Consider the following 115,343-nt stretch of genomic DNA (forward strand, 5'->3'; position numbering starts at 1 on the left):
GCCGACCATGTGATTCGATACGCGCTGACGCTGGTGCGACAGACTCGGGTGGGCAGCGCTGGTGTGCCCAGCTTTGTCACCGATCAAATTGGCTGGGGCGCTGGTCCGCGAGCCGTCCAATTCTTAGTATTGGGTGGCAAGGCGCGAGCGCTGCTGCATGGACGCAGCCATGTAACAGTCCAAGACATTCAAGCCCTATGCCCCCCCGTGCTTCGCCACCGCCTAGTCGTAACATTTGCCGCCGAAAGCGATGGCGTAACCACCGATGACGTCATTGAGCGACTGATCGCCGAAACTCCCACTACTGAAGACGAACTGACGCGCGATGCCCGCTTCCAAAAGATTTTTGCCTCCTGAGGCGGTCAAGCGCGCGCAACGCTTGGAGCTGAAAGCCCGGCAAATCGTCGAAGGATTCATGTCCGGTAGCCATCGCAGTCCGTACTTCGGACAGTCTGTGGAATTCGTACAACACCGCCAGTATCTGCCTGGTGACGATGTTCGGCATATCGACTGGAAAGTCTGGGCGCGCCAAGACCGCCTGGTCATCAAGCAGTATCAAGAGGACACCAACCTGCGCTGCCTGTTGCTAGTAGATAGCTCGGATAGCATGAGCTACGGTGAAGGTGACCGCACCAAGTTCGAGTACGCCTGCATCTTGGCGGCTTGCCTCTCGGTGCTCGTGCTCCGCCAGCAGGACGCCGTAGGCAGCGTAGTGTTCGACGATCGAGTGCGCGCCCGAGTACCGTTGCGGACCAGCCAGAGCCACTTACTGGATGTGTTGGCATCTTTGGACACAACGCGTCCGGCCAACAAGACCGACCTGGAGTCAGTCATTAAAGACGTCTTGCAGACCTCGGCGCGGCGCGGCCTGATTGTGCTGCTGAGCGATCTACTGGGAATGCAAGATAGCGGACTACGAGCGCTCGGCATGTTGCGACGAGCGGGACATGATGTCTTGGTTCTGCATATCATGCACAGCGACGAGCTAGATTTTCCTTTTACGGATCCCACCAGATTCGAAGGGCTAGAGTCCACTGCACATTTGACCTGCAATCCGCGAGCACTCCGCGAAGGCTATTTAGAAGCAGTGCAGCGCTTCCTGGAGCGTGTGCGACACGTGTGCGCCGCCGCTAAGTGCGACTACTTATTGGCTCGCACCAGCGACGCTCCCGATGCCGTGTTATCCCAGATTGTCAGCAATCGAATGCGCAGCGCGCGCAGTTAATTATCAATGATTCACGGAATTGTAGCCTGGGACAGCAACTCTGGTTGAAACGAATAGAAAAATCCTTAGAACACGGAATGCGACGAGGATCATTCAGATTCAATTTTTCTAGTCCGTCGATGGTCCACCATTTACACCAACCAAGCTTGATGCGAATAGCTGCTGGCTTGAGAGCCAAGAAATGATCCGATGAATGAAGCGGCAAATCTCGCGACCGGCTCTGCACAAGACTCGCGCAAATCGACGGCGGGCTGGGTGGATTGGCCAGGAGGACTTAGGCGCTACGCATATCGCTGGCAGCCCCAAAGTGAAGTTCTGGCAACGATAGGCATCGTGCATGGCTTGGGGGAGCACGCTGGGCGCTACGCGGAATTGGCGGACCATCTGACCAGCGTTGGTTTTGCTGTCACTGCCTGGGATCTGCCAGGACACGGACATGATCCTGGCCGGCGTGGAGTTGTCACGAACTACGATTCTCTGTTGGACGAGACCGGTACATTTTTTCGCTGGTCCAGAGGTTTCGCTGCGGACAGGCCCTGTTTTTTGTTAGGGCACAGCATGGGTGGCAACCTAGTTGTCAACTACATTCTGCGTCAGGAGCAACGACCTACAGCCGCGATCGCTTCCAGTCCTATGTTTCGTTCGCCACAGGAACCCCGCGGACTGACGAAGGTATTGGCGAGAATGGCCGCGAGAGTCTTCCCGAATGCATGTCTGTCAACCGGATTTAAGGTTTCAGATTTGAATGACGACCCTGTCGCGCAGGATCAGGTAAGCCGCGATCCGCTCTATCATCGTCGCATCAGCTTGCGATTGGGAGCGGCGCTGATCGACTCAGGCCGCTGGGCTATGGAACATGCCAGTCGCTTAGCAATCCCATTGCTAATCACTCACGCCAATGACGATCGATTGACTTTGGCCGAGGGTTCCGCACAATTTGCAGCCGCAGCGGGCACGAACTGCCAATTTCATCGACTTCAAAATCACCGCCACGAAACCTTCCGCGATCTGGGAAAACGACCAGTGATTCAGATGTTTGTCCAGTTCTTGCAGGCTCAACTCAAGCGATCAGAAGACTCACGCGCCGACCAATCTGTATGATAATCGAAGGCCTGTTAACAACTACCAGTGCCGACGGCTCGCCACACGTCGCACCGATGGGACCGGTGGTCAACCAGTCGCTTGACCAATGGCTACTGCGCCCATTTCAAACGTCCACCACATTTGCGAACCTGCGTCGTCATAGCAGCTGCATTTTTCACGTGATGGACGACGTACTGCCGATCGTTCAAGCGGCCTTGTCGCTGCCCGTCGATGTTAGCTTTGAACCTGCAGCGTCCGGCGGATGGGTTATCCAATCAGCCTGTCATTGGTACTGTTTGGAAACCGGACAGTGGGACCTTTCTCAGCCACGTAGCCAAGTGCCTGCGCGAGTCATCACCTCTAAGGTTCAACGTCCATTTTGGGGGTGGAATCGCGCAAAACATGCTGTGTTAGAGGCTACGATTTTGGCCACGCGAATTCACTTGACCGGTCATGATGCCGTTCGCCAAGAACTCGATCGACTGGATAGCGCGGTGCTCAAGACCGGCGGTCCGCGGGAAACCGCTGCCTGGCAACTGCTTCGTGAATTCGTCAGCCCTTAGATTCCCTCGGCAGACGCTAGCCTACCCGATAACGGCACTTGGCGATTGACTTGTAGCTCTCTAGCCAGGCTGCAATGAACGGGGCGTTTGACGGAGCGAGCGATGGCGATTACCTTGTCCCAACCAGCTACCAGAACTATTGTGGGAACGATGATAGCAATGCTGGCAATTGTGATTCCTCTGACGTTGACCTACAGATATCAAATTTAAGATACTTGGCCCATGACGACCGTCTCCAAATTACAGCACAACGACTTGCAGCAGCAGTGCCTGCAGATGGCTCGCCACGCTCGCCAGGCATCTCGACAGTTGGCCTGTCTGCCGACTGCGGTCAAAGACCGATGGTTACTGGCCTGCGCTGATGCGTTGGAGGATCAAACCCAATCCATATTGCAGGCAAATGCTGTAGATATCGCAGCGGCACCGGAGTTTGGTTTGACCGAAGCGTCAATCGATCGCTTGCGGCTGTCCCCAGCGAGCATTGCCGAAATTGCCGGTTCGTTGCGAGACATTGCCAGACTGCGCGATCCTGTCGGTGAAACCATCGAAGGCTGGGTTCGTCCCAATGGTCTGGAGATCCGGAAGGTTCGCGTGCCGCTGGGCACCGTGCTGTTCATCTACGAATCGCGACCCAACGTGACGGTCGATGCGGCAGCCATTTGCGTCAAGAGCGGCAATGCAGTGATACTACGTGGTGGCAAGGAGGCTGCACACTCGTCGCAGGCACTGGTTGAAATCATAAACAACCAAGCTAAGCGCTGCGGACTTCCCGAATCAGCAGTACAGCTCGTTAGCACGCCTGACCGAGCCGCAGTAGGCCACTTCCTTCAGCTCGACCAATGGATCGATGTCGCCATCCCGCGCGGTGGAAAGGGATTGATTGAACGTGTGGTCAGCGAAGCTCGCATGCCAGTCATCAAACATTACGACGGCAATTGCCACGTATATATCGACGCCACTGCCGACCCGAATATGGCGGTGCGGGTAGTCATCAATTCCAAATGTCAGCGGCTGGGAGTGTGCAATACGTGCGAAAGCTTGCTTATTCACCAGAATGTGGCGGACACTATATTGCCTCAAATCGCTGACGAATTGACGGCGCGTGGCATTGAAATGCGCGGCGATGCTCGCGTGTGCAGCAAGATACCTGCCGCTGTGCCAGGCACACAACAGGACTGGGGTACCGAATATCTCGGACCGATCATCAGCCTGTGCATTGTTGACAATTTGGACGCAGCAATTGAACACATCAACCTCTATGGATCGCATCACACTGATGCCATCGTGACTAGTGATTTGTCAGCAGCGCGGCGCTTTCAGCAGGCGGTGGACTCGAGTGCGGTGATGGTCAATGCTAGTACGCGCTTCAATGATGGAGGTTGTTTTGGATTGGGAGCCGAAATTGGCATAAGCACCAACAAATTTCATGCGCGCGGTCCATGCGGACTACGTGAATTAACGACATACAAATACTTGGTGGATGGGCAGGGACAGGTGCGTGAATAACTGGCGATCGCGCGGAAAACAGCTGCGCAGCGCACTGAGTCAGGAGAGCACGGATGAGCGATGATACACTAGGAAATCAAGAACTAGAGGAACTGCTGCGATCACTGGATGCCGGTGACGGCGCGTCGGCTGCTGCATCCACTGCTCAACGGCCCGCTGCGCCCCCCGCTGACGACGAGGCGATCAGCGCGATGATCAAACCCACCGCTCCCCGTCAACGTGTGGTGGCCTACGATTTCAAACGCCCCGAACGCGTGGGCAAGGAACAGATGCGAGCCATGCAGTCTCTGCACGAAGGCTTTGCTCGTAGCTTCGGGGCCTCACTGTCGGCGCTGCTGCGCACGATTGCTGAAGCGAAACTGATCAGCGTCGACCAATTGACCTATAGTGAATTTGTCTACAGCTTGGAAATTCCAACTTGCTTCAACCTGCTACGGCCCACGCCCCTGGAAGGCAATTGGATTCTGGACATTAGTCCTTCGATTTTGTACCCTATCATCGATCGCATGTTGGGCGGCAGTTCGAGTGCTGACAGTGCTCTGAAGAGACCGTTGAGTGAAATTGAGTTGCGGCTGACACAACGAGTCACACAGGCTTTCTTGCGAGATTTGGCCAGTGCCTGGGAAAACGCCGTTGATCTGAACATTGAATTGGAGCGCGTTGAAAGTAACCCCCAACTGGTGCAAATCGTTCCACCCAACGAAGTCGTCATTCTGGTGAGCCTGGAATTGCTATTGGGCAAGTCTCGAGGCACCGTCAACCTATGCATTCCGTTCAATACCATCGAACGCATTGGTAATAAACTGACGAGCAATAGCTGGAAAGGCTATGCGTCATCCCGAAGCAATCAAAACACCGCAGCTCAAATTGAGGCATTGATCGATCATTCTGAAATTGAAGTTGTCGTCGAAGTGGTCAACACCGATATACGCGCCGTGGACCTGCTGAACTTGCAAGTCGGTGACATCATCACCACCGACAAAGACTGCCGCTCACCACTCGAGGTAACGGTAGCTGGAGTTGGAAAATTCCATGCCCGGGCTGGCGCGTTTAAGGGTCGCAAGGCGGTGGAAATCCTGGCGACTATTCCACAGCCCGCACCGGTGGCTAGCCCTGTGGCCGAGGCTCCTGCAGCATCCTAATCCCACTCAATCAACGACAGTGATGCTCTATGGGCAATTCAAGCCAACCGCCACTGGAGCCTGCCGACGCCGCCGGTCTAGAGATTCACGGCCTCAGCATTGGCTTCGGCCAGGCATCACCTGTGATCGATGGCCTGGAATTGAGTGTTTGCGCTGGCGAAATCGTGGCTTTAGTGGGTGCATCGGGCTGCGGCAAGAGTACGCTGCTTCGGGCTGTCGCTGGACTGCAGCCCTATCAGGCGGGGACTATCCAGGCAACTGGATCGACACCTATTCGTAGGCTAGGTGATTTGGCATTTGTCTTTCAAGACGCAACGCTGTTGCCGTGGCGGACTACATACGAAAACGTAGCCCTGCCTTTTGAATTGCAGCGAGCGCGATACCACCGCCGCTTATCTGCTGAAAAAATGCAACAGCGCGTTGCTGAGGCACTCGAATCTGTAGAGCTAGGTTCCGAAAGTTGGCATCGTTTTCCGAGACAACTGTCCGGTGGCATGAAGATGCGCGCCAGTATTGCTCGGGCCCTCGTGACGGACCCAAGTCTGTTGCTGCTGGACGAACCGTTCGCTGCTCTTGATGACCTGCTGCGCAGCAAACTGAATCAACTGCTGCTGGAGTTGTGGCAGCGCCGCCGAAGAACCATCTTGTTTGTAACACATAACATCGCCGAGGCAGCCTATTTGAGTCATCGGATTGTTGTGCTTGGTGGACAGCGAGTATCACGCATCATTTCCAATTCGCTAGGCTGGCCCCGAAGCCATCAGCAACGCAGCAGCGTGGAATTTGCTCACATGTACGGATCGATCAGCTCGGCACTTTCAGAGGCTAGCTCCTAAATGGATTCAATGCACAGTTCAGGTGACCGATACCGGCGCTGGCTGGGAACCCTGGCGGTCTTCGTGACATTTGTACTGCTGTGGCAAGGACTCGTTACATGGCTGCAAACTCCGCAGATGATTCTGCCACCACCCACAAGCGTGTTAGCTGCCGCCGTACGTGAACAGCAGACATTGCTAATAGGTTTTGGTATCACGGCAGCGGCGGCACTGGCTGCTTTGGCAACCAGTATCTTGCTCGGTGTGGGACTCGCCATACTGCTCAGCCTGTCCGGCTGGTTGAGAATGACCATGTATCCTTACGTGATCTTTTTGCAAACGGTACCCATCGTGGCAATTGCTCCGCTGCTGATTACTTGGTTCGGCTACGGTCTACAAACGATCGTGCTGGTAGCCACCATCATTAGCCTCTTTCCGATCGTTTCCAATGTGACTGCTGGCCTGATTTCCGTTGATCGCAATTTGCATGAACTCTTTCAATTGTGCGGTGCCAGCCGCTGCCAAACACTGTGGAAGCTACAAATTCCATTTGCGGTGCGGAGCTTGATTCTGGGAGCCAGGATCAGCGCTGGCTTGGCAGTGATCGGTGCCATAGTGGGTGAGTTCTTTGTCGGTGAGTCGTCTACGGCAAGCCCAGGTTTAGGTACCTTGATCGCCAGTTGGCAGCGCACGTTGCGCACCGACGCCATGATCGCAGCCATCATTACCAGCACACTCTTGGGATTGTTCGTACTAGGCTGCGTCAATACTACCAGTCGCCTGGCATTGCGGCGCTGGACCGAAGGACAATTCGAACACCACTAGCTGAAATAACTGCGGTGCACCTCGCAAATCAGCAACTATTTCCGCATCTTAAGCCACCAGCGCATCGTCTCGGTAACTTTGTCGGCGGCTTGATGATGCGACCAGTGGCCAACACCCGGCAGCGTGACCAGAGTCCAATCCTGCTCCAGGTGATCCCACGTATTGTTGAGTGCTGGCGCCAAAAGCGCTGTGTCAGCTAAACCGTGAAACTGCAACACGGGTGCTTGAATCTTTGGAAACTCGGGCATCTGGTACGGCTCGCGTGGATAGTTGCGGCGATAGTAGTTCATCATCGACTCTAGGGATGACTTCTCAAAGGCCTCGACATACTTGGCTCGCAATTGAGCGTCTTTACCTGCAACCATACCAGCCAACATTTGAGCGTTGAGCGCCTTGTGCGAGTCTTCTCGCTGGAACATGCGTGCGTAGGACGAATTGCGATGCTGCGAAGAATTCTCTTGCATCAGTTCGCGGACCAAACCGGACATGTGGGGCAAGTTGACGATGATCAGCTTGTCTGTTTTGTCGGGACGCATGGCTGCGAAGGCCCAGGCAATTGCGCCGCCCCAATCGTGTCCGACGATGGTTGCCTTGTCTTGCTGTTCGGACTCGATGACTGCAGCAACGTCGGCGACCAGTAGCGCCATGTCATACTGCTCGACACCCTCTGGCTTGTCGCTCAAGTTGTAGCCGCGCGTATCCATTGCCGCTACGGTGAAGTCGCTAGACAGTCCGCGCATCTGGTGTTGCCAACTGTACCAGAAGTCCGGGAATCCATGAACAAACACCACTAACGGTCCCGAACCAGCGACTGCGTAATGAATCTTGACGCCATGGCTGTCTGCGTATTTGTGATTGACTTGGGACATCCAATCTTCAGCTTGCAAGGACATGCCACTCACCTGAAAAAACAAGACGAACAACCAACAAACGCGACGCAGTTTGTGAAACATAACGGATTCCTAAAGCGAGCCGTAGCCAAGGGATTGCACAAGCCATTATCTGTGCCCTCATCATACACCGCTTTCGTATCCAACGACTTACCGTACGCGGGCTGTTCAGGCCTTTCCGGGACCTCCAACAGCTCTCCCAAACACACGTGCGACAAATTTCCACACCAACTTCAACGTCGCGTTATTCCCCATTAGCAATCGCGCTCAATGGTCGATCTACGAAGTAGGCATCTCCTGTAGATTGCTCATAAAGGATTGTTTTCTTCCATTGCGCGAATCTCCTGCAGTAATCAGTTAGCGTCAACTCCCAATTAAAGCCAACAAAATGTCGAAAAATCTCCAGAAGTGTAAACTAAGGTGTACGAAAGCCAGCAAGATTAGGTTAGCATGTATCTCATGGTTGACGCACTGGCGTGCGATTTCATTAATGGACGATGAAATCACATAGAGGAATTTCTAGCACGCTTTGGAGACAGTCGTATTGTGGTTCGAATTGTTTACTCAATTTTCGATGGGAGAAAAGTGTGAAGCATTTAAGATTTGCCGCAGCAGGCTGTGTACTGCTGGCCTGGAGTATGGCACCGCTGGCGTTTGGGCAGGACGAGACGGCTCAGGCCCCCGTGGCGGGGGAAGTCGTTGACGTATCTTCGGATGAAACACCGCCGCTACCACCTGTGAGTGACCCAGGATATGTGGCGGCCCTTGAGGAGCGACTCAGCAGCTTGGAAGCCGCAGGCAGTGAAGCCGCGTTGGCGGGTCACAACGCCTGGATGCTCACCGCCAGTGCGCTCGTACTATTCATGACAGTGCCCGGCTTAGCCATGTTTTATGGTGGCTTGGTACGTCGCAAGAACGTACTCAGCGTGCTGATGCAATGCATCTTCCTGATGGGAATGATGACCGTGCTGTGGGGCATCATCGGTTATTCGCTGGCTTTTGGCGAGGGTGGACCGTACATCGGCAACTTGGATCACTTGTTCTTGGCTGGTGTGTCGATGTCTGGGGGTGAGGCACCAATGAGTGGGGCGATTCCCACACTCACGTTTATGGTGTTTCAGGGAATGTTCTTCATCATCACCCCGGCGCTGATCTGCGGGGCGTTTGCTGAGCGCATGAAATTCAGCGCCATGGTGGCGTTCAGCGCCATATGGGGCTTGTTGATTTATTGCCCCCTGTGCCACTGGGTGTGGGGCCTTGGGATTCTGGCATTCGGCGAATCTCACGCGATCCTGGGTGGAGCCCTTGACTTTGCTGGCGGTACAGTGGTGCATATCAGCTCCGGAGTATCTGCCTTGGTGTGCGCGGTGCTCATCAAACCGCGAATGGGCCTCGGGTCAGAGGACATGCGTCCGCACAACTTGACCTACACCATACTGGGTGCCGGAATGCTGTGGGTGGGTTGGTTCGGTTTCAATGCTGGCAGTGAGTTGGCTTCAGACGGCGTGGCTTCGAGCGCGTTTGTAGTAACGCATTTTTCTGCAGCCGCAGGTGCCGTTGCTTGGGCAGCCGTCGAATGGATAACTCGTGGCAAAGCCAGCGTGCTGGGCGCGGCTTCGGGAGCCGTTGCCGGATTGGTCTGCATTACACCGGCAGCAGGTTTCGTTCAACCTATGCCCGCCCTGGTTATGGGCGCTGTAGCTGGCGTGGTTTGTTACCTGGCTTGCACCAAGGTCAAAGCCGCCTTCAAGTACGATGATTCGCTGGATGCCTTCGGTGTTCACGGCGTGGGTGGTGCAGCCGGTGCCTTGCTAACCGGCGTATTCGCCACCAAGCACGTAGTCGACAAAGCCGATGGTGTGTGGTATGACCCTAGCGCAGGTATGTCACTGCTGTTGGGGCAAGCCGCCGCTGTTGGTGTGACAGTCGTCTTTACTGGAATCGGAACATTCATCATTTTGAAAGTGCTCGACGCCGTCATTGGTTTGCGAGTGTCGATGGATGACGAAGTGCGCGGGTTGGACGTTAGTCAACACGGCGAAGAAGGCTACATTCGATAATCACCAGTTGGTCGCTCGCAAACCGACGACCGCTGATCCCCCGCGATGAGCCTTCCGCAATGCGGAGCGACCATCGTCGGATAGTCATCCACACAATCACTGGAAACATTTAAAAACTTGACGAGAGGAACGTTAGATGAAAAAAGTGGAAGCAATTGTGCGACACTTCAAGCTTGAAGATATCAAGAACGCTCTAACCGAAGCTGGCGTGCACGGGATGACCGTCACCGAGGTTCGGGGTTACGGGCGACAGAAGGGGCACACCGAAGTTTACCGCGGTACCGAATACAACGTGGATTTTGTGCCCAAAGTCAAAGTTGAAGTGGTCTGCAACGACTCCAGCTTGCAATCGGTAATTTCCACCATTTTGCAGGCCGGAAAGACGGGCCAGATCGGTGACGGCAAAATTTTCATTACCAATCTGCACGACGTGGTACGCATTCGCACTGGCGAATCTGGCGAAGAAGCCATCTAAAACGCCCGCGATCGCCAATCTGCTGTTCGGCAAAGCTTCACTTTGTGGCGGCCGAGCCGAACAGCAGCATTGGCATCGTTGACAGCCACGCGCTGGCACTGCAGTCCTGAGGTGAACTAGAATTTCCTCCCGGGAAGTCGTGACACTGGCAGGTTCGCCTAGGACCTCGCATTGAACCCACAGGTGCGCAGTTGTGCTGCGGACCCACGGGCTATGGAATCTATCGCTGGTGGCGTATTGTTTTACGGCTGTCGCAGAAAATGAATGAGATCAGCGAGATCTTGAAGAGCAAGATTTTCTTCGAGTCCTTCGGGCATGAAGGATTTGTTGGCGGTCGTTAATTGCTCGATTTCGCGGCGAGTGATACTGCGTATCGCCCCGTTGGCTTGCTTGATGGTCACGCTGCTGGCGGTTTCGCTGATCAGAATACCACTTAGGATTTCGCCAGATTCCAACAGACAGGTGTAGGCCTGATATCCGGGCTGGATGTCCAGGTTGGGATCGAGAATGCTGGCCAACAGCTTTTCTGGTGCGTGGCTGACGACGGTGGCCAGGTTGGGGCCGACGTCATGGCCATCATCATTGCCGTGCCGATGACAGCTGGCACAGCTCTTGAGATAGACTTGTCGACCGTTGACCATGTCACCCGCCAATTGCAGTGCGGGTTGGTATTTGGCGATGACTGCGGTACGACTGGAAGGTGTGGTCTGCGCGAGAGTCTGTGGTGCGCGCTGTGCTATGGCATTGACAGGGTGCTGGAGCAATTGCGAGCGCTGCGTCAGGGATAGACTGCTGGCGCTGATCTGCTGCGATTCCAGCCGCTGCAGTAGATCGGCCGTCCAGGCTGTACGCAATAGCCAGACATCGATGGCTTGACTGCGGAGGTTGGGCGTTAGCTGGTTCCAGGCTCCACCCAGTATCTCTGGAACATCGTCGGCAGCGGATTGCGACAGCGCATTAAGCGCTTGACTCTGCGTCAGTGAATCGACGTGCGGACTTAAAAAGTCGGCCAGCGCGGTAATCGCTGAAGATCGATGAGTTGGGCTGTGCAGCAGCAGCTTGGCGGCCGCCAGTCGCGAGGCGATGTCAGCGTCCTGATCGGACACGCGGGCTAAGGCACGGCTCCATAAGGATTCCAATCGCGCGGCGATGGTGGTGAGCTCCATGTTGGAATCATCTTGAAGCAATTTGTTAAATTCTGCGCCGATGCTACGCAGTGTTTGCAGCAGTTCGTAGTTTGCAGTGACTTGAGCAGACTCAGGCAGGTTGAACAGACTTTCGAACACGGTAGTCATAGTGCCAAAATTCGCACGTCCAATAGACTGCCGAAGCAGCGGTTCACGAAAGGCGGCTTGCACTTCCTCATCTTGGGACACAAAGATGCCTTTGGCAAACAGCCTCTCATGTGCCAGTGCGGAACTCATGATGGCTGAGACCATGTACGGCTCTGCGGGAAAGCGTCGAGCCAGCTCAACCAGCGCTTCAGCGGCTACTGGATCGGTCCACTGGCCTGCGGACAAGGCTAACTGCAAGCAGACTTTGGCATCTACATCTGCGAACAACTTGCAGGCAGCGGCGATAACTGCCGCACTGGAAGAATTCTCGGCCAATCGGACCGCGTGCTCACGGACTCGCGGATGGGGATCGTTCAGCGCAGTGAGCAAGATGGGATCGCGCAATGCCGACATGCCGTCCAGCAGGTTGATGATGTGAATGCGAGCGGTCGGTGAATCGTGGTCCCCAAGTGCGCGCTCGAGCAGCTCGGCCGCCTGCGGTGCTTGCTGCCACCAGAGCATTTGGTGTGCCTTGTCGCGTAGCCACATATTGCTAGATGCCAGATAACGAATCAACTGTTGAGTATTTGCGCCGGTCAGCTTCGGCACTGGATGATGCGGCTCGATGCTGGGGAAGATTCGGTAGATGCGTCCCCGATCGTCGCCCAGTCGGTAGTGAGGCAACAGTTCTGCGCGACCTTCAGCAGGCAGCCAATCGGGGTGCTCGATCATGTAGCGATACATGTCCGCGACCCACAAGCCCCCATCGGGACCGGTGCGGACCATTACCGGCCGACACCAACGATCTCGACTGGCGAAAAAGTCAATGGCCCCTTCGTTGTCGGGCCGAATCCCTGTATAGCTGACACCGTCGTCAATCATCCAGTTGTGCTGCACCAGATTGTGAAACGGCTCGCACGTGAAGCAGTGCCCCGGCTGAGGCCGCTGGTCGTTGGGAGTTGCCGATCGTATCAGCGGAAACAACAGATTGTCACCGTAGATCGTGCTCCCGCAGGCCGAGGTGTATCGCCCCGACTGCTCGAAGCTGTGATAACGCTTCTCTAGTGGACTGGCCGGATAGACTGGGGGACTACCGGTGGGTACGACATGATGAATTGGACTGACCGTTGGCACATGTGGATTGCGAGCTACATAGCGATCTGGCAAAACATAGTGCCATAACGGACTGGCGTTCTGAGTACCGAACCAATGCCCCCACTCATCACGATTGCGACCAAACTGCGATGGCCCCGATTCGACTTGCAGCTCACCGGTATCCGGATTGAAGCGAAAGTCACGACTGCCCAGCTCATAGGTCCGCCCGTTGCGAATGGACCGGACTTGCACACCCAAGCCATGTGCTGCATGGTGGCCACCGTTGGCGCAGTAGACCCAGTTGTCTATTCCCCAGCGTAAGCCGTTCATCCGCAACTGTTGATTGCCTTCATTAAATCCTGCAAACAACACCTCACGCACGTCGGCACGGCCATCTCCGTCGGTGTCTTGCAGAAACAGCAATTGCGGCGCTGCAGTCACCAGCGCACCATCACGCCACGTCAGAATGCCAGTGGGAAAGCTAAGCTTGTCGGCAAACAGTTGACTCGTTTCGTAGCGACCATCCCCATCGGTATCTTCCAGCACCCGCACGCGACCGCCGGGCTCTCCTTGTCCATCCAGGCCCAGCGGATAGTCAGCCATTTCGACAATCCACAAGCGGCCGGCCGCATCCCAATCGAAAGCCACCGGATCAAGAACTTGAGGTTCACAGGCCATCAGGTCCACTCGGTATCCGAGCGGCACATGCATGCCGGCAAGCGACTCCTGCGGAGAAATTGGCTGGCTGGTCGTAGTCCGGGCAGGAGCCACCTGGGTTGCGCGCGCAGAACTCGCAATTCCGGAATTCTCAAAAAGCGCGGGAACCAGTTGGTCTTCAATCAAGCGTCCGAAGATCGCCGCATAAGCCAAGCCACCTTGCAGTGGTGCAAACTGATCATTGCGCGCACCCAGATAGAATTGATTCGCGTCGGAGGCCGTGGACTCTAACTCCCCTTCGATCTCGACCTGGCCATCCAACCAGACTTTGGCGCGACTACCATCTCGCTGCAGTACCAGATGATGCCAGAATCCCGGCGTGACTATGTTTTTGCCGACCAACACTTGATTGCGCAGGTTGCCATTAAACACAATCAACTTTCCGGTCAGATCGTTGCGATAGCTGCCGCCTATACCCAAGTGGTCTCCGGCGGCCTGAGCATCAGCATCCGGGCCACGAGAAAACAGATAGGCGGTTACGGCGCGAGCGCTAATTGGCAAATCATTACGAAACCAGAGTGATACGCTATAGGCTGATGGCGACGGCGACATCGTGCCGCTCAACCGTCCCGATTCAAACTGTGCAAAGGTGGCGGGGTGAAACGATACCTTGCCCGACGAATTCAAGTTATCGGGCAGTGCATCGAGCGGAGCAAACCAATTGGGCTCGATGGACTGGATCCAATGTGCGTAGTCTGTCGAGAAGGCGGGTGGCTTAAGTCGCGCGTTACGTTCGCGCTCTTCGGCTTGCTGTTCGGTTGCATCCTGCTGGTGTTCAAGCTGTATTTTGGAGACACTCCAAAACTGCTGCAGTTGCTCTGTGGTCAATGCTGAGTTAAACACGGCAACTTCATCGACTTTTCCTTGCAGGCCTTGGCCAATGATCATTGTCTCAGATAGTGAATTGCCTAATGAGGCTGCGCTCACTACCGGCTGTGGCAGTCCATTGGCGAAAACGCTTAGTTGATTGTGGTGACGAACCAGCGTCACAAAATTCCATTGATCCGCGCGACCATGCCATGTCGAAGTCTGATCCAGCAACTTTAGCGTCACTTGGTGCTGAGCGTTTTGCATTGCGGTTAGCAATTCGCCCGTCGGTCCCTGAATCAAAGCGCCTTGGCGCTGGCTAGCACCACTGCGCTCGCCCAGCCAGAACCACAGGCTGATGGAGTAATCACTGCTCAAGCCGGCTGTGCTGCACTGCATACTTCCGCCCGCCAAATGGACCGCCCGATTGATCTGATTAGGGCCAGAGAATTCGGAGAATGTCAAGGCTTCGCGCTGGCCGATGCCGGTGCCGCTGCCCACGCCAGGCAGGAACCAGGCAAAACCGGGTGAGAGCCGGGCTGGCAGTCCGGTGGGCGCTGCGTTGCGAGGTGTGTTGCCATCTTCATCGTTCAGCCGCCAGTACTGGACCGGTTTTGAATCCAGAATCTTCTGAGCGTAGGGGCCATGTTGATCTTGCATTACGTGGCGCGGCTGACCTGTAGCCTCTTCGAGTGCCTGCGTCAGGGTCTCGACAATTTTCGATTCCGCCTCGACTTCCAAGCCCGCCGTCCGAGCGGGCCAAGTGGTATAGCCGCCAAGTACATGTTGTTCGGGAGTGGGGATGTAGCCTTCAGCACCATTGGCCAATTCGATGTTGAAATGTGAAATTGCCGGGGACCGTCCACGCAGCTTCAGGCCGGTGAGTGCGTAGACTTCGTTGGGCAGTGTAGCGATCGTCAGGTCGCCAATGCGAATCGCTTGCAACTTGAGCTGTGTCTTCTGCATATCGTGCAAGAAGATTGCCTCGTGCGCGTATACCTCCGGTAGCGTCTTGGGTAGGCGCTCTCCCATTTCCGCCGCGACAGTTCTGGCCCAGTCTAAGCGCCGTTGGTCGGGCACTCGATAGTTCAGTGCCAGTTTTCTCTCGACCATCTTCAGCTCGACAAAATCGCGGTATTCGACTTTGGCCAGCGCCTTTTCTGCGTAACGCGCCACCTGCTCCGCATAACCTGTCAGCGTTGGACTATTTGCCGGCGATCCGTAGTCCATCCACATCAGATCGCCGCTGGTGCCTTGCGATATCGCCGCCACAAACGGCCCGTTGCCTTCCCCAGGCTGCCGCATGATCGTCGCCAGATGTTTGCAAAACAGCCCGAAATAATCGGACGAGACGGCCGGCGCGCCAAAGTAGTGCTGCGAGTAATTGGCGAACACTGCCAGCGGTTGGTCATCCAGAGTCTTGACTGCAATTACCGACAGCGCTGGATCAACCGGCCCGGACGGACCAATTACTTCCGGGCTTTGATGTCCGGGATGCATGTGCGCCAGCCCCGTCGCTTCGCCGAACGGATCGACGATCTTGGACTCGGGCTTGCGAATCCAGCGCCGATTGTGCGTGTGCTGCCAATCATCGACGCTGGCCCAACCGATACGGGCCGGCACAAGATTCTGCTGCGCTGCCACAATGCATTCGGCGATTTTTCCTGGCAGCCTTGCCGCATACTTTTTGTCCTGACGCGTCCCCAGGCAACTCATCGCCGCCGGGGCCGAATGGGTATGTGTGGCCGCAACCATCATTCGCTGGCTGTCAATGCCGCACTGCTGACTGGCCAGCGACTTGGCCTCGTCGATCAGCGACTGCGTCATCATGCAGGTATCAACCACAGATAACACGATGCGCGTCTGGCCATCATCCAGCACCAAAGTGCGCACAAACAACGGGGCGTGAACTGAGGTCGCAGTACCTTCCAGGAAGCTACCGGCGATGATCGACGGATTATCCGGCCCGATATCCCGTGGAGTAATATCCACCACGGCAGCACCAGCCTTGAAGACGTTAGGCTTATCGGCTTGCGCCGTTGCATCACGAGACAGCATCAGCCCGACATGCAGTGCAACAATGATCGAGACTCGAAGCAACATGCAAAAAACTTTCTACATTCAAGCCTTCAACTGACAGCAGCTCCTGTGACGCTCTGAGCTACGCGGAGTACTTCAACCAAATGAGCATTCACCTGCTCAGGAAGCTATCGAACATACCCAATGGTCGAGACGAAATGGCACACGGAGCCCAACAGTACAAAGAAGTGCCAAATCCCGTGAGCGTGGGTGAGCATTCGAGCCTTGTCTAGCAAGTAGAAAGCCGCGCCCAGCGTATAGGAAATTCCCCCTGCAATCAGCCAGTACAGGCCCACATCGGATATAGTCACCCGTAGATTGGACAATTCAATTGCACCGACCCAGCCCATGCCTAGATAGATCAACATTTGGCCAAATTTTATCAATCGACCGGACAAGAATAGTTCGCTGATGATACCCACTGCCGCTAATGCCCAAACGACAAGAAAAATCCGCCATCCGTTGCCGTCGCGCAGACTGATCAATGTGTAGGGTGTGTAGGTACCGGCGATCAGCACATAGATGGCGATGTGATCGAACAGCTGAAAGAGGTCTTTGAGACGCGGCATTCGAAAGCTGTGGTAAAGCGTTGACATGGCGTACATCAATACCAACGCGATGCCAAACACACTGAAACTGAATACCAGCACGGGATCGCCGATTTGAATACTGATCGCCAACAGTGCGCCCAGACCCATTAAAGCCAACGCGGCCCCTACCAAATGGCTGATGCTGTTGAGTCTCTCGCCGTAGTACATGGATATTCAAACCGTGGACCGAGTATCAAGAGTGTCACGATCTACCGGATCAAAATGAATTCCCAGCGGCCATGCTCAGGAACATCACCGCGCATTTCCTTGTCGCTATTCTAGCCCGAACAGTCGGGCGATTGAATCTCATCCAAGTGCCATACTTTCGGTCGCAGGCTGCACAGCCACAATCCTGCTTCTGGACAGACAGCCCGTCTAAATGACTCGCGACCATCGACGGATTATCCGTTCCGCTGGACAGGGGGTACAACGAATAGCACTATTTCTTGTACTTAGGGGATTCCATGATCTTGGCCATGTCCAACAGGATTTTGGGAATGTACAGCGCCCCTGAGTAATGATCGACAGGCATTTCGATGTGGTGCTCGGCCGATAGCGAAGCGGCTTTGGCCAAGGCGTGCGAACAGGCGGGAGGCACGACATCGTCGAATTTGCCGCTGTACAGCCAAGTTACTTCAGGCCGCACGCGATGGGCCACGCGCAGCGGTTCGATGTGTCGAGTCCCTTCTTTGATCATTTCAGGCGTAGCACCGGCTTCCTCCAGTCGCTGACGCACATTGGCGGCGTCTTTGGCACCGTTGAAAATCACTTGATTCAGGTCACCACCGGCTAGCAGCACAAAGACGCGATCAAATCCAGCATCAAAACCACCGACGGTTGCCGTCACAAAGCCGCCCAGGCTGGTTCCCTGAATGCCAATCATCGAACTGTCTACATAGGGCAACGCAGCAACAGCATCTCGAGCGCGGCGCGCGTCCGCAATTGCCTGCTTCATGGCGGGAATCAGCCGCAGCGCATCGGCCTCTTTGGCGTGGGCTTCGCCGATCTGTGCACTCTTGCGAACGCCGTAGCCGGGCATTTGCATCATGAAGGTGTGCAATCCGTGGGCACGCAGTCCCTGGGCAATCATGCGACCGACCGTCATGCCGCTGCCCGATTCGTGAACGACAACCATGGCTGGGGCCCTTACCGGCCGGCCAAGTTCATCGTGGGCTACATACCATTCGACGGCCACCAGGTCATTCGTGGAATCACCCAGCGGCAACGGCGAATCAAATCGCACCATGCGCTCCATGCGATCACCAACACGCGGCTGGGCCAGTTGCACTTTGAATTTCCCCAGTTGCCAACTCAGTCCGTCCAGGCACTCTCGAGCATCTTCATTGTCCTCTTGGCCACAATTAAGCGTATCCTGCGCGGTAAACTCTCTACCCACCGCCAGCTCGGCGATGCCCTCTAAATTAGCTCCGGTTGGTTTGACCGGTTTTTCAGCGGAAGCTTGATCGCTCGCGACCGCCGACTGCCTTGAGTCGCTAGCCGCCGAGCGAGGCTCTTGACCGACAGCGGACCGGTTCATCCAACAACTGACCGCCAGAATGATGCCCATTACGGCCACCGATTGCCATGCTTTAAGCCAGTTGCAAGCTGCGGTTGATTGAAATGTCATTAAACGCATTTGGTTGCTTCTTTACTATATTTAAGGAGCAGTGATCTAATCGGATCGCCTTGGCACGTTACTAATTGGAATGAAACAACATTCCTATGTGGTATACTTTACTCGCAGACGAAATTGGGGGATAGGGATTGGACTGCCAGAATTGGCGGAGGCCCGTCGACTTGCGCGACCCTCGAGCGACTGCACATTTCTAAATACCTATGGTTGGAGTTCAAACACAAATGAATCGTGATTGCAGGCCAACGAGAACCGCATTCACTCTAGTCGAATTATTGGTGGTGTTGGCCATTATCGGAATGTTGGTGGGACTGATTTTGCCGGCCGTCCAGGCGGCTCGTGAGGCGGGTCGTTCGACGCAATGTAAAAACAATTTGCGGCAAATAGCCTTGGCAACTAGCCTGTTTCACGATGCGCACAACGCTTTTCCACCAGCGCGATATCAGCCTCGACCAGGCGATAGTAGTGCCTATGCCTGTGGGGGCGCAGAGGCGACTTGGCTGGTGCGAATATTGCCTTTCTTGGAACACGCTGCCGCTGAGTCGCAATGGGATTACACGATGCCGTATGCGAGTCATTCGGATGCAATTCGCAGTCACGCACCGTCTGTCTATGCCTGCCCCACGCGCCGTGCCACAGGCTCGGTGGGAGCAGGACTCTTGACCGGTGAAACAACACAGTGGATCACGCTCCCCTGCGGCTGTAGAGTACCCGTTCGGACGAGCAGCTCCACCCTAGCATCTGGAGCCGTTGGCGATTACGCCGGCAATCATGGCGATTTGTCACCTGGAGCTGTCGGTTTGCCTAGCGACTTCTATTACGGGGGAAACGGTTCCGGGGTCATCATTAGCAGTCGAGCGCATTGCCGTGCGACAATGCCGATGGATTGGGCGGATCGAATTCGAGCGACCGATATTTTGGATGGCCTGAGCAACACCGCGTTGACAGGGGAGATGCATGTACCCCTCGGAAAGCTTGGCGAATCGGGGTTGGATGCGTTCATTTTCAATGGAGATCACGTATTCAATTCCACGCGTGTAGGCGGACCGACTGTACCTATCGTTACCAACATGCGCGACGAGCGCAATGGTTTGGCGGCGTGGGGCAGTTGGCACCCAGGAATATGTCACTTTGCAATGTCCGACGGCAGCCTGCGAGCTATAGCCTCCACGATAGATACCGAATTGCTGGGCAATTTATGCTCCAGAAACGATGGGCAGATTACCGCAGGCCATGAGTAGCAGCAGTTTCTTGTGGCGAGGCCGCAGTACTTTCCGCCGTTTGGACGACGGAGGCTACCAGAAAAGGCGTATGTACTTCGCCCTCAGCTGTTGGGTACTGAGCTGTTTATCAGGCTGTAACAGCCACCCAGACACCTATCCGGTGCAGGGGAAAGTTCTGTTCCCGAGCGGTGCCGCAGTGCGCACCGGTACGGTAGAGGCAAAGTCGCGGCAACATGGACTAAACGCACGGGGCGAGATTCAACCTGATGGCTCGTTTACACTCTCCACCTTCCGTCCTGGAGATGGTGCCGTGGCTGGAATTCACGATTGCGTTGTCGTTCAATTCGTAGTGGCAGAGCAACTGGGGACCGTAGGGAGTGCTTTTGGTGTAGTCGATCCCAAACACAATTCCTACAAGACTTCGGGGCTGATGATTGACATCCAGCCGGACACAATCAATCAAGTGGTACTACAAGTCAGCGCCTTAGGCGGTAAGGAATTAAAGGAAAAAGACCATCGCCATTAATATGACACCGCTATTTGCGTTGCAATTCGTCGGCCAGCGCAAAGGCGATTTCCATGGCTTGATCGTAATTGAGTCGTGGGTCGCAGGTCGTGTTGTAGGCGGTATCGAGGTCCTTTTCGCTCAGGCCTGAAGTGCCCCCTACGCATTCGGTCACATTTTCGCCGGTCAGCTCTAAGTGCGTCCCGCCCAACCACGATCCCAAGCTGCGATGCACGGCAAAGGCGCTGCGCAATTCGGCCAGGACATCGTCAAAGCGACGCGTCTTTTGACCAGTGGATGCCGACACGGTATTGCCGTGCATCGGATCGCAGACCCATAACACCCGCAGACCCGCGCGATTCACGGCATCGACCAATTGTGGTAGCGCAGCTTCAATTCGGTCCTTTCCCAACCTATGAATCAATGTCACGCGTCCCGGCATGTTATCGGGATTGACGTATCGCACTAAATCGACAACCTGTTCACTGGTGATCGACGGCCCAATCTTGATCCCCAGCGGATTCTGCAAGCCGCGTAGCAGCTCGATGTGAGCTTCATTGATATCGCGCGTCCGCTCGCCGATCCACGGCATGTGAGTACTCATGTTGTACCAGTTGCCGTCGCGTACACTGGGGCGAATCAAAGCGCGTTCGTATTCGAGATGCAATGCCTCATGCGATGTAAAAAAATCAACTCGCCGCAGTTCAGGAACTGGGCGATTGGTAATCGACTCGATGAACTCCAGAGCTTGTCCCAGCGATTGGCAGAGCTGGCGATAGCGCTGATGCTCAGACCTCTCCGACACAAAAGTCAGCTTCCAATATTCGGGGTGATGCAAATCTGCAAAACCACCTTCGCTAAGCGCGCGAATAAAATTCAGCGTCAGAGCAGATCGCTCGTAGCCCCGTAACAATTGCTGAGGATCATTGCGTCGGCTCTCCGGCGAAAACTCATTGCGATTGATCAAGTCACCACGATACGATGGGAGAGTTAATGCCTGACGCGTCTCGGTATCACTACTGCGCGGCTTGGCGTATTGTCCGGCAATCCGGCCGATGCGGACCACGGATTGTCGCGAGCCGAAGATCAATACCAGGCTCATCTGCAGCAACACCTTGAGCTTGCTAGCGATGGCCTCGGCTTCGCAGTCGGCGAATGACTCAGCGCAGTCACCACCTTGCAGGACCCAAGCTTCCCCCTGCTGTGCCAGTGCGATTTGTTCGCGCAGCTTGACAATCTCCCAGCTTGTCACCAATGGCGGCAGACGAGCCAATTGAGCTAGCACATCGCGCAGTTCGGTGCGATCTTCATAGTGTGGCTGCTGGCGGGCGGCTTTTGACTTCCACGAGTCAGGGGTCCAAGCAACTGTCGACATAATTCTCCTATGGAACAAGCGTTTAACTGACCCTACAGGCCAAACCGGACAAGATTCCGTGGTTGGCTGATTGTGGCTGTCGCACAATTCTAGTCGCAAATCGTCAGCTGCGCAAGACATTACAACCGACGTCCGCGCCGATTGAACCTGCAAAATCTGACAAGTCGAGGCAGATTGGTAGCTGTCCACGCTCTGGCGCCGGATGAGCCAAATCCCCACCGACCGATGACGGTGGCTACCTGTAAGACCTTGACGGCCACGCAACTTAGAAAGTGCCAAAAGCTATTTGTGTTGGTGGTCTGGCCAGTGCATTGTAAAACTACTGCCCAGCCCTGGCTGTGACTGCACGGTGATGTCTCCTGCATGTTCGCGCAGTATTTTGAGACTCACCGGTAGCCCAAGTCCAGTGCCGCGAGCACCTTTGGAGCTGTAAAACGGTTGGAAAATACGAGCTAGCTGATCTGCGGGAATGCCAATACCATTATCGCTGACAATGATTTTGACTAGCCGCATGGCTCGATCCGCTTCAACTGCAATCGTCACGCTGGGTGCATCAGCCCGAGGCGGCTCGACTGCGGCGGCAGCATCCACTGCGTTGCCTACAAGATTTAGCAGCGCTCGATGGATGGCTTCGCTATCCATGTGGGCAAATAGCGGCTGTTCGGGCAGATGCACCGCCAAGGCGACTCCTAAATCACTTGCGCGGCTGCGCATGATTTCCATGACATCCGTTACAACTTGACTCACATCGCCTAGTGCCAATTCAGGCTGACGGTCCTTGCTAAAGGACAGCATGTCCAGCACCAAGTTGTTGATGCGCTGCTGGTTCTTCTTCACAATATCCCAGCCTTGAATAACGGGCGGAAAACGGTGGTGCTTCAAGCCTTCTTCGACCAGATAACTACCACCGCTGATTCCCTGCAGAATGTTCTTCACATGGTGCGATACATTCGCAATGGCTTGTCCCATGGCCGCCAGGCGTTCCGTTTGCAACATGGCCCGATAAAACTGAGTGTCTTCGATGGCCAGCGCCGCCTGACTGGCAATGGCCATCAATAGCTTGAGATGATGACTGTCCAGTCGATTGGCAGGGCTACGAAGAGGCAGTTCTCCCGACGGAGTTTCGGTATCGACGTAAATGACCCCCTGTACTCCATAACGCCCGAGCATGGGCACACAAATAGCTTCACGTATTCCGAATCCTGCAACACTAGCCGCGGCGTTCCAGCGCGCATCGGCTTGAGCATTGCTGGTGATAACACCTTCGCGATGAAGCAGCACATGCTCGACGATCGTCCGGCTAATGCGCAGCGACTTTGTACGCTTGGCTAGCGATGATTCGCGGTCTTGCGTACATGCCGGAGTGAGTTCTCCGGTTTCTTCGTCCTGTAGCATGATGCAACCGCGATCGCATTGGATCCATTGAAAGATCAAAGCCAATACAGTCCGCAACAGTTCGTCGACATCCAGCGTTCGGTGAATTGCCTCACTGACGCGGAACAACAATTCACCGTAGCTCAATTCCGCCAAGCTAGCCTGACCCGGCGATGAATGGTCGGATGCTATACTAGGTAACAGAGCTGCTTGCGGAGCGGCCACCGAACGGTCGCGGATTTGATCGGCTAAGCCTGCGTCAGCCGCTACGATTTCAACCGATTCGATGGCCGGTTCATGCCCGGCTTTCGTGTCGCGGGTAAAGATCATCAGCGTGCGTCCCAACTGCACGCGATCCCCGCTGTGCAATCGAGTCGAAGTAATGGCCACACTATTTACAAATGTGCCATTACTGCTGCCACAATCTGCAATCTGAAACTCCCCGTCGGCCTCCTCGGTGACTTGCGCGTGTTGCCGAGAAACTTCGCTGTCGTGCAATCGAATCTGATTGCCAGCGTCACGGCCAATCGTGTTCGCTCTACCGGAAAGCGCAAATTGTTGCCCGTGATCAGGACCGCGGATTACAAAGAAAGACGCCATTACACGGTTGCTGAATCAAAAATGTCGTTTTGCGGGGAGGTTCGCGGGGAGCTGCCTTCGCTGGCGCGCTGGACTCGCACTCTACGGTAACAATGGAAATCAGGACAATTGCACGAAATACTCTGCCGTAGCTTGAGTAACCTACATCAGAACAGCTCCGCAATGGGCATTCCCTGGTCAACGATGTTGCGCGGGCGACCACGATGATCCAGGTATTGAGTCTCCAGGGGAACGCCAAAGTAACGATAGATTGTTGAAGCCAGATCGCCGGGCGTTACCGGGCGATGTTTGATGCTACCGCCGTCAGCCTCCGTGGCTCCAATCACCTGACCATGCCGCAAGCCACCGCCGGCCATCATCATCGACATAACTTGTGGCCAATGATCGCGCCCGTCTGTGCTCTGTTGCGTTCCGATCTGCGGCGTCCGCCCGAACTCGCCCATCGCAATGATCAATACGTCTTCCAGTCGCCCACGACGCTCCAAATCGTTGACCAATGTCGTAAACAAGTGGTCAAACAACGGCAGCAGTGGCTTCAGACCTTTTGATATGCCGCCATAGGGCGGAATGTTGTCGCCGTGAGTATCCCACGTTCCACTGGCGGTATGGTAACTGAGGTCCAATGTTACAAAAGACACACCGGCTTCCACCAAACGCCGAGCCAGCAGAGCTTGTTGGCACCACAAATGCTGGCCATACTGCTGGCGCACGTCGGCTGGTTCGAGCGACAGGTCAAAGGCCTGTCGAGCCCGCTGGCCCACCAACATGTCGATTGCTTGTTGGTGATAGGCATCCATCGCTTGCATCGTCCCGATATTGTCCAATTCACGGCGAAGCGAATCTAAGTCACCCAACAATTGTCGTCGATCGGACATACGTTGAAAATCCAGTCCACCGACGGGCTGAAATAGCTCTCCTCCACTGACACGCCCCGAATCTTTTCCAACCTGATCATAAATCGGTAATCGAGCCGCCTGATTACCTTGGAACGGTCCGTACTGCTGCCCGAGCGCGCCCGCAAATGCGATATGCGAATTCGAGCGATAAAACCCCACATAAGGCGGCATACCAGGCTGGTTCGCACCATGGTGTTTGGCCACGATCGAGGCGATGGCCGGATAGGTGGATGCCTCGGCGTTGACCCGTGGTTCAGCATCCAAATTTGCCGTTTGAAAGACCATGTTCGGCTCATGGTTGCTGAATCGCGCATCCACCGAACGAATCAGCGTCAGCCGATCCATCATCGCGGCTTGCAACGGCAGGTGCTCGCAAATCTGTACACCTGGCAACTTCGTTGAAATGACGCCAAACGGCCCTCGATTCTCCACCGGTCGCAGTGGCTTGGGGTCCCAAGTATCAATATGGCTGGGGCCACCGGTCATCCACAGCAAAATCAGGCTCTTGTTGGAAGCCCTGCTAGCTGACGCCGCCGAGGCGCGCTGCGCCAGCAAGTGAGGTAGCGAAAGACCTGCGACGCCTGCCAAGCTGGCTTTGAGCATATTCCGACGCGACCGGCACACCAGCCCCTCGGGCATCAGCGGCGTCCAGGAGCTGAACGCATGGTGGTGAGGTACATGTTGAGGCTGCATCGGCGGCGTTTCTATTTTGTATAGCGACTCATCGGCCAGCACATTGATACCATTTTTCGGAAGAAGCTGCAAATCGCCCTGGCTATTCTACAGCATGTTTCAGTGGCATGTTTGCTTATCCGCCGGTTGGAAACGGCCGAACTGACCAACCGCCCTTCAAACAGTCTATCCATCTGGCTCAATCTCGTAACGAACGCAAGATGCTGTCCAGTTGCTGGCGGGTTTCTGCAAGTTTCGCATGCACGGACGCCAATTCCTTCTGCAGTCGGTCTATCTCCGCCTGCATTTCCAGTTCGCGCGGCGAGAATGCATCGCTAGGCGGCCCCGGCGTTTGGGGTTCTGCAGTCGAAATGGTGGCGGCGATTGGCGCAGGCAATAGGTCGCTAGTTGCTGGGGCAACCTCTGTGGGAGATGTAGCCTTAGCAGCCTTGCTTGACTTTGTCGGACTGCCTAAAGGTCTAGCAGACAGGCGGCGCGGTAGCGGTGTCGGTTGTGGCTGCGGCGGACTGCCTAAAATCAACTCGCGACTCATTCGAGTTACACCACGATAGACGACAATCGTTGTCCGATCGCCAGGTCGCGAACCATCCAACCAATTCTGAAAGTCGTTGGCTGTTTCGATGGCTAAGCCACCTACTTCGACAACTGCGTCCCCAGCCTGTAGACCGGCGCGCCCTGCGGGCGAGTCTGGGCTGACCTGCGTGACGGCCGCCCCGCGATAAGCGGCAACTCCAAATTGTGCGCGAAACGATTCAGTCAAGTCGTGCAAAACCAAACCGACCCAGGCGGTCGTGCTGGTCGGCTGCTCAGCGTCGCGAGCCAGTTGCCGTCCCACTTCAGCATTGACCAGAACGGCAGTCAATTCCAGGCTGCGTCCGGCGCGGTTCACTAGAAACGTGGCAGCCTGACCGGGTTGAGTCATACTCAGTCGCCCAGCCATGGCCGCGATATTCTCAATGGCAAACCCGTTGATTCCTAGTATTCGATCGTCCACTTCAAATCCCGCCTTCCATGCTGGTGAATCACGCGTTACACCAGACACGCGCACTCCCACACCACCACCAGACACTGCTTCGGCCTGCAATCCTAGATATACCCGTGGCGTCTGAGCAGTCGATGATTTTTCCCGAACCTCGGCGCGAGCACTTTCGCCGCTTACTGGATTCGACTCCGAAGTTTGTTCACCAGCAACAGCTTGCTGGTCGGCAGTGCTCTGTGGTTGCCCGTCCCCAACTTCGTTGGACGCAGAATCTGCTTTCAGTAGCTGCGATAGTGCATCAAGGTTCTGTGCACTAGTTGCGGAGCTCATACTCCACGCCACCAACACTGCAAGCCATGACAACATCCACCGCCCGTTGCGCAAGCCGCCTACGCTCCATGCGACGTTGTTCTTGGTCACCAGTAACTTCACTTCTAAATCTCCGTTATTCGCAGAACCCGTAAGCGACGCGCGCAGACAAGCGCTGTTACAATCGTATATTCTATACGGTGCATCACCGTCTGTCGCAACTAATATGATGCGAGGATGACTTCCGTTTGAAATACGCAACTTCCGAGACGAGCCTTCGCCGTGACAGTTGGTAACACGAACGAACTCGAACTACAAACGGTAGCTCAGAAGGGGCTCGATGATTTCTTCGTCTGGGTGCATCCCCACGCCGATGCCGACGACTTGCAGACGATACGCACTGAATATCTGCTGCGGCAGCGCATTGCTCCTCTGCCACCGCCCGTTGAAGTTTGCCAGGCAGGTCAGCGGTTGGCAGGGGGCTATTTTAGTGGCCTGCCAGGAGGGCTGGCGATTCTGGGAGCGGTACGGGCGCTGAGTAATCACGAGCCGTTAGGTAGCTGGTGTCTCACAGCCTTGGTCCGGCAATTATACGAATTGCAACCGACGATGCTCGTCCAGGCCGCCATCGACTGTGATGACGCAGCCAGCCATCACATGTTGAGCGCTGCCAAGTTTTGGTCGCCAACCTGCGTCGATCAATTGTGCTATTCGTGGAGTTCACTTACGGAACCAGCGCCTTCGTCGATTGAGTTCTCTCAGCATCGCTGGTCACCGGCAAGTCGATTGAGCAGTCGGCGGTTTGCACAATTGCTTGGCCAAACATTCCACAACACGCTGGACTGTCCCGAACTGAACGGGCTGCGGAGTGATCGAAATGTGTTGGCATCGTTCTTGGTAGATCGTAGATTTCGAGCATCACGCCTTTGGGAGGTGCTGTGGGATGGCCAGCAACCCATCGGGTGCCTACTGCTGTGTCCCCACCGCGACGGATTGGTTGAATTGTTGTATACGGGCCTCGTTCCTGCCGCGCGTGGAAAAGGACTGGGAAAATTGCTGGTTCAGCGTGCTCTAGAAGTTTCGCGAGCATGTGGTGCGACCAGTCTTGCCTTGGCAGTCGATGTGCGCAATAGCCCAGCCATCGCCATGTATCAGCGCAGCGGTTTCATGGCTTTTCGGCGACTGCGGGTCTATCTGGCACCTGGCGCTTAATGAGAGTTGCTCAGCAAGATAGCGCAGCACCGCGACGCACCTGAGATCTACTTTTCGTCGCCTAGGACGTGCGGCCAGTTCGCAGCTGCGGCTCTCGCGGTGGGCTCGTTGGGTTTCCACCGCCGGGCGATGGTGGCTTGCTTCAAGCGCCGTTCACGTAACGTGTCAAAAAAACTAGGCCGAGGGCTGCTGTCTTAAACAACAGCCCTCGGCCTCGGTGAAGTGCCCCCCAGCACTCATTCACACCGTCATGCTGAATTATGAACTCTAAGGGTCGGCAGGTTAGCGCGATGGTTGGCGACGCTGATTGATTCTGGGCTGAGCGAAAGTAGATTGCTGGTCAGCGTCCGGCTGTGCCAATCGATCATCCTTGGCTACTTGAACTGCCGCTGTGGCGGATGCTTGCTTGACCGTTGCGGATCGAGTAGCGTTTGGCTTGACGATACTGGCCGAGCGGGGCGTGTTGTTGAGGCTGTGCCTTGCGGTTGGCGGCATGGGAACTGCGAGCTCCAGCTCTTCACTATTTTGCTTGCCGTTTGGCTTGCTCGGAACTTCTTCGGGCTGACCCTCCGGCGTGCGCTGCATGCCGGAGGCGGCTCCCGGGTAGCTACGCGACTCGCTGACGTTGCCTTCCGTGATGCTGCCCGTGTCAACCGGTCCCTGGCTGACCACTGCTGGGCGTGTATATCCGTAGTCGAAGTACACTCCACCGGCCCGCTCCAGCGATCGCTGCTCGGCATCCCAGTAAGCCTTGTCGACCCACGCGCCTTCGCCTAGCGTAACGTTGTTCAGATCAAACAGCGATCCCTTGAGGTAGTGGATATTGACGATCGACTTGTTGTATTCGACGATCGACTGAAAGTACTGCAGTTGTGCGCGGGCTTTGATTTCTTCAGCTCGCAGCAGCGCATCTAACAGTTGGCTCATGTCCCCGGAATCGGACGACAACTGTTCGTGATAGATATCGATTTCCTTCTGGTTCTCGCGCAACTGATCGAAAAAATTCACCATCGAGGTGTGTGTTGACGCTACATTGACCCAGGCCGATTCAAGCTGGTGCATCATCATCAACTCTTTGGTACGCAACTCTTCGTGCGACTTCTTGAGCTGCATTTGACTCGCCAGAATGTTCAGCTTCTCTCGACGGCTGCCGATGGGGGCGGGTGTGAACTCCAACCTGGCACCGACTTCCTGATAATCTCCGGTGGTCATCTCTTCAAAGGCGTTGGACCCGGGATTGGGGAAACGGATTCCGCTGCGATCGGCAGCAATTAATTCATCACCTACGCCCAACCATCGATACGTACCCACCAAATCCAATTGAGGCAGAATCTGGTTCTTGGCTGAGATCACTTCCAGTTCGCGCTGCTTGATCGACCATTTTTGAGTGCGCAACTCGGTGTTGCGTACCAGCCCCTCGGCCTTGACCGCTTCCCAATCAAAGGCCACCCGTGCCAAGGTCGGTTCTTCGCTGGGTCGAATGAATGGACCGTCCGTGGGAGCCAGTCCCATCTTCTCACGCAACACGCGCTCACGACCCACCAGACCCAATGGATCATTACCAGGTACGGGAGAGCCATTGATGGAGATGTTTAACTGAGCTTGGAATTGCGAGTAACGACCGGCTGCCTGCGCAACCGCGGCGGGTCCGGTATCGCTGGATGTAGCCCGCTTTTCAGCGACTCGCCAAAGATCTAGTGCACTGTCACGAGCGGTTCGAGCGGCTTCCACAGCACGATAGCCCATGTACAGATCCCAATATGCGTGCTCAACATCGCGCATCAAATTGCGGACGTTAGCCTCAAATTGATGTAGCGCGATATCTTCGTTGATTCGTGCCAGCACAACAGGTATGCGATTGACTAACGTACCACGTCCACGCATCAACGGTTGATTGAGCTGGACTTCCAAGGCTGCCGTATAATCACTGGGTACCGAACGGCCAAAATTGGTTGAGCCGGGTAAATTTCCAGATGCCGGAATATTGTTTCGTGAGTAAACCGTGGTCATCCGCGCCGTAGCAACCGTACCGGTGGCCATTCGCTTGGAAAGTGCAGCTTGGAAATTAGAGTCGGTGGCTGTGAAGAATTGGGGATTGAAAACGTTACCCTGCCCTACGTTGCGCGGTCGGTCGGTGGTGTTGTAGCCCAGTACCGTCGAAAACTGTGTATCGAACTCGCTGAGCGCATGCTCCACACCACCTACTTGGTTAGCACGCACCGAACCTCGCGAGGCAATACGCGTGCCTTGGCTATCCACGACCAAGGGCTGTGTATTGCCGACGTTGGCGACCAAGGCTGCATCATACACACTAGGTAGCTGTCCGGGCTGAGCACTCAACAGGGCTGCGGCGATACTGCCGCTTTGCAGATTCGAGCCCGATACCGCGCGAATCATCTTGGTATTTTGCAAGGCGATTGAGATACAATCTTCCAACGACCAATCGTGGAATTCGGTGGGCATGTTGTCATGCGTATGAGGCAACAGAGAGTGCGTTGCTTCCGGTAGACTTTCTACGTGCGCATCCGCATACTCGATACTCATCGCTTGGTCCAAATAATTGGCCAGCGAAGGATTATTCCGTGCATAGAACGGTTGTATTGGGTGACAGCCAGTGAAGAAGATCAATATGATCTGAACTATGGCGACCCAGCGAGTTGTTTGGCGGCTCATCGCGGCGAGGTTCCTACCAAGTCTGTCGCCATGGCACTAACGATCCGCAGGCACCCACGAGGCAACCTCCAGATTCGCTTGCCGCTCGAGCGACGGAATCTTGCTTTTCGAACCCCCCTGTCAACTGCCAACAAGCAAATTTCTTTCGCCTGTATCTCAGTGACACCTCAGTTATCGTCAGCCGCCCCCGAAAACTTTGACTGACCGGCACAGATTGCCAAATTTTGATTTGACTGCAATATTTGACTGTGACTGTCCCCCGACGCGATGGGGGCACAAGCCGGGCTGGCGCAAGCTGTTCTGAAGGACCTAACCCAAGCAGATAGTGACAGAGTTCGCCCAAATACAATATGGTTAGACCGCGCGTCTGCCCCCAACGGCTGATACAGCGTTTCGCTCCAACGGGTACAATATTCTGTCCTCAACCAAGACAATGCTCACTCAACTGTACCAAAGACTATGACCACCTGGATTGAGTGGACGATTGCAGGCTTACCGATTGCCATTTATCTCATGTTAATCGGTGGATTGCGGCTGCGCCGCCGCCCCCTCATTACAAGCGGCGGACGCGAATCGTTAACTTTAGGAATTGCCTGCTCTGGCTTGATAGCTATTGGTCCCATGCAGTTGTTCTTTCCGGAATTTGCGGCGGTGCGCTGGCCCGGCTGGGTGTGGATATTGATGTTCGGATTCTATTTTATGCTGCTGCTATTGATCTTGGTTTGGAACAAACCTCGATTGATAGCATACGGCGTGACGCGTCAGCAGTTTCACCAGTTGCTGCTGCAAGCCGCCCAGCAGATTGATGAGCAAGCAGCGTGGCATGGAGCTGCACTCCTACTGCCGCAATCCGGGTTGCAACTGGCCGCCGAGTCAGCCATCACACCGGGCATCTATGTGGCCAGTCCAATCGGTGGTTTCAACAATGTCATGGATTGGATTAGACTTGAACGCGCTTTGGTGCGCTGCGGACAACAGGCGACAGCCACTCCAACTCGCACCGGTTGGCTACTGCTAGCAATCGGCATGTCCCTCCTGGCCACCACGCTGATTCCTGTTCTCTACAACCCCAACGTCGCCTACGCACAACTTCGAGAATTCTTGTTGCGTTAAACGAGCATGCCAGTCTTCAGAGTACTGGCTACGTCAGCGAGAAGAGGACGGTTGAATTTCCACGATTCGAGAACCGCGGCCAGCGGCGTCAAATGTTCTAAGCTGTACTGCGAAAGCGGCATTTGAACGCCAAACGCTGTCAAACGATATTGGCTCGCGATAGAGCGACGACTGGGCGGTTGGTTGCGTGCCGTCCGTGGTGTAGCGGATTTCCAGCCCCGGCAGCGCGCTATTGGCAAACAATTTGCCGTGCTCGATATAGGCTCCGGGGGGTGGCAGGCGGTAGTTGTAACCACCATTGGTATAGGCCAACCGCGGCAGCTCGCGCTGCGCGATGGCGTTGGCCATGCGGTTCCAGCCTTCGGCCATGGCGGCCTGCCGTTGACCAATGTCGGCCATATTTTCCCAATGTCTCTCGGCCGCCCAGGCGCTCTCGGCAAACCCAATCAACTTGGGCAGCATGTAGTACTCGATCATCTCCCGGCCTTTGATCGTCTCGCTCCACAATTGCGCTTGAACCCCCAAAATATTCTGGCGTGCCTCTGGCAGTAGCGGCTGCGACTGGGCGATTACCTGCGGCTGGTCGATAGGCTGCCCCAGCGCGGTCTTGAAAGTCGTAGTCAAGTAATTAAAAGGCGCAAAGGTCCACGCATCACGTTCGCCGACAAACCCAGCCCAATACAATCCAGGCTCCTGTGGATCGTTATCATAGGCCAAGTCAAAATAAAAATTGGAGACGTTGCACAAAACCACTCGATAGCCCGCATTGGCCAGGCGATATCCCAAGTCGTAGTCAAACAGGTTGTTCCAAATATAGGCTACTACATTGCGGCCGACGAACTGCGGATTTGGCTCGGCCTTGCCCGCAGCATCTTTTCGCTGAAACACCTCTTCCCAACCCAATGCACGCACATTGCGGCGTTCCAAGTCGCTCACCAATCGCTGAAAGAAATAGGTGTGCAGATTGCTGGCACCGTCGACCTCTGGATGTTCAGCCAATAAACGCTGTGCCAACGGGGATCCGGTCCAGGCACCCTCGGCCACTTCGTCGCCGCCAGTGTGGATTTCGTCCAACGTCAGGCCAGCCTCAGCATACATCAACTCAAGTTCATCAAGCACCTTGCTGTAGAAGCGGTAGGTCGAATCGCGAGCCACAGAAACTACGTTGTCGGTATAGGACTGCGCCGACAAGTATTCTGACGTATCCTGTGGATCAACCAGTCGATACTCTTCGGCCGCTGCCACTTGGCCAGCGTTCATCAGTCGCTGATACCGTGCTTCCATGGCTTTGATCGCAGCTCGCGCATGTGCTGGAAAATTGACTTCGGGGATAATCTTGACGTGTCGTTGCGCGGCGTAACGCAGCAAGTCGATGAATTGCTGGCGCGTATAGAAGCCGCTGCCGTGAGTCCCAGCGGCATAGGCATCAGGCCCCGAACCATAGGCTGGATGCAGAACCGGTTGTTCAACCGCCGATGTGTGCTTCCGCTCCGCTCCAATGCTGGTCAGTTCTGGCAAACCCGGTATCTCCAGTCGCCAGCCTTCGTCCTCGGTTGTATACAACAGTAAACGATTGAGCTTGTAGAATGCAATGACGTCAATGATTCTCTGAATAGTCTCCAGGGACTGAAAATTGCGACTGACATCTACATGCAACCCGCGATATCCAAATCTAGGCTCATCCTGAATCTGTACCTGCGGCAGCTTGACGGATCCACTCGGTCGCTGGCAGTCGCTTAGCGGAGCCAGCGCGATCAGACTTTGTATCGCATAGAACACTCCGGCTGCATCGCTGCCCACCAAGCGAATAGCGCGCTCGTCGATCTGCACTTGATATGCTTCGCGATCATTGAAGTCCAACCCGTCTGAACTGAGCGACAAGTCAATCGTGGGCCCTGCCACTACGTCGTTGGCAGCGGCCGCCTGTGCACGACACTTCACCGCAAAGCGATCTTCCAGTAGCTTGACCAAATACTGCGCAGTAGACTCCAGTGCGGTATCGTAACGGATGTTCCATTCAGACGTCAGCTTTACGTCGCCCTGGCCGCGCTGAATCGAGTTGGGCGTTGGAACAATCAGCGGCAGTTCACCTGCCGCCAGTTGATATAAACTCCGATTATCTTGGTAGCGCTGCTGAGGGCTGGCGACCGGCGTCAGGTCATTGGGCCCGCGCAAGCGTTGTTCGCGACGCGTAAACGGTAGAATGCGATAGTCGTCAACGCGCTCGATTCTGGGCGCGACATTGGCATCACTGTCCTGGTGAATTGCGAAATACAATCCCAGCGGTGCATCGGCCTCTTTGATCACGGGCTCGATGCCCATATACCGCACCTCGATCGACTGACCGGGCTCTAGGCGGAATCCAGGTTCGGGTTCCAGCCGATACCAATCACCGTTCAGATGCTTAATTTTGGCTACCTGCGGCTGCCGATGCGGCACGAGTCGTCGCGGGGCCATGTTGAAGTACAAGTACCAACCCGTATCGCCCAGTTCCTGTTGACCGCGATTGTCCAGCACCAACCGCGCTTCGAAGGCCTCGGGGACTTCGGTAAAATTTGTGATCAATTCCCAGCTCACTGCGATCTGCAGGTCGGCTCGGCCCGTCGCGGCAACGCACCACAGCCCTACGGCCAGCAACCAGCTTCCAACACCCCATCGCCAGGCAATCTTCATACGGCACCGCGTTAGCTTACAATGATCCACTTTTGTTCTTCAGTCAGATTGTAATCGCCGATCCGGCGACTGGCACTACACGGGCAGGGCCTTTTGACAATGGCCTGCAAACCTGTCAAGATGGTGTTTTCGCCTCACGCCTGCTGGATAGCGCAGCTACGGTCGCCGAGACCGCGAACATGCTACATTCCACTCTCTGGCGAGAGTAGCTTCGATCGCCTAGACCGTGGACGGGCTGCGACCTCACTCTTTATCGAGAGTAACTACCAAACCATTTAAGACATTGGGGTAACTGCCATGACTCACTGGTGCACATGTTGGCGCGCGGTCGCGATTGCCATCGGCTTAACCGTTGCCTGCTCCCAAACGTCGTCGACTGCGGCGGCTGACCTGTCCAAGATCGGGAAGCAAATTGCCGATCTGATTCCAGATCAAACAGGTATTGTGGCTGTCGTCGAAGTCAATGATCTGGCTCCGCAAACGGTGCTGGAGCTGGCTCGTGAGCACAAGTTGACTGTCTACTTTCAATCCAGTCAGCCGCAGATTGCTGGTAGCGTTCGGCATGCGGCCGAGCAGGCCGCGCTGTTGGGAAAGAGTGTGTTCGTGGATCAGGGCACAGCCATGAACATTCCACTGTCGCATAACCTGGCCGATGCGGTCTATGTTGGCAGCGCCGGGGAGGGCCAGGCGGTGCAGCAAGAAGTGCTGCGCATACTGCGACCTCATGGAAAAGCAATAATCGGCGACCGCCAGCTGGTCAAACCACCACCACCGGGCATGGACGACTGGAGCCACCCCTTCCACGGTCCAGACAACAATACGCAGTCCAACGACCAGTTGGTGCGCGGCGAGTTTCAAACACAATTTATCGGCTATCCGCAGTTCAGCCCCATGCCCGAACAGAGCGTGGTGGCCGGCGGTCGGATTTACAAGGCGATGGGCAACATCGCTCATAAAGCCAACCAGAATGAAATGCTGAACACGCTGCTGTGCATCAACGCCTACAATGGTTCAATTCTTTGGCGAAACGAACTGCCGCCCGGATTCATGATCCATCGCAACACAATGATCGCCGCAGCCGATGCTCTGTACATGGGCGACCACGAATCATGCAAGGTCTTCGATGCGATTACCGGTCAGGTGCGTCAGCAGTTTTCGGTGCCTGCCGAGCTGACCGACGGACCGGTCTGGAAGTGGATGGCGATGCAGGATGATACCCTGTACGCCTTGGTGGGGAATCACGAAGTCGAGATTCGTACCATTCGCTCAGATCGCCCGGGTATCGGACATTGGCCGTGGGGCATGTGGGATGGCCACGACTACAACGACCCGCGCACAGCGTTTGGCCATGGGCGAACGCTGGTGGCCCTGGATCGCCGAAGCGGCAAATTGCTGTGGCATTACCGCGCCGACGACTTCCTGGATGCGCGCGGCATGTGTATGACCGGTAAGCGGATTTATGCTTACAGCCCCGAACGATTTTTGATTTGCATCGACGCCGTGACCGGTCAGCCGCTGTGGACCAATCGCGATCAGGAACTGCTGGAGGCCATTGGCCCCAACGAAAAAGCTCAGCATTACGTAACGGGCTACGCCACCACCACCTATCTCAAGTGCAATCAAGGTCAACTGTTCTTCGCCGGTCCCCAGCGTCAGCGCATGGTCGTTGCCTCGACCGAGGATGGACGGCTGTTGTGGACTAACGATGTTGGCAATTTGCAGTTGGTCCTGCGGCCCGAAGCGATTTATGCCGCCGGTCCACAGAATACTCGCGGCATGTTGTTGGACTACAAGTCAGGGGCTGAAATCGCCAGTCTGCCGGCCCGGCGCGCCTGCACGCGAGCCACCGGATGTGCCGACAGCATCTTCTTCCGAGCCCATGGCGGTACAGTGCGCATCATGGCGGCGACAGAGACCACTAGCGTATCGCCCAGACATATCGCTCCGATGCGACCTCCGTGCCAGGATGGCGTGCTGGTTTCCAACGGACATCTGTACTGGGGGCCGTGGATGTGTGGTTGCGAATTGTCGCTGTACGGCAATATCGGATTGCGGCCCACCGACCAACCCCGTGAAACGCAGCGTAATCTGGAGCAGGCCGCACAGTCGCTAGCTCATCACGCAACCGCGCCATCGCAATTATTGGCCGTCCAGCCCGGCGACTGGACGACATATCAAGGCAGCATTGATCGATCAAACCGCACGATGGTTGAGGCTCCAAAGCAAGTCGGCAAACAATGGTCGCAGCAAGTCATCGGATATGACCTTCCTACAGCACCGGTAGCCGCCGGTGGCCTGGTATTCGTCGCCGATCGTAGCGGCGCCGTGCGCGCCTGGGATCGCACTGGCCAGTCTCAATGGACCACGTACACCGGAGGGGCCATCTATTATCCTCCGTGTATTGCCCATGGCAGGTTGTACATTGGCTCGGCCGATGGCAAGGTCTACTGTTTAGATGCGGCCAGTGGCCAGCCACTGTGGTCTTATCGTGTCGCGCCCGAAGATCGTCGCATCAGCGTGTTTGGCAAATTGGTCTCTCGCTGGCCAGTGGCTGGGGGCGTTGTTGTTCAAGGTGACCGAGTCTACGCGGCAGCGGGAATTACCCACTACGATGGCACCTTCGTCGTGGCACTGGATGCGCTCAGCGGTCGGCCGCTGGCGGCAAATGACACGTCGGGACGTTTGTCCGAGCATGTCGAAAGCGGCGTCAGCTTACAAGGTGAATTGTCGATCGTGGACGGGCAGCTTCAATTCGCTGGTGGAGGTATCTACGAGTTGGCGCGTTACGACTTGCAGACCCTCCAATGCCTGAATGAGCCTCGGCATGAGCTTTCTTCGCAGTTCCGGACGGCATTTTACGCTTGGTATCCGTTCTATAACCGATTTGTGTCATTGGAACACGCGTTGCCTGACGGTCGCGTATTATCGTTTGGAGCCAACTATGATGGCAGCGAATTCGACCCGCTAGCGCTGGAACCTGAGCGCCAGTTAGGCGTATATGGCAAGTCGAAAAAGGACTTGGCCGGCGAATACCTGCGTCGTCGTGGCAAGGATGCGCCGCCAGCGCACATCTGGCAAGACACGCAGCGCACAAGGCTAACTGCCGTTGCCATCTGCAGCAACGCCTTGATCGCCTGCGGTCACACCGAAGCCCAGCAGAATCAGTCACAACTGATGGCCATCGACTTTGCGACTGGCCAGCGCCTATGGAGCCACCCTTTGCCCGCTGACGCAGTAAAATCGGGTCTGGCTATCGACGCAGGGAGCAACATCTTCGTAACGCTGGAAAACGGACAACTGCTATGTTTCGCTGGCCCGTCGAACTGACAATCAATATTGAGAAAACCTTACCGGAGCACCACCATCCATGAGACGGATTATTTTTTGCGCTGCAGAGATCGTATGCGGATTGTCGATCACGCACCTGACAGTGGCCGCCCAGCCGACTCAGTACGCGCGTTTTCAGCACGGCAACTTGGTCGCCTATGGCTTGGTAGTCGGCGATCAAGTCCAACAGATTGACGGCGACTTATTCGGCGACTTTCGCTTGACAGACCAGCGGTTTGCCCTGGACCAGGTGCATCTGCTGCCGCCCACTCAGCCCAGCCAAATCCTGGCTCTGGCAGGAAATTACCGTAGCCACTTAAACGCAGAGGAAATTCCCCCCAAGTTTCAGGTCGTGCAGCCGTTCTACAAGAGCCCTTCCTGCGTCGTGGGGCAAGGACAAAACATCGTGCTGCCAGCGGATTCCAGCGATGTGCATTTTGAAGCCGAGCTGGTGATAGTAATCGGAAAAAGGTGCAGTCGCGTGTCGGAGGCGGAAGCCATGGATTATGTGTTCGGCGTCACGGCGGGTAATGACGTCAGCGAACGGTTCTGGCAGAACGACCCACAGCACAAAGATATCCAGTGGTGGCGCGCCAAGGGTGCCGATACGTTTGGACCAGTTGGTCCGGTAATCGCTACCGGTATCGACTATGGCAACTTGCGTTTGCAAATGAAGGTAAATGGGCAAATCAAACAAGATGACCGTACGTCCTCGTTGATCCACAGCATTCCCAAGACGGTCAGCTACATCAGTCAGTACGTTACGTTGCAGCCGGGCGATTTGATCTTTACGGGAACTCCTGGCGAAACTTCGCCGATCCAGCCGGGCGATGTGTGCGAAGTTGAACTGGAGGGAGTTGGTACGTTGCGTAATCCAGTGATCGCACAACCTGCCAACGGAATGATGCAAATGCACGAGCAGCCAGGCGAATACCTTGATATTCTCGCAGGCGATCGACCGGTCGTCAGGTTTATGCTCAAGCCACGCGATGGCTCGTCGCCCGAAGCACACTACGAAACGTTTAAGCCGTTTCATCATGTGTTTGATCCGCTGACCGGGACACAGCTATTGACTGGCGGTGCGCATCCCAACACCAAACAGTTCCTGTATCCGCATCATCGGGGGCTGTTTTTTGGATTCAATCGCATAGCGTACGGTGGACAGCAGGCCGACATTTGGCACGGCAAAGACGGTGTACACAGTACCTGTCTACGATTGGAAGACATGTCCACTTCGGAGAACTCGGCTACGCACACAGCCGTGATCGGTTGGTTCGGCACGGACGGACAGCAGTTCGCCGAAGAACGACGAACCGTCGTCGTCTACAATTCAGTAGGTGGTACGCAGATCGACTGGTCGACCGAGCTGACGACAAAACTCGAAAAAGTACGGCTGGACGGTGATCCGCAGCACGCTGGATTTCACTTTCGAGCCCATCAAGATGTCGCTATGCACAACTCCCAGCAGACCTACTACCTACGTCCCGATGGTCGCGGCAAATTGGGCGAAACTCGAAATTGGGATGCCAAGCGACCCGATCCAATTACCGAAAATCTACCGTGGAATGCGATGAGCTTTGTGGTGAGCGACCAGCGTTACACGGTGCTGCGCATCAATCACCCGGACAATCCAGGACCGACTCGTGGCAGCGAGCGCGATTACGGACGTTTTGGCGATTACTTTGAATACGACCTTACGCCGGACAAACCGTTGCGGCTGAAATATCGACTATGGATCCAGGCCGGCGAAATGCAACCATCTCAGTGCGCTCAACGCGCCACTTGGCGTTGACCGGCAGCAACGCTCGCCAGGAGTAGATCGCCTAACGCACCGGTGCACGGTTGGTGCAATCGCGAATTGAGCCTGTCGTGTAACGCGATTGTACCATCACCCCCTGGCATGTTTCGCGTTCAAACCCAAATGAATGCCGACACAGTTCGCCGAAACCGGTCACTGTGTCGCGATCTCCTGCTAGTCGTATTCTCAAGCATATCCGCCCCACCCCCCGCACATACCCCCGCTTCGCCGTGGGCCGCGTTCTTGCGTTGCCTGTTCAATTCTGGTAACCGTTCACGCAGGTTTATAGGGTGGACAAGCGGGCCAATGAAAATTGGTATTCAATCTAAAGACTGTCGATTTGAGCCAACCACCTTTCCATAGTAAACTCTTGGCCCCGCGCCGGCCCACCACGGGCGTGATCCGTTACCAATTCTGGATGGACAAGCCCTTGCCGGAACGCTGCTCACCATCGACAATAGACTTGCAGCCAGCGCAAGCCAGGCTGGGGAGTTTGACCAGAGCAGTCAGTGATTGTGATGGTTAACAATCTATTGGGGGCGATTGGATTCGACCGGGTAGCTAGAAGTGAGGGTGGCGTGTCGTGGTTGGTCAGTGAGCCACGTTAAAAGCTGACTAAAAATTTAGTTGCAGATGCAAATCTAGCAATGGCAGCCTAGTTTAGGCTACCCTGGTTGAGGAGGTCCGCCGGAGACGTCCGACTGCCAGTCGCAATTCCGGATCGTCCTCTACCGCGCCTGGCACGTAGAAGACTAAAAAAGCTCCAGGCTGGCCTGTTACAGAGCTTCGTCGATAGGCGCCGTTGCAGGTAAGAAACAAACCGTCGACTACACACGTAGAAGTTCTCATGGAAATATCACGGGACGGGGGTTCGATTCCCCCCGCCTCCACTCAACCAGCCATCGAAAGGTGGCTCCAGGCAAACCGACCCGCTGGCTCACCCCAGCGGGTCTTTGCATTTCTACCCAATAAAATTAGGGCTTTTGCGAGTCGTCGAATGTTGACACGCACCAAACCACGGGACGTGCTCAACACCCATCGCCACCCCAAAAGGCTCTGGTTCGGGTCAAAGGCTCAAAACCACGGGACGCCCCCTAGCACGTCCCGTGCTCAAAAACCCTGCAAAATACAGGGTTTTTCGTCGCTCTGAACCGCCTCTAGGTTTTGGTGAAAATGCCAGGTGGCGAGGGGATGAAAAAGGAGGCCAAGGAGTCCCGCAGTGATAGCGGGACCGGCGCAAGCCAGCGTTTGGGATCACAGCGATCTTCTTTCGAATCGCTGCGTCGAGTCCGTAAGAAAGATCAAGAGTTCGTGTTTTTCGAACAATCGGGCTTACTTGTTCGTATTTTACGAACTAACATAACTAGAGAGGTCGATATAGGGGAGGAATGGATGCGGGTCATCTCGAAGACAAGGCTACGACAGTTCTGGGAATCTTCGGGTAATGAGGATTCTGCAGGACCGCTGCGAGCATGGCATACTCATGTCAGCCATCGCTGCGTCGCTTGGCGGTCGTGGTCTGATGTCAAACTGACCTTTGGATCGGCGAGTCTTGTTGGTAACTGTGTCGTCTTCAATATCGGTGGCAACAAGTACCGTCTCGTGACGAGGATTCTCTACCGCAGCCAGAAGGTGCTTATCCTCAAAATCATGACGCACGTCGAATACGACCAAGACACATGGAAAGAAGACTGCGGTTGCTACCAGCCGCCTGCTAAGAAATCAAAGACAACTGATACAACACCGACGGCAAAGCCTAAGAAGCGAGGGGGCTAGTCATGGCCACTAAGATGCAGTATCGCCTGAAGGGAAAAAGCAAAGACTCCTATCTGGAACTTGTGTCGGAATTCCCATTAGCGTCCATCAAAAGCGACCAGCATCTGTCCGAAGCGCAGAAAGTGATAGACTTCCTGCTCGCTCGGGGCACCCTGAACGGGGGCGAAGAAACATACCTCGATGCGCTCAGCGATCTTGTCGGCGTTTACGAAGACGATCAGCACGCTATCCAGCCGGCTTCCGACGCCGAAATGCTGCAGCATCTGTTAGATGCCAAGGGAATCACCCAGGCACAGTTGAGCCGAGATACGAACCTCCCGAAATCTACGATTTCCGAAATACTCAAGGGGAAGAAGCGGTTCAGTCGGCAAGTGCTCCGCAAGTTGGCTGACTACTTCCAAGTGGATGTGTCGGTGTTAGCGGCGAACCTCTGAAAAAGTCTCATAGAATTCCCACAGCGTGGTTCGATTCCAAACCCGCTGGGATCAACGATCGTCGTTGCTCTTCCCAAGAAACTGGAATACCCTTGCGGAGTTGCTGAAGGCTGATTGTCATTTTGGCATCAAAACGGACGCGGGGGCGACCGCGCGGGCGAAGTGATGATTCCAAGTTCAATCGTTTGGCCATTGATTCTACCCAACTCGTATCTCCAAAAGGACTTCCACGCTGTGCAGAAGTTCGAATTGCCTGGAGTTCAATGTCCGTCAATGCTTGATTCACACGCTCAACCCAATTGGGTGAACGAGATAGAGGCCAAGCTGTCAAGAGTTTCTGGTCAGGTTCGGGCCCCTGAAGCCAGCGAAACAGCGAGCCCCACCGCCAAGCCTCAGCCCGTTTGGTCAACCCAGCACGCAGAGCGTTCCTTTCAACATAGCGGCAAACCGTCAAAAAGTGTTCATTGTCCTGAATCGGAAAGCGCTTGAATCGCCCTTGATAGACGTGCCCTTGACCGGAAGTATGGTAATGGGCGTGATAGCGCATGGTGTGAGTCGCCGTGACCCACCGCAAGAAATCACTCATCGCACCATCCCGATTGCGTCTGAGAACCAAACGCCAATGACTGAGCATCAACTGAAACGAGAACAGAGAAACATCATAGCGTTCCAACCCCTCGGAAAGAATTTTCTCGAAGGCTTCGTAATCCGCGTCTTTTCGAAAGATGATCTGACGGGCATTACCGCGATTCAAAGCATGGTAAAGCCCACCAGCTTCAGCAGCTCGTGGTCGTCTTGGCATTCCAGCCGGTTACCACCGACGCTTGCACCCATCACTGAGTCCTGACCCCTTTTTAATCAATGAGCTGCCAGAGTATCGAGGCAAGACTGCTGTGCTGGTGGTAACGGATCATGGTTGCGGTGATGGACGCGAGGGCTGGAAGAACCACAGTGTCGACCTTCCAGGATCGGAGCATATATGGATCGCAGCTTTTGGTCCTGGCATCGTTGCAACGGGCATCGACAGCGGCAGGAGATTCACCAGTCGCAGGTTGCAGCAACCATTGCCAGTCTCCTGCGACTGGATTTTAAGGCTCACGACCCTCGAATTGCACAAGCCTTACCCATCATTGCCCAAGGCCATGATAATCGTTTGACATAACTCGCTCCAATCCCAAATGATCCGTTCAGGGTAGTTCGAATGAGCCAAAGAATTGATCGACATCAGTTAACCATTCTTTGGAACTCAGCGATTGCAGGTCCCTTGAAACGAGGCTTGATTTGAGTCGAGTCGCAGGACTGGCTTGTGTGCCGGTGAATGTTTCAAACCAAGTGGGCTGGATTTCAAGCTTGCGGTGCGACATCTCTCTGGACCTCCGTACAAGTTGACCTGGGAGTTCTTCCCCATACGTGGAGAATCTGCTGGCGGTGCTTTTATCGGAATCTCCTCTGAGATCGTGCTTCGAAAGTAGGTTCGGTGAAATCACAGCCGGAACGTTGCCTGAACTGCGCTTAGGCAGTGTGCTCAAGTAACCTTTGTCTTTGTCATTACCAGTACTCGTTGACATCATCTGGCCCGCCCCACCGCCTTGTCCCTGACTGGCGGCTGGAATGGAAATATTGGTTAGTTGCGTACTGACAGTCGAGCGCATGGCGCTGATATCAGCAAAGGCTACTGTGCCGTTCTTGTCTAGATCAACAATACTCGTGGCATTCACGATTTGACTGACCTCATGGCGAATGGCTCTAATATCAGCAAACGAGACGGTGTAGATTCCGCCCAACTGCCCTGTTGTTTCGCCAAGGAGATGCCCGATGTAGTAGACTTCAGGAGCTGCCAGCCCCGTGTCATCGTTGGCTTTAATGGTGATTCGCAGCCAGCGATTGACGATCGCAACGTCCGGCCACTCGATAACCACTCGATTCGGCGAACCAGGCACGACAGTAACGGATGATGGAGCAGGTGCCGAAGCCCAATCAACAGGCAGATTGTCACCTTCAATAAATGCACCTTGAGGGCTCATTTGAAACTTAAAGTCGTTGACGCTCAGGCTTCCGGGAAGGTTTTCGATATCGAACACCAAACCGTTGATTCCGCGATTGGAGTTGATTAGGTTGTCGTAACTGAGTGTCTGCGGAGCAATACCTTCTTTGGCAAGTTGCTTGCTAGTATCCAAAGCATTCGACAGGGAACCCGTATCAAACGAAGTGCCATGGTAGTACACAAAGGCACCGCTGACCTCGGCAAAATTCTCGGAATCCCCGAAGTCATCTTCCAGCTCGATCTCACCGTCATATAGATCGTCAAAGTGATATCCATCGCCTGGAATCGGGGTCCCAAGTACAACCGGGATCGAGCCAAGCACAACGTCCGTACCCTCACGTACAAATTGCAGGTCAAAACGATGAGGCACCCCATCGCCGATATACTCAATATAAAATGCTGCAGTTTGACCGGCGGTCAGGCCGTTAAGTGTGCCAGTATGATTGATAATATTTACCCGCGGGTCCGAAGCACGAACAGTGATGTTGACGGCAACGTTAGTAACCGCGTTCTGAATAGCATTCACCACTCCAGCCGATACGCTGCCGGCAAATCCAGATGCGATCTGGAAATAGAATGGATCCCCTGGTGCGATAGGATCAACGGTCCCATTGGCAATGGTGGTTGTCGACTGATTAATGGCTCCGGTCAGTTTCGCGAGGGCCTCCAGCGCCTGTCGGGGATCCAAGTTTGCTTGAGGATTGGTTCCGAGTCCGATCACTAAGGCGCCGAGTGCATTCAAGCCTGTGATCGTCTCCTGAAACCCGGCACCTGAGCCGAAGGGAGTCGTTGCACGTGAGGTTTCTGTCAGATCACTGATGGGTAGCGTAAGCCCGCCCAGTCCCGTGATCGAGGTTTCTCCCTTGGGTTGGTAGGCAAAACCCGTGTCAGTGGCTAACAGGATGACAGGCAACGCACCGGCACGAAATCCTCCGCCACCAATGGTTCCAGCCGCAGGCAAGGCACCGCTGGCCGTATCTACCGTAAAAGATGCAAAGGGCGGAACGTCTCCGCTGTTGCCGGGACTCAATTGAGTTGAACTCAGTCCTGCAGCTCCGCTATCCAGTACAGAACCATTATTATTGCCGTCGAACCCCAGCCCGGTTACGAGTTGATATAGGGCTTCAATATCAGTTTCCGGCTCGTCTCCACCGTATCCCGGAGCCGTACGATCGAGGGCTGATTGAATGGCGGCCTCGTAGCCCGGTGTACTAGAGCGGACAATCGGCTGATTCAAGATGAACGGACGACCCGTCGAATACTCGGCAGCGAAATTCGCATATTCCTCAAAACGACCCACGCCGAAACCAAGATCAATTCCCGGCAGTAGACTTTGTAACTGAGCCATAATTAACGGGAAGGCGCTGCGGACGATAGGACTGTTGTAGGTAAAGCTGCCTGTATCATCAAACAGCAGGAAGACGTCGACCAGGTTGGTTAGACCGCCGGAGCCAGGTAAGGTAATCGTCACATTTTGAGAGAAGTGTTCGCCGTTCTCAAGCGACCGCGTGATACTTAGCGGTGTCACATTACCAACGGCTAGATTACTGACACCATCTGGCCATAAGTCACCGCCGATGGTCGTTGGAGAGGTCCCAGTGTGACCGTTTTCGAGCACTGTTCGAACAACATACGCCCCCGGTGACAAATCTAGGAATGCATACGAACCATCAATTGCCGTCAGGGTTATTGGCTCGCCCGGGTCCCAACTATTGTTGCGATTCAAGTCGATGAATACCGTCGTACCGGCGATCCCGGTCTCGCCCGCATCCCTCACGCCGTTCGCATTAGCGTCATTGAATTTTATGCCGTGAATCTCATTAGGGCGGTAAACGTCAGCGAAGTCGACGCCCGTAAGACTCTGTCCCCCCAATACGGATACTGCATGGACTAACTCACTGGATGGTGTGGCACTCAATCGCGGTGGCAATACCTGGCGAACATTGTAGTTGCCTGCAGCGAGGTGAGTGAAGCTATACGTACCGGCCTCATTGACTGAAGGAGTAAAAAACTGGTCTGCAGACGATACTGTCGATGGTTCGTCAAGATCGAGCGCTTCGTTACCGTTGGTGTCCAGATAGACGACAATACCTGCCAGCCCCTTTTCAATGGTGTCCCGAATGCCGTTCTTGTTCGAATCAGCAAACACGGTCCCGGAGATTGCTGAATCGCGAACTTGCTGTTCGCCGAAGTTGATGTTGGAGACGTTTTCGCCATTCTTTAGTGTTAGCGATCGCGTACCGCTGATTGGCGACGTTGCATGCCAGCCACTTCTTGGCTGAATGACAATCGTTATTGAGCCAGGCGTTACGCCGCTGATGGTAAAGGTTCCATTTGCTGCAGTAACTGCCGTTGGTTCCGTAGGATTAGCTACGCGGTCACCGTTGACGTCAACATACACGGTCCAATCTGCGGATCCCGGTTCAGTGATCGGCGATACATCGCGAAGGCCATTGCCATTCATATCATCCCAAACCAATCCACTTACCGTCCCAAGAACCAATGTGGACAGATTAAAATTGGCGAAATCAGGAGCGATCGACGTGGCACCTGAATAGACTTGAACCGTGTGATTGTCACCATAGCCGGGTGCTGTTTCCCATCCCGAGGGAACGACCTCGATGAGATTGTATTCACCGATTTGCAAATCGGAAAACAGATAGGTGCCATCTGCGGTCGTTAGCGCCGTCGGCTCACCAGCGTCGAGCGCTCCGCTGTGATTCATATCCAGAAAGATTGTCCAGCCTTGCAGTCCAGGTTCAACATAGGCCCCGAGGACAATATTGCGCACTCCATCGCGATTCACGTCATTCCAAACGGTACCCCTGATAGCCCCATTGAGTACTGTGAAATTTGCAAAATCAACATCACTTGTCGTTTCGTTGGCATTTACATTCACGATTTGCTGAACTGAGTATCCAGGAGCCAATGACCACTCTGACGATGGCAAAATTTCGCGAACTCGATGGCTGCCACTGATAACGCTCGGGAAAATATAATTCCCCAAGGTGTCGGTGGCCGTAGACATTTCCGTTACATCGAGAAACCCATTATTGTTGTCGTCAATGAATACTGTCCAACCTTCCAGCCCTGGTTCAATTGGTAAACCCGTTTCAAGATCGAATGCTCGGTCACCGTCTCTATTCTGGTCATTCCAGACAGTCCCAGTAATAGCACCATTGATCGCAGAAAAGTTCACGAAATCCAGTGTAACGGTTTGCAGGGCTTGCACCTCTGCGGTCTGCTTGATATCGAAGTCGGTATCCCAACCGACAGGCAGTATTTCAGTCACTTCGTAGTCGGCTGGGGGGACATCGGTAAACCGATAGAAACCCTCCGAGTCTGTCACGGTAAACGGTTCGGTCGCATCGAGCGACCCGTTTGTATTGATGTCGAGAAAAATCGTCCAGCCTACGAGCCCTGGGTCCGTGATGTCACGAATTCCATCTTGATTCAAGTCGTTCCAAATGGTTCCCTCAATGGTGCCGCCGGCAAAGTTGAAGAAGTCGATCTTGTCGACACTTTGACCAGCCGTGAACATTACATCGCGGGAGGTCGGGGCGGTAGGGATCCAACCTGGCTGTACTACTTCCGCCACTCGATAGATGCCGGAAGGACGTCCAACCATATTGATCTTGTAGTCACCACCGGCATTGGCAACCGCAAATGGCTCGGATGACCCGTCAGGCAGATTGTTCAGCACGCCGTTTTGATCGATATCGACGAACGCCGTCCAACCACCCAGCGTGTTGTCCGGCGCACTTTTTATGCCATTGGCATCCACATCGTCGTAAATAGTACCGGTGATATCCGCAGCAAGCAATTGGCGAATCTCCAATGCCTCTATGCGAAGCCCTCGCTTGAGATTACGACGCTTGCCATTGGAGACTTTAGCCTTCGAATGGTTGAACAACTTCACTTTGTACCTCTACCTTCGTCGATTGACGGGTTTAGACATTTGCCATTTCGATGGGGTGTGTAAAAATTTGATACTTGGTTCATGCGAGGTCACAGGATAAAGCAGATCCTATGGTGGCAAATTTGGTTTCTTGGAAGACTACGAATGATCATATTGCCCTTGAACGTGCTAAACTATCGGCGAGAACGGTAATCTTTCGGCCCGCAGTCAGCGCTGCGCCTACAGACGACAAGTAGAGATTCTCATGCTTTCATTCTCACCAGCAGGAATCATGCGCTGGCCGCCATGGACAATCGGATTGGTGGTTGTCGGAATCGTCTTGACAACAGAGTACATTGTCATGCTGATCATTCCGCGTGTTCTACCGGAGGGCACTCCTGATTGGTTGGACGCGCTGGTGGATTCAGTGCTACTTTCGTTGATCGTTTCACCTGTTATGTGGTGGGCAATTGTTGGCCCGCTCAAAAACCTAAACCAAGTACGCGAGCGGTTTATCGCTGCCGTCCTGACTTCGCAGGAAGAAGATCGGCGACTCATCGCCCGAGAATTGCACGATAGTACAGGACAATCGCTAACGCTGCTGGTGACCAGCTTGCGTTCATGGCCGCCACCGATTTCTGATGAACAGCGGCAGCGTCTCAGCGATCTGTCGCAGATCGCGCAGCAGACTTTAAAGGAAATAAAAGACCTGACGCAGCTTATTCGTCCGAGTCTCCTGGATGATTTGGGACTAGCGGCAGCTATGGAGCGAGTCACGACGACCGTTCAACGACATCATCCAATAGTGGTCCACTTTGATGCAAAACAAATGGAGGGGCGTCGCTTGGATGGGAATGTGGAAACAGCCTTGTTTCGCATTTTCCAAGAGGCCGTGAACAACGCAGTAAAACACTCAGGAGCTAGTGACCTTTGGATCGAACTGAGCCTGACGATAGGTCGAGTCACGCTGGAGATCATCGACAATGGTAGAGGCATTTCGCGAAGCGCGAGTTCATCGAGCACATTCACAGGTATGGGGATCGTCGGCATGCAAGAAAGAGCTAATCAGCTGGGAGGGAAATTGACCATCGTCACAGGCAAGCAAGGAACACGTGTGTCCGTATCGTTCTCCGTAGAGGCCGGACAATGAGCAAACTCCGCGTCATGTTGGTGGACGACCACACGGTCTTACGGGCTGGCCTTCGCCTCATAATCAATTCCCAGGCTGATATGGAAGTAGTGGCTGAAGCGAACAATTGTAGTGATGCGGTGACGCAAGCGGTGGCCCATCAACCCGATGTCATGATCCTGGATGTAACCTTGCCTGGCGGAGCCAGTCTTCCGATCATCGGTGAAATCATGGAACGGGGAGTCAGAACCTATGTATTGATGTTGACCATGCACGATGATGCAGCCTACGTGCGCGCAGCCCTCGCTGCAGGAGCCACGAGCTATGTCGTGAAGACAATTCGTGAACAAGATCTCCTGCAAGCGATTCGCGACACAAGTCGTGGACGCATGGTCGTCGACTTGGATGACGAAGAACTCAATGCAAGTGTTTTCCGGTCATTGTTGCAGCCCGGAACGCGGCGTGGTTACGCTACTCGATTAAGCGCGCGGGAGAGCGAGGTTCTAAGGCTTTTGGGTCAGGGCTTCGCAAACTCGGAAATTGCAGAGAAGTTGGACCTCAGCCCAAAGACCATCGCAACCTATCGCGCGAGACTAAGCGAGAAACTTGGCCTCAGAACGACTGCGGATTTTGTCAAGTTTGCATCTGATACTGGAACCTTTTAACCCGCCTCAGTAGTACCCTACCGCTGATGCATGAAAGTGCGCTTATTGCTCCCTATGTTTTCTTGTTCACGCGAGCCTCGACACTTTCGCTGTCCGCTACGGCTGTTGCCACGTCGGAATCCATCGCGATCTGAAAATATGAAAGTTAGCGATGTAAATGTTAGGTACACACACGATTTCGAAAGCATTATGTTCAATTAACGTCGTAAAGCCTTTGCCATTGGAGGGCTACATAACTCAGGCTGCCGCCATCCGAACGCAACAAGCGGCTTCCCAAAAAATAGAGCACCGTTGCGAGCTCTTGTAGCCGCTTCCACTAAACGAGTTTGCACCATCTCGCATGGTGCGACAGACCCCGGCAATGCCCGGGGTTTTTCATGCGCAGGCTGGGCCGCTTGCGACTGGTTGCCAGTCGAAGCGTGCGCGTGCTGCGCCGCATTTTGCGCCGCCTTGTCTTGGCTCGTTTCGGCAGGTGTTGTTGCCCGCTCCAAGTCGGCGTTAGTCACGTCCACGTAATGCCGCATCGCAACGGCTTGGGTATTGCCCAGCCACTTTGCGACCACGGCCAGCGGGAATTGCCGGGCCAGCTCGGTTTCGCAACTCGCCCGCATCGAATGCCACAACCGGGGCCAGGCTTCCAATCCGGCGCTGCGAACGATTCTTTCCAGCGTGGTTCGCAGGTTTGCATTCACCCAGCCACCGGGGCCTTGGGCGCGTCGCCGATATTCTTCGGGAATTATGTACTCGGCCCCTTCAGGGGCTTGTTCCCCAAGCCATTTCCAGAAACGGCCGCACGGAGGGAAACAACGGAATCACGCGGTAGACTCGGCCCGCCAAGTGTTGCGTCTTGGGGCTGGGCACGGTCAACCGACCGCGTTCCCAATCCACATCTTGCCATCGTAGGCTTAGCGCTTCGCTCGGCACACGCAGACCGGCGAATGGGGACAGGGCAATAAGCAGCTTCCAAGTGCTGTTGGGGCGTGTTCGATTACCCGTTCCACGTCGGCCGCAGGGACGTATGCCCGCCGCTCCGATGCGTCGCCCTGTCGATGCCGGACAAACTCAAACGGATTCGCTTCTGTCAAGCCTTGCCGCTTTGCGTGGGCAAAGAACATGCGGGCATGGCGCAGCCGCTTGTGAATCGTGATTGCCCGAAGGTCGGCCGCCAGCATGGATTGCCGCAAAGGCTTCGCCCTTTGCCGGCGTCACTTCCGCGATTGGACAATCGGCCCCTAAGAATTCGGTCAGGGCGTCGATAACCAACCCCCAGGCAATCAGACTGGCCGGCTTGTAGTCGCCCGTGTGGGCCGCTCGCCAAGATTGAAGAAATGCCCCCAGCGTTGCCGCCGGTTCGGCCTCAGGCGGAAGTTGCAGTTTGCCGGCTCGCCGTTTACAGGCCACACCGTCAACGATCAGCGGGCAGGTAAACCACCATCGCTGGCCGCCGAATTGCGTCGGAGTGGTTTGCAGCCGCACGGGGATTCGCTCGTCTTGGCTGCCTGGCCAGCGGTAATGCAGCGTGATTGTCGGCACGTCGTCCCAGGTCACTAAGTAGCCGACCGAAGACTGGTTGCCGCTACGGCTATTTGTCCTATGCAGCTCATCCGTTCGCCCCTTGGAACATCGGGCCGCGAAAGTCCCGCATCGCCACCCCCAGCGATTCTGCCACGGTTGATTTTCGCTCTTGCCATCGAAGCCAATCGCCGCTTCCCATTCCGCCCATATCGGCCCCTTGACCCCCGAGGGATTTGGCCGAAATCAATTGGGTTTGGTGCACTCGCCCGCCCGCTTTATTGTACCGGCTTCGTCCCCAGGATCATCGCGTCTACGTCAGTGCGGGCTGCGTCGGCATCCTTAGGCTCACGCCGATTCGTAGATGCTCTGCCCTTCACCGGGGTAGCTGTCGTAAACGTGCTGGTAAACGGTATCGCATTTTTGCTGGTAAAGTTCCGGGGTAAAAATCCGGGGCAGGTCGTCCAGCACCGTTTTGACCGTGGAAAACACATCGGCGCGGGTCCGCAGTTTTTTCCGCCAGTCCAGTACCAGCTTGGCTTCCTTGAGAGTTTGCAGCAGCTTCCGGGCGACCGACTTTACTTGCTTCTTGTCCGCCGCTGTCATTTCGATTTCCGGCTTCATCAGAATATCGAAAACGGCCAATTCCTCCTCGGTCAGTTGCTCCGATACGCCCCGCTTTTCCTCTTCGCTCAATTCCTGTGTGAATGACAGCAGCTTGGCGAAGAAGGTGTCAACGTCCAACCCCTTGTTGTACTCTTCGATCAACTTTTTGAATTTTTCCAAGAGGTCAGTTCGGGTCTTGTTCAGTTGCACCATCGCCGTCAGTTTCTTGCTCACGGCACTCTTGAGCTTTTCGGCCTCGGTGTGCTTGCGACCCTTGGCGAAGTGGGCCTTGAGCGCCTCGAAATCAATCTGGCTCAGGTCGATGAGCGATGATTCCTCCGTGGCGTGGATAACATAGCCGACCGTGGCGATGGACTCATCCAGCAGCCCGCCAACCTTTTCCATCAGGTCGTCAATGCTGGCTTCCTCTGTGAACGACCGGATTTTTTCCGCCAGCACCGCAAGGCAGGTTTTGACGGGTGCGAATTCGTTGGCCTTGGGATCGGGCAGTATGGCCTTGTACAGCCGAACGACCTGACCAGAGAGCGAAATATATTTCTTTTTCAATTCGTCGTTCAGGATGATCTTTTCCACCGAATCATCGACGGCGGCGACAACCTGCTTATCGACCAAGTGGGTAGCGGCATCGTCAAGGAAGGCGACCCGCTGAAAACCCGCCGCCTGCAAAATGGGAGTAAGGTTGACGCCCCGCTCCGTGCAAAACGCCGTCGCCTCGGCAATCGCTTCGATCAGGGCGGCGACCAGTTCCTCTTTCTTCTGGATCGGGCATTCACCCTCTTTCACCCCGCCGCCCGACGATGAACCGTAGATGGCCAACGCTTTTTGCAAGTCACGGAACACGCCGACGTAATCGACAATCAGCCCGTTGTTCTTTTCCCCGAAGACCCGGTTCGCCCGTGCAATGGTCTGCATGAGCGTGTGGTTCTTCATCGGTTTATCAAGGTAGATCGTGGAAACACTGGGGGCATCGAACCCGGTCAACCACATGGCACACACGAACACCAGCCGGAAAGGATCGTCGGCGTTTTTGAACTTGGTTTCTAGGTCTTCTTTGACCATCCGTTCCCGGTGCCGGGTAATATCGAAGCCCTTTTCCTTGAAATAATCGACTTCGTTCTGCTGCCCGGACACCACCACCGCCATATCGGTGGTTTCCATGTAACTGATCCTCTTCCTGAGCTGCTGATACTCTGCTAAACCTGTTGTATCGATGCCTTCGGCAGCCAGAGCAGGCAAGTCGAGTTCCGCATTGGTCACCGCGCCACCAAGCAACCTCGATTTCATAGCAGCTAGATCAGCTTTCAGGTCAGCCAGATAAGCCCCCCAATGCTTCCTTACCTTTTCGTACATCTTCACGGCCGTCAATTTGTCGATGCAAATGACCATCCCCTTGCCTGCCCCCCCAGAATCAGACACAGACCGGCCCATGAAGTGAGCAACCAAATCTTCCGCCACTTTCTCAAGGCGGTCGTCACGGGTAATCAGGTGGTACTCACGGGCGAACTCCCGCTCTAGCTTTTTTTCCTGCTCATCATCCAACTCGGCCTGTTCGATCAGGGCTTCCAAATCTTCCTTGAAGTTCTCGTTGGCCAGTTGCAGTTCGGGGATACGGTTTTCGTAAAAGAGGGGGACCGTGGCCCCGTCTTCGATGGACTGGCGGAAGTTGTAAATCGAAACGTAATCCCCGAAGACTTCCTTGGTCTTTTCTTCCCCCGCCATCAACGGCGTACCCGTGAAACCGATGAATGCCGCCTTGGGCAAGGCATTCCGCATGTTGAGGGCCAGCGTGTCATATTGTGAACGATGGGCCTCATCGGTCATCACGATAATGTCGCTGCGGTCGGAGAGCTTCGGGTACTTCTCGCCCCGCTTCGTTCCGAATTTCTGAATGAGCGTGAAGATGAAGCGGTGGTCTTCGGACAACAGTTGCTTGAGATGCGCCCCGCTGTCGGCTTGGCACTCTTCCGTAGCGGCGGCGGTATTGCGGAAGTTTTTGTAAATCTGGTTATCGAGGTCGTCCCGGTCGGTGACGACAAGGAAGGTCCAGTTGCCGGGAATCTTTCGCAACACCTTTTGCGAAAAGAAGACCATCGAAAACGATTTGCCGCTCCCTTGAGTGTGCCAGAACACACCCAGCCGCCCCTGATTTTGTTTTATCTTTTGCAGGGCATCGACGGAGTTGTTGACTCCCAGATATTGGTGATTCTTCGCCGTCACCTTCACCAGCCCGCCCTTGGACTCATCGAACACGGTAAAGTTTTCGGTCAGGTCCAAAAAACGGGATTGCTCGCACGTCCCCCGGATCACCGTTTCCAGCGATATGATGCCTTGCTCGCCTTCGCTGTTGATCCGCTTCCAATCGGAAAAATGCTCCCAGCCCGCCGTGACGCTGCCGACCTTGGCTTGGCTGCCGTTCGACAAAATAATGAGCGAGTTGAACCAGAACAGTTGCGGGATCGTCGCCTTGTAATCCTTGAGGTTGTGTTTGTAGGCGTGTTCCAGCTTGCCGTGGGATTTTTTCAATTCGATGAACAAGAGCGGCAGGCCGTTGACGAAGCCGACCAGATCGGCCCGGCGTTTGTAGATGTTGCCGGATACCCAGAATTGCGAAGCAAGGAAGTAATCGTTGTTGTCGGGGTCGTTCCAGTCGATCACCCGCACCGTCTCATCGGCTTCTTCGCCGTCGTCATTTTGAAAACTTACTCTCACGCCATCCTTGAGTAATTTGTAAACTTCCCGGTTGGCATGGGCGAGGCTCATGGCACTGCGATCCTTCGCCAGTTCGTCCATCGCAAGTTGCACGGCATCGTTGGCAATACCGGGGTTGAGCTTCTTGATTGCCGCCCTCAGCCGGGGCCAGAGGATAACGTCGCCCGTGGTTTCCCGGCCCAAGGTGGAATTCCCGCCTGCTGAATTGGCCGGGCCGACTTTTTCGTAGAAGCAATTGGCGGACGGCCAGCCCAACTCGTCAAAGAGGGCAATCGCCGGTTGTTCCACCAAGGCGTTCTCGGAATAGTCCGTGCTCATGGTTTCGCCTCATCCACTCGTTTTTGAACCAGTGCCCACTCTTCAGCGACACCCAGCTTCGCCGCCCATTGCGTGATGTATGACCGGTCCAGATTATCCCTCAGCAGCTTCATCATGCCGGCGATGTCGCGCAAATGTTTCTCGCTCACGCCACCGCCCAATTGAAAGTAGACCAGCTTGTTCAGCAGTATGTCCTCCGGCGAGCCGAACCAAGCATCATATTCCCCTGCGCTACGAACACGCTGGACGCGAAGTGCTTCATTGCGCGCAAACTCGCTCTCCTTGGGAATGAAAACATCAACCTTCAAGCCCGAGGCAGGATGAATGATGTTGAATTGTGAGTGTCGGGTGATGGCGTCATGAACCGCAGATTCCGACAGGTAATACTCCGGGGCCGCGAACGTGGCACACAGCAGCGGCACATGCTGCGCGTTCAAGTCGGCCACCATGTCGATGTCAATCGTTAATCGCGGCTCACCGTAGGCCATGCTGGCCATCGAACCCACCACCCGATAGGCGATGCCGTGGGATTCAAAGAAGGAGGCCATGCGTTGCATCAGTTCAAATGGTTGCAACTCGGCTGGATTCATGACTCCACCACTCCATGACTCATCCGGCGAGCGATTTCCCGGTTGACCTGTTCTTCGTTCCAATCCGGATGCGCGGTGCGAATCGCGCCGCGAACAATCACCCGAGCAGAAGTCCACAGCCGACCGGCAATCCGTAATCGCTCCGTTGCGGTCTTGTTGCGCAGTATGTCAGCCATCGTGTCGTCGATCATCTCAAAGCGTTGCAACAACAAATTCATGCTTCGGCCTCCACCAGCGGTTCCCCGGTTTCTATGTCGAGTTCTTCCACGTCCAGTTGCCCGCTAATCAGCTTGGGCAACAGCAGGTCACGGGTTGTTCGCAAGTTGCGATTCTTATTGGCAAGCGTGAACACCTGTCGAAACAGCGACTGCATCGTTGCCGCAAACTCAGCAAGCGTTTTGCTGTCCGGGTGTGCAAAGAAAAACGTGTCGAAGCACTTCTCCTGTACCCGTTGCCGCCCCGTGGCCCCGCTCATGCTCTTAATAGCATTGTCACGGAAGGGATCAGACCGGGCGAGCAAGTAAACGAATTCTGGACATACTGTCTTCGACCGCAATACGATGAACTCGGTCGAGCCAAAGGCAACGGCGGGTGATGATTCTAAAAACTGGACAAAGGCGGTCTTGCCGTTCTCAAGGCAGGGTGTAATACGGGCGAAGAGGGTATCGCCATTCTGGAATTTTGAGCCACTGTTACCCGTTCGCATTTCCACGGCGGCAACGTCGATCAGCATGGTATTGTGAGGTACGGCTCCCATTGAAACGAACGATTTCTCACCGTCCTTTGGCACCGTCACTTTCGGATTCACAAAAATGGCATCCTCCACTTTGACGACTTCCCACCCCTCTGGAATCTTGCCCAGCGGGGAGTTGATTAGTTTTACTTTTTCGTGGCCGGGGAAGCGGAAGTTGACGAACCATTCGCGGTAAATCGCTTGGGCCATTTCTTCCAAAATGGCGATCCGCCGGGTGTTGTTCTCAATCAGGTCGTCATACGCCGACAGCACCCCGGCAATTTTGCGTTGGGTGGGTAGCGGAGGTAGCGACACTTCCAGCAATGCAAGGCTGTCTTGTGATATGTTCGTAATTGCCGAACCACCGGATAGGTTTTTCAGCATTTCACGATATTGACCCGAACGAAGTTGGTAAACGAGAAACAGGCGATCCACTTCGATGGATTCAACCCTAAATCGAATTACGAAGCCGCAATGCAGTGCGAGGTCATCGTCCCTTGTCGATAGGCTAACGAGGCCGATTCCATCACGCTTTACAGACGAACGGACAAAGTAAAGATCGCCCCTCTTTACGGTGTATCGTTCTCGATTGCGAATATCTGGCAGTGATACTCGGTCTAAAGCCGCAAAGTTGATGTGTCGTCCACTCGTGAAAATATCCTTCACGTTGATAATGGCGAACGAATCATCGCCATCGCCACCTTTTTGGTCCTTCGTGAAGTTCACGCCGTTACGAAAAGTGCCAAGCTCACCCAAACGATGTGTCGTAAAATGCTGGGTCATGTTGCCGCCTCCAACAGCTTGGCAACATTGTCCGCAATGCGTTCCTCAAGCTCACGGGCTTCGCTGTTGAGAACTTCCAATTCTTCGTTGAGTTCTTCCAGCCGCTCGGCAAAATCAAAATCATCGTCCCCCTTGTCCGCCACGCCGACGTAGCGACCGGGGTTGAGACTATAACCTTGGGATTCGATTTCCTTGAGCGTGGCGACCTTGCACAGCCCGGCAATATCGGCGTACTTGAGCTTGGGAAACGTCGCTTTCAGATCGGGTTCTTCGCCGGGGAAATCTTCATCATCGCCAGCGATGAATTCGGGCGATTCGCCCCGGTACAGGCGGACGATATTGGCGATGAACTCAATCTGCTTGGGGCTGAACGTGCGGTGGGCACGATCCACCTGCCGGAAGATATGCCGGGCGTCAATAAATAAAACTTTGTCCTTGCGGTCGGTCTTGGCTTTGCCCTTGTCCAAAAACCAGAGGGTGCAGGGGAGCGTGACGGTATAAAAAAAGTTGGGGCCGATGGCGATCATCACATCGACGGCGTGGGCTTGCAGCAGCTTTTTGCGAATCTCCATTTCCGATTGCCGGGCATCGGCGGCGCTGTTGGCCATCACGAAGCCCGCCCGGCCCTTCGCATTCAAGGCGGAATAAAACAATTCGATCCACAGGTAGTTGGCGTTGTCGGCCTTGGGCATTCCCAGCGGAAAGCGGGGATCGTCTTTGATTTTTTCTTTATCAACCTTATCCACGTTGAACGGCGGATTGGCCATCACGAAGTCGAACTTGCCGACCGATTCGTGCAAATCTTCGTAGTAGGTGTTCCCCTGCCGAATGTCGCCAGAGAGGGCGTGAACGGCAAGGTTCATCAGGCAGAGTTGCCGGGTTTCATCGACCCGCTCTTGCCCATACACGGAGATTTCGACGCTGGGGTTGTGCTTGTGGGCTTTGATGAAATCGGCGGACTGGACGAACATACCGCCCGAACCGCAGGCGGGATCGAAGATGCGCCCGTGGTACGGTTCGATGATTTGCACAATCAACTTGACCAGCGAAGTGGGAGTAAAAAACTCCCCGCCCTTTTGCCCTTCGGCACGGGCGAAGTTGCCCAGAAAATACTCGTATATTTTGCCGAAGGTGTCCCCCTCGGCATCGACCGCCAGTTGGGAGAACGTCTTGAGCAGGGCGACCAGCGTGGAATTTTCAATCTTGGTGTAGCTCTTGGGCAGCACACCCTTGAGTTCTTCGTTCTCCGCCTCCACGGCCTTCATCGCTTCGTTGATGGCCTTGCCGATGTTCTCCCCTTCCGGCAGGGCAAGCAGATGGGAGAAGCGGGCCTTCGGCGGCAGGAACATGACGCCCTTGGCCTGATAATCTTCCTTGCCAATGCCCCGCCGCCCGGTCCCGCCGTTTTTCTTGGCAAATTGGGCCGCCAGTTCCCTTTCGGCCTGCGTGAAGCGGTGGTCGGCGTAGCGGAGGAAGATCAACCCCAGCACGGGCACGGAGTATTCCGACGACTTGAGCTTGCTGTTCGCCCGTAGCTCGTCGGCGGACGCCCAGAGGCGTTTTTCAATTTCGGTATGGTTGTTGGCCATTGGTCCGGTGTTCAGAGGTTTCATGCGTACAAAACCTGTAGTTTACCCACCTGCCGGGCGACTTGGTACCCAACGGCATTGCCGGACCATTCAACCCACAATGCCGCTGGCGATGTTGCCCAGTCGATTTCAGCCGCCACGGCGGTAACGTCGAGCTAAGTCAGTTAGGCCTTGAGCACATCAAAAAGAATTTTCGATATGCGATACTGGACATCTTTAAGTCTACTACCGATGACCGGATTATTCGCTCGCGAGAGACCTGGTGGAAATTGGTACTTGCCACCCGTGAGCATGGCTACAACGGCAATTAGCTGTGCACACTAGTCTTCAGAAAACACATGAAAGCCCAATCTTAGCGACCGCAGAAGTTGTGTTGACAGCGCGAGTGTCTCAGTCAAACGCGCCAGGTGCGGCGTGACCTGTCAATCATTACCGAATTTGTTGTTGGCCGATGAAGATTGATCCAATGGTCGGTGACTGGCTGTCGACGCGCGGGCAAAATTAAGTGGCTTGCCAAACTTGAGGATGCCTGTTGTCAGGCTGGTTCCTAACAGGATCAGACTGCAGCCAATCACGATGGCCTGCTTGGGCGACTCGCCCAGAAACAGCCATCCCCAAAGATTGGCGAACAGTGGAATCAGATAGGCAACGGCCATAGCGTTGGTTGGCCCGCTGCTGGCCAGCAGTCGATAGAAAATCACATAGGCGATGCCTGTGCAGCCCACCGCCAACATCAGCACGCTCTGCCAGCTCGCCATGCTGGGCTGGACGGCGGGCCAAGTCACAAGCGCGGGGGGCACGAGCAGCAGGCTAGCCAAGAATAGACTGCCGGTGGCGGTGGCCAGCGGCGCAACGCCTACCAGGTACACTTTGGTCAAATTTCCGGCCAGGCCGTAACAAAATGTGGCGCCCAAACAGGCGCTGATGGCCCACATGATCTGATACAGGTGGCTACCTTCCTTGAGGCTGGCGCTGTCCCAGGCCAGATAGACAACGCCGGCGAACCCCAGTATCAGTCCAGCCAGTTGCGACCGGCGCAAGCGATCACCCAACCACAGCCGCGCAATCATCGCTCCCCACAACGGCGTGGTTGCATTGAACACCGATGCTAGGCCGGCAGAAATTGTCGATGAAGCGTAACTGTAAAACAAAAACGGCAAGGCAGAATTAAACAATCCAACGCCGGCAATCGGCCGCCACGACTGGCAGATCTGTCTGAGATCCCCGGCGCGAATCAACATCAACACTGGACACAGAAAGCAGCAGCCACCGACCACGCGAATGGCTGCAATCGGCGTCGTGCCAAACTCACCAACGCTTTGACGCATCAGAGGAAACGAGGCTCCCCAAATTGCGGCCAGTGTCAGCATTCTAATAGCGTCTGAAAACTTCATGTCAGTAAACCGTTCCACCGTATACCCGGGTGACCCGGTAAACTGGCATTGGGCTGGCAAGCACCAGCCCATGTTCTCGGCTATAAGCTAAAGGTATCGCAGCCGGAGCGTTGCCACATACAAACATCAGTCGAACGTCTCCTATGCTACTGAAATTGGTGCCTCAAAGCGAGGACTATTTGGATGAAGTACAAGAACGATACTGTTGGCGGCCGGCACTTCCAGCCAAAGGACAATGCTGGAGCCCGCTAAGTTCGACCTAAAAATGGGTAGGTTTCCAGCTGGTGTAAATCAGGGCCGCCTAGTTGCTTTTGGGGTCAAAACGAGTTTACAATCAGCCGTGTCACAGATCTCGCGACGTGAGTCGGCATCCGCGTCATCCCCGTACCTCTTCAGTTGTCTGTCAAGGAGAATCCCAAATGGCTACTGCGATTGAAACCGTCCCAACCCCGCGTGTGCGACACACGGAGTGTTTTATTGATGGCAAGTGGTTGTCATCGGCCAGTGGCAAGACCTTTGCCACAATCAATCCAGCTACCGAGGAAGTGATTGCCGAAGTTGCGGAGGGGGACCAGGAAGATGTCGACCTGGCGGTCGACGCGGCTCGGCGAGCCTTCGAGTCCGGCCCCTGGGCGCGGATGAATGCGCGCGAGCGCGGCAAGCTGCTGTACCGCCTGGCCGATTTGATCGAAGAGGAGATCGATGAGTTGGCGGCGCTTGAAAGCCTGGACAACGGCAAGCCGATCACTGATGCCCGTAACGCCGACTTGCCGCTGGTGATCGACTGCTTGCGATACTACGCGGGCTATGCTGACAAGATTCATGGCTACACCATTCCCGTCAATGGGAATTACTTCACCTACACTCGCAAAGAGCCGGTAGGCGTCGCAGGTCAAATCATACCGTGGAATTTTCCAATGCTGATGGTCGCTTGGAAGTGGGGACCAGCGCTGGCGGCTGGTTGCACGATCGTCATGAAGCCCGCCGAGCAGACGCCGCTGACCTGTTTGCGCATGGCACAGCTTGCTCAAGAAGCCGGGATCCCCGATGGCGTGATCAATGTGGTCCCGGGCTACGGACCAACTGCCGGTGGAGCGTTGGTCAAGCACCCTGGCGTGGACAAAATCGCGTTTACTGGAGAACATCGAACAGCACAGATCATCATGCGCGAAGCGGCTGATTCGCTGAAGCGGCTGACGTTTGAGCTGGGCGGCAAGAGCCCGAACGTCATTACCGCCGATGCCGATCTGGATGCAGCAGCCATTGGTACGGACATTGGCTTGTTCTTCAATCAAGGACAATGTTGCTGTGCCGGTAGCCGTGTATTCGTCGAAGAGAGCGTTCACGATGAGTTTGTCGCCAAACTGAAGAACTTGGCTGCTCAACGCAAACTCGGGGCTCCGCTGGCCAAGGATACGCGCCAAGGCCCGCAGGTAGACCAGGCGCAGTTCGACAAAATCATGTCCTACATCGCCAAAGGCAAGAGCGAGGGCGCTGAGTGTGTGACCGGCGGCAAGCGATTTGGCAATCGTGGCTACTACGTTGAGCCCACAATTTTCCAAGGCGTTTCCGACCAGATGTCGATCGCGCAGGAAGAGATTTTTGGACCAGTGATGAGTGTCCTGAAATTCCGCGATTGGGAAGATTTGATTGCTCGCGCCAATCGGACCTTCTTTGGCTTGGCCGCTGCCATCTGGACCAGCAACGTCAGCAAGGCACACGATTTTGCCAAACGCGTTCGCGCCGGGACCGTGTGGGTTAACTGCTACGATGTGTTTGACGCTGCCGCCCCGTTTGGCGGTTTCAAGATGTCCGGACAAGGTCGCGAGTTGGGCGAAGACGGCTTGCGAGCCTACACCGAAACCAAGACGGTAACCATCAATTTGGGCTAGGCCTGGCGGTCCCAGCTCAGACCCCAAAGCTGCATGCACCCGCTGCTATGCAAAGATCGAAGTCAGCGCATCCGCCTTGACCAGCTCGCGCGGCTGGTTGAGGTGGTTGTAGACGACCGTTTGCGGATCGATGCCAAAGCCGTGATAAATCGAAGCTAGCAACTCGATGGGATGTACCGGGTCCTCAGCCGGAGCCGAAGCTGTTTTGTCGCTCTTGCCGTGCACATAGCCGCGTTTGACTCCTGCGCCGGCGACGATCGACGTGTAGCAATAGGGCCAGTGATCGCGACCATCAGCCGAATTGCCATTGCCCGAAGTACTGACACCGCGCTGCGGCGAACGACCAAATTCGCCAATGGCCACCAGCAGCGTTTCATCCAGCAGGCCACGATCATCCAAGTCTTCGATGAGTGCACTCAGGCCGGTGTCCAGCATCGGTGCCGACAAGTTCTTCATTCTGTTGGGTAAATCCACATGGTGATCCCAACTGTGATTGTCAGAATTAGCAATCTTCGGCCATATTACCTCAACCACCCGCGTCCCGGCTTCGACCAATCGTCGAGCCAGCAGGCAACTTTGTCCAAAGGTGTTGCGGCCATAGCGATCGCGAACGGTTGGCAATTCAGCACCCAAATTGAACGCTTCGCGGGCCCGACCTGAAACAATCAAATTCAGAGCTTGGTCGTAATAGCTATCCAGTTGAAAGTCTTTTACTGCGTTATTGATCTCTGGCATCTGCGCGTTCACTAGATCGCGCAACTTGGCGCGACGTTGCAGGCGCACTGCAAATACGTCGGGTCGCAGTTGAAGATCGTCGATCTTGATGCGATCCATCTTGTTCATATCCATGTCGTCGCCATCCGGGAATAGCGTGTACGGATCAAAGGCTTTGCCCAGAAAGCCGGCGGAACCGCCCTTGCCAATCACGTTGCTTTCCTGCAGCGGACGTGGCAGCATCACAAACGGCAACATGGGCTGATCCGTAGGACGCAGGCGAACGATGTTCGAGCCAAAATTGGGGAAGTCCTTGGGACTAGGCGGTTCCAACTGCCCAGACGGGCTGACTTTATCGGTCGTATATCCGGTCATCAGTTGATAGATAGCCGCCGTATGATTGAACAATCCGTTGGGCGTATAGCTCATCGAACGAATCATCGTATAACGATCGTTGCACTGCGCCAGCTTAGGCAAATTCTCCGTGAACTGAATGCCTGGAATCTTGGTTGGAATGTTGGAGAAGACACTCTTGACGTTTTCAGGCACGTTTTCTTTGGGGTCCCACAGATCCAAATGACTGGGACCACCTTGCAAATAGACCATGATGACACTCTTGGCTTTGCCCCAGCCGGGTGACATAGCAGGTCCAGAAGATTCGCTGGCCTGAGCTTGTAGTTTCAACAACCCGCTCAGCGACAGTCCAAGCAGCCCTGAACCACCAATGCGAATCACGTCGCGACGGTTGAGCGCACCGAGTTCATCACACAAGTCTTTGCCGGGTGTACCAACGAGTCGGAACATGGTGGAATCTCCGTATCGCGAACTAAGGGACTACAAGTTTTGAAACTGCTAGTTAGGCTAGCGGTAGTGAAAATCTTTCTGTGCCCACTGTTACCAGATGGTGAACAGGCGGGTTTTCCACCGCCTGGTGACGGTAGCTACGTTGGGATTGCTGCTCTAAGGTCAATGGTTAAACAAAAAGGCTGGGCTGTTCACGAGTGCCCATGTCAGGTCCTGCGCCAGCGTCAATCGCTGGTTAGATCGCTGCTGGCCACTGGCCGCGAAATCAGCGCGCAATTGTACCAACTGGGCGTCGTCGGGTGTGGCTTTTTCCAATTCGGCAATCAACTTCTGAAGTCTTGTCAGCTCCGCATCCGGCGCAAGGGCAGTCTGGGCTGTGGCCAGCGCCGCTCTTAGCTCATTCCAACGCGCGTCGGACTTATCAACATAAGCTAACAACCGACCAATGGTCTCTGGCCGTCGATGAGCTGCGGGGACGGCGCGGGCTGCCGTGAAGTCTTCTGGTTCGCCCACATGAATTCCGCCTTCATCGGTTGTTACCGAAATCCGGAAGCTGCCCAGTCGATGCTCGGCTGCGTCATGGTACTGATGAATGGCAATCGTCAGCTCGACTCCGCCTGCGTGGTCAATTGGTTCACTGAACGCTGCCGTCAGCCACTGCACCACTCCCCCGCGGGGGTGAACAGCCCAACCGCCTTGGTCGCGGGTCTTGCCGTTAAAAACCGCATTGGAGTCAAAGCCGGGTTGTGTAAAACTGGCCTTGGCCGCAACCAGCTTGTGCCGAGCTTTCTGGTTAGGGTTGGCGATCGGAGCTGCGTCTACTTCGATTTCAGTCACAACGAAATTACCGTTGGCAGACAATCCCGGCCCTGCTGCTGCAGCACCTTCAAGTGGCAATGCTTCCAACCGCAAGCCGCGCAGATTGTTGAGCGTCGTTCGGTAGCGAATCGTATAGGTCGTTTTTTCTGCACTGCCGCTGACGGTGATGGAACGGTCAGCTCGGGCCACAAGTTGAGCCTGATTCGTGCTGTCGGCGGACACCGGGGCCAGCGGGAACCAGTTGTTCGATGGTCCGGAGGCATCCAAGAAATTGCTGGCGATCGCAATCGGGTCCTTCGCGTACTCGTCCAAGGACTGCTGAGCGGCGACGATGCGTGCCTGACGCTCTTGCTCCAATTTCTCGCGTTCCGGAGCCATTTCTTGTTCGCGCTGCTTAGCGGCCGCCTGTGTCTTTTCCAGCTCGGCCAGCCGCTCAGCCTCCAGCTCTGCTCGCCGGCCGCTCCACCACTGTTCGCGCTGGGTCAGCGCGGATTCCAGCGACCGATGGTCGGATTCAATGTCCTGCTGCATCTGGGACACGGTATTGATCTCCTGCTGCGTCGGAAATCGATTGAGCACACGCAGATAGACCTCTTGGACCAGCTCGTCCAGCGAGGCTGGCCGTTGAGCCAATCCTGCCAATTCGTTTTGGTCATCGCCAATTGCAGTACCGACGGTTGGACCGCTGACCAGAGCCATTACAGGGCCGAGCTGCAATCCTTGCGAACGCTCACATTCGCAGGCGCTCTCGCGGGCGGGTCGGCCCAGATTGTTCAAGAATCCATCCGGAGGATTAATGGCCACATCAGGGAGCTGCGCAGCGCGCGTACCTGGCTCGACACCAGGAATTGCCGTTTTGGTTCCCGTCACGCGATAGACCGTGTCGTACAGCACTTCCGCAGGCAAGCGACGCGCTTTGGCGTGCGAGTAATTCAGCGTGTCATCAGCGTTCCATTGGCTGCTGGCCACGGATAATTGGTAGGTACGCGAATTGCAGATTAACCTCAGAATATGCTGCACATCAAACTCGGAGCGCAAAAACTCATCCGTCAGATGTTTGAGCAGCTCTGGATTGCTAGGCGGATTGCCAGCTCGAATATCATCCAGCGGTTCAATCAGTCCTGTGCCCGTCAAATAACCCCACAAACGATTAACCAGGCTGGTCGCAAAATACGGATTGTCCTTGGAAGTAATCCACGCCGACAATTGTTGGCGTCGCGTTGCGTTGTCTGGTACGGAATAGTCGCAAGTAAATGGAAATTCGGGAGCAACTATTTGGCCGGTGCGCTGGTGCCTCATTTCGCCATCGGACTTGTCGAACACCACTTCATACAAAGGCTTGGCACCTTCGACGGCAGTACCACCGATCGACTTGTCACCGCTGGCCGGATCCTTTTTCAAGCCTGTCTGGGCGAAATAGGCCGACAGTTGATAATATTGGTCCTGCGTCCATCGCTCGAATGGATGGTCGTGGCACTTGTTGCAATTGAATCGCACCGCCAGGAACAGATGCGTGGTGTTCTCCATCATCAAGTCGGGCTCGCGCAGAATTTTGTAATACGATGCAGCCGGGTGATCCTTGTTAGAACCCGAAGCGGTCAATACTTGCGATGCAAATTGATCGTACGGCAAGTTTTGAGCTACCGTCGAGCGAATCCAATCACGAAACGCGGAAGCCCCTTCGGCTCCCAAGAATTTCGAGTTCACTTGTAGTAGGTCGGCCCACTTATTCGTCCAATGCTCAACGTAGTCATCACTGCCCAGCAGTTGGTCGATTTTGGCCTGGCGTTTGATGCGCGTGGGGCGATTGTCGGCCAGGAATGCCTTAAGTTCTTCGACAGATGGTGGTAATCCCGTTAGGTCCAATCGCACGCGTCGCAAGAACGTGGGATCATCACACGGCTGGGACGGCAGAATCTTCATCCGTTGCCATTTGGCGGAGGTCAATCGATCAATGGTGTTGTAGGTTGGCTGATCCTGCCACTGGAACTGACTGCGATCTCCCATCACCGTCACCGTTGCCGCTGCGTAAGCGCCTTCGTATCTGGCCAACAGGGCGGCTTCCCCGCGTCGCAGCGCCTTGATTCGCCCGCCCACCAGGCTTTGGCAGACCTCGGAGTTGGAACTCTCCAGCACCGTCTCGTGTGTCACATCGCGCAAGGCACCGTCAGCATAGTGCGCCGTTACCCGGAATTGTTGCCAGGTATCGGTGTGCTGCATAACCGGCATGGAGGGAGAAATCTCGATGCGCTGTACTTTTCGAGACTGGCGATCAAGCCCCGCACCTTGAGCTATCCAGCGCCGCAAGGTTTCATAGTAGGCCGAGTCGGTGGTCAACAGCGCACCGCCTTGGTGCGGAATAGCTCCGACCGGTTTGAGCAGCATCACGCTGGCGTCGGGAGCGGCGGTGTTCAAGCGACGGGCACTTAAGTCATCGCTCAAGGCACGAATGTCACCCACCGGATCATAGCCTCGTAGCGAAAGCTGAAAACCGTTCTTGCCAGCCTGAGCGCCATGACAGGTCCCAGCATTGCAGCCTAAACGCGTCAGCACCGGATTGACATCACGAACAAAATCCACCAGCACCTCTTGGGCGGGCTGCACGTCAATCGGTATTTCGCATGTTTCGCCGTTGAATTCTATCTGCAAGCTGCCGGCGGTTGGCGAATCAGTTTGCTGACCGTGGTGGCTACCAATTCTGACCAGTCCGAGAGGATCAACGACAACCGTGCCGGTGGCTGTGATCGCGGCCAGTCGCGTCACATCTAGCGTCTGTCCGCTAGCGTACTTGGCGGTAACAACCAGTTGAACGTAGTCGGTGGAATTCTGAAGGCTGATTCGCTGCGGTTGTACGTCAATGCTGAGCAACGTCTCTAATGGTACTAGAGAACGCTCAAGGTCGATCTGCGGCAATTGTTCACTGGCTGCTGGTAGTCCGCTGCCCGCTGCCAATTGTCGATTGGAACTGCTGGAAGACTCAGTTGATTCTGACTGAATGGGAACCGCTACAAGCTCATGCAGCAAATTCCCGTCCGGCACGGAGTATGCATACAACTTGCCGCGGGCACCACCGGTGACCAACCAAGTACCGGTGGGGTGGAAAGCGACCGCGTACAGGCTATCGGCAACTTCCAGATTCAACACTGCCGGCGAGGTCTGGCTGTAATGTTGGGTGATTAGTTGTTTATCGGCATCATTGCGCTGGTCTGCGGGTTTGGACAACGCGGACTTGACGTCGTCGGCAATCTGCCCCGTAAACTCGTAAGGATAAACGACCAATTGGCTGGCTCCATCCAAAGTGCTAGCCGCTGCCAAAAGTTTGCCGTCGCCACTGAGCGCCACACTGAAAATGCGTCCTGGCATGGCGGGAAATTTGCGGATTAGATTGGAATCATCACCAATCTTGCGCTCAGTTTCGCGAAAGATGCGGTAGATCTTGGGCGTGCCATCCGCACCGCCAACCAGTACTTGATTCTCGCTGGGATGCATCGCCAAGGCGTTGACTCCCCCCTTCAGCGCACCCGGAGTAATCGACGTCACATTGTCGATGAACCGCTCGGTAGCAACTTCGGTTAGCTTGACTGTCATATCGCGACCGCCGGAAACTAAATGCGTTCCAGCAGCATTAAAGGCGGTAGCCAGCGACCAATCTTCATGAGCACCTTGATGCAACTTGACTTGCCCCGTCTGCGTGTCAATGGCTCGAACCACCCGATCTGCCGCTCCAAAGGCCAACAACGAACCGTCGGGTGAAAAGCATCCGCCGTACAGCGTGTCGTAGGTGATCTGTTGGCTGAGCTGCAGCTCGCCTTGTGGAACACTCCAAATCTGCACTTCGCCGAAGCGACCAGGGGAACCACCGGTGACCGCCAAGCGCTGCGAGTCGGGCGAAAAAGTCAAGGATTGAATTCGTTCACTCAGACCTACCAATCGCGCCGATGGCGTCATGGCGGCAGCGTCAAGTAGAATCACTTCATGGAACGCACTTACGGCCAGCCAGCGACCATCGGGCGAGAAGGCCAGCGCCGTGATGACAGGCTCGCGAGTATACTGCGGTGGATTCTGCGCATCGTATCTAGGACCGCTGTGGGGGATATCATTATTGGCTCCTTCAGCTATCCAGCGGTGTACCAGAGCCACTTCGACATCGCTCAGCGGCGGCGATTGTTTGGGCATTGCCGCCTGGCCATCAACCGCGATGATCTGTCTCAATAACTCGCTGGCATCCGGATCGCTCGGGACGATCGCCGACTGACCACTATCTCCGGCAACTAGCAGATCAGCATGACCGACCAAAGACAGCCCTCCCTGAGGCTTGGCCGGCTGATGGCAGCCCTGACACTTAGCTCGTAAGATCGGCTGAATATCTCGCTGGAAACTGACCGGAACCTGGCCCTCGGCGAATATTGCCGTCGGGACAATGAGTTGGCCCCCAAGCAAGAACGCAATAGAAACTATACTTCGAATCATCGGACGGAAATACTCAAACATCGAGTGATGACAAACTGGCGGGCTTCAAGAAACAATTGAAGCTCAAACAACAGCGGAAATTGAAACGGCACTACAGACCAGTTAATGACCGCTGAAACCACCCCTCCAGAGTAACCGTTTGTGGTATCACCCACAAGCATTTGATCCCCAGAAAGGGGTAAATGGGGGCCGTGAGCTGGGCGAAATTGGCTGAAATTGCTGTTAGGACCGCTGGCAAATGGGATGCAACCAGCAACCAAATTGCGTCAGAGAAAGATTGGATTATCGCTCGCATCAACCACATGCAATTGACCGACGCGCCGGCCAAGGTTGCTTAGGCAACGATGTCGGTAAGAACATTGCCGGAAACGTCAGTCAGCCGAAAATCGCGGCCGGCGTAACGGTACGTGAGTTTTTGGTGATCAAGGCCCAACAAATGCAATATCGTGGCGTGCCAGTCGTGAATGTGGCAACGGCCCTCAACGGCTTCGGCTCCGGTCTCGTCGGTTGCACCATAACTGAAGCCACCTCGGACTCCACCACCGGCCATCCAGGTCGTGAAGCCTTTATTGTTGTGATCGCGTCCGTTACCGTTCTGAGCATAGGGCGTTCTACCAAACTCGCCAGCCCAGATCACCAGCGTGTCCTTCAGCAAGCCGCGTCGCTTGAGATCGGTCAACAGTCCGGCGATGGGTTGATCAATCTGTCCGCACAGTTCTGGAATGCGATTTGATAAATTCTGATGCGTGTCCCAACCAGTGTGTTCAAGTTCAACAAATCGCACGCCAGCTTCGACAAACCGCCTAGCCATCAGACATTGGCGCCCGAATTTATCTGTCGGCTGCTGGCCAACACCGTATAAGGCGAGCGTCTTGGCGTCTTCGCCGGATATATCCATCAGGTCAGGCAAAGCCGACTGCATGCGGAACGCTAATTCATACGATTCGATAATCCCATCGACACCAGGATTCTGGACATCGGCCTTAAGCTTCTGGCGATTGAGTTGTTGAATTAAGTCCAACTGTTGCCGCTGCATGCGGGCCGTCAAGCGAGGATTCTGGATATCGGCAACTCGCTCGGCATTCTGACTGCTTCGGGCGCTACCCAGGGGGCCGGTCGCTTTGCCCAACGATGTGCCTTGATAGATGGCTGGCAGAAAGGCGCTACCGTAATTGCCGCCACTGCCTGCTGCCGGATTGATGCATACAAACCCTGGCAAGCTATCGTTTTCTGATCCCAACCCATACAGCGTCCAGGCGCCCAGCGATGGGCGCACGAACTGTGCGCTGCCGGTATGCAATTGAGTCATCGCTGACGGATGCACCGGTTGATCGGTATGCATGCCGCGAAGCAAACACAATTGGTCGGCTTGCTCGCTGAGCTTGGGAAGCAACTCTGTGATCCACAGTCCACAACGGTGTTGTCGGAAATCCCAAGGCGATTTCATCAGCGTCCCACGAAATTTGCCGCTCTGGCCATCCAGCTTGGACATTTCCGGCTTGTAGTCAAAAGTATCTACGTGCGATGGACCGCCGCGCATGCACAGGAAGATCACGCGTTTGGCTCGGGCTGGAAAATGAGGTGCCTGGGGGGCCAAAGGACCGCCCGTACCTGATGTCGTATTCCCCGAAGCCCAGGTGGCCAGCGAAGCAAAGGCCAACATTCCAAAGCCGGATGAAACTTGTTGCAAAAGTTGTCGCCGCGAATAAGCCTGCGGTAGTTGCCAATTCATCATGCAGCTCGCTTTGATACACTAGTCCAGGAATCGAAACTCAGCCGTGGCCATCAGCGACTGGCAAACGGCAGTCAGTTTCTCGAATTGTATATTGTCAGCCTGATAACTCTGCGGCTCTTCAGGTCGCCGGCGGTTTGAACGCAGTCCGTTGCCTCGGCTCTTGCCAACGTTAACGATCGAGGATTCGGCCGGGCGAAAGCTGCGATAGAATTCTCCGGCAACACGCAGTTCACGGCCGGTCGCCGGCCGACCATAGACTAGCAGGAACGCCTGCTTCAATTGAGCTTGCATATCACTCGATTCATTCATCAGCCGTCGCGCCAACCCTTGTGCTTGCTCAATCACAAAGGAGTTATTCAAGAAATATAAGCCCTGGGCAGGAGTATGCGATGTATCCCTCTGACCAATGACCATCGTGGATTCGGCGAAGTCCAAGACTTCGAGGGCTCGTGGAATTTGATCGCGAATGATCGGCAGGTAGACGCTGCGGTGGCGGTTGGGCTGCTGAATGTCTTGCACGACAGCTTGCAGCAATTCGGAATTTATCACTCGTGACTTTACCTGCTGTCGCAACCGGTCCCCTACTGACTGGCCTGCGTTTGTTTCGGATTGGGACACAGCGCCTCTGACTGTGGTCGAAACCAAAGTACCATCGCGGATGACCGACGGCCCCGATCGTCCGACGATCGAACCGACAGGTCGGGTTGTATCAAGTTGGCCGCTGATGGCTAACATGGCATCGCGAATCGCTTCGGCCTCCAGTCGCCGGGGTGGCATCCGCCACAGGTAGTGATTGTCTGGATCGATTTGAAAGTTCTGGCTATCAAAGCGACTGCTCATGCGGTACGTCCGTGATGTAACCATGTCGCGCACCAGCCGTTTGACACTCCAGTTGTGATCCATAAACTGCACTGCCAAACAGTCCAACAGCTCAGGATGTGTTGGCGCCGCTCCGGTTGAACCAAAATCCTCGGGCGTGCGTACAAGTCCGTTGCCGAACAGATGCAACCAGACGCGATTGACCATGACGCGGGCGGTAAGCGGATTGTCGCGACTGCCGATCCAGCGTGCAAGTTCCAGACGTCCAGTCGATGAGTCTGCAATCGAAACGGGTTCGACGCAGAGCACACGTGGAAATCCGCGTGGCACCTCTTGGGCTGGACGATTAAACTCGCCGCGCTCCAGCAGTCGAGCGGTAACAGGCTTGGTCTCCTGCACCGCCATACACAGACTGCGGGGATTTCCATTCTCGTCGTAGCTATCCAAATGAGCTTGCAACATGCCAATCGCGGCAGACAAACCTGCGACCGCCAACGCCGGAGGCGGTTGGTTGCCGTTGGTCTTGGATGGATTGCTGCCCAATCGCCGTGCACGTAAAGCCTCCTGCAACTGCTGTTGCTTTTCGGCCAGTTCGGCTTGCAGTTTGTGACGCTGCTGTTTGGATATAGAACGACTGACAATCGATGATGCATCGACCGGCAGTTCAACCAGCGACGTGGCGTTACGATTCTGTTGAGTTCGAAAGGTCCCGAAATGGGTGCTCATGCTGCGAAAGATACCAGCCAGCGCATAATAGTCGGATTGCGGAATAGGCTCGAACTTGTGATCGTGGCAACGAGCGCAGGCAACCGAGACCCCCAACATGACCCGTGTCGTCACATCAATCTGTTCGTCCACCAAATCCAGTTCGAACTGGCGCGGATTGCGTTCGATCAGCTCTTTGGCCCCCAGAGTTAAGAAACCGGTGGCGATCAGATTGCTCGCCCATTCGTGGTCATTCTTGACGGGCAACAAGTCGCCTGCGATTTGCTCGATGACGAATTCATGGTAGGGCTTATCGGCGTTGAATGCATCAATCACGTAATCGCGATAGCGCCAGGCATGGGGAAAGGTCACGTTGACTTCGCGGCCCGACGATTCCGCATAGCGGGCTACGTCCAACCAGTGTCGTCCCCACCGCTCGCCGAACTGAGGCTGTTCCAGGAGCCAGTCGGCCGTCTGAGCGACAGCCCGATCTGGATCGCTTTGCCAATCCCGCTGAAATCGCTTGACCTGCTCAGGCGTCGGCGGCAAGCCAACGATATCGAAGCACAGTCGTCGCAATACAACCAGCGGTTCTGCATCAGGGGAGGGTTGCAACTGATGGCTGGTCAGCTTATCCAGTATCCAGCGGTCGATGTCGCTCTTGAACCAATCGGACTCGACTTGCGGCGGGGTGAGCTGCACCGGTTTTTGGAACGACCAGAACTGGCGTCCCTGCTCGATATCGTCCTCATTGATAGCAGACCGCACCTGCAATTCTTCTTCGGCTCGCGGATCGGGCGCCCCCATTTCAATCCAGACGCGAAAATCAGCCAGTACCTTTTCCGGGAGCTTGCGCTTGGGAGGCATGGCGTAGTCGATGTGATTAATGGCGTTCCACAGCAGGCTTTCATCCACATTGCCGGGCACAATGGCCGGCCCCGAAACACCCCCGGTCAGCAGTCCTTGCGCCGTATCGAGCCACAGGCCGGCTCGCACTTGACCAACTTGATTGGAGTGACAACTGTAACACTCGCGGATCAATACAGGCCGAATCTTGGTTTCAAAAAATTTGATCTGTTCAGTGGTGGGCGGGGAAGTTGGCGGGCCGCCTGAACCGCTGTCGGCCGCTGCGCTGTGGACTGCCATCGAGCAGAGTACGAGCGCGGCCACTGGCAAAATGAATACGTGCAAATAACACGTTCCTTTGACTGCTGCAAATCTAGTTGTCGCCAGTTTTATCATTGGCCGCTCAAATGAAATGACACATTTAGTCACACACTGGTAGACACACTCTGGCGAACGTAGCTACCGTCGCCAGATGGTGGGTCCGGTGGATCATCTCGTCAAACCACTACGCACTGGGGAGCGTCGCTATCTGATGCAGCAGCAGCCACCCTCTGGCGAGGTTGGCTGCTGAATGCAGTTATCTATCAGTTTAGCTACCTCGGCACAACCGATTCAACATCGAACGCTGTTAAACTTCAGCATCTGAATCGGCCTTGGGTCGCTTGGGCTTTTTGGGACCGGGTGGAGCGTCATCCGAACGCCTGTCGCGTGGCTTGTCGGCGTTTTCAGGGTCGCGAGGCGGACGGAATTCTTTCAACTCCTTCTTGTCGATCTGCCCATCATTATTCTTGTCCAACGCGCGAAGTCGTTCTTGGAGTGGTCCTGGCAGATCGTCGATGGCCACCTTTCCGTCACCATCTTCATCCCAGCGATCGAACATTTGCATAATGCGCTCGGGCCGAGGACCACGATCTTCACCATCAGGGCCTCTGCCAGGAGGACCATCCGGACGCGGGCCGCGCGGAGGACCTGCCGGTGGGCCTGGGGGTGGGCCTGGGCGACGCCCCGGTCCGAATCCCTCTGGACGCCCAGGCCGATCACCATCGGGACGGAAGCCATCGGGCGGCCCAAATTGGCCACCAGGGCCACGCCGCGGTCCATCACCGCCCATACCCGGCCCACCACGGCCCACTAAAGCACGGAACAACTCCATGCCTTCAGCCAGCTCGTGTTTATCGATATTTGAATCCTTGTTCGTGTCGGCTCGCGTAATTCGCTGACGCACGAGCGCAAAAATCTCCTGTTCATCCAAAACACCATCTCCGTTGGTGTCCAGCCGCTCGAAAATCGCGTCGAGCATTTCAGGAGGAGGGCCTGGCGGCTGCGCAACCGCAGCCGTTGCAGACAACCCGAGAGCCGCTGCGGAAACTCCAAGAATTAGCATTTTTCTCATGACACACCTGTAAAATAGTGATCTGTGCTGAGTTACCCTTAACAGTATGGGCGTCGTGTTCGCCTAAGTATGTACACGCAAAACGAATCCAGCTCAGGACAGGTCGCCCAGGAAATTCCTGGCGATTCTTTCCAATCACGTTCCCCTGATCCTCAGACCTCGACCAGATGTGGTGGCGACATGGGACAATACCGAGGTGGCTCGGCGATGGCTGATGCTGTGTCCCTTGGAAAAGTATTAAGACGGGAGGATACCTGCATTCTCGCCTATGGCGGACTTTCCAAACGCTGGCAGCCTGTAATTGAAGCCACTGCTGACGCTTGACGCCCTGCCAATCCCGCCCGGCGAAGCTACTATTTACTATCGACCTTGACGTTTATCTTAATGGTTTCGATGCATTTTCTCAGGATGCTTTCGACTTCTGGAAACTCCTCGACAGTTGAATTGAAGTTAAAGATCAGCATTCCTCCTCGGTAGTGTGTCGTCAGCATGATGTTGTGAATATTCGTGTCGGCAGCGCGGGACACCATTTCCAGATAGATCCACTTCTGACCCTGCAGTTCAATGATTTTGCGTCCCTTCCACTCAATCCCTGGGACGATGCGATCAAACAATGTCTTGAACTCGTTGAGCCCTCGGTCCAGATCATCATGTAACGGGTTATTCTTGACATCAAAAGCAATGGTCGTGGAACGGCTAGCATTGCCAATCACATACGAAGGGGCTCGGTTCGAAGGAAACTTGAATTCTATCTCCTCTTTCGTAAGCGGCGTGTAGCTCTTGGGCGCATAAAACCGAACGCCCAATTCCGGGATACCGAAGGTCTCGCCTCTGGCTATCGTTGGAGACATCAAGATTGTCATGGTTAAAAGGAAAGCTCTCATATGCCCGGCGCTCCTTGGAAAGGTTACTTGCAGTTGATGCATTATGTTTCGAGTCGCGGCTGCTGCAAGCTATTGGGAGCTCGTCGATGTCCTAATCCTCAATTATTCCCTGGGCAATTATTCCCTGGGGACACAGCACAATGGAATTATTCCCTGGGGACACAGCACAATGGCGGGCGGGTAGCGAATTCCTAAAAAGTTGGCAATGCCGGTCAAAGAATTCCAGGGCAAGTTCGTCTAACATGGTATCAAACGCCATTCGGCCAGCATTGGTCACCGGCCCCCAACTGAACTGCGGCAGGTGCACCTTCCGGAGACGTATCGCTATGGCTCGAATGACCCGCGAAGAACAGTTCTCGCCCGATGAAATTGCTATCGTGCATATTGTCAACCGCGCAGTCCGTCGGTGCTTTTGGACGAGCGGACCGATGCGATGCAGACGTTGCCCAGCCAGACAGGGCTGCGCTGTAGTGATCGTGGCTTTTTGAACCTGACGACTGTCGAATATATCCAACTGCTGGACTGGACGGCGCGACAAGTTGTTGCGGGCAAACGCGGTAGCACGCCTGAATTGGCTCCGCCGATATTTGAACGACTGAAGCTTGGCATGTCACCGGACACGTTTGGCGAGCTGGTCGGCAGTTTCGGCAAACTGTTTAAGCTTGTAGCCGGCAAGCCCAGCGTCGTGGATGCTCACCGCAGTCAGCGCCGACGCAAACGCTTTAGGATGGATTCTGCCGCGCGGCGCCTGTTAGAAGTCTAACGCGAATTCTTGCGGCTGTCGCGGAACTGGCAAACTGCCCCGCAATTCAGAGCCGGCAATACACTGCCTGCAGGGCTGTAATGCGAGGCATCGTAATGATGTTGACTCTGCCTCACGTCAACTGACGGGTTCCCCAGCTGAATTTCAATTTCAGGAAGCCTTACTTGGGCAATCTTGTGTTGCACTGAAGCAGCAACGACCAAACTAAACGATTATCTATCGGGCCGTTCGCCCTTATACCCCAAACACTCAAAATCACTCTGGCAATCAACCTGTCCCCCGACAGATTGCTGTGTCCCCAGGTGGTGGTGTGATTGGAGTGTTTTTCGACGGACTCGACAATAAAATCCAAATTCTCTTCACTCATCGCGGCAGCACTCCAATCATTACAGCAATAAATGGTGGGTGGCACCATCCAATCCCATCCAATCCCATCCAATCACACTATCCAATCCTATCCAATTCATCCACTGCCTCCCGATTCCATACCGCCAACCATGGCGTCCGCCTTTGTCTTGGCGGCGGCATCCATGACCGCCCTGTCGCTGCGCTCTCTGCTGTTCAACCCGAACTTGACAGCGTTAAGGGCCAATCCACTTCCAACCGGGAACGTCGGCAGCGTCCCCTCAGTGGGGCGGGCGAATGAGCGTTGACTTCATTGGAACATCTCTCGCGCCCGCCTACGCATCCTTCGAAAACCTTCCGATGGCATCGTGCCATCGGCCTTCAGTTTCCAGCTTGATCAAGCTTGTCAAGCAACTTCCAAACCGGTAACCGAAAGTCACTCTCGGTCATGCGGTATCCATACGTATCTAGGCATCGTATGACGAACTCCGAATCAACACCCGCGAAGATGTCGTACGTACAAGCTTCATCCGCCACCAAGTACGGTCGGTCCTCTTCATCGAACATTCGTTCGAGAAACAACTTCAACGCATCTTTCCGTTTCGCAAGCTCGCTAGATTTGCCCAAATCGTAGTTGTCGTTACTCATGGCAATGGTACGAATCCTCCATTGCAATGAGGTTGAGAATGTCACAGAGGATGGGTGGCACCATCTAATCGTTCTCTATCTGCGGCTACAAACAACTTACCCAGTCTTCTGTCGGCGCCACTCCGCCGTAAGTCTTGGCGCGTCAATTCCTCGAAATGCGATCTCTAAATCCTGCTGCGTTTCCAAATTTTCAACAAACGATACAGCAATCAGCTCTTCAATCTCTTTACCGTGCCTATCAAACGCATTTTCCAACGCTGCGACGACAATTGGGCGAGATGGTCCGTCAATCAAGACGTATCTAGTAACTTCGCCCATAAAGACATGCGGCAATAGGCCGTCATTGTCGGAGACGTGTTCAGTCATGATCGCCCGTATGTCCGGAATCTGCTCTGCGAGATTCTGACAAAATTCAATTGTCGTCAAAGCCATATCAGTTTCCTGCTAGTGCAGCTTTCAGGTCATCCAAAATGCTCTGAGCCACCAGTCGATCACGCGAGGACGCATTTGGATTCTTCTTCATCCAGTTCGTCAACGCATTGATGTATTCCACTGCCTCTTGGGAATAGAATACACCGTGCGCCGGCAGCCCAGTTCTTAACTCGTTTCGAACAGCATCTGCTGTTGAGCCAGTGCCGATTGGATTCTGGCCTTTGGCACCTTTGTACAAGTCGCTAACCAGATTAGTGAGCTTTGCGTCAGTAACCGTGGGCACGACCGCAGTTGTCACTTTATTCAACTTACTTAACGCCGCAGCGGCGGCCACCCCGGCGCCACCACCGGCGGCCATTTTGGCAAGTTTGGCTGCGTCTCCTAATCCGGGTATAGAGGCAAGCAGGTTGATTAAGGCTTCCTGATAATTACCCCGACCCAACGTGATGCCCGCGTTGGCTAGGTCGAATATTATGCCAAGGCCAGGGGCAAAGCCGCCAACATCCAGCGCAAACTGCACGCCATCGAGCACCAGCGTCCACCAGCTACTGGCCTCTGGTTCTTCCTCGGACTGGGTTACCGTAGTGGGTAAGACAATCTCATACTCGGTCCTGGCATCGGGTCCATAGGTGCCCGAAACGAATACCAGAAACTCCGGTGTGCTTAGCTCCAAAGACGGCAGACCACGTTGGTACGACCCGCTGACATTGACGTGCGGATCACCGAATACTGCGAAACTCTGGCTGGGTAGCTGGTCTGATGAGATATTAGCGGTGTACGTGTTCCCAGCACTGTATCAACAGATGGTGGATGGCCCCATCCAATCATTTGCAATCGGGCGAGAACTGTTCTTCGCGGGCCATTCGAGCCATGGCGGTACGTCTCCTGAAGGTACGCCTGCCGCAGTTCAGCTTCGGTCCAGTGACCAATGCTGGCCGAACTGCGCTTGATGCCTTATTAGACGAACCTGCTCTTGAATTCTTTGATCGGCATTCACAACTTTTTAGGAGTTCCCTACCCGCCCCCCATTCTGCTGTATCCCCAGAAGGCCCAGAAGGCCTGTCCCACCAGAAGGCAACGACATTAGTTCCAGTCACGTTGGCTGCTCATATGCCAACTTTATCTTTCGTATGGTAGTCGAAATGTCATAGCAAACGCGACGAAAAATTATCCTGGTCCCGTCCAAGAGCGCGTAACACGCTCGTTCGTCGCCATCCCGTGGCTGACCCACCGAGCCTACGTTACATATCAATCTGCAATTGGAGCCGTCAAATTCCATGCCAAACTCTTCAGGAACCATGTGCCGCCAGTCACTGTTTTCTGCGTAAGGGAAAATGCCGGGCAAGTGGGTACCGCCACAAAAGCAAATATTGGAAATCTGGGCGAATACACCGCGCATCTTTCTAGAGTCAAAGACATTTTCCGGGAACAGTGCATCATCAATTGGATTCAAAATCGTTCCGTGAACGAATTGACCATTGGCATCAGTGAATACTTTCGGCCTCGCTAACATAAGTTCTCGGATCGCTTCGGTGTCTATTGAGCCAGACATTGTTTCCAAAAACTCGCTCGTCGTCCGACCAGCATGAATTCGTTCATCGAAACCAGGAAACGCCTGGTCCACTAAGTTACGATCATTATTGCCTTCCAAGACCACGGAAAATCGCAAGGCGAGCTGCAGGCACTGAAACGGATTTGTGCCATAACCAGTTACGTCTCCCAAGCAGTAAATAGATGAGGCACCAACCTGGCTGATGTCCGCAAACACTGATTCCAGAGCTTCCAGATTGCTCTGAATATCACTAATAACTGCAATCATAATCAAACTCCGGAACTTGCCGTTTTACAACCCAAGTACTCTTAGCAGATTATCAATCTCAGTCAGATTTTGTGCGACTTGTGACTCCATCGCCACAATTCCGTCCTTGAGCGTTTGGATGCGCAACTGCTTGAACTCATCAAACCCTAACGAATCGATCGCATTCGTTGGTAACAGGCCTTGGAGTTCGTCGAGCTTATTTCGAGCATCGATGAGCTCCTTTCTGAGTTCCGCATTTTTCTTCCCAAGGTTTACCAAATCGCCTGAGCATGTGTTATGCACCAGCAGCGCGATCTCGCCCACTTGATAGACGTGCTGGCCGTGGACTTCGATATTGTAGACGGCGGTAGGCTGATTGTGGATGGTGATGGACAGGACTTGCGCGGAACCGTCAGCGGATCGTAGTGTTTCACCGATTTCAAGTTCACCCAGCGCTACCCAGTCCTGCCGATCTTCGGACCAGATGGGGTGAATGGTGGTGCCGGTAATGGCTTGGATCTGACCGTCGGTGCCGAGGATTTCAACGCAGGCGACGGTGTGGACCTCGCGAGTGCAGAAGCGAGCGGTAACAACACTGCCGTCGCCGGCGGCGATTTCGGGGCAGTCGTCAATTGACGTGACCAGGGCTGAGCCGTGAACTTGCAAGTCTTCCATGTTCGTCGGCAGCAGTTTGCCTGCCTGGATGCCGTGCTGCTTGATCCACCCGCGCGGCCGGAGCAGCTCAGCATCGACAATGCCGCCATCGGTACGCTACATGGTGATCGATAGCTTGGCCCAAGTGGCTTGATCCGGCTCTGGCAGCGATTCGTCGTACTCCCAGGGTCGCGGGTTCTGGGTGGGAATGCGTGCGCCTAGTGGCACCTGCTCGATGGGAAGGAGCAGTAAAGTTTGAAGTGTGACAGATTGCTGTGTCCCCAGGCAGGCAGGTGCGAGTGCTCGATCGCCAAGCAAAAGTGTTACCCAAATCGCTGCCAATGATTCGCGCTAGCTTCCTTCCCAAGTCGATGCAGGACGACTTGCAGAAGATCGTTGAAGCTCGCAGCGAGCTGCTGCGTTTGAGCTGAATCTCCGAACATGAGCAGACTGCCTTGCCGCACATCAAGTTGCAAGTCGTTTTTGACAATCCCAAGCAGTCCATCGAAGCTCTTGCGCATGTCGATGGACAACCTTCAATTGTTATCAGTCCTAGTGAGCGGCGAGGCATCACCCTACCTTTGAACATGTTCTCTGAAGCATTTACCTTAGTTCGAAGATTTGCATCATCACTTTCTTGGATACTCGATTCACGGCAGCGTTCACATATATGTATTCCTTGTATCTGTATTCCTTGCCGGATTTAATATTTTCATACAACACCCAGTCCGAATCCAGCTGCACGAATTGTCTGTCTACATTCATGAACCCAATATTTTCCCCCACGTACTGACGAGGTGTGTCCAAGACTGATTTCTCATTGTCTACTTCCCAAAAGGGCTTCCCCAGTGTTTGTAACCATGCATTTAGGTCTTCTTCGTTTAACTCAAATTCTATGAAGACATTAAACCGAATCTCCCTCACCGCGCATTGAATGAATTGCGCTTTATCAGGAACGACGCTGGTGAGGACTTCCATGCACCTTTTACTGACTGGCAAGTCGCGCAACTTACTGGCTGTAAAGCGTTCGTATCGCAGGCCACTGACTATGATAATTGCAGCTGCTGTTATCACGATACAGAGAGCGAACACACATCCTGAGAACAGCCCAATTACTCTGAGAGGTCGCATCATTACCAAATTTTCTTAACAGGGACTGTTATTTTTGCTCTAATGCGAAAGTCGGAATCAGTTAGTCCATCCCATATCCAGTTGCCAATGAGTGCTTCCAACGAGTGCCAAATGAATGGTACAGCACCTGCGGAAAAATGTCCTCGATCCCAACTCTCCCGAAATCCAAGCGCATCAATATCATCTTCGAGCGTAAAGTCTACTTTGCCGATAATTCCCGTACGTCCTCCGGGAAACGTGGTGTTGCTAAAACTCCAGGTGGCGGTCAACTGACTTGTACCTAAGACCCAACGCATCCAATTATCTGCTTCGCTGTCAAAGACTACCTCAGCGGTTATTGTGCCAGATAAATTACCATTACGCGCGGATACTATCGCTAAATCCCTTAAACGGACCACTTTGCGCCGCAGAATTAGATCACGGAAGAGGATTTTTAGATCTTCCCCAACGATGGGCACCGCTCCGTCCAAGTATTTATCAATAAACATGCCTCGAACCCACCCATTACACCATACTGGTCCAATACCGTACCAAAACAACCACTTCTTTCCTAGGCTGTCGGCGCTGCCGGGAGTAGGAGATGATTGGCTAGATTGTTGTTGATTCTGATCTGTTCCTGTCGACGAGGTTGTTCCACTTTGGAGTGCAACAGATTGAATTGACGGTACTTGGTCAAGTGCACTTATAGCGGCAGCTGCTGAGTCAGCGAACAGCCCTGCGCCGACATTTACCACTTCGGTAGGAATCATGGCTCCAGCAAAAAACATGTCGCCGGTCGTGCGCATCAACGCTCCGACGTGGGAAATATTACCAAAAGTCGCTTCCTGATTTGTGTACGGTGACTACTAGGGACACAGCACAATGGCGGGCGGGTTGTGACTACCTAAAAAATTGGGAATGCCAGTCGAAGTATCCCAGAGCGAGTTCGCCTAACAAGGTATCAAACGCAATTCGGCCGGCATTGGTCAGCGGACCCAAGCTGAACTGTGGCGGGTGCACCTGCAGGAGCCGTATCGCTATGGCTCGAATGTGCCGCAAAGTACAGTTCTCGCCCGATAAATTTGCTATCATGCATGTTGTCAACCGAGCGGACCGCCGCTGCATTCTGATGGGCGAAGACCCATTCACCGGTCGCAACTTCGACTATCGCAAGAAATGGATCGAGCGCCGCAAGCGGCCTGTCCTCTTACAGAACCTTGTTGAGCTATAATAGGCTGGTAACAAGGTGAATCAGCGATGGATACATTCGATAGTCAACCCAGCCCATTGCCCGAACAAGATCAGATCATTCACGCTTTGAAGTCCGAGCGCGAGCAAGCGCTGGCTCGATTCTTTCAGTCTGCCCGCCCACGGCTCAAGCGAATCGCCGGCTTTCGGCTGGATCACCGACTCGGCGGTCGCGTGTCGGACTCGGACGTGCTGCAAGAGACGTTTGTTCGCGCTGCCCAGCGGTTGGACCATTTCTTGACACAGCCCGCGTTGCCTTTCTTCGTGTGGTTGCGCATGGAATTGAACCAGAAGCTGCACGAAATCCATCGTCATCATTTAACCACTGCCAAGCGCGACGCGCGCATGGAAGTTGGACTGCCGCACAATCAGGGTGGCGGTGATACGTCGCTGGCCATTGCCGCTCAACTGGTGGCCAGTTTGACATCGCCTAGCCGAGCCGTTCAAAAGGCGGAACAGATAGCCTTTGTTCAGCAATCGCTCAATCAACTACCTGAGCTAGATCGCGAGGTCATCGCTCTGCGGCATTTTGAAGAGCTATCTAATGCCGAGGTGGCTCAAGTATTGGGTATCGACTCGTCAGCCGCCAGCAAGCGTTACTTACGAGCCCTCAAGCGACTGCAAGAAATCATCAGTCAACTGCGAGGTGACGATGGACCGTAAGCTTGACGATCACGAAATTCTGGAAGCCATCATCGAACAATTTACCACGCAGTTGCGGGCAGGCGAGTTTCCATCGATCGCTCACTACCAGCAACAGTACCCTGAACTGGCTGAAGAGATTCACGAATTATTGTCGTCGATCGCCATCATCGAGCAGCTCAAATCTGCCTCGGAAACTCGCACTGAATTGCGGCATTCACTGGACAGCGTGCAGCACCTGAAGCGGATCGGCAATTACAAAATTCTGCATGAGATCGGCCGCGGCGGTATGGGAGTCGTCTTTGCTGCGGTACACGAGTCGTTGGGGCGTCAGGTGGCCATCAAAGTTCTGCCGACGCCGCTGTTGGATGGTTCGAAACATGTTCAGCGTTTCAAACGCGAAGCGCAATCGGCAGCTCGCTTACACCACACCAATATCGTCAGCGTCTACGGTGCGGGGGAAGGTGAAGGCTTCCATTATTACGTCATGGACTTCGTCAACGGCCACAGCCTGAGCACGGTGATCGCGGACTTGCGGAGAGCTTCTCAGGCCGCAGCTGGCGAGTCAACTTCCTCGCAGCCAGCCGACACAGCGTTTGCCAGTCTGAGAGATCCTGCTGTACGCTATCGTTGGGCGGCCACGGTAGCCGCTCAGTTGTCCGACGCGCTGGAATACGCGCATTCTGCCGACATCTTACATCGCGACATCAAGCCAGCCAACATTCTGCTCGATCAGCGTGGTGCAGTGTGGATCACCGATTTCGGATTGGCCAAAGATGGCTCGCAGGCGGAACCCTTGACTCGTACTGGCGACGTCGTAGGAACCCCCCAGTATATGCCCCCTGAATCCTTGGAAGGCAAGTACGATCGGCGCAGCGAAACGTACGCGGTTGGACTGGTGCTGTACGAGCTGGTAACGCTGCAGCCAGCGTTCAGCGGTAGCTCACCTGCCGAGCTGATCCGTGCGATCGCCGGCGGTTCGAGTCCGTCGATACGCAAGTCGGCACAGGCTATTCCCTCGGACCTCGCGACACTAATCGACAAGGCGATCGCCCGCGAGCCTCAGTTGCGATATCAGTCGGCCGCCGAGTTAAAACAAGATTTGCTGGCGTTCGTTCAGGATCGACCGATTTCTGCGCGACGTCCATCGGTATTGGAAAGTCTGCGGCGGTGGTCGCGGCGCAATCCGCTGTCGGCCAGTTTGTCAGCGGTCTCTGCCGCTCTGTTGGTACTGGTTGCCGCCACGGCGTCGATAGGATATTGGTCGACAACCAAGGCCTTGGACGAACAGGCTGAAATATCACGCTCACTGCTGCAGCAAAAAACCGAGACAGATTCGGCCCGGCATCAAGCCGAAGAAAACCTGGTGCAGATGCGGGCTCAATACGATCGCGCCGAATCTAATGTCGCGCTTACGTTGACGGCGTTTGAAGAGATGTTCAAGCAATTAATTGCCCGTGGCAATCAAGCGACGGTCGAATCCGATCTGGATACACTGCGGGAATTGTCGGGCGTGGAGACTTCACTGACTCGCCAGGACGCCGAATTCTTGGATCGCATGGTTGCTTTTTACGAGAAGTTTGCAGCACTGAATGCGGATAATGAACGACTGGCGCTGGAGTCGGCTCGTGCCTATCGCCGCGTTGGCAACATCTATCAGCTCGTCGCGCAAGTGGAGCCGGCCATTGAAGCGTACGAAAAGTCATTGCGTCTGTTGCCAACCGCCGGTGCAGACGCTGCCGCCGAAAAGGACTTGCTGCTGGCGCGCGTGCAAACGCAAAACGAGCTAGCTACTGCACAGCGCCGAGCTGGCAAGCATTTAGTCGCACAAGAAACCAACCAGCGTTCCATCGAGCTATTGGAGCAGTCACCTGCAATTCAACAGGATCGCGAATTGCGGTTAGAGCTTGCAAGGACACTGAGCGCGATGGGCTTTAACTATTTGCTGTTGATGAATGCTCAACGGCCACCGCGACCTCCACCGCCCCCTGAACGGTTAGCTCAGCGAAATTCGGATGCTCCTGAAGTATCTGCCGATTCAGATCGGCCCGCGCGACTTGACGTCGCATTCGATCCGCCTGCAGGTGGTCCGCCTAATTTTGACCGGCCAGGGGGACCAGGCGGTCGCCGTCGTCCCGGAGTAGCCGGAGAGTTTGGTGGTCCGGATAGTCCACGCCCCATCGGTCCAGCTCCCCTGGATCCCCTGAATCTTGGCCCACCGCGCCCAGGCTCGTTTGGCGCGGGGCAAAGCGGTCCTGGGTTTAATGGGCCTGGCGGACCAGGTCAAGCCGGCTCGATCGACCGCGTGCGCCGCGCTTGGGAGCGGCACAATAGCCCCTATAACGATCGCGCAATCGAGATTTTAGACCGCTTGGTCCAGGAAGATCCAGAAAACGCCGAATACCTGTCGGTGCGAGCCAGTTGTTACCTTAGCTTGGCAGCAGCCAATTTCGATGAAGATCGACAGATCGCACTCAAGCAGCGAGATCTGGCTGTCCAGGCGCTCCAGCAGCTTGTCGAACGCCAGCCGCAGAGCAGCGAGTTTCGCTTTTTGTTGGCTTTAGCCTGCGGGTTGGTACCTCAAGTCCAGGATGCTCAGGACTGGCAGTTGTTGTCGCGCGGCGCGGAACTGGCTGGACAATTAACCAGCCAACATCCGACCACTCCCGACTACCATCATGTGCACGCCAACCTTAAGATCAAACAGGCTAGTTATTTGATTCGCGATCAGCAATTGGAGCCGGCCCTGGCAGCACTTCGCGATGCGCGTTCGGCACTCATCCAATTGAGGAGTCAGACCAATTCCGATCGCTCGTTTATAATGACTGATGGTATGCTGGTCCGTGAAATGCAGCAATTACTGCGGGCCTTCCGAGAGCACGGGGACTCGCAGCAGGCGACTCAGATCGATCAGATGCTACAACAACTTCGCAAGGCCAGGCGCGAGCCGGCGCGTTGAGAAGCCTTTAGGCAACCAATCCCATGACGGACCAGCATTTAACCCAGCACGACTTTGATTACGTGATCATTGGCAGCGGTTTTGGTGGATCCGTTTCCGCTCTGCGACTGTCTGAAAAAGGCTATCGTGTGTTGGTCTTGGAAAAGGGAAGGTGGTTTTCGCAGCCGTCGGATTTCCCTAAGACCAACTGGAATCTGCGCAAATGGATGTGGGCACCCAGGTTGGGGCTCAAAGGTCTATTCAAGTTAACCTTTTTTCGCCACGTAGCCGTTTTGAGCGGAGTGGGCGTTGGCGGTGGCTCGCTGGTGTATGCCAACACGCTACCGGTTCCCAAATCACCGTTCTTTCAGTCGGGATCGTGGCAGGGACTGGCTGATTGGGAAAATGAACTCCAGCCCTTTTATCAATTGGCCAAGCGCATGTTGGGGGCGTCCGAACATCCCTATCTCAGTCGCGGCGATCGCGTGATGCAGGAACTGGCGCAGGAAATGGAAATTCCCCATGCGTTTCATAAGACGGATGTTGCAGTGTACTTCGGTCAAATCGGCCAGACAGTTCCCGATCCGTACTTTGGCGGACAAGGTCCCGATCGCACCGGATGCAATCTATGCGGTGGCTGCATGTTGGGATGTCGCTACAACGCTAAGAATACGCTCGACAAGAACTACCTGTATTTGGCTCAACGTCTCGGCTGCACAATCCAAGCCGAGACGGAAGTCTACGACGTTGTGCCGCTGAGCGCAGACGGCGGCAACGGCTACAGAATCCAATACAAGGATTCGCTGGCGCTGCTGCCGCGCAGGGGCCAAGTCACGGCAAAAAACGTCGTGTTTGCGGGCGGCGTGCTGGGAACGATGCGCTTGTTACTCAGGCTGAAAAAGACGTCGCTACCGCGTCTATCGGCAGCGTTGGGTAGGGGCGTGCGCACTAATTCGGAAAGTTTGATTGGCGTTACGACGTACGACAAAAAGAAATCGTTCTCTGAAGGCATCGCCATCGGCTCGATCATCCATATTGACGAAAACCGACATATCGAACCGGTCAAATATTCATCGGGCGCGGGCTTCTGGCGCTTGTTGATGGCACCGATGGTGACCGGACGCTCGCTGTTTAGTCGCAGTTTCAAGATGGCACTCGACTTCGTGCGGCATCCAATAAATAATCTGCGCGTCTTTCTGACCGACGACTGGAGCAAGCGGACGCATATCTTGCTGTACATGGAAAGCATCGACTCGACGTTGCGATTCAAATCGTCACCGACGGGCGGCTTGATGACGGAATTAGAAGACGGTCCGCCGCCAACTGCGTTCAATCCCGTTGCCCAGTCGATAGCGCGCCGCGTGGAAAAGATAGTCGACGGTAAGGCGATGGTTATCGCCAGTGAGACGCTGTTTGGCATTCCCACCACTGCCCACATCTTAGGTGGAGCCTGCATGGGCGCCGGGCCTGATCAGGGAGTCGTCGATCAGTACAATCGCGTATTCAACTACCAGAACATGATGGTTTGCGATGGCAGCATGATTTCGGCAAACATCGGCGTCAATCCTAGCTTGACCATCACGGCACTGACCGAACGCGCGATGAGCCATATTCCGCCTAAGTCAGGCGACGCGCAGCAGTCGCGATCGCAAGCTGGCTATCCGCTGACAACGATTCAACCTGTGGCAATTGGCCTTCCACCAGCGGCGGAACAAGTCGAGTCGAATTAATCGTCAAATCCAATTGGCCTGTCCCTGTAACGGCTGTCGGAGTCCATTGGCTTCCAGCGTTGGGGCAGGCCTGTTTTGTTGTTACTTAGGAAAACCGTAATTGACATTGGCGGTAGAAAAATCTTCGTCGGTCAGCCCCACATTCAGCTCGACATTCAGGTAGGTGTACTCTTCTTCCAGCTCGGGAGGCTCGCCCGGCTGGGGAGGCCAGATGTAGGCTGCGAAGCGAATCGGCACACCCCACTGATTGTCTATAAAAATCTGGGCCAGGTGATAGTCCAGGCCTGGCTTGGGTTCAGGGTGGGTTATCTGAATCAGCTTGCAATGTCTTTCAGCCACTAGTTGGTTTTCGAAAAACTCGACCTGGCATGGCCCTAACTGCCGGTCGCGTTCTCCTTTCTCGATCAACTTTTCTGCCAATTTCAACATGCCGATGTCGGTGATCGGGTATTTGTTCCCCATCATGGCCTGTCTTGCCTCTGATGGAAATGGAATTTCTCGGTAGTTGAGTTAGCATACCCACTATCGGGAGGTGTTCCATGGGACAAACAAGACGTAATTTTGGTGCAGAGCAGAAGGCGGAAGTGGTCCGTCGGCATTTGAAGGACAAGGTAGCGGTCAGCGATCTGGCCGACGAGCTGGGCATTCAGCCGAGCCAGATCCATCAATGGGTGAATGCCGTTCTTGCGCAGGCTGAGCAGGCGTTTGTGGGTAAGGGTGGTCGTCGCGTGAAGTCGGCGGCGAAGCTGGAAGATGCCAAACAACGTCAGATCAAGCGGCTTGAGGAGAAGCTGCAGCTGAAGAATGAGGTGATCTCCGAACTCATGGAAGAGAACGTCAAGGCAAAAAAAGAAAATGGGGACCTGTGACTGGACGCTGGGTCCCCCATGATACGCGTGACTCGATCGTTGATTACCTGAGGTATTGGAGCGATCGAGCTGAAATTCCAATGAAACGCTTGCTGTTCTGGCTCGGACTGGCTGCCAGCAAGTTCCACAGCTGGAAGCATCGCTATGGTATGGCCAATGAGCATAATGGCCAGATACCACGTGATTGGTGGATCGAAGAATGGGAAAAGAAAGCCATCGTCGATTACCACGACCAGCATCCACTAGAAGGCTACCGACGCTTGACGTTCATGATGCTTGATGATGACATCGTGGCTGTCAGCCCGAGCACCACATATCGCGTACTGAAAGCTGCTCGGCGATTGGATCGCAAGAACAATCTGCCCAGCAAGAATGGCACAGGTTTCGAACAACCCGAAAAGGCCCATAAACATTGGCATGTTGACATCAGCTACCTCAATCTAGGAGGTACCTTCTACTTCCTGATATCGGTACTCGATGGCTACAGTCGCTACATTGTCCACTGGGAAATTCGCGAGAAGATGGAGGAGCAGGACGTCGAAGTGGTGGTGGCTCGCGCACTGGAAAAGAATCCTGGTGTCAAGCCGCGAATCATCAGTGACAATGGACCACAGTTCATTGCCAAGGACTTCAAGCTCTTTATCCGGATCTTCGGTCTGAGTCACGTTCGTACGAGTCCCTACTATCCCCAAAGCAACGGCAAGTTGGAAAGGTTCCACGGGATCCTGAAGCAGGAATGCATCCGACCTAGTTGTCCAGCAACGGTGGAAGAAGCAAAACGCCGCGTTCACGATTTCGTCGAACATTACAACAACGTGCGTTTGAATAGCGCGATCGGATATATCACTCCGGCCGACAAACTGGCAGACCTCGGACGTGTGATTGCCGCCGAACGCGATCGCAAGCTGGAAGAAGCGCGAAAGCGCCGCGAACTTGCCCGGCAAACGCAGCCGCGAGTTGCATAGTCGATGACGACAGATTAAAAACGAATGCAGTTGTACGGAGGATAGGGCTCTGCAGAGGTGCAACCTGAGCGCCGCACAATCGCGAAGTTGGAAGCTGGGGTGGCGCAAGCCGAGCTTGCGTCACTACCTCCCCTTCCAACTTTGCCCAAAAGCGAAAAACCTCCGCATGGATGCAATCAATTCTCACGCAGGATGCGTTCAACAACTCGCTAACTCTAACCCCTTGCAAATTCCGATTCCCGGTGAACCAAGACAGGCCAACATTCCGTCCGTTGGCAGCTTGAGTGTCAAACCGAACTGGTGCGTCAGCAGTTTGTCGTCGTTCTGACCACGAATCCAAATCACCTCGCGGCCAGCCGCAGAACTCGGCTCGACATTCCTCAAAAACACCGAAAACGGAATCGGCGGCTGAGCAGCAAAATCCGCGTGACGAATTTTGACCTGCATGTAATCTTCAGAGCCCAGTTTGCCTTTGATTCTTTCGCGTTTAATGATTTTAGCGGTGTAGTCGTGGATATCGCGTATCATGCGATCTCTCACTTGTCGAGCGAAATCAAGCGCGGGATCTAGCGGATGGACATCCGTGGGCAGACTTTCGGAGGGCGCACGCTGCGCTTGATCGGGCGCCTGATGGTATGGCTTGGTAATCTCAGATTCGGGAGCCACCTGCCGCCAACGCCACAACCATCCGCCGACGCCAACAGCTAGTAAAATGACCAGCGCCACAACCCAGCGTCCAGCTCGATTGCCAGTAATCGAACGAGTTCTTGGCCGCGATGATTCAGGCATGGTATGCTGACCGGGAGAGGTTTCTTGCAAGTGAGGGCGGAATGCCAGATATTGTAGGTGATCGACAGGCCCTTTGGCCACCATTGCAATGCAAAAACCCAAAATGCGGAACTGACTGTATGATTGACGTTAAGGTAGCGGGCCAAGTGGGCACAATCGTCCTGCAGCGACCGGAGCGCTGTAACGCGCTTGATAGCCAGATGCTGGGAAGGTTGGCACAGGCCTTGGGTGATCTGCATCAGGAGCGTCGAGTGCGCGGCATCGTACTGGCTGGAGCCGGTGCCCACTTTTGCGCTGGCATGGACCTCAAGCATTGGCACATGCAACTGAACCAAAACGACGCTATGCAGTACTGGATGGCCGACGCGCAGGCTCTACAAGCGCTCATTTTGCAAATGATGCAATTGCCCAAGCCCATCGTGGCTGCGGTGGATGGAGTGGCCATCGGCAGCGGATTGGCACTAGTCCTGGCCAGCGATTTGGTGGTGGCTAGTCATCGAGCCACATTCAGTGCAGCGACCAGCAAGCGCGGTCTGGTATCCGGTTTGGTAGCCCCCCTAGCGGCGTTTCGCGGCGGTGCCTCGCTAGCCGCCAATCTACTGATTGGTGGCGCACAATTGACCGCGTCAGATGCCAAGGTACATGGGTTGGTGCATCACGTCGTCGATGCGGAAATGATCTGGGTGCGAGCTGTCCATTGGATTGAAAAGATAGCGGAAGGCGCTGCCGAATCTACTCTGATGACCAAACGCGTCCTGAATGAAATGGTCGGCGAGCAACTGGCGTGTCAACTGGCATCCGGTGCCGCCGCATTAGCCACGTCACTCACGACTGAAGCGGCCGCCGAAGGACTTGCAGCCTTCGTCGACAAACGTCCAGCTCAGTTTCCTAGTTGAGCAGTCACTTCAGCCATGATCTCCTGTTCGACGTTTTCACTCCAGCTCGATGGCAGGCCGTAGTAGATCATCGCGGTGGCTCCTTCGTAACCGCCCTCCCGCAGCACGCGCACGGACGGGATATAGGCCATCACGTCATTGGCATACCCGGTGACCCAGGTCCGCGAGCCGTGGAATTGCGATTTAATTCTGGCAGCATAGTCAACCACAACTTCGCCGCCCAAATGCACCCACTGTGGGCCAGCCTGAAACTGCCAGGTCTGAACGGGATAGGGATAGGCGGGGCTGAGTGGCTGACCAGCATCAACATCCTCCAGCAGCAGTTGAGCCCGCATCTTTTCGTAAATATTGGCGGACTGCGTCTGCTCGACCAACTGTTCGCGACTTGGGATGTGCGCAAATGCTAGTGGAACCTCGCGATATTGATGGCGAATTGGTCCGGTAATCACCTGCAGCTCATGGGTTCTCAGTACGGATTGCACAGCTACGGCAAGCTGTTGGCCGTAATGCTGAGCAAGCTCTTCGGTGCGCCGTGGCAACGGATTTTGATCCGCTCCGCAGCCAGCCCAAAACATAGCGGTACATCCAGGATATTGTTGTTCGAGCTCCGCCTGCGCAAATCCCGGATAATCTCCAGAGATGCGGTAGCCGGATAGGACCGTTGCATGGCAAGCATAGCCGAACACGATAGCTAGTGGCGACTGCTGGGCGCTGGTGACAACCAAGACCGGCACGCTATGATCGACCGGGCCAACCAGTTGCCCGGCAGTTCGCAATTTGGGCACTTCAGGCTCAGCGTTATTGCGGCGATTGGTTGCGAAGGTCGCCGTGCCGCTACCCCAGGACAGTGCGGCGGGCTGGCGGCTGTCAACCGCCTGCTGAGCCGCCTGCAATATCTGTTCTTGCAGCCAACCGCTGTAATCCACAATCTGCTGCTGTTGCCCAGCACTCAACTGATAGGAATACATGGGGCGCAGGTTTTTGCCAACCACCGGCCCAGAGTGCGTATGTGACGTGGACAAGACGATTTGACTGCGCTGCAGCCCGTGTCGCTCTTGCAAGCGCTGGCAAATCTCTTGGGACAGCTGACGATTGATGCCAACCAGGTCAAGGGTTACCAGCAACAGCCGATTCTCTTGAGCGTCCTGCAGGCACAGCGCTTTGGCCCACAAGTCCTGCAGCACATCTTGGAACGGCGCATTGCGGCTGGCATAGCCCGCCATCCACATCGGTTCACGTGGCGTAATTTTCGCACGACCAGTGCCTACGTGCCACTGCGACAGGTTCGTTGCCGCATCAGGCGGTGCACTTGAATCTTGTGGGCCGCCAGCGCAGGCAGTGAGACTGCACGCAATCAGGACGATACACAGCGCGCCGATGGTCACTGCGCAATTCACCCTCGGCCAAAGTTTCCAAATATGTTTGTCAGATAGACGGAAGTTGTGTGCCGCCTGGATCAACTTCGATGTAAGCGACATGGGTGCCTCGTTGTGGCAGTGCATTCACCAGTTAGAACCACCGCCTACTGTAGAGCACGCAACGTCCCGCGCCCAGTTACCGCGCAGTTTTATTGGGTCTTTACAACGAAAATCGGTCAGCCGGCAAAATACCGACTGACCGATAGTGTGTCTTCAAATTTGGATTGAACCAAACTTTAGCAATCGACTAGAACGTGAAGATCATATCGGTACCGAAAGTCGTTTGTACACGACCTCGTTCCAGTCCGATCAAACCGCCCTTGTCCCAGTCCCAGCGCAGCTCGGGACGGAACAACATATTGCTGCCCACACGGTAGTTAAAGCCGGTCGTATAGGCATAAATATCATTGGACGATACAGCCCCGAACACGCCTCTATCGACATTATACCATTCGATGCGATTACCCCACACGAGGTTATCGGAGACTTGGTACAACAGATACTGGTTCAAGTCGAACGTCTTTCGCTCGCGAGCACGGCCAGTTCGATCTGTATCCAGCACATCCGTCCAGAAGACGTAGGTCAGCTTGTCGGACAGCTGACTGGTGATGATGTTGCTGAACATGTAACCTGTTTCGTCATTGTCGCCCTTGCCGAAGCGACCTGCGACGACACTTGAAGTTACCGAAGTGTTGTCAGTCAGCTTGACAGTTGCGCCACCCAGGTAGGCGTCACCGTTGTCCTGGAAGCCGCTATCCCAGCCCATAACCCAGCCGTTGAAGACGGTGATATCGTCAGACATCTTGTACGACGACAACACGCCCGTATGTGTAAACGGCTCGCTGTTGTACATCGTATAGCTATGGGAGTAGAAGAAGTTGCCCGTGGCAGCTACGACTTCATAGCCGATGATCGTGAAGAATTTACCGACCTTCACTGAGAAGTCACCGGTAGCAAACTCTGCATACAACTGAGGAATTGCATGTCCGTAGATGCCATTATCCCAACTGGAATCCCAGTGACCATTTTCAGGAGCGACCCCGAAGGCCTGAGTGTCCTGTGCATCGACGCCATACAGATAGTCGATACGACCACCGACTCCCAATCCCTTGCTGCCATCCGCTACGCGCTCAGCGAACACCCACGCTTGATGCAGACGGACATTGTCGGAATGGTTGTTGAATATGCCGGGGTTGTCGTAGGTGTGATAGCCCACGGAACTCCAGCCTCCAATATTGAACCCGAGGATACTGCGCTGAATTAGCTTCCACGGCTCATCGCTACCTCCAGCAGAATCGCAGCCACCATCACAGCTTGCTGCGCCGCATCCAACGGCTTCGCATCCGCAGATGGGCGAATCGCCACAGGAATACGCAGTAGGAATGACCGCTGCATACTCACTGGGATACTTGGCAGATGAGCGGGCCGAGTCAGTCGCTCGCATGCTGATTCCACCGGCATGACTCACGGCTGACTGAGCATTGGCAAACTGAGGCCAAGGCGCCAACGCCGCAACAAATAACAATAAACGGAACTTTGAGACTTTCACTTCTACCCTCCTTGGAGAATTTGATCTTTGCGGTCCGTTACGTCGCTTTGCGTGATCTCGACCACAGACCAAGCCAGGCAGACCATCCCTGCGCGACTCGTAAACGGGCGTTTACAGAACTATTTTCGGCAGCTTCCACAGACAGCAGGATGCAAAAGAACCTGATTACTCCAATGTTCAACACGTGATTTTCGAGGTTGATCCAGTTAGGTAAAGTTTGCAGGCGCAAGTGCCTCGATTTGCTGTCAAAGACCTTGACTGCGACCGCCGTTTCCAAGTGAAAAACATCTCGAAGCCCAGCCAGCCCGGCGCTCCAGTACAAGTCGCCTACTGGCTGCCACAGCCCGAGAAAAGCTTTGCTAGCGAAGCCAGATTTGGCTGGTAGAATAGTGTCAGCCGAGCGGATTATGCATGGACCGCTGGCGATCCAATGTCCTCTCAGTCAACGTATTGGTGTCCTGTCTAGAAACCTATTGGTAATGTCGCCCGCAAAGTCCAATAAATCAAATTCTGAATCCGGCCGGGCGGCCCGTAAAACGTCTTTAAGACAGCAGGCCTCAACCGATCACTTTCGGCTGGTTGCGGATGCCACCTACGACTGGGAATCATGGCATCAGACTTCCGGACAAGTCATGTGGATCAACCCAGCCGTGGAGCGCATCACTGGCTACACGGTCGCCGAATGCCTGGCCATGCCACGTTATCCCTTGCCGCTGGTCTATGAGGGAGACTTGGCGCGTATCTCTGAGCTTTACGCCGGTTTTCAGAACGAAACCTCTGGCAACGATATCGAATTCCGAATTCGACATCGCGATAACCACGTCGCCTTCGTAGCTATCTCGTGGCAACCCATGTACGATCGGCGCGGACGCCATTTGGGCTGTCGCACTAGCATCCGCGATATTAGCGAGCGACAAGAAATGCGAGGTCAAATCACGCGCTACAACGAGCATTTGGAACTGCTTGTCAAAGAAAAGACCGAAGAACTTCAACAACTCGAACGACGCCGCGCGCAATTGGAAAAGCTGGCGGCACTCGGACAACTGGCGGCGGGTGTGGCTCACGAAATCAATAACCCGCTGGCCGGCATTCGCAACGCTTTTCAATTGATTCGCTCGGACCTAACGCCAGGTGCCTCAAGTTATCCGTTGCTGGATTTGGTCGACCGTGAAATCGAACGTCTGGCAGGCATGGTGCGCAATATGTTTCAGACCTTTCGCCGCGAGGCGGAGGCACCCAAGCCATTTGAATTGGACGAGGTCGTCAGGCAAGTGGTGCAAATGCTGCACAGCACCGCAGCCGGGCGTAGCGTTCGCTTGGAGCAGGCCGATCATGGCAAATTGCAGGTCAACTTGCCGGAAGGTCAAGTCAAACAGATTCTGTACAACTTGGGGCGCAATGCCATACAGGCGTGCGAGGCTGGCAAATCGGTTCAGTTTTCCGCGTGTTGCCAGGATGATCGTGTGTATCTATCGGTGGCCGATCAGGGATCAGGCATCGACGATGATAGCTTACCGTTTATTTTTGAGCCCTACTTTAGTACCAAAGGTACATTGAATGAACCCTCGATGGGCTTAGGGCTTTCGATTTGTCGCCGGTTGGTTCAGTCGCTAGGAGGGCAAATACGCGTAGAAACTCAGGCCGGAGTTGGCAGCCGTTTCACTGTTGAATTACCGGTCAGCCAAAGTGTTCCGATTGTGTTAGAATCTAGTCAAGATGCTGACCACGCTGCTGCGGCTGCTGGCACTCCGCACATTCTGTGAGCAGATAATCGACTTCGAGGCACCCTCCGCAATGGAATTGACTGGACAAAGAATACTAATCGTTGATGACGAGCCTCTGTTTTTGCAGACGACTTGCCAATTGCTGCAGAAGGAAGGGGCCAATTGTCAGACCGCTGTGGATGCAGCCACCGCACTGTTGGCACTGGCCAACGCCGACTTCGATTTGATCCTGACCGATTTGAATATGCCCGGAAACTTGCGGTGGGAGCTGCTGCAAGCTGGACGACAACGCTGGTCCCATGTTCCGATGATTGTTATTACTGGCGTCCCCTCATTGCCGTCGGCCATCGAGAGTCTTCGGCTGGGCGTGACGGATTATCTGCTTAAACCAGTTGGATTTCCGGAGCTGTTGGCCAGCATCCGTCGCGCCCTGGCGGCGCGACCGGTACCAAGTGACAGCGACCATGTTCGTCCGCTGACAACATCCCAGCCCGTGGAGTCGGACGAGATCATCGGCAATAGTCCAGCCATGCGTGAACTCAATGGTGTGCTGCAGCGCATCGCTCAGACCTCAGCACACGTGCTCATCTCCGGCGAAACCGGTACTGGCAAGGAGCTGGCAGCGCGCGCCATCCATCGCCTCAGCACACGACAAGCGAATCCGTTTGTCGTCGTCGATTGCAATGCGGTCCAACCGAGCGACGTGTCGGCCAGCCTGTTTGGAGCTGGTGGCCCAGGCCAACCGCTTCAAACCGGCATGCTACTGAATGCTAAAGGCGGTTGCTTGTTTCTGGATGAAGTGGCTGCCCTGCCACTTTCTTTTCAGCCGAAGCTGCTGCGGGTCGTGCAGAATCAAGAATTTGTTCCACCTGGATCACAATCACCTGTGCCGATCGACGTGCGATTTATTTCGTCGACACAAAGCTGTATTGAGACGGAGGTTGCGGCAGGCCGCTTTCGACAGGATTTATATTACCGGCTGGGCGTTCTATCGCTTCGACTACCGCCGCTTCGCGAGCGCGGCGATGATGTCTTGCTGTTGGCCCAACATTTTTGGAAGCTGGCTCGTCCCATCGACGGCGACGCCATACAGCTCACGCGCTCGGCCCGGTCAGCGCTCTTGTCATACCAGTGGCCGGGCAACGTCCGTGAGCTTCGCAATGTCATACAGCGCGTGGCGACGCTGACCAACGACAGCATCGTGACCATTGACGATTTGGCTGGCGAGATCGCCACAGCCATCGGTCACAAACCGGCCGCTGAGCGCCAGGCTGCAGAGGATCCAACTGTTGCTGCCGAGCCACTGAGCGACACAACCTTTCATCAGCGGCGCGCAAAGTCTGAGCGAGAGTATCTGATGGAATTGATGGAAGCCAACAAAGGCAACGTAACTCAAGCCGCTCGCCGAGCCAACATGTCGCGGCAAGGATTCCACAAGTTGCTCAAACGCCACGGCCTAGCCGCCGCCAACTTCCGATCGGAAAACGAGCGTTAGTGCGCTTGCCGCAGTTTGCCCACAAATCATTGTGCAATGGCGGGCCGTAGGCTGCGGTCGCAAATCTGTCATCGTTAACGCATACGAGCCGTCGCCATCGGCTCGATCAGCGTGCCTGAAAGAGTATGGCTATAGTTGTGCCGTGTGCGCGATAATGTTTGCCGACGTGTACGGCGAAATCGGAATCAATTTCATCCACGTTCACCACAACAATCCGATTGCTGCCCGAAGGAAAGAATATCGGATCAACCCGGCATGGGATCTGACACCCGGTTGTCCAAATTGCCACGTAATGCTGCATACAGGCGATCCGCCACTGACGATCAAGTAACTGCGCCGCATCACAAATCAAGCATCGGGCAAATAAACGGCGCGCAATGCGATGCACCCAAGTCGCGGACCTGCCGGTGCTTGATGGTACATTTACTCGCCGCGACTGGGGGATCGCCGGCATTATCCACATCGGAGTTGAACTCGCATGGCACAAATCGAACAACTCGAATGCACCGGCTTTTCAGACAACAATCGGCCGCCAAAGCTTTGCCGACACGGGCAATTGTTCGGGAAATCTTTTCGCCGAGCGATAGATCTCGGCAGCACGGATGACTCATCGTTCTGGGTTGTCACGATTCGAGACGTTGATAACGAATTGATTTGGGTACAATTCAACAATAACGCTATTAATGTAACGGACGCTCTGCCGCGACTTCAGTCAGATTACACTTCAACAGAACCGTTCCTCAAGACTGCAGCACGCTCTCTCGGAACGTACTCAACATTTACGTTTGACTCACCAATCGCGGTTGATTTTATCGCGGCTACCATTTGTAGTTACATGCACGCGATGTTTCCAGGGTCGATGGATGCGCTAACATGGGTTAGCGATGAATTCAATACCCAGACTGCCCATTGATGGTGCGGATAACAACCCGATCGGGATAGGGGTGCGGCAGCCCAGGACTTATAGACTTTGGAGGAATTTCGCAGAATCCCTCCAGGAGGATACGATGTCAGAGAGTCCAAATGTGAAGCGTGCCAGCCACAAATTTCATTCAACTTGGAGAGACCCGAGCCAGCCGAGGCATCGCCGGCTTCCTTCCCACGGTTGGTCGCCCTTTCCGCAGTTGCCCCCGCCTCGTGTTTGTTTCTTACCAGCTATTCAATTGGTATACTGACTCCTGTAAGAAACTCGGAAGTTAACACAGAGAACAGGGCTCACTGGTAGTGAGCCGCACCCCACAAACTCACGCCCATATTGGGTGTACGTGAACGGGAGCCGCCGTTGAAGCGGATTTTGGAATCATAGCTTTTTGGCGGCGGCCGCGTTACCGCTGCCGTTAGCTGGCCACTCAGTTACCCAGTTCAACACAAGGTGATACAAGATCGTGACAACCTTGCACCTGAAAACCATAGGCTTTACGATGGCATTGCTTGCGCTTCTGCCAGTCACGCCGGCCCAAGCCCAAACGAGCGTCACCCCGGCGGATGCCCGCGCCATTGCCAAGGAAGCCTACATCTACGGTTTCCCGATGGTGGATAGCTACCGCATCATGCACGCCTACTTCGTGGACCGTGCAAATCCCGAATACAAGGCGGACTGGAATCAGATCCGCCACTTCGCCCGCGTTTTCACGCCCGAGGACAAGGCCGTGCAGACGCCCAACTCGGACACGCCGTATTCCTTTCTCGGCCTGGATCTGCGATCCGAACCTGTCGTGCTCACCGTGCCGGCGGTCGAAGCGAATCGTTATGTCAGTATCCAGCTGATTGATCTCTATACGTTCAACTTCGATTACATCGGCAGTCGCTCAACTGGCAGCGACGGCGGTAGCTTCCTTATTGCTGGACCGGGCTGGAAAGGCGAAGTGCCCAAAGGCATCAAGAAAGTGATTCGCTCAGAGACCGAACTGGTGCTCGCCCCGTTTCGGACGCAACTGTTCAATCCGGGCGACATCGAAAACGTGAAGAAGGTTCAAGCCGGCTACAAGGCGCAGCCGCTGTCGCAGTTCCTCAAGCAACCCGCGCCGGGCGCCGCCCCGAAGATAGACTTCCTTCCACCGCTCACGCCCGACGAGCAGAAGTCCTCGCTCAAGTTTTTCAATGTGCTGAATTTCGTCTTGCAGTTCTGCCCCACGCATCCGTCGGAGACGGAACTCATGGCGCGTTTCGCGAAGCTCGACATCGGTGCGGGCATGCCGTTCGACGCCGACAAACTTTCTCCGGAAGTACGGAAGGCCGTGGAAGAGGGAATCGCCGACGCGTGGCTGGCATTTGCCAGCGCCAAGCAGCTGATGGATGAAGGGAAAGTGACTTCCGGCGATATGTTCGGATCGCGAGCACAGCTGAAAAACAATTATCTCTACCGAATGCTCGCTGCGGTGGTAGGCATCTACGGCAATTCAAAGCAGGAGGCCATGTATCCGATGTATACAGCTGATTCCAGCGGGCAGTTGCTGGACGGGTCAAGAGCTCGTTATGCTTTACGCCTCGCGCCTGAGGAGTTTCCGCCGGCCAATGCGTTCTGGTCGCTGACGCTATATGAGTTGCCCCAGAGCCTGCTCTCCGCCAATCCGCTGAACCGCTATTTGCTCAATTCGCCCATGCTGCCGCAGTTCAAGCGTGATGCGGACGGCGGAATTACGCTCCTCATCCAGCACGAATCTCCTGGAAAGGAATGGGAATCCAATTGGCTGCCTGCCCCGAAGGGACCATTTTTCATGGCCATGCGTCTCTACTGGCCAAAAGCCGAAGCGTTGGAAGGCAAGTGGACCGCGCCGCCATTGAAGCGGATGCCGTAGAGCAATGGATCGCACCAAGGTTGGCGATGAGCCAGGCCAGCTGGCAAGCGGTTGCAGCGAACGGCGCTAGCGCGCCGCCTCTGAACCGGGACGTTATGCCGCAACAGGAATGAAATGGCTAAATCAACATCTAGCGAACCGCCTAAATCCACAGCCGGGGATCTTGTTCACACTGTTACACGAGCTGGTTTGCGTTCACTCCCGGTTGTTGGAGGTGCAGCCGCCGAACTTTTTAATGCTGTCGTATGCCCCCTCGAAAAACGATTCGATGGATGGCAGGAATCGGTCGGAGAACGACTAAACAACTGGAATCTGATCATCGAATATCAATTGACGATCTTGAGTCCAATGACAATTTCATCAACACCGTAATGCGAGCGTCACGGGCAGCATTGAAGACACATCCAATCGAGAAATTGAATGCGTCACGAAATGCCGTCGTAAATACGACGCTGCCGAATCCGCCGGATGAAACAATGCAACAGATCTTTATTCAACTTATTGACGAACTGAGTGTTTGGCATCTCCGGGTCTTGGATCTGTTTCGTGACCCAAGTGGCTGGTTTGCACGAAAGAACAAGAAACCACGACCAGCGCACCAGGTTGGGTGTACGTGAACGGGAGCCGCCTATGACTCGGATTTTGAAATCATAGTTTTTTGGCGGCGGCTCGGTAACCGCCGTCGTTCTGCCTAAAGTATGGAACTTGCCATGTTGAAAATGCTTCCTTGCCTCGATTCAGATGAAATGGCCACCTCCCGACGGCAGGAATTGGATATCCCGCGAAATGTAGCCGCCGCGCTCGGAAGGTCAGCAGTGGAAGCTGCCGCCAAGGGTTATTATGTCTGTGGAGACGGTACGAAAGTCGATTGGAGTGGTTATGTGCAAGCCGCCTGCACTTCCAAGGTAAGCGTTCTTCCGGATGCGAGTCTACCAGCGCGTGAGTTTATTACATTTCCTGAAACACAGATTCAAGTCACTAACGAATCAACCCTCGGAGCTTCGCGGCGGCTCGTTGACAGCGGATTAAAGCCTCTTGCGCTGAATTTTGCCAATGGTATTTACCCTGGTGGAGGCTTCCTTAGCGGTGCCAGAGCGCAAGAGGAGTTCCTTTGCCGATCCAGTGCTTTATACCTGACACTAGTTGGCGATCCGATGTATGACGAGCACGGCAAGCGCCCGCGACCAGATTCTTCTGATTGGGCCATCTATTCGCCTGATGTTCCCGTCTTTCGAACCGATGACGGATCGGCGCATGGTCATCCGTGGCTACTGAGCTTCATTACCTGCGCTGCCCCCTATGCGCCCGTCATTGGCCAGCCAGAAGCCGGAGACCTCTTGCGACGACGTATTCATCGGGTGCTGGCTATCGCACGGGCCTACGGACATGCGGCATTTGTGCTTGGTGCATGGGGCTGTGGCGCTTTCAGCAATGATGCCTACCGCACTGCTATCGATTTTCGGCAGGCTCTGGAAAACGAAGTCAGCGGGGCCTTTTCCGACATCGTATTTGCCATCACAGATTGGTCTCCGGAGAGAAGGTTTCTAGAGCCTTTCCGCGCGGTTTTTGCGTCAAACGATAGATGAACTAGGCCATCCGATAGGATGATTCTGACCAACCTGAATATCGAATTGGAACCAAGCACTGGTTTCAGATTGGCAATTTTCAGATGTAGGTCGGAGTGCCCATAATGAGTCCCCATTGCCAAGCTTCCAATTCGTGACGCAGTTGTCGGAAACTCCGCCGCCGGGTTACGGTTACTCCACAGCCTGACTCAAGTCCAGGCATCGATGTCTTCTATAACTAGCGCGCGTCTCGTGCTACTCCGACTTGGCGGCGAAGTCGCCGGCGGTGATGATAACTAGTCGATTTGGATCAAGGTGCTGTTGCAAGGCCTGCAGAACCTGCTGCCTCGTCAAACTGCGGATAGCATGCTCGAAGTTCGCGTAATAGCTCAGGTCGCGGCTGGCAAAGATCGTACTGGCCAGCAGGCCGACCAGGTTCTCGTCGTGGCTGCGATTGAGCTGTTCACTGTGCAAATAACCGTCTCGGGCGGCTGCCAATTCGTCGTCTGTGATTCCGTCGGACAGCAGCTTATTCAGCTCCTCGGCAATCGCTTTTGAAACGGCATCGCGATTGGCCGGATTGGTAATGGCAAAGACGGTAAAACTGCCGCGGCGGTCAATGGGGTGAGAATTGAAACTGGAGCCAATCGCATACGACAAGCCTTCTTTCTGCCGCACGCGATCTCCCAAGCGCGACGACAGCGCTCCACCGCCCAGCACATAGTTGCCGATGACCAGACCGGGATAATCCGGATCATCGTCGCGCAGCGCCGTTTGCAAACTCGCGTAATAAACTGCATTAGCTTTGTCGGGCGTGAGAATCTCCTGTTGCTGGCCGGCGACTTGTGTTTGCGCCTCTTGGGCAATGCGTTGGAAGGCAATATCGCTGGACCAGCCCTTAAGCAACTCATCCAATTGCGACAACAACTCATCAGCATCAAAATCACCTACTGCGGCAATTTCACCGTACTGGCTACTGAAGTGTGTGCGATGCAGTTCGGCCAATTGATCAACCGACACTTGCTGATAGCGCTCGATTCGTTCAGCCAGCGTTGGCACGTAACGTATATTGGTCGAGTCAAACGGTGCTAGTGCGCGGCGCATGGCTACTCCGGCCAGCGCATTGGGATCGGTCATCCGCGACTGGGTAGCGGCGATTGCCTGACGGCGAAGCACCTCAAGCTCCTCGGCGGCCAAGCGTGGCCGGCGCACGATATCGATCAACAGCGGCAAAACCTCCGCCAAAAATGGCCGCGATGTTTCCACGTCCAGGCTCACCAGCCCCGCTGTCCCCGACGCGGTAATGTGCGTCTGCAAGTGGCTCAGGCGATCTTGCAACTGCTGGTAATCTAGCGACTGGGTGCCGCGCATCAGCAGTTCTGGCAAGAACTCGCCGGCGGTCACATACGGAGCCAATGATTGTTCGTTGCCAAATCGCAGGTTGAGTTGCAGACGAACAATTTTTCCGCGAGTCTTTTTGGGCAGGCAGGCGGCCTTCAGTCCGCAACGCAACTGTTTGCGGAGTGTGGCCGCCTCGATGGCCAGCGGATCGGGATCAAACTGCTCCCCGTGCTCGACCTCGCCCAGTCCCTTGTAATCCGCCAATAATTCCTGCAGATTGGGCGGTGCCGGGATGGTAACTCTTTCGGGCTTTTCCGTGGGGATGAACAGGCCCAATGTTCGGTTGTTGCGGACAAAATAGCGCCGTGCCACTGCAGTACACTCTTCAGCCGTTAGCTCCTGGACGTAATCGCGAAATAGAAAATACAGTCGCCAATCGCCTTGAGCGGCCCATTCGCTCAGTTCAACAGCGATCGCCGATGTATCGGAGCCGCGCAATCTTCGTGAGCGCGTGAATTCGTTTTTGGCACGGGCAAGCTCTTCCTCGGTAATCGGTTTATTGGTCACACCTTCGACCGAACGCAGCAGAGCCTCCTGAGCAACTTCAAGCGATTTTTCGGTGGGAACCTGTACTTCAAAGATGGCCAGGCCGGGATCGCGTAAGCTAAAACAGCCGGTCGTGACACCGGTAGCCAGTTCTGGCACGACTAAATCTTGATATAGACGTCCCGCAGGCTCGGTGCCAAACATCGTAGTCAACATTTCAATCGCTGCAAATTCGCGGCTGGATCCCGGTGGAACGTGATATCCAGCGCACACATATTGGGCGTTGCCGACGCGTCGCAGAACGACGCTGCGTTCGCCATCGCGTGCCGGTTCGACGGTATAGGTTCTATCTAGCGGAGTTTGGCTGGACGGCAGTGCTCCAAAATACTTGCCGATTAGCTCAAGGGCCTGTTCTGGTTTGAAATTCCCGGCCACCACCAGCATCACGTTGTCGGGCCGATAATACTTGCGATAGAAGCCTTGCAGCTTGTCGATAGGCACACGCTCGATATCGCTACGATTGCCGATTGTGGACTTACCGTAATTGTGCCAGTCGTAAGCCACCGATTGAACGCGTTGCATCAATACGCTGCGCGGGCTATTCTCGCCACGCTCAAATTCGCTGCGGACGACGGTCATTTCCGATGCCAGGTCCTCGCCCAGCACGCGGCTATTCATCAGCCGATCGGCCTCCAGGAAGATGGCGAACTCCAGATTTTCCGCCGACTGCTTGGGCGATGCGGCGGGCAACGTTTCGAAGTAGTTCGTGCGATCCAACCAAGTCGTGCCATTAAAATCGGCTCCACGATTCTTGAGTAACTCGGGAATGTTCGCGTGCGACGGCGTGCCTTTGAAGAGCATGTGCTCCAGCAAGTGTGCCATCCCGGCTTCACCGTAGCCCTCGTGCCGCGAGCCCACAAAGACGGTCATATTGACGGTCACCACCGACTTGCTGGGGTCAGGGAGCAATAGCACTTGAGCACCATTTTCCAGGCGGTACTCGGTAATTCCTTCGATGGATGTAATCTGACTTGGCATGACAACTTGCGCCCACAGGGTTCCCACACAGGCCAACCAGCCGGATGCCAGTAGCGATCCAGCAGCTCCCAACAACCAGTGACGTTGCACGTTCTAGTCCTTTACGACGCACAGCCGCACAGCTGAGAGCACAATACCGGCGGGGCGGCCGAATTTAACCCGCCAGCGGCAGAACTACTTCCGTACCATCGCTGCGAACTGATCAAAGAGATATTCGCTGTCGTGCGGCCCGGCTGAAGCTTCTGGGTGGTACTGAACGGAAAACGCTGGCGCGTCGACATGCCGCACTCCGGCAATTGTATCGTCGTTCAGATTGCGATGCGTAATGCGCAAGCAACTGGGCAGACCCAGTTCTTCAACGGCAAAGCCATGGTTTTGTGAAGTGATCTCGATACGGCCCGTATCGAGGTTCAGCACCGGTTGATTGCTGCCACGGTGACCAAACTTGAGTTTGTAGGTCTTGGCACCGCACGCCAAGCTGAGCAGTTGATGTCCAAGGCAAATGCCAAACATGGGGCGCTGTCCCACCAGCTGTCGAATCGTTGAAATGGCGTATTCCAGCGGCTCGGGGTCGCCAGGACCATTGGACAAAAAAATTCCATCGGGTTGCTGAGCCAATACTTCGTCGGCCGTAGCAGTGCCTGGCAGGATGGTGACGCGATGTCCGCGAGCGCACAGATGGCGGGCGATATTCCATTTCATTCCAAAGTCTAGGCAGACGATGTGCGGCCAGTTGTCGAGACTCTGTGCTTGATTGTATGAGTTAGCCGCTATTTGATAGAGGGCTTCATTCCAAACCCGCGCCCGTTGCGGAATTACCTCACGCACCAAATCGCGGCCAACCAAACGTGGACTGCTGTTGGCAATGTCTACTAAGCTCTTATCGTCAAGGTCACCGGTAGTCACGACACCCTGAAGAGCGCCTTGGCTGCGGATGTGGCGTACCAGTGCGCGCGTGTCGATGCCGGCTAGCGCCACGATGTTGTGCGCCTTGAGGTAATCCCCCAGTCCGCGTTCGGAGCGGAAGTTACTGGAGATGCGACTATCGGAGCGGACGACAAAACCGGCGACCTGTGGTTGATGGCTCTCACAGTCCAGTTGGTTCGTTCCGTAATTGCCGATTTCGGTATAGGTCATCGTGACGATCTGACCGCGGTAGCTGGGATCGGTCAAAATCTCTTGGTAGCCGGTCATCGAAGTGTTAAACACCACCTCGCCGGTACTTTGGCCGTCAGCTCCAATGCTGTAGCCACGAAAAACGGTCCCGTCTTCCAGCGCCAACGCTGCATTTGCTCTAAGACGCACCAATGAATTCCCCCGTAATTTCACTCAACGTTGGCCTGCACACCTGCGAGCCTTGTCGGGGGGCTAGTATACGAAGTTTCGTCGAAACCGAGAAGCCTTGCGTATCGCCAGCGAAACTGGGGTCTAAAGAGAAATTCGCGACCGGTCCAACAGCCCACACCAGCTATTTGAAATCGTCCGGATTGAATTCAACGTTCTCATCCAGACTGACCGCCAGTGGGTCTTCGGGCTCTGCCGAGCCGACAGCCTGCGACTGGTCAACCGCCGCAGCCCGTGCAGGGGCCAGTTTTGCTTGCCGAGCCTTTCGTTCCTGCAGCGAAACCACCACAGTTGTCGCCACCAAGCCGACCATGAACAGCACCCAGAAGATTTCGATTAACAACGTAGATGCTCCTGGAAAAAACACCAACCCTTTCAGGCCGTTTCTTTGCGGCCATCGGGGCGCTGTCCTAGCCTAATCCGACCGTCCAGCCCGTCAAGTTGATTGCCATCTGGTCGGCCACACCAGAATCCTGAAGCAAATGCCAACCGAATTCCGGCTGCTGTCGTTATAATCGGACCCGGAGGCTGTTTTGCCAGGTTTCAGCCCTGAAATCCTATGGTGCCGCCAATGCGGCAACTAGACTGGAAATGAGCTGTTGAGACCAAACTGGGCCACGAAACGTGTTGTGACGTGCCCCCCCTTTGAACTTTGAGATAGAGGTAGCAGCCGGATACTGATGAGTTTCAAGATCGTAAAGCAAGTTCTACAAGCGATGGCTGTGGCCGGACTGTTTCTGCCGTCTCAAAGCGTTGACGCGCAGCTTCAGGCGACCACACGCGGCCGACAACTGGCCCCTGACGCGCTGCATGTGATTGCCCCGGCCATGGAGTATGGCGAAACCTTTCAGGGGCCCGTGGATATCGCGTTGGGAAGCGATGGCGAACAACTGAATTGGACGCCCAATGAAGAGCCGGTTACGCAGACGGCGCTCCAACAACTAAAAGGCGTTACTTTCCGAGGAACGGTTCACTGCTTGGAGTTCGCTTTCAAACCGGTGCGCATGATCGAAGTCACTTTGCCCACCGAAGCTGGCCCGCAGCGCAAACTGATTTGGTATTTGATTTACCGTGTTCGCTATTTGGGCAACGATTATCGTCCGGCTCCGAAACTGGATCAGTTCGACAACCAGACATTTGAAACTCCCGACACGGTAGCCACCAGTTGGGTCCGTTTCATGCCCAATTTTACGTTTCAGGCCAAGGGCAAAGTCCAGCAGCGGACGCTGGACCAAGTCCTGCCCGCAGCCTTACCTGCGATCGAAGCCAAAGAGCGCATTGGCCAGCCGCTGTATGATTCGTTGTCCATTCAGCGCCAAAAGATCTCCATCAGCGATCCGGCTGACGATCAGGCTGTATGGGGGGTTGCCACTTGGGCGGACATCGACTCGCGCGTCGATTATTTTTCAGTCGAAGTCCGAGGGCTGACCAATGCCCAGCAGATCGTCCAAGAAGCTGACCAGCTCCAATACTTGCAGAAGATTTTGGTACTGAATTTCTTCCGTCCCGGTGACCTGCTTGAAGAGCAGGAGGATCAGATTCGTTACGGAGTTCCGGCCGTCAATCGCGTTGACGGTTTGCGAGAAGAGTTGAAACGGGCGATCGCCAATCGAGAGTACGAATTGTCGATCGTCAGTGGCGGCGAAGTGCAACTTCGGTCCCAGGAATTGATCAAAGAGATCGCCCAAAGTCTGCACGGTTTGGGCGCGGAGCGGATTCGGACCTATGGTTTGGCGGGTGGAGCCGTTTTTTCACTACAGGCGACGGGCCAGGAAAAGACCATCCAGGACGCTATCCAGCGGCAACTGGGGATTGGAGTCAAGGTGGTTGATCGAGCCATTCCGCTGGGCGAAGTCATTCGCAAGGCTGAATTAGCAGGCGATGAGCGCCAACAGGAGTATGTTCTGGAGCAATATGGGCTGAAAGAACGACTTGATTACTTCTGGACCTATCGCTAAGATTTCTGCTTCCTCTGGGCCGGTAGTTATGTAGTCACTGCCTTGGCCAGAACGATCTGGTAGCGACCTTCACCATAATGGTCGGTTAGCTACCTTCGCCAGAAGGCGGGGTTAGGTTCCGTCCACGCTCTGGCGGGCGTAGCTATCCGGAATTTGAATGGAGCTACTGGTCGCGCCAGGGGATTTAGTCGTCGTTGTCGCAGTTTGGGATGATTTGTCATGGCACATAAAAAAGGTCAAGGTTCAACGCGCAACGGGCGCGACAGTAACGCTCAACGCCGCGGGGTGAAGCTGTATGGCGGTCAAGCCGCTCAAGCTGGCTCCATCCTTGTCCGCCAGGTTGGTACCAAGTTTCGCGCTGGCCGCAACGTGGGCACTGGCAAAGATTACACGCTGTATTCTTTGGTCGAAGGTGAAGTTTACTTTGACCAAGAAGGCAAGCGAATCAACGTTCGCACCGCAAACTAGCTTGTAGCTTCTTCAACGCGCGTCGGACATCATTTATCGCAGGCAGCCGATGCCGGCATTGGCTCCATCTGGTCCGACCTATCCATGTTCGTAGATCGAGCTGAAGTAGAAATCCTAGCGGGCCGTGGCGGGGACGGTTGCGTGGCCTTTCGTCGCGAAAAATACGTGCCGCTGGGCGGCCCCAGCGGTGGTGATGGCGGCGACGGTGGTAGCGTGATTGTCGTCGCTCGCGAAGGCGTCAATAGTCTGGTCGCTTTTGCTCATCGCAAGCACTGGCGAGCCGAAAACGGATACCCGGGACTGGGATCAGATCGCCATGGCCGTAACGGCGAGGATTTGATTATTGAAGTTCCTCCGGGCACAATGATTATGGACTTGGCCAGCGGCATGACGATCTGCGATTTAGTGACCGACGGCCAACGCGTGACAATTGCTCGCGGCGGTCGGGGAGGCAAAGGCAATACGCACTTCAAGCACTCGACTAATCAAGCCCCGCGCGAGGCGACCAAAGGTGCCAAGGGTGAACAGCGCCGAGTCATCTTCGAGCTGAAGGTCATTGCCGACGTAGGGCTGGTAGGCCTGCCCAATGCGGGCAAGAGCACGCTGTTAAGCCGCCTGTCGCGGGCACGACCCGAAATCGCCAACTACCCATTTACCACCAAGTACCCCAATCTGGGCTTGGTCACGGTCGACCTGCAACGCTCGCTGGTCATGGCCGACATTCCCGGCCTGATCGAGGGCGCTGCCGGCGGTGCCGGCTTGGGCCACGATTTCCTGCGACACATCATGCGCGCTGGAATTCTAGTACATCTCGTCGAACCGATGCCGATGGACGGCTCAGATCCGGTGCATAACTACCAAGTCATCCGCCACGAACTTCACCAGTACAGCCAGCAACTCGCCGAACGACCTGAAATCGTGGTGATTAGCAAAGCTGAATTACCCGAAGCGGCAGAAGCTCACGCCAGACTGAAAGCTGCCACCGGTCGCGACGTCTTACTGATCAGCGCGGTCACCGGTCAGGGGCTGAGCGATTTGATCTATCGCGTCGCGCAGCAATTGGACCAGCAGGTAAGCGCGGACCGGGCGACATCGTCCTAGCGTTCAGCGCGGCAGTGGTTACTTATCATCCGCCGGTTTTTGACCGATGGCAAATAGGCGATTGCGAGTCGAAATGAACATCCGCTGGTTGGCAATGGTGGGAGTAGTGTAGACGGCGCTCTCCATATTCCATTCGCCCAGCAGTTCTTTCTCGGTACTTAATTTGAAGATGGCGATATCACCATCTTCATCACTAATGTAAGCAACGTCGTCCACGATGGCTGGTGCCGCCCAACAAGCAGCGAACATGTCATGAGTCCAGTGAGGTTGCCCGGATTTAGCATCCAAGCAGTGTACCAGACCGCTGAAATCGGCGATCAATAACAAGTCATCTTTAATCGTCGGTCCGCCGCAAGCGCGGTGCATTGTGGATTCGAATTCTTGGGGGTTCGAACCTTGATAATGCCAGATCATGGCCGAATTGGGATTGTCGCGCTCGATGTCACCATCGGCCTCAACCAGGGCTTGCAGCCGCTTGGGCGCGATGGGCGTACTGGGGTCAGCTTGGTTGAAGACCAACGTGGGACTCACGTCACCGCGTTTGGTCGGTTCGATACACCAGAGATGCCCTGGTCCTTCACCGTATTCGGGATCCTCGCCTACAGCCATGTACACACGGTCGTCATAAACAACGGGTGGTGCAATGATGTGATTGCGATTGCCCGAACCACCCGCAACGTACCGCGAATCCTTGGGATTACAATCGAATTTCCACAACAGTTTAGCTTTTCCATGGTCACCTTGGGCATCAAACGAATACAGCCAGCCATCGCCAGCACCGAATAGAACTTGACCGACTCCGCCAAGCACCGCGTAGGCGGGTGAGGACCATTGCCCATGCAGTACGCGCAGGCTAGGCGTGTTGTCGGACCATACCAAAGTGCCAGTATCGCGATTCAAACAAATCAGGCTTGGGGCATCATCTGTGTTGTTCTGCTCGTCCACGCCTTGGGATGTACAAACAAACAGCAGTGGGCCGGCACAAGTCACTGAGCAGTTGGCCATGTAGCGCTGCGAGACGCCCAATGAGTCCATCATGTTATATGTCCAGATCACGTCGGCTTCGTCGGTGTTTTCATTGGGCTCTCCCTTGGCACCATCGTTTTTCCGGTCGTAAAAGCCATTGGTGTCCAGGCAGGCCACTTCGCCGCGACTGGTCACATACCACAGCCGCTCGCCGTCCACTAACGGCGTTGAACAGATACCTTGGTCGGGCCAGTCGTGTTTCTTGCCCGACTCCAGTTTTTCACTGGAGTGCTGCCACAGAAATTTTCCATCTTGTTCGGAAAAGCACAGCAGGACACCCAAGTCTGTCGTCTTGGGATACCGGGCCACATAGCCCCCACCGTTGTTGGTTCCGACGAACACTCGACCATTGGCCACTACCGGATTTCCGTAGGTCGTCGAACCCAATGGAACCGACCATATAATGTTGTCGCCCGACGCCACGTCCCATTGGGTCGGAATATTGGCTGCTCCACCAACACAATTGCGGAGCGAGGAACCGCCCATTTGCGGCCAGTCGGCCTGGCCGACGCTGAATTGGGAAATCAGCTTGCGTGTCTCGGCGACGGCATCGTACTGAGCGTTGGTAAAGCCTATGGTCCAGCAAGTTAAAGCTGCCAGAAACCAACTACTGAACAAAACTCGAAAACGCGTGATCGGTGTCATAAGGTCGCAATCGTTCTAGCGCTGTGGATGAAAGTCCGTGCTGCTCGTCAACCGGCAGCCTAAACTGCTTGGCCAACGATCCCCCACCATAAACACAGACTTGGCTCACGTAAAGGTGATGGCAAACGCCTTGAACCTAATTCGTGGGCAGCAATTCTGGCGGCTTGTCAGTATACTGAGGGGCCCCCGGCCAGCAGATTATCCACTACCGCGAGCCTCCTGCACTTGATTGTTCAATTTACCGTCACCGAGCAGATTCCCTTTCCAGCGCGAACCGTGCTGGGCGTGGTGCAAGCCGCCTTGAAGGTGAAGCGAACAGTGGCTCAGCAGCTTGTTCATGAACATGCCGTTTCGTGTCGCGGGCGCATTCTTCTGCATGGGCATCAGCATCTGCAAGTCGGCGACATGCTGGAAATCGACTACGCTCCGCAACCCATCAAGATTCGCACCATCAAGACTCGACAGGTTCAGCGGTTTGAAATCGTTTACGATGATGCCGATTTTGTTGTTGTCAATAAACCGGCGGGAGTGCTGACTGTCCCCACGACGAAAGGCGAATCCAACACGCTGCAAAGTCAACTGCGCGGCTGGCTCAACCGTCAACAGCCTGGTGCCATGGCTGTCTGTGTCCATCGACTGGACCGGTTGGTATCTGGACTCTTGGTATTCGCCAAGACGTATCCGGTAGCCGATCTGTTGCGAACGCAATTTGCCAGTCGCAAGCCGCAGCGACTGTACACGGCGTTTGTCAGCGGGCAGGTGGCTGAAGATCAGGGAACGATCCGTAATTACCTGGCTACCAATGAACAGCTAACACGCTATTCATCAGACAATCCGCAAGCCGGTGAATTGGCCATCACCCATTATCGAGTCATCGAGCGTTGGCGCGACATAACGCAACTAGAAGTTCGCCTGGAAACTGGACGACGCAATCAGATACGCGTTCACTTGGCCGAGCACGGGCATCCGATTTTAGGTGACCCAAGATACGGCCCGGAAGAAGCGCAGCATCGCCTGTGGCCCTACAAACGCATCGCCCTACATGCCGAAACATTATCCATTCTGCATCCCCAAACTGGGCAACTTCTACGCTTGGTGGCCCCTTGGCCCCAAGAATTCCGCGATCTAAAACGCAAGTTAACTCCGCGAGCGCAGACGTAGTTCGACGCCGCCTGAATGCTTGCGCCGCTGGAATGCGTTGGTCAGCCTCTGTAGGATAATCAGCCGCCAACAGAACTAACTTTAGAAACTTGTGCTTTGGATTGGAAAGGGTTGGAAAGAGGTAATGGAACAGTCGTTCGTGGCGTGGGCTCAGGTGCGGGCTCGACGTTTGCCGCAGGTCAAGTTGGGGATCGGTGATGATGCGGCGGTACTGGCAGCGGGGGCGGACGACTGGGTGGTCACGACCGATTCGCTCATGGATGGTACGCATTTTCGTCTGAGCGAAACATCAGCAGCGCGAATTGGTCGCAAGCTAGTGAATGTCAACTTGAGTGACTTAGCTGCGATGGCGGCTGAGCCCTTAGCAGTGTTTTTGACTCTGTGTTTGCCGAATTCCAGCCCCAACGCAGTGCCGGTCGATGCGTTGGCAGCTGAACTGTACGAGTCGGTTTGCGATGTGTGCCAACAGCATGGCATTGCGCTGGCTGGTGGTGACACCAATTGCTGGAATGGTCCGCTGGTATTGCACTTGACGGCCATCGGCAAGTCGGTTGGCGGAACCGTGTGGACTCGATCGGGGGCCAAGCCAGGTGATCTTGTGCTGGTTACGGGTCCGCTGGGAGGTAGTTTGTTGGGCAAGCACCTGGATTTTCAACCGCGACTGGATGTTGCCAGGCGACTGCGCGAGAGCTCGGCTATTCACGCCGCCATGGATATCAGCGATGGGCTGAGTATCGACCTGCTGCGGATGTGCGATGCATCGAACTGCGGTGCAATTGTCGATCTGGAGCAGGTGCCGATCAGCCAAGCTGCTCAGGAAATGGCCTTGTCCGATCACAAGTCGCCACTGGAACATGCCCTGGGCGATGGCGAAGATTTTGAATTGCTGCTGGCTGTGGAACCGGAGGGACTTGCCCAAGTGTCCAGTCGATTGGAAGGTGTTTGTCGGCCGGTAGTGTGCGGCCAATTTACTAGCCGTACCGGATTGTGGTCACGCCAAGGCTCCCGAATCGAACAATTGCCTGCGTCCGGTTATGTGCATGGGCAGTAGTTACCGTCGCCAGTGCGTGTGTGGTGGGTTGGCACTAGCCGAAACTGTTGTCCCGAAATTTTTTTGAGAATCCAGCAGTCTTCACACAATGGTTAGAGCCAAAGTAGATCGGCGAACTTGCCTCACCCGTCACCCCCACAGATTGGAGAGTAAATTCTTTTTCGGGAACTGATCTGACTGGACGGTCGTCTACCCTTCCCAGTACGGCTCATCGGTTGAAGCGATGTAACCGTTCACACCCGTGGTGGGTCAGCGCGGGGCGGGTCACCTGCCCCCAAAGTAGATGGCCTTTGTCGAGAAATTTTCGAACTGAAGTCCTACTTGCTCGGCCGCTTGTCCCACTCGACAAACCCCTGAACGGTTACCCAACGATCGCGTGGCTCCTGGCCTGCGCCGTCAAACTATTCTGGCTGACAAGACTCTATTCCCCACAAGGAGACTAATGATGCTTCGACTCCGTCTCATGCTGGCAGCCACACTGAGTTGGCTCATGTTGGTTGCTGTGGACGTCTCTGCCCAAGGCGTGTTTATCTCCTCTGGCGACCGACCGATTCCCCTGCCGCGGCCAATCATTCCGGAGCCGCCCAGCCACCGTCACTCGTCGTACAAGATCCAAGAGTTGGCCATCGACGCTCGGATCAACGACCAAATTGCACGTGTGCAGGTCTCACAAACACTGGTCAACACCGGAAACGTGCAGATGGAAGTTAGCTTCTGCTTTCCGTTGCCACACGATGGAATCATCGACAACATGACTTTCATGGTCGATGGTAAAGAGTATTCCGGAAAGCTCTTGCCCGCCAAGGAGGCTCGGCAAATCTATGAAGCCCATGTGCGCCGCAATCAAGACCCGGCGCTGCTGGAGTGGATCGGCAGCGGGATGTTTCAAACCAGCGTCTTCCCGCTGCCACCGGGTGCGCAGCGTAAAGTAACATTCCAATTCACCCAGTTGCTACCGCGCAGTGATCGCCTGACAGATTGGCTTTATCCGCTGGCCACCGCGCGCTACACATCGCAGCCAATCCAGTCGCTACGGCTATCGGTCAACATTGAAAGCACCGCCAAGATCAAGAGCCTTTACAGTCCCACGCACGCCGTCGACATTAAGAGATCCGACGATTTCCATGCTCAGGTGAGCCTCGAACTAAAGTCCACAATTCCCAGCAGCGATTTCCGATTGTTGTTTGACACGGCGGACCAGCAAGTGGGAGCTAGCTTGTTGAGCTATCGACCCGACGCCAATGACGATGGCTATTTCCTACTGCTGGCTAGCCCCGAGGTTCCGTCTACAGCTCAACCCGTGACTGCCAAAACAACCATTTTTGTTGTTGATCGCTCGGGCAGCATGTCCGGCAAAAAAATCGAACAGGCCAAAGGTGCTCTGCGATTCATGCTGAATAATCTCCGCGAAGGCGACTTGCTGAATATCGTTGCCTACGACAATGGCGTCGAGTCGTTTCGGCCCGAATTGCAGCGGTTCGACGAACAGACTCGTCAAGCGGCGTTGAACTACATTGACGGCCTGTATGCCGGTGGCAGCACCAACATTAGCGGGGCTCTCACCACGGCTCTGCAGATGATTCAGGATGACCAGCGGCCAAGCTACATCGTGTTTCTGACGGATGGCCTGCCCACCGCTGGTGAAACTAATGAAATGAAGATTTGCCAATTGATCAGGCAGAACAATCCGCACCGCGCCCGGATCGTCAGCTTTGGCGTGGGCTACGATGTCAATTCGCGGCTGCTGGATCGCGTGTCCCGCGACAACTTTGGGCGCAGTGAGTTTGTGCGTCCCGATGAAGACATCGAACGATCGGTCAGTCGGCTGTATCAACGGATGAGTGCACCAGTTATGACCGGACTGGCATTGAGCGTGCTGCTGGACGATGTTCAAAGCCAATCACCCAATCAAATCAACCGTCAGTATCCGCGCGAGTTGCTGGACCTGTTTGCCGGTGATCAATTGGTTGTCGTTGGCCGCTATAAAAACAGTGGCTCGGCTAAGGTTCGTATCGCGGGACAAGCGGGTGGGCAGACGACGAATCTGGAATTCAGTTCGCATCTTGCAGCGTCTGGCACCGATCAACGCATGGCATTCATCGAAAAACTGTGGGCTGCACGAAGAATTGGGGAGATTATCGATGAAATGGACTTGAATGGCCAAAACCGCGAGTTAATCGATGAATTGGTTGGATTATCGACTAAGCACGGCATCATGACTCCCTACACTTCGTTTCTGGCGGATGAGACGCAGCCTGCCAGTGGGCTGTCAGATCGCCAAGCCAATGTGATGCGCGCCCAGGATTCACTGCGGCAGTTAAGCTTGGCGGATGGACAGATGGCGTTTGAGCAGCGGCAGGCCAAAAATCAAATGCGTGAAGCTGCTCAGGCACCCGTGGCTGGCGGTTTTGGCAGTACTGCCAGAAATGCAGCCCTACCAGCCGGCGCTACCGACAGTTCCGATGTTCACTATTCAG

81 protein-coding genes and 1 other RNA gene (2 of these 82 cut by a window edge) are annotated in these 115,343 nt (G+C 55.0%); 42 read left to right on the forward strand and 40 right to left on the reverse strand.

Features of this window, described 5'->3' with window-relative positions:
* The 8 genes from KF752_00470 to KF752_00505 form a co-directional block, all read left to right on the forward strand.
* Positions 1-357 carry the final stretch of a MoxR family ATPase gene (locus KF752_00470; GenBank protein MBX3420005.1) on the forward strand. Its footprint begins 699 nt before the window's first position, so 357 of the gene's 1,056 nt are visible here — the last part of the coding sequence; its start codon lies off the left edge, out of view; it ends in the stop codon at positions 355-357.
* Positions 326-1,225: a DUF58 domain-containing protein gene (locus KF752_00475; GenBank protein MBX3420006.1), complete on the forward strand. Its 900-nt coding sequence runs from the start codon at positions 326-328 to the stop codon at positions 1,223-1,225. The genes KF752_00470 and KF752_00475 overlap by 32 nt, the downstream gene beginning before the upstream one ends.
* A gap of 189 nt (positions 1,226-1,414) precedes the next feature.
* Entirely contained in the window at positions 1,415-2,326 is a 912-nt protein-coding gene (locus KF752_00480; GenBank protein MBX3420007.1) for a lysophospholipase, read from the forward strand.
* Complete coding sequence (locus KF752_00485; GenBank protein MBX3420008.1) at positions 2,323-2,871, forward strand: DUF447 family protein; 549 nt, start codon at positions 2,323-2,325, stop codon at positions 2,869-2,871. Before KF752_00480 ends, KF752_00485 begins: the two co-directional genes overlap by 4 nt.
* Before the next feature lie 222 nt (positions 2,872-3,093).
* The gene (locus KF752_00490) at positions 3,094-4,377 is read left to right on the forward strand and encodes a glutamate-5-semialdehyde dehydrogenase (protein ID MBX3420009.1); all 1,284 of its coding nucleotides are present in this window, start codon (positions 3,094-3,096) and stop codon (positions 4,375-4,377) included.
* A 53-nt stretch (positions 4,378-4,430) separates the two neighbouring features.
* A complete protein-coding gene (gene fliM / locus KF752_00495) occupies positions 4,431-5,519 on the forward strand; it encodes a flagellar motor switch protein FliM (protein ID MBX3420010.1) in 1,089 nt (362 codons plus the stop codon).
* 29 nt (positions 5,520-5,548) lie between these two features.
* Positions 5,549-6,355, forward strand: coding sequence for an ABC transporter ATP-binding protein (locus tag KF752_00500; protein MBX3420011.1), 807 nt, complete (start codon positions 5,549-5,551; stop codon positions 6,353-6,355).
* Between the two features lie 9 nt (positions 6,356-6,364).
* Positions 6,365-7,159, forward strand: coding sequence for an ABC transporter permease (locus KF752_00505; protein MBX3420012.1), 795 nt, complete (start codon positions 6,365-6,367; stop codon positions 7,157-7,159).
* 35 nt (positions 7,160-7,194) lie between these two features.
* Here KF752_00505 and KF752_00510 read toward each other — a convergent pair whose 3' ends face one another.
* Entirely contained in the window at positions 7,195-8,112 is a 918-nt protein-coding gene (locus KF752_00510) for an alpha/beta hydrolase (protein ID MBX3420013.1), read from the reverse strand.
* Between the two features lie 575 nt (positions 8,113-8,687).
* Between KF752_00510 and KF752_00515 the strand changes: the two genes are divergently transcribed.
* Both KF752_00515 and KF752_00520 read left to right on the forward strand, forming a co-directional pair.
* Positions 8,688-10,109, forward strand: a complete 1,422-nt coding sequence (locus KF752_00515) for an ammonium transporter (GenBank protein ID MBX3420014.1) — start codon at positions 8,688-8,690, stop codon at positions 10,107-10,109.
* Between the two features lie 136 nt (positions 10,110-10,245).
* Complete coding sequence (locus KF752_00520; GenBank protein MBX3420015.1) at positions 10,246-10,584, forward strand: P-II family nitrogen regulator; 339 nt, start codon at positions 10,246-10,248, stop codon at positions 10,582-10,584.
* A gap of 242 nt (positions 10,585-10,826) precedes the next feature.
* Here the strand turns inward: KF752_00520 and KF752_00525 are convergent, their stop codons facing one another.
* From KF752_00525 to KF752_00535, 3 genes are all read right to left on the reverse strand, one after another.
* Positions 10,827-16,580, reverse strand: coding sequence for a neutral/alkaline non-lysosomal ceramidase N-terminal domain-containing protein (locus KF752_00525; GenBank protein MBX3420016.1), 5,754 nt, complete (start codon positions 16,578-16,580; stop codon positions 10,827-10,829).
* A 104-nt stretch (positions 16,581-16,684) separates the two neighbouring features.
* Positions 16,685-17,263: a hemolysin III family protein gene (locus KF752_00530; GenBank protein ID MBX3420017.1), complete on the reverse strand. Its 579-nt coding sequence runs from the start codon at positions 17,261-17,263 to the stop codon at positions 16,685-16,687.
* A 322-nt stretch (positions 17,264-17,585) separates the two neighbouring features.
* Positions 17,586-18,773 (reverse strand): prolyl oligopeptidase family serine peptidase, encoded by a 1,188-nt coding sequence (locus KF752_00535; protein MBX3420018.1) that lies wholly within the window; start codon positions 18,771-18,773, stop codon positions 17,586-17,588.
* A 230-nt stretch (positions 18,774-19,003) separates the two neighbouring features.
* Here KF752_00535 and KF752_00540 point away from each other — a divergent pair, with 230 nt between their 5' ends.
* Both KF752_00540 and KF752_00545 read left to right on the forward strand, forming a co-directional pair.
* The gene (locus KF752_00540) at positions 19,004-20,020 is read left to right on the forward strand and encodes a DUF1559 domain-containing protein (GenBank protein ID MBX3420019.1); all 1,017 of its coding nucleotides are present in this window, start codon (positions 19,004-19,006) and stop codon (positions 20,018-20,020) included.
* A gap of 70 nt (positions 20,021-20,090) precedes the next feature.
* Positions 20,091-20,528 (forward strand): hypothetical protein, encoded by a 438-nt coding sequence (locus KF752_00545; protein MBX3420020.1) that lies wholly within the window; start codon positions 20,091-20,093, stop codon positions 20,526-20,528.
* Between the two features lie 10 nt (positions 20,529-20,538).
* Here the strand turns inward: KF752_00545 and KF752_00550 are convergent, their stop codons facing one another.
* The 4 genes from KF752_00550 to KF752_00565 all read right to left on the reverse strand — a co-directional run bounded on the left by KF752_00550 (position 20,539) and on the right by KF752_00565 (position 26,856).
* Complete coding sequence (locus KF752_00550; protein ID MBX3420021.1) at positions 20,539-21,882, reverse strand: 3-deoxy-7-phosphoheptulonate synthase class II; 1,344 nt, start codon at positions 21,880-21,882, stop codon at positions 20,539-20,541.
* Between the two features lie 282 nt (positions 21,883-22,164).
* On the reverse strand, positions 22,165-23,856 hold the full coding sequence (locus KF752_00555; protein MBX3420022.1) for an FHA domain-containing protein: 1,692 nt from the start codon (positions 23,854-23,856) through the stop codon (positions 22,165-22,167).
* 146 nt (positions 23,857-24,002) lie between these two features.
* Positions 24,003-25,445, reverse strand: coding sequence for a DUF1501 domain-containing protein (locus KF752_00560; protein ID MBX3420023.1), 1,443 nt, complete (start codon positions 25,443-25,445; stop codon positions 24,003-24,005).
* Between the two features lie 178 nt (positions 25,446-25,623).
* Positions 25,624-26,856 (reverse strand): PDZ domain-containing protein, encoded by a 1,233-nt coding sequence (locus tag KF752_00565; GenBank protein MBX3420024.1) that lies wholly within the window; start codon positions 26,854-26,856, stop codon positions 25,624-25,626.
* 159 nt (positions 26,857-27,015) lie between these two features.
* Here KF752_00565 and KF752_00570 point away from each other — a divergent pair, with 159 nt between their 5' ends.
* Entirely contained in the window at positions 27,016-27,945 is a 930-nt protein-coding gene (locus KF752_00570) for a GNAT family N-acetyltransferase (protein MBX3420025.1), read from the forward strand.
* A gap of 282 nt (positions 27,946-28,227) precedes the next feature.
* Here the strand turns inward: KF752_00570 and KF752_00575 are convergent, their stop codons facing one another.
* Positions 28,228-30,618: a TolC family protein gene (locus tag KF752_00575; protein MBX3420026.1), complete on the reverse strand. Its 2,391-nt coding sequence runs from the start codon at positions 30,616-30,618 to the stop codon at positions 28,228-28,230.
* Between the two features lie 459 nt (positions 30,619-31,077).
* Here KF752_00575 and KF752_00580 point away from each other — a divergent pair, with 459 nt between their 5' ends.
* Positions 31,078-31,731 (forward strand): hypothetical protein, encoded by a 654-nt coding sequence (locus KF752_00580; protein ID MBX3420027.1) that lies wholly within the window; start codon positions 31,078-31,080, stop codon positions 31,729-31,731.
* A 33-nt stretch (positions 31,732-31,764) separates the two neighbouring features.
* Here KF752_00580 and KF752_00585 read toward each other — a convergent pair whose 3' ends face one another.
* Positions 31,765-34,404, reverse strand: coding sequence for a carbohydate-binding domain-containing protein (locus tag KF752_00585; GenBank protein ID MBX3420028.1), 2,640 nt, complete (start codon positions 34,402-34,404; stop codon positions 31,765-31,767).
* A 297-nt stretch (positions 34,405-34,701) separates the two neighbouring features.
* Between KF752_00585 and KF752_00590 the strand changes: the two genes are divergently transcribed.
* The 5 genes from KF752_00590 (at position 34,702) to KF752_00610 (ending at position 41,739) form a co-directional block, all read left to right on the forward strand.
* Positions 34,702-37,731 carry a PQQ-binding-like beta-propeller repeat protein gene (locus tag KF752_00590; GenBank protein MBX3420029.1) on the forward strand — a complete coding sequence of 1,010 codons (3,030 nt, stop codon included), beginning with the start codon at positions 34,702-34,704 and terminating at the stop codon, positions 37,729-37,731.
* A gap of 40 nt (positions 37,732-37,771) precedes the next feature.
* A complete protein-coding gene (locus KF752_00595; GenBank protein MBX3420030.1) occupies positions 37,772-39,523 on the forward strand; it encodes a fumarylacetoacetate hydrolase family protein in 1,752 nt (583 codons plus the stop codon).
* Positions 39,524-40,064: 541 nt separating this feature from the next.
* Positions 40,065-40,422: a transfer-messenger RNA gene (gene ssrA / locus KF752_00600) on the forward strand.
* Between the two features lie 298 nt (positions 40,423-40,720).
* The gene (locus tag KF752_00605; GenBank protein ID MBX3420031.1) at positions 40,721-41,305 is read left to right on the forward strand and encodes a type II toxin-antitoxin system HigB family toxin; all 585 of its coding nucleotides are present in this window, start codon (positions 40,721-40,723) and stop codon (positions 41,303-41,305) included.
* A 2-nt stretch (positions 41,306-41,307) separates the two neighbouring features.
* Positions 41,308-41,739, forward strand: coding sequence for a helix-turn-helix transcriptional regulator (locus KF752_00610; protein MBX3420032.1), 432 nt, complete (start codon positions 41,308-41,310; stop codon positions 41,737-41,739).
* A gap of 7 nt (positions 41,740-41,746) precedes the next feature.
* On the opposite strand, the gene KF752_00615 is transcribed toward KF752_00610, so the two are convergent.
* Positions 41,747-42,541, reverse strand: coding sequence for a transposase (locus KF752_00615; GenBank protein ID MBX3420033.1), 795 nt, complete (start codon positions 42,539-42,541; stop codon positions 41,747-41,749).
* A 177-nt stretch (positions 42,542-42,718) separates the two neighbouring features.
* Between KF752_00615 and KF752_00620 the strand changes: the two genes are divergently transcribed.
* On the forward strand, positions 42,719-42,901 hold the full coding sequence (locus tag KF752_00620; GenBank protein ID MBX3420034.1) for a hypothetical protein: 183 nt from the start codon (positions 42,719-42,721) through the stop codon (positions 42,899-42,901).
* A gap of 25 nt (positions 42,902-42,926) precedes the next feature.
* Here KF752_00620 and KF752_00625 read toward each other — a convergent pair whose 3' ends face one another.
* On the reverse strand, positions 42,927-47,702 hold the full coding sequence (locus tag KF752_00625; protein ID MBX3420035.1) for a hypothetical protein: 4,776 nt from the start codon (positions 47,700-47,702) through the stop codon (positions 42,927-42,929).
* A 244-nt stretch (positions 47,703-47,946) separates the two neighbouring features.
* On the opposite strand from KF752_00625, the gene KF752_00630 reads away from it, so the two are divergent.
* A complete protein-coding gene (locus KF752_00630; GenBank protein MBX3420036.1) occupies positions 47,947-48,831 on the forward strand; it encodes a sensor histidine kinase in 885 nt (294 codons plus the stop codon).
* Positions 48,828-49,475, forward strand: a complete 648-nt coding sequence (locus KF752_00635) for a response regulator transcription factor (protein ID MBX3420037.1) — start codon at positions 48,828-48,830, stop codon at positions 49,473-49,475. Before KF752_00630 ends, KF752_00635 begins: the two co-directional genes overlap by 4 nt.
* Before the next feature lie 1,062 nt (positions 49,476-50,537).
* Here the strand turns inward: KF752_00635 and KF752_00640 are convergent.
* From KF752_00640 to KF752_00670, 7 genes are all read right to left on the reverse strand, one after another.
* Complete coding sequence (locus tag KF752_00640) at positions 50,538-51,023, reverse strand: hypothetical protein (GenBank protein ID MBX3420038.1); 486 nt, start codon at positions 51,021-51,023, stop codon at positions 50,538-50,540.
* 312 nt (positions 51,024-51,335) lie between these two features.
* A complete protein-coding gene (locus KF752_00645; protein MBX3420039.1) occupies positions 51,336-54,641 on the reverse strand; it encodes a type I restriction endonuclease subunit R in 3,306 nt (1,101 codons plus the stop codon).
* On the reverse strand, positions 54,638-55,231 hold the full coding sequence (locus KF752_00650) for a hypothetical protein (protein ID MBX3420040.1): 594 nt from the start codon (positions 55,229-55,231) through the stop codon (positions 54,638-54,640). The genes KF752_00645 and KF752_00650 overlap by 4 nt, the downstream gene beginning before the upstream one ends.
* A complete protein-coding gene (locus tag KF752_00655) occupies positions 55,228-55,449 on the reverse strand; it encodes a hypothetical protein (GenBank protein ID MBX3420041.1) in 222 nt (73 codons plus the stop codon). Before KF752_00655 ends, KF752_00650 begins: the two co-directional genes overlap by 4 nt.
* The gene (locus KF752_00660; protein ID MBX3420042.1) at positions 55,446-56,747 is read right to left on the reverse strand and encodes a restriction endonuclease subunit S; all 1,302 of its coding nucleotides are present in this window, start codon (positions 56,745-56,747) and stop codon (positions 55,446-55,448) included. The genes KF752_00655 and KF752_00660 overlap by 4 nt, the downstream gene beginning before the upstream one ends.
* The gene (locus tag KF752_00665) at positions 56,744-58,336 is read right to left on the reverse strand and encodes an SAM-dependent DNA methyltransferase (protein ID MBX3420043.1); all 1,593 of its coding nucleotides are present in this window, start codon (positions 58,334-58,336) and stop codon (positions 56,744-56,746) included. The genes KF752_00660 and KF752_00665 overlap by 4 nt, the downstream gene beginning before the upstream one ends.
* A 422-nt stretch (positions 58,337-58,758) precedes the next feature.
* On the reverse strand, positions 58,759-59,730 hold the full coding sequence (locus KF752_00670; protein ID MBX3420044.1) for a DMT family transporter: 972 nt from the start codon (positions 59,728-59,730) through the stop codon (positions 58,759-58,761).
* Positions 59,731-60,149: 419 nt separating this feature from the next.
* Here KF752_00670 and KF752_00675 point away from each other — a divergent pair, with 419 nt between their 5' ends.
* A complete protein-coding gene (locus KF752_00675) occupies positions 60,150-61,622 on the forward strand; it encodes an aldehyde dehydrogenase family protein (protein MBX3420045.1) in 1,473 nt (490 codons plus the stop codon).
* 45 nt (positions 61,623-61,667) lie between these two features.
* Here KF752_00675 and KF752_00680 read toward each other — a convergent pair whose 3' ends face one another.
* The gene (locus KF752_00680; GenBank protein ID MBX3420046.1) at positions 61,668-63,140 is read right to left on the reverse strand and encodes a DUF1501 domain-containing protein; all 1,473 of its coding nucleotides are present in this window, start codon (positions 63,138-63,140) and stop codon (positions 61,668-61,670) included.
* 162 nt (positions 63,141-63,302) lie between these two features.
* Positions 63,303-68,429: a DUF1549 domain-containing protein gene (locus KF752_00685; protein ID MBX3420047.1), complete on the reverse strand. Its 5,127-nt coding sequence runs from the start codon at positions 68,427-68,429 to the stop codon at positions 63,303-63,305.
* Between the two features lie 191 nt (positions 68,430-68,620).
* Here KF752_00685 and KF752_00690 point away from each other — a divergent pair, with 191 nt between their 5' ends.
* Positions 68,621-68,767 (forward strand): hypothetical protein, encoded by a 147-nt coding sequence (locus KF752_00690; GenBank protein ID MBX3420048.1) that lies wholly within the window; start codon positions 68,621-68,623, stop codon positions 68,765-68,767.
* Here KF752_00690 and KF752_00695 read toward each other — a convergent pair.
* From KF752_00695 to KF752_00710, 4 genes are all read right to left on the reverse strand, one after another.
* Positions 68,764-70,161, reverse strand: a complete 1,398-nt coding sequence (locus tag KF752_00695) for a DUF1501 domain-containing protein (GenBank protein MBX3420049.1) — start codon at positions 70,159-70,161, stop codon at positions 68,764-68,766. The genes KF752_00690 and KF752_00695 overlap by 4 nt on opposite strands.
* Positions 70,162-70,182: 21 nt before the next feature.
* Positions 70,183-72,834, reverse strand: coding sequence for a PSD1 domain-containing protein (locus KF752_00700; GenBank protein MBX3420050.1), 2,652 nt, complete (start codon positions 72,832-72,834; stop codon positions 70,183-70,185).
* A 328-nt stretch (positions 72,835-73,162) separates the two neighbouring features.
* Entirely contained in the window at positions 73,163-73,927 is a 765-nt protein-coding gene (locus KF752_00705) for an EF-hand domain-containing protein (protein MBX3420051.1), read from the reverse strand.
* Positions 73,928-74,280: 353 nt separating this feature from the next.
* A complete protein-coding gene (locus tag KF752_00710) occupies positions 74,281-74,778 on the reverse strand; it encodes a hypothetical protein (protein ID MBX3420052.1) in 498 nt (165 codons plus the stop codon).
* Positions 74,779-75,244: 466 nt separating this feature from the next.
* Here KF752_00710 and KF752_00715 point away from each other — a divergent pair, with 466 nt between their 5' ends.
* Entirely contained in the window at positions 75,245-75,574 is a 330-nt protein-coding gene (locus KF752_00715) for a hypothetical protein (protein MBX3420053.1), read from the forward strand.
* Between the two features lie 726 nt (positions 75,575-76,300).
* Here KF752_00715 and KF752_00720 read toward each other — a convergent pair.
* The 7 genes from KF752_00720 to KF752_00750 form a co-directional block, all read right to left on the reverse strand.
* Entirely contained in the window at positions 76,301-76,567 is a 267-nt protein-coding gene (locus KF752_00720) for a hypothetical protein (protein MBX3420054.1), read from the reverse strand.
* 96 nt (positions 76,568-76,663) lie between these two features.
* Positions 76,664-76,999, reverse strand: a complete 336-nt coding sequence (locus tag KF752_00725) for a hypothetical protein (GenBank protein ID MBX3420055.1) — start codon at positions 76,997-76,999, stop codon at positions 76,664-76,666.
* Between the two features lies 1 nt (position 77,000).
* A complete protein-coding gene (locus KF752_00730; protein ID MBX3420056.1) occupies positions 77,001-77,672 on the reverse strand; it encodes a hypothetical protein in 672 nt (223 codons plus the stop codon).
* Positions 77,673-78,092: 420 nt separating this feature from the next.
* Positions 78,093-78,824: a metallophosphoesterase family protein gene (locus KF752_00735; GenBank protein ID MBX3420057.1), complete on the reverse strand. Its 732-nt coding sequence runs from the start codon at positions 78,822-78,824 to the stop codon at positions 78,093-78,095.
* Positions 78,825-78,842: 18 nt separating this feature from the next.
* Positions 78,843-79,472: a hypothetical protein gene (locus KF752_00740; protein ID MBX3420058.1), complete on the reverse strand. Its 630-nt coding sequence runs from the start codon at positions 79,470-79,472 to the stop codon at positions 78,843-78,845.
* A gap of 582 nt (positions 79,473-80,054) precedes the next feature.
* Entirely contained in the window at positions 80,055-80,585 is a 531-nt protein-coding gene (locus KF752_00745; GenBank protein ID MBX3420059.1) for a hypothetical protein, read from the reverse strand.
* On the reverse strand, positions 80,585-81,367 hold the full coding sequence (locus tag KF752_00750; GenBank protein MBX3420060.1) for a hypothetical protein: 783 nt from the start codon (positions 81,365-81,367) through the stop codon (positions 80,585-80,587). The genes KF752_00745 and KF752_00750 overlap by 1 nt, the downstream gene beginning before the upstream one ends.
* A 233-nt stretch (positions 81,368-81,600) precedes the next feature.
* Here KF752_00750 and KF752_00755 point away from each other — a divergent pair, with 233 nt between their 5' ends.
* The 4 genes from KF752_00755 to KF752_00770 are packed head-to-tail and all read left to right on the forward strand — an operon-like array spanning position 81,601 to position 87,119.
* A complete protein-coding gene (locus KF752_00755) occupies positions 81,601-81,792 on the forward strand; it encodes a hypothetical protein (GenBank protein MBX3420061.1) in 192 nt (63 codons plus the stop codon).
* Positions 81,793-81,818: 26 nt separating this feature from the next.
* Positions 81,819-82,472, forward strand: a complete 654-nt coding sequence (locus KF752_00760) for a sigma-70 family RNA polymerase sigma factor (protein MBX3420062.1) — start codon at positions 81,819-81,821, stop codon at positions 82,470-82,472.
* Positions 82,462-85,410 (forward strand): protein kinase, encoded by a 2,949-nt coding sequence (locus KF752_00765; GenBank protein MBX3420063.1) that lies wholly within the window; start codon positions 82,462-82,464, stop codon positions 85,408-85,410. Before KF752_00760 ends, KF752_00765 begins: the two co-directional genes overlap by 11 nt.
* Positions 85,411-85,433: 23 nt before the next feature.
* Positions 85,434-87,119: a GMC family oxidoreductase gene (locus tag KF752_00770; protein ID MBX3420064.1), complete on the forward strand. Its 1,686-nt coding sequence runs from the start codon at positions 85,434-85,436 to the stop codon at positions 87,117-87,119.
* Between the two features lie 81 nt (positions 87,120-87,200).
* Here the strand turns inward: KF752_00770 and KF752_00775 are convergent, their stop codons facing one another.
* A complete protein-coding gene (locus tag KF752_00775) occupies positions 87,201-87,584 on the reverse strand; it encodes a DUF1571 domain-containing protein (protein ID MBX3420065.1) in 384 nt (127 codons plus the stop codon).
* Positions 87,585-87,658: 74 nt separating this feature from the next.
* Between KF752_00775 and KF752_00780 the strand changes: the two genes are divergently transcribed.
* Together KF752_00780 and KF752_00785 are read left to right on the forward strand one after the other, a co-directional pair.
* On the forward strand, positions 87,659-87,988 hold the full coding sequence (locus KF752_00780) for a transposase (protein MBX3420066.1): 330 nt from the start codon (positions 87,659-87,661) through the stop codon (positions 87,986-87,988).
* Positions 87,989-88,068: 80 nt separating this feature from the next.
* A complete protein-coding gene (locus KF752_00785) occupies positions 88,069-88,953 on the forward strand; it encodes a DDE-type integrase/transposase/recombinase (protein ID MBX3420067.1) in 885 nt (294 codons plus the stop codon).
* A 198-nt stretch (positions 88,954-89,151) separates the two neighbouring features.
* Here KF752_00785 and KF752_00790 read toward each other — a convergent pair whose 3' ends face one another.
* A complete protein-coding gene (locus KF752_00790; protein MBX3420068.1) occupies positions 89,152-89,742 on the reverse strand; it encodes a DUF1571 domain-containing protein in 591 nt (196 codons plus the stop codon).
* 119 nt (positions 89,743-89,861) lie between these two features.
* Between KF752_00790 and KF752_00795 the strand changes: the two genes are divergently transcribed.
* Positions 89,862-90,638 (forward strand): enoyl-CoA hydratase/isomerase family protein, encoded by a 777-nt coding sequence (locus KF752_00795; GenBank protein MBX3420069.1) that lies wholly within the window; start codon positions 89,862-89,864, stop codon positions 90,636-90,638.
* On the opposite strand, the gene KF752_00800 is transcribed toward KF752_00795, so the two are convergent.
* On the reverse strand, positions 90,623-92,116 hold the full coding sequence (locus KF752_00800; GenBank protein ID MBX3420070.1) for a neutral/alkaline non-lysosomal ceramidase N-terminal domain-containing protein: 1,494 nt from the start codon (positions 92,114-92,116) through the stop codon (positions 90,623-90,625). The two genes, KF752_00795 and KF752_00800, sit on opposite strands and share 16 nt — an antisense overlap.
* 187 nt (positions 92,117-92,303) lie before the next feature.
* Complete coding sequence (locus tag KF752_00805) at positions 92,304-93,500, reverse strand: porin (GenBank protein MBX3420071.1); 1,197 nt, start codon at positions 93,498-93,500, stop codon at positions 92,304-92,306.
* A 584-nt stretch (positions 93,501-94,084) separates the two neighbouring features.
* On the opposite strand from KF752_00805, the gene KF752_00810 reads away from it, so the two are divergent.
* The 4 genes from KF752_00810 (at position 94,085) to KF752_00825 (ending at position 101,208) form a co-directional block, all read left to right on the forward strand.
* The gene (locus KF752_00810) at positions 94,085-95,368 is read left to right on the forward strand and encodes a PAS domain S-box protein (GenBank protein MBX3420072.1); all 1,284 of its coding nucleotides are present in this window, start codon (positions 94,085-94,087) and stop codon (positions 95,366-95,368) included.
* Complete coding sequence (locus KF752_00815; GenBank protein MBX3420073.1) at positions 95,322-96,824, forward strand: sigma-54-dependent Fis family transcriptional regulator; 1,503 nt, start codon at positions 95,322-95,324, stop codon at positions 96,822-96,824. Before KF752_00810 ends, KF752_00815 begins: the two co-directional genes overlap by 47 nt.
* A 1,385-nt stretch (positions 96,825-98,209) precedes the next feature.
* Positions 98,210-99,622, forward strand: coding sequence for a DUF1254 domain-containing protein (locus KF752_00820; protein ID MBX3420074.1), 1,413 nt, complete (start codon positions 98,210-98,212; stop codon positions 99,620-99,622).
* Between the two features lie 710 nt (positions 99,623-100,332).
* On the forward strand, positions 100,333-101,208 hold the full coding sequence (locus KF752_00825) for a TIGR02452 family protein (GenBank protein MBX3420075.1): 876 nt from the start codon (positions 100,333-100,335) through the stop codon (positions 101,206-101,208).
* 234 nt (positions 101,209-101,442) lie between these two features.
* Here KF752_00825 and KF752_00830 read toward each other — a convergent pair whose 3' ends face one another.
* The 3 genes from KF752_00830 to KF752_00840 all read right to left on the reverse strand — a co-directional run bounded on the left by KF752_00830 (position 101,443) and on the right by KF752_00840 (position 105,799).
* The gene (locus tag KF752_00830; GenBank protein ID MBX3420076.1) at positions 101,443-104,202 is read right to left on the reverse strand and encodes an insulinase family protein; all 2,760 of its coding nucleotides are present in this window, start codon (positions 104,200-104,202) and stop codon (positions 101,443-101,445) included.
* 84 nt (positions 104,203-104,286) lie between these two features.
* The gene (gene carA / locus KF752_00835; protein MBX3420077.1) at positions 104,287-105,417 is read right to left on the reverse strand and encodes a glutamine-hydrolyzing carbamoyl-phosphate synthase small subunit; all 1,131 of its coding nucleotides are present in this window, start codon (positions 105,415-105,417) and stop codon (positions 104,287-104,289) included.
* A gap of 163 nt (positions 105,418-105,580) precedes the next feature.
* Positions 105,581-105,799: a hypothetical protein gene (locus tag KF752_00840; GenBank protein MBX3420078.1), complete on the reverse strand. Its 219-nt coding sequence runs from the start codon at positions 105,797-105,799 to the stop codon at positions 105,581-105,583.
* Between the two features lie 337 nt (positions 105,800-106,136).
* On the opposite strand from KF752_00840, the gene KF752_00845 reads away from it, so the two are divergent.
* From KF752_00845 to obgE, 3 genes are all read left to right on the forward strand, one after another.
* Positions 106,137-107,414, forward strand: coding sequence for a hypothetical protein (locus KF752_00845; GenBank protein MBX3420079.1), 1,278 nt, complete (start codon positions 106,137-106,139; stop codon positions 107,412-107,414).
* Positions 107,415-107,633: 219 nt separating this feature from the next.
* Positions 107,634-107,882 (forward strand): 50S ribosomal protein L27, encoded by a 249-nt coding sequence (rpmA, locus tag KF752_00850; GenBank protein ID MBX3420080.1) that lies wholly within the window; start codon positions 107,634-107,636, stop codon positions 107,880-107,882.
* Positions 107,883-107,966: 84 nt separating this feature from the next.
* A complete protein-coding gene (gene obgE / locus KF752_00855) occupies positions 107,967-108,983 on the forward strand; it encodes a GTPase ObgE (protein ID MBX3420081.1) in 1,017 nt (338 codons plus the stop codon).
* Between the two features lie 18 nt (positions 108,984-109,001).
* On the opposite strand, the gene KF752_00860 is transcribed toward obgE, so the two are convergent.
* The gene (locus tag KF752_00860) at positions 109,002-110,654 is read right to left on the reverse strand and encodes a PQQ-binding-like beta-propeller repeat protein (GenBank protein ID MBX3420082.1); all 1,653 of its coding nucleotides are present in this window, start codon (positions 110,652-110,654) and stop codon (positions 109,002-109,004) included.
* 225 nt (positions 110,655-110,879) lie between these two features.
* On the opposite strand from KF752_00860, the gene KF752_00865 reads away from it, so the two are divergent.
* The 3 genes from KF752_00865 to KF752_00875 all read left to right on the forward strand — a co-directional run.
* On the forward strand, positions 110,880-111,815 hold the full coding sequence (locus tag KF752_00865; protein ID MBX3420083.1) for an RluA family pseudouridine synthase: 936 nt from the start codon (positions 110,880-110,882) through the stop codon (positions 111,813-111,815).
* A gap of 124 nt (positions 111,816-111,939) precedes the next feature.
* Entirely contained in the window at positions 111,940-112,866 is a 927-nt protein-coding gene (locus KF752_00870) for a thiamine-monophosphate kinase (protein ID MBX3420084.1), read from the forward strand.
* Positions 112,867-113,308: 442 nt separating this feature from the next.
* Positions 113,309-115,343, forward strand: the 5' portion of a protein-coding gene (locus KF752_00875) for a VWA domain-containing protein (GenBank protein ID MBX3420085.1). 254 nt of this gene lie beyond the right edge of the window; only the first 2,035 of its 2,289 coding nucleotides appear in the window; the start codon lies at positions 113,309-113,311; its stop codon lies beyond the right edge, outside the window.

It is taken from the genome of Pirellulaceae bacterium, assembly GCA_019636385.1.
Lineage (GTDB): Bacteria > Planctomycetota > Planctomycetia > Pirellulales > Pirellulaceae > Aureliella.

Excerpts from the sequence above, each read along its gene's own strand:
- KF752_00575 (MBX3420026.1), bottom strand. The coding sequence starts at position 30,618 with ATGAGCCGCCAAACAACTCGCTGGGTCGCCATAGTTCAGATCATATTG.
- KF752_00790 (MBX3420068.1), bottom strand. The coding sequence starts at position 89,742 with ATGCCTGAATCATCGCGGCCAAGAACTCGTTCGATTACTGGCAATCGA.
- KF752_00695 (MBX3420049.1), bottom strand. The coding sequence starts at position 70,161 with ATGAATTGGCAACTACCGCAGGCTTATTCGCGGCGACAACTTTTGCAA.
- KF752_00775 (MBX3420065.1), bottom strand. The coding sequence starts at position 87,584 with ATGATGGGGAACAAATACCCGATCACCGACATCGGCATGTTGAAATTG.
- KF752_00665 (MBX3420043.1), bottom strand. The coding sequence starts at position 58,336 with ATGGCCAACAACCATACCGAAATTGAAAAACGCCTCTGGGCGTCCGCC.
- KF752_00485 (MBX3420008.1), top strand. The coding sequence starts at position 2,323 with ATGATAATCGAAGGCCTGTTAACAACTACCAGTGCCGACGGCTCGCCA.
- KF752_00725 (MBX3420055.1), bottom strand. The coding sequence starts at position 76,999 with ATGGCTTTGACGACAATTGAATTTTGTCAGAATCTCGCAGAGCAGATT.
- KF752_00560 (MBX3420023.1), bottom strand. The coding sequence starts at position 25,445 with ATGCAGCCTCAACATGTACCTCACCACCATGCGTTCAGCTCCTGGACG.
- KF752_00475 (MBX3420006.1), top strand. The coding sequence starts at position 326 with ATGCCCGCTTCCAAAAGATTTTTGCCTCCTGAGGCGGTCAAGCGCGCG.
- KF752_00545 (MBX3420020.1), top strand. The coding sequence starts at position 20,091 with ATGTACTTCGCCCTCAGCTGTTGGGTACTGAGCTGTTTATCAGGCTGT.
- KF752_00800 (MBX3420070.1), bottom strand. The coding sequence starts at position 92,116 with ATGTCGCTTACATCGAAGTTGATCCAGGCGGCACACAACTTCCGTCTA.
- KF752_00750 (MBX3420060.1), bottom strand. The coding sequence starts at position 81,367 with ATGCGCACGACCGGCGACATGTTTTTTGCTGGAGCCATGATTCCTACC.
- KF752_00590 (MBX3420029.1), top strand. The coding sequence starts at position 34,702 with ATGACTCACTGGTGCACATGTTGGCGCGCGGTCGCGATTGCCATCGGC.
- KF752_00595 (MBX3420030.1), top strand. The coding sequence starts at position 37,772 with ATGAGACGGATTATTTTTTGCGCTGCAGAGATCGTATGCGGATTGTCG.
- KF752_00870 (MBX3420084.1), top strand. The coding sequence starts at position 111,940 with ATGGAACAGTCGTTCGTGGCGTGGGCTCAGGTGCGGGCTCGACGTTTG.
- KF752_00605 (MBX3420031.1), top strand. The coding sequence starts at position 40,721 with ATGAAAAAGGAGGCCAAGGAGTCCCGCAGTGATAGCGGGACCGGCGCA.
- KF752_00770 (MBX3420064.1), top strand. The coding sequence starts at position 85,434 with ATGACGGACCAGCATTTAACCCAGCACGACTTTGATTACGTGATCATT.
- KF752_00765 (MBX3420063.1), top strand. The coding sequence starts at position 82,462 with ATGGACCGTAAGCTTGACGATCACGAAATTCTGGAAGCCATCATCGAA.
- KF752_00670 (MBX3420044.1), bottom strand. The coding sequence starts at position 59,730 with ATGAAGTTTTCAGACGCTATTAGAATGCTGACACTGGCCGCAATTTGG.
- KF752_00745 (MBX3420059.1), bottom strand. The coding sequence starts at position 80,585 with ATGATGCGACCTCTCAGAGTAATTGGGCTGTTCTCAGGATGTGTGTTC.
- KF752_00685 (MBX3420047.1), bottom strand. The coding sequence starts at position 68,429 with ATGATTCGAAGTATAGTTTCTATTGCGTTCTTGCTTGGGGGCCAACTC.
- KF752_00650 (MBX3420040.1), bottom strand. The coding sequence starts at position 55,231 with ATGAATCCAGCCGAGTTGCAACCATTTGAACTGATGCAACGCATGGCC.
- KF752_00535 (MBX3420018.1), bottom strand. The coding sequence starts at position 18,773 with ATGACATTTCAATCAACCGCAGCTTGCAACTGGCTTAAAGCATGGCAA.
- KF752_00505 (MBX3420012.1), top strand. The coding sequence starts at position 6,365 with ATGCACAGTTCAGGTGACCGATACCGGCGCTGGCTGGGAACCCTGGCG.
- KF752_00480 (MBX3420007.1), top strand. The coding sequence starts at position 1,415 with ATGAATGAAGCGGCAAATCTCGCGACCGGCTCTGCACAAGACTCGCGC.
- KF752_00825 (MBX3420075.1), top strand. The coding sequence starts at position 100,333 with ATGTTGAAAATGCTTCCTTGCCTCGATTCAGATGAAATGGCCACCTCC.
- fliM (MBX3420010.1), top strand. The coding sequence starts at position 4,431 with ATGAGCGATGATACACTAGGAAATCAAGAACTAGAGGAACTGCTGCGA.
- KF752_00755 (MBX3420061.1), top strand. The coding sequence starts at position 81,601 with ATGGCTCGAATGTGCCGCAAAGTACAGTTCTCGCCCGATAAATTTGCT.
- KF752_00715 (MBX3420053.1), top strand. The coding sequence starts at position 75,245 with ATGCAGACGTTGCCCAGCCAGACAGGGCTGCGCTGTAGTGATCGTGGC.
- KF752_00860 (MBX3420082.1), bottom strand. The coding sequence starts at position 110,654 with ATGACACCGATCACGCGTTTTCGAGTTTTGTTCAGTAGTTGGTTTCTG.
- KF752_00585 (MBX3420028.1), bottom strand. The coding sequence starts at position 34,404 with ATGAAGATTGCCTGGCGATGGGGTGTTGGAAGCTGGTTGCTGGCCGTA.
- KF752_00615 (MBX3420033.1), bottom strand. The coding sequence starts at position 42,541 with ATGCCAAGACGACCACGAGCTGCTGAAGCTGGTGGGCTTTACCATGCT.
- KF752_00500 (MBX3420011.1), top strand. The coding sequence starts at position 5,549 with ATGGGCAATTCAAGCCAACCGCCACTGGAGCCTGCCGACGCCGCCGGT.
- KF752_00810 (MBX3420072.1), top strand. The coding sequence starts at position 94,085 with ATGTCGCCCGCAAAGTCCAATAAATCAAATTCTGAATCCGGCCGGGCG.
- KF752_00515 (MBX3420014.1), top strand. The coding sequence starts at position 8,688 with ATGGCACCGCTGGCGTTTGGGCAGGACGAGACGGCTCAGGCCCCCGTG.
- KF752_00635 (MBX3420037.1), top strand. The coding sequence starts at position 48,828 with ATGAGCAAACTCCGCGTCATGTTGGTGGACGACCACACGGTCTTACGG.
- KF752_00645 (MBX3420039.1), bottom strand. The coding sequence starts at position 54,641 with ATGAGCACGGACTATTCCGAGAACGCCTTGGTGGAACAACCGGCGATT.
- KF752_00815 (MBX3420073.1), top strand. The coding sequence starts at position 95,322 with ATGCTGACCACGCTGCTGCGGCTGCTGGCACTCCGCACATTCTGTGAG.
- KF752_00630 (MBX3420036.1), top strand. The coding sequence starts at position 47,947 with ATGCTTTCATTCTCACCAGCAGGAATCATGCGCTGGCCGCCATGGACA.
- KF752_00520 (MBX3420015.1), top strand. The coding sequence starts at position 10,246 with ATGAAAAAAGTGGAAGCAATTGTGCGACACTTCAAGCTTGAAGATATC.
- KF752_00680 (MBX3420046.1), bottom strand. The coding sequence starts at position 63,140 with ATGTTCCGACTCGTTGGTACACCCGGCAAAGACTTGTGTGATGAACTC.
- obgE (MBX3420081.1), top strand. The coding sequence starts at position 107,967 with ATGTTCGTAGATCGAGCTGAAGTAGAAATCCTAGCGGGCCGTGGCGGG.
- KF752_00785 (MBX3420067.1), top strand. The coding sequence starts at position 88,069 with ATGAAACGCTTGCTGTTCTGGCTCGGACTGGCTGCCAGCAAGTTCCAC.
- KF752_00675 (MBX3420045.1), top strand. The coding sequence starts at position 60,150 with ATGGCTACTGCGATTGAAACCGTCCCAACCCCGCGTGTGCGACACACG.
- KF752_00580 (MBX3420027.1), top strand. The coding sequence starts at position 31,078 with ATGACCACCTGGATTGAGTGGACGATTGCAGGCTTACCGATTGCCATT.
- KF752_00805 (MBX3420071.1), bottom strand. The coding sequence starts at position 93,500 with ATGCGAGCGACTGACTCGGCCCGCTCATCTGCCAAGTATCCCAGTGAG.
- KF752_00550 (MBX3420021.1), bottom strand. The coding sequence starts at position 21,882 with ATGTCGACAGTTGCTTGGACCCCTGACTCGTGGAAGTCAAAAGCCGCC.
- KF752_00555 (MBX3420022.1), bottom strand. The coding sequence starts at position 23,856 with ATGGCGTCTTTCTTTGTAATCCGCGGTCCTGATCACGGGCAACAATTT.
- KF752_00705 (MBX3420051.1), bottom strand. The coding sequence starts at position 73,927 with ATGAGAAAAATGCTAATTCTTGGAGTTTCCGCAGCGGCTCTCGGGTTG.
- KF752_00795 (MBX3420069.1), top strand. The coding sequence starts at position 89,862 with ATGATTGACGTTAAGGTAGCGGGCCAAGTGGGCACAATCGTCCTGCAG.
- KF752_00760 (MBX3420062.1), top strand. The coding sequence starts at position 81,819 with ATGGATACATTCGATAGTCAACCCAGCCCATTGCCCGAACAAGATCAG.
- KF752_00620 (MBX3420034.1), top strand. The coding sequence starts at position 42,719 with ATGGATCGCAGCTTTTGGTCCTGGCATCGTTGCAACGGGCATCGACAG.
- KF752_00525 (MBX3420016.1), bottom strand. The coding sequence starts at position 16,580 with ATGTTGCTTCGAGTCTCGATCATTGTTGCACTGCATGTCGGGCTGATG.
- KF752_00740 (MBX3420058.1), bottom strand. The coding sequence starts at position 79,472 with ATGGAAGACTTGCAAGTTCACGGCTCAGCCCTGGTCACGTCAATTGAC.
- KF752_00710 (MBX3420052.1), bottom strand. The coding sequence starts at position 74,778 with ATGTCTCCAACGATAGCCAGAGGCGAGACCTTCGGTATCCCGGAATTG.
- KF752_00540 (MBX3420019.1), top strand. The coding sequence starts at position 19,004 with ATGAATCGTGATTGCAGGCCAACGAGAACCGCATTCACTCTAGTCGAA.
- rpmA (MBX3420080.1), top strand. The coding sequence starts at position 107,634 with ATGGCACATAAAAAAGGTCAAGGTTCAACGCGCAACGGGCGCGACAGT.
- KF752_00655 (MBX3420041.1), bottom strand. The coding sequence starts at position 55,449 with ATGAATTTGTTGTTGCAACGCTTTGAGATGATCGACGACACGATGGCT.
- KF752_00720 (MBX3420054.1), bottom strand. The coding sequence starts at position 76,567 with ATGAGTAACGACAACTACGATTTGGGCAAATCTAGCGAGCTTGCGAAA.
- KF752_00490 (MBX3420009.1), top strand. The coding sequence starts at position 3,094 with ATGACGACCGTCTCCAAATTACAGCACAACGACTTGCAGCAGCAGTGC.
- KF752_00700 (MBX3420050.1), bottom strand. The coding sequence starts at position 72,834 with ATGGCAGTCCACAGCGCAGCGGCCGACAGCGGTTCAGGCGGCCCGCCA.
- KF752_00510 (MBX3420013.1), bottom strand. The coding sequence starts at position 8,112 with ATGTTTCACAAACTGCGTCGCGTTTGTTGGTTGTTCGTCTTGTTTTTT.
- KF752_00660 (MBX3420042.1), bottom strand. The coding sequence starts at position 56,747 with ATGACCCAGCATTTTACGACACATCGTTTGGGTGAGCTTGGCACTTTT.
- KF752_00610 (MBX3420032.1), top strand. The coding sequence starts at position 41,308 with ATGGCCACTAAGATGCAGTATCGCCTGAAGGGAAAAAGCAAAGACTCC.
- KF752_00780 (MBX3420066.1), top strand. The coding sequence starts at position 87,659 with ATGGGACAAACAAGACGTAATTTTGGTGCAGAGCAGAAGGCGGAAGTG.
- KF752_00845 (MBX3420079.1), top strand. The coding sequence starts at position 106,137 with ATGAGTTTCAAGATCGTAAAGCAAGTTCTACAAGCGATGGCTGTGGCC.